The sequence below is a fragment of the Bradyrhizobium sp. SZCCHNS3002 genome, from assembly GCF_032377435.1.
GTDB lineage: Bacteria > Pseudomonadota > Alphaproteobacteria > Rhizobiales > Xanthobacteraceae > Bradyrhizobium.
In genome coordinates this window covers 451,565-566,907 of the sequence record NZ_JAUHHY010000003.1, presented here as the reverse complement: position 1 = coordinate 566,907, position 115,343 = coordinate 451,565, and the positions used below count along the sequence as shown (strand labels likewise).

Below are 115,343 nucleotides of genomic sequence, written 5' to 3'. Positions count from 1 at the left end.
AGGCCGTAGAGGATGGCGGAGAGCACGTCACGGCCCTGCTCGTCGGTGCCGAGCAGGAACGGGCTCTGCCCGTCGGCGGTCCACAGCGGCGAGATGCGCGAGTTCAGGAGCTGCAACTGGGCCGGGTCGAACGGGTTCTGCGGCGACAGCAGCGGCGCGAAGATCGCAAGCAGGAAGAACAGCAGCGTGATCACCGCCGCGGCGACCGTCAGCTTGGAGCGGCGGAACGAATAGAACAGGTCGCTCGCAAGCGCACGCTTCAGCCAGCCGTCGGCAGCGCGCGGCGTCTCGACAGGCGTGGGGTGGGGAAGGGCTGCGTCGCTCATGATCAGGCCGGACGGCTGATGGTCGCGCGCAGGCGCGGATCGACCACGGTGTAGAGGATATCAACCACGAGATTGATGGTGACGAAGATCAGCGACACCATCATCAGGTAGGCCGCCATGATCGGGATATCGACGTTCTGCACCGCCTGCACGAACAGCAGGCCCATGCCCGGCCACTGGAACACCTGCTCGGTGATGATCGAGAACGCGATGACCGAGCCGAATTGCAGACCGACCACGGTGATGACCGGCACCAGGGTGTTGCGCAGCGCGTGGCCGAAATGGATCGCGCGCGTGGTCAGCCCGCGGGCGCGGGCGAAGCGGATGTAGTCGGTGCGCAGCACCTCGAGCATCTCGGCGCGGACCAGCCGCATGATCAGGGTCATCTGGAACAGGCCGAGCGTGATCGAGGGCATGATCAATGCCTTCCAGCCGGAGACGGTGAATAGGCCCGATGTCCACCAGCCCAGCCTGACGGTATCGCCGCGGCCGAACGACGGCAGCCATCCCAGCGTGACCGAGAACAGATAGATCAGCAGGATGCCGATCAGGAAGGTCGGCAGGGAGATGCCGATCAGCGACAGCATCTGGAACAGCTTGGCGAGCAGGGAGTCGCGGTGCAGCGCCGAGAACACGCCCATCAGGATGCCGAAGACCAGCGCCAGGATCGTCGCGCAGACCGCCAGTTCCAGGGTGGCGGGCATGCGCTCCTTGAGCAGATCGGAGACCGGCTGCCGGAACTGGTAGGAGACGCCGAACTTGAACTGCGCCGCGTCGAACAGATAGCGTCCGAACTGCACGATGAAGGGATCGTCGAGGCCGAGCGACTCGCGGATGCTGGCCCGTTCCGCCGCCGACGCGTCGATCGGCACGATCTGGCTCACCGGATCTCCGGCGAAGCGGAACATGGCGAACGCGATGATTCCGACGGCGATCATGACGCCGATGGCCTGAATTGCTCGGCGAAGCGCGAAGGCGAGCATCTGATCCTTTCAGGTCCTTCGAGATGCGGCGGCGCGTAGCACCTGCCGCAGGAAATGAAAAGTCCCGAAAAGCAGTTCTGCTTTCCGGGACTCGTCGTCGCTTGTGGACTACTCGGTCTTGGTGGCGAGGAACAGCAGCACGGCGTTGTCGGCGCGCAGCGGAATCTTCACCTTCTTCGACACGCCCCAGGCCACTGCCTGCTGATGCAGCGGGATGTAGCCGTAATCCTTGATGCCAATCTCGAACGCCTGCTTGATCAGTTGATTGCGCTTGGCGGTGTCGGTCTCGACCAGGACCTTGTCGGTCAGGGCGTCGAACTCCTTGTTGCAGTAATTGCCGAGATTGGCCTCGCCCCGGGTCGGGTCCTTGGCGTCGTCACGGCAGCCCATGATGTCGTGCATCACGTTGTGCGCGTCCATCGAGGAGGGCGTCCAGCCGAGCAGGAAGAACGAGGTGTTGTAGCCGCCGGGCTTAAGTACCTTGGCGAAGTACTGCGCCTTGGGCTGGGCGTTCAGGTTCACCTTGACCCCGATGCGGGCGAGCATGCCGACCACGGCCTGGCAGATCGCGGCGTCGTTGACGTAGCGGTCGTTCGGGCAGTCCATGCCGACCTCGAAGCCGTCGGGATAGCCGGCCTCGGTCAGGAGCTTCTTGGCCGCGTCCGGATCGTATTTCGGCCGCGTGAACTCCTTCGACAGCGGGAACAGCTCCGGCGCGATCATCAGCGCCGACGGCGTCGACAGGCCGCGCATGACGCGGGTCTTGATCAGCTCGACGTCGATCGCCTTGTAGAAGGCCTCGCGCACGCGGATGTCCTTGAACGGGTTCTTGCCCTTGACGTTCGAGTACAACAGCTCGTCGCGCGTCTCGTCCATGCCGAGGAAGATCGTGCGCAGCTCCGGTCCCTTCAGGACATGGGCGTTCGGGCTGGAATCGACGCGGCCGATATCCTGCACCGGGACCGGCTCGATGATGTCGACCTCGCCGGACAGCAGCGCCGCGACGCGCGTGGCGTCGGAGGCGATGGTGGTGAACACGATCTCCTTCAGATTGTGCTCGGGCTTGCCCCACCAGTTCGGATTGACCTTGAATACGGTCTTCACACCGGGCTGATGGCTTTCGATGATGAAGGGGCCGGTGCCGTTCTCATGTAGCGCGGCGTAGCTCGGCGTGGTTGCCGACACCGGCGTCGGCGCGACCGAGTTGTTGTCCTCGCACCACTTCTTGCTCATGATGTACCAGGTATCCCACTGCGAGATCAGGATGGGATTGGGGGCATCGAGCTTCACGTCGACGGTGTAGTCGTCGACCTTGATGAATTTTGCGTCCGGCGGCACGTTGGAGAGGAAGTTGGAGCCGGTGGCGCGGACGCGATCGGCGGAGAAGATCACGTCGTCGGCGGTGAAGGGTTCGCCATTGTGGAACTTGACGCCCTTGCGCAGATGGAAGCGCCAGCGCGTCGGCTCGGGCGTTTCCCAGCTCTCGGCCAGCGCGGGGATGATCTTCAGATCCTTGTCGCGCGCGGTCAGCCCCTCATAGACGTGAGCATGGTGCGCAATCGTGGTCGATTCCTTGAAGGTGTAGGGATCGAGCGATTTCAGGGTGCCCTGGTTGGCATAGCGCAGGGTCTGGGCCGAAGCCGGCATGACGGCGAGGCCGAATGCGACCGCTGCCGCGATGAGCAGGGATTTGCGTCCCGACATATGTCCAAATTCTCCGCGTTTGACGCTTGGTTTTTCGGCAGGCGCGATTGTGTCCGGCCTGCTTTGCTTCGAAGTTCGTGTTGTCTGCAGCGCCTCTTGCACGAACTTCAAGAAGCAACAAGACGCCGGGCGATATGCTTGCAAGTCTGATGCCGCGCCGGAATGAACTGATCCCGTTGGCTCTGGCCCGGCGGCGCGCCGTACGACCCGCGGCAGATCGATCCGAATATGTTGCCAGAGTTCAGCGGCGGCACACAAGTGCAGTTTGTTTAAGCCTAAACGATATGGTTATCCCCCGCGGCCGCTGTGCAGCGCACGCGACAGGCGGCGTCCGGGATGGGGCTGAGGGCCGTCGGATTGACCATGTCCCGGGAATTGCGCACCTGCAGCAACGCGCCGCTTGCTAGAGGGGGGCCGGCGCGGTGATACTGGACATCCCTGCCGCGAGTCCGGGATGGGCGTTCCTTGTGAAGGGAGCCCGGTCCGGGGCTGGCGTCGGGATGGTTCGAACAGCGGAGCGGACATGAAAGTCAATATCGAGATCGATTGCACACCGCTCGAAGCGCGGCAGTTTTTCGGACTTCCCGATGTCGGTCCGATGCAGGCCGCGGTCATGGACCGGCTGCAGAACCAGATGACGAGCAACATCGACAAGCTCACGCCCGAAGCCATCATGCAGAGCTGGTTCACGTTCGATCCTCGCCTGGCCGAACGGTTTCAGGACCTGATGCTGACCATGACAGGCCTCGGCGGCAGCCGTTCGAGCGACAAGAAGTCGGCCTGACGAGGCAAACGGCTGCTCGGATTTCGCTCGCGCGGAACTCCGAGGAGAAGCGGCGTGACGTCACGGCATGGAGCAGGCTCCACGCCGGAGCCGAAGACCGGTCGAAAAAGGCCGGCTGAACAGCTTCAGGGGAGGAGGCATGACCGATCCGTCTTGGATGCCGGCGCTGCAGTTCGCGACGACCAATGGCATTCGCATGGGCTATTACGAGGCGGGCCCCGTCAGCGACAGGCCGCCGATGATCCTCTGTCACGGCTGGCCGGAGCTGGCCTTCTCGTGGCGGCACCAGATCAAGGCGCTGGCCGAGGCTGGCATCCGCGTCATCGCACCCGACCAGCGCGGCTATGGCGCGACCGACCGGCCGGAGCCGGTCGAGGCCTATGACCTCGAGCATCTCACCGCCGACCTCGTCGGCCTGCTCGATCATCTCAACATCGACAAGGCGATCTTCGTCGGACACGATTGGGGCGGCTTCGTCGTCTGGCAGATGCCGCTGCGATACCCCGATCGAGTCGCGGGCGTGGTCGGCATCAACACGCCGCATCTGCCGCGCGCGCCTGCCGATCCCATCGCCATCATGCGCAAGCGGTTCGGCGACATGATGTACATCGTGCAGTTCCAGGATCCCGCACGCGAGCCGGACCGCATCTTCGGCAGCCGCGTCGGGGAGACCTTCGATGCGTTCATGCGCAAGCCGCTGCCGCGCAGCGATGCGCCGCCGACGGAGCCGCCGGCCGGCGGGATCGCAGCGTCGCCGTCGCTCAATCTGGCGTTCCCGCAGATGATCGCGGCCTATGACGCCGCCAAGGACACGCGGCAGCCGATCCTGTCGGAGGCCGAGAAGCAGGTGTTCGTCGACACCTTCACGCGCACCGGCTTCACCGGCGGCATCAACTGGTATCGCAACATGACGCGCAACTGGCAGCGCGCCGAAGGGCTCGACCATACGGTGCGCGTGCCGTCGCTGATGATCATGGCGGAGAACGACGCCGTGCTGCCGCCCTCGGCCACGGACGGCATGGAGAAGCTTGTCCCGGATCTGGAGAAATATCTCGTCCGCAACAGCGGCCACTGGACGCAGCAGGAGCAGCCGGAGGAGGTCAGCGCCAAGCTGATCGAATGGCGGCGGCGGAGGTTTGGGTAGGGGCTTCCGGCGGTTCGTTTGAAGAACGGCTGAGACACAGACTCGCGTCGCGTGAGGCAATAGCGACCCTCAGCAACATGTGTCGTCCCGGACAAGCCTGTCGACGCAACGCGTCGGCAGGCGCCGATCCGGGACCCATAACCACAGGCCCGGATGGCTGAAGCGGGCTGGAGCCACAGCCCGTCGCCATCACCAAAGCCGGTGGTTATGGGTCCCGGCGTTCGCCGGGACGACAGCTCGTTTCCGGGCGGCGGCGGTGACCACCGACTGCCATTCTACGCCGCCTGCGCATTCGCGCCGTGCGCGTGCTCGGCGATGGCGTCGATGATCTGCGGCCACATCGGCCGCGGGGTGGCGTGACCCATGCCGTCGATCATCAGGAGCTTGGCATTCGGAATCGACTCCGCGGTGTCCTTGCCGGCGGTGGGATGAACCAGCGGGTCGACCTTGCCGTGGATCACGAGTGTCGGCGCGGTCACCAGATGCAGCCGCGGCTTGCGGCTGCCGGAGGCCAGGATCGCGCGCAACTGACGTCCGACGCCGGCGGGATTGATGCCGCGCGCGAAGCAGCGTTCGGCGAGCGCCACGTCACTTGCCTCGTCCTCGGGGAAGGAGCCGACGCGCAGCGCCTTCCAGGTCCTCTGGAAGCGCTTGATGTACTCGTCCTTGGTCTTCGGCGGCGGCGCCATCAGCAGCATCGCGACCTCGCGCGTCGGCGGCGGGATGCGCGGATTGCCGGTCGTCGACATGATCGATGTCAGCGAGCGCACGCGATGCGGAAAGGAGATCGCGATCTCCTGCGCGATCATGCCGCCCATCGACGCGCCGACCAGATGCGCCGACTTGATGTCGAGCGCGTCCATCAGGCCGACCGTGTCCTTGGCCATGTCGAGCAGCTTGTAGGGCGCGGCGACGGGAATGTTGAAGAAGCGCAGCTTGAGCAGCTCGAACGGCGTCAGGCGGCGTCCGCCATGCAGCTTGCTCGACTGGCCGATGTCGCGGTTGTCGAAGCGGATCACGCGAAAGCCGCAGCTTGCGAGCTGTTCGCAGAACTCATCATACCAGATGATCATCTGCCCGCCGAGGCCCATGATCAGCACGAGAGGAGGGGCCGCCGGGTCGCCGAAGATCTCGTAACAGATGTCGATACCGTTGGCGCGCACGGTCTGCGGCGGCTGATGAGCATTTGCAGTCACGATGATCCCTCGTTCAAGGCCAACAGGCCATCTATGGCATGGTTCCGCCGGCAGAGAGAAGCGGCCCCATGATCCTCCCGCATCGCAGCGATGGCGTGCTATGATAGGTTGTGTTGAGTCTCCGCGTGGCCTGAAGGAGCGTGCCGATGGTGAACAAGTCCGGCGATCCGATCGCATTCTGGCAGCAGATGGTCGGTGAGATGCAGAAGAGCTTCACGGCCTTCACGCGATTGCGCCCGCTGGGCGCGGCCCGCTCATCCTCCGACGATCCTGCAACTGGTTCTGGAAACGGACAGAAGCCCATGGCCGATCTGATGGAAAACTACTTCGCCGGCATGAACGTGCCGAGCCGCGGTCAACTGACTGCGCTCAACGAGCGGCTGGCGTCGATCGAAGGCGAACTGGCGGAGACGCGGGCGCTGTTGAAGGAGCTGCTGGGCGCCGCGAAGGTGCCGCTGCCGGCATCGAAACCGCCGGTGGATCTCGCTCCCCAGTTGAATGAGATCAAGAGCTTGCTCGACGCGCTTCTCGCCGCATCCAAGGCGCAGCTGGTTGCGCCGGCTCCGGTCGACGTCACGCCTGAGCTGAACGAGATCAAGGCCTTGCTTAACGAGCTTGTTGCCACATCCAAAGCGCCGCTCCCCGGAACGAAGCCTGCCATCGATGTCACGCCCCAGTTGAGCGAGATCAAGGCGCTGCTCGACCAGATTCTGAAGGCGGCGCAGCCGTCCGGTCCTGCCCCGATGGCGTCCATCGAGGCGCAGCTGCGCCAGATCCGGGAGGTGCTCGACAGGGTGATGAAACCGTCGCTGCCGGCGGAACCAGAACCCGCGGCGGTCGAGACCGCGCCGGGAACGGCCGAGCCGGTCCGGCCCGGAAAGTCTCGCAACAAGAAGCATGGGGGCGGCCCTGATCGAGGCTCGCGCCAAGGCAATGATGCGCCGTCGGGCACTTGAGCGGGGACGGCCTTTCCCCCATCCTCCCGAGATGGTGCATTGCAACATTTTTGTTGCGATGCACTATGTGTGCTGGTATAGCTGAGTCACTCCGGTTTCATAAGGGACGGAGCGAGCCATAGCTCAGAAGCATTGAGGATGGAGACAGCCATGACCACCGAGACCAATACCGTGTTCGACACCGTCAAGGATGCCTTTGCGCCGGTGACCGACGCGTTCAAGAACCTGCAGACGATGGAAGTGCCGGAGTCCGCGCGGGAGTTCGTCAAGAAGACCGCGTCGACCGCCAAGGAGCGCGCTGCGGAGGCCCTCGCTGGCTCCGAGAAGGTGACGTCGGCGATCGAAACCGCCGTGTTCGACGGCGTGACCGAGGCCGGCAAGATCAGCCGCAACATCCAGCAGGCGCTGTATCAGGACACCGAAGCGTTCTTCGACGGCCTGGACAAGCTGGCGTCCGCCAAGTCGATCAGCGAAGCCGTTCAGATCCAGGGTGAGCTGGCCCGCGCCCGTGGCGAGGCGCTCGTCGCCCGCGCCAAGTCGACCAGCGAGTATGTCGGCAAGCTCGTAACCGAGGGTGCCAAGCTCGCGCAGGAGAACATGGCCAAGGCCTACAACAAGACCGCCTGATCGCCTCGCGCGTCAGTCGATCCATCTGCAAGGCCCGCTCCATGCGGGCCTTTTCTTTTGCGATCGGGCGAAACCGGCTAAAGCCTGCACCATGCCGCAGCCGCTGTCCCGCATCGTCCATGAGCTCAAGAGCGAGCCGTCGCGCACGGGCTCGCTGATCATCACCGTGTTCGGCGACGCCATCGTGCCGCGCGGCGGCAGCGTCTGGCTCGGCAGTCTGCTGGCCTTCTTCGAAGGGCTCGCGATCGACGGCAGCGTGGTGCGCACCGCGATGTCGCGGCTGACGGCGGAAGGCTGGTTCGAGCGGACGAAGAGCGGCCGCAACAGCTTCTATCGCCTGACCCGGCGCGGCGAGCAGACCTTTGCCGGCGCCACCCGCCACATCTACGATTCGCCGCCGGCGGAATGGAACGGCAGCTTCGAACTGCTGCTCATCGGCAGCGCTGATGACCGCGAGCAGGCGCGGATCGCGCTGCGCGACGCCGGCTTCGGCAGCCCGCTGCCGGGCGTGTTCGTGGCGCCCTCGAGCATCGCCGTGCCGGACGCGGTGGAGGGGGCGGTCCGCCTGCAGGCCTCCGCAGGCTCGGATATGGCGCGGCGGCTGGTCGCCGAGAGCTGGGCGCTGGAGCGGACTGCGGAAGCCTATCGCAAGTTCAGCGCCTCCTTTGCGCCGCTCAAGGCCAGCATCGAACGCGGCGAGCCGCTGTCCGACGGCCAGGCCTTCACCGCCCGCATCCTGCTGATCCATCACTACCGCCGCATCGTGCTGCGCGATCCCTTGCTGCCGGCCGAGCTGCTGCCTGGGAACTGGCCGGGACGACAAGCGCGTGTGCTCTGCGGCGACATCTACCGGCTGCTGCTGCCGGGTTCCGAGCGATGGCTCGACGCTCACGCGACCAATGAAGAGGGGCCTTTGCCTGCGGCCGGCGCGACGCTGCTGCGGCGGTTCGCCGATGCTCATGAGGTGGGCTGATATATTACAGAATTCGATTGCACGGATAAAATCTCGTTATATATTGGCGGCAACCAAGTCCTGGGAGGACGCCGCCGCATGTACACGCAGGCGCTCAATTCGCCCGAGGAGGGCAGCTTCGCCGAGGACGCCGGACGCGCCTCGCGCTTTCAGGCGCGCATCGATGCCGAGGAGCGCATCGAGCCGAACGACTGGATGCCGTCGGCCTATCGCAAGACGCTGGTCCGGCAGATTTCCCAGCACGCCCATTCCGAGATCGTCGGCATGCTGCCCGAGGGCAACTGGATCACGCGCGCGCCGAGCCTGCGCCGCAAGGCGGCGTTGCTCGCCAAGGTCCAGGACGAATGCGGCCATGGGCTGTATCTCTACGCCGCGGCCGAGACGCTTGGCGCCTCGCGCGAGGAACTGGTTGACGCGATGCTGGCCGGCAAGGCCAAGTACTCCTCGATCTTCAACTACCCGACCTTGACCTGGGCGGATATCGGCGTGATCGGCTGGCTGGTCGATGGCGCCGCGATCATGAACCAGATCCCGCTGTGCCGCTGCTCCTACGGCCCCTATGCGCGCGCGATGATCCGCGTCTGCAAGGAGGAATCGTTCCACCAGCGCCAGGGCTACGAGATCATGCTCACGCTCTGCCGCGGCACGCCCGAGCAGAAGGCGATGGCGCAGGATGCGTTGAACAGATGGTGGTGGCCGGTGCTGATGATGTTCGGCCCGCCGGATCAGGCCAGCCAGCACAGCGACGCCTCGACGAAGTGGAAGATCAAGCGCTTCTCCAATGACGAGCTGCGCCAGAAGTTCATCGATGCCACCGTGCCGCAGGCGCAATATCTCGGCCTGACGATTCCCGATCCAGCGATGACGCAGGACGAGCAGGGCCACTGGCAGCACGGTCCGATCGACTGGAACGAGTTCAAGCAGGTGCTGGCCGGCAACGGCCCGTGCAACCGCGACCGTATGGCGGCGCGCCGCAAGGCGCATGCCGACGGCGCGTGGGTGCGCGAAGCCGCGGCCGCCTACGCCGAGAAGCGCGCGCAGCGCCTGATGGCGCAGGCCGCCGAATAGACAAGGGAGAGCGAGATGGCGACACCGAACACGCCGTTGTGGGAGGTCTTCATCCGCAGCCGCAACGGGCTCGCGCACAAGCATTGCGGCTCGCTGCATGCGCCGGACGCGACCATGGCGCTGCAGGCCGCGCGCGACCTCTACACCCGGCGCGGCGAGGGCCTGTCGATCTGGGTGGTGCCGTCGAGCGCCATCACCGCGTCCGATCCCGCCGACAAGGGCATGATGTTCGAGCCGGCGGAAACGAAGATCTATCGGCATCCGACCTTTTATGAAGTGCCCGAGGAAGTCGGACATATGTAGGTGCAACTCCTCATGGTGAGGAGGCGCGCAGCGCCGTCTCGAACCATGAGGCCCGATACGGCTCCTGGCCCATCCTCGAGACGCCCGCCTGCGGCGGGCTCCTGGAGGAGGTCAAATGCGTGGCTTCAGAGGCGAAACGTCATGACCGCCCCCTCGATCACTGTCTCCGAAACGCCGCTGGTGCTCTACACCTTGCGCCGCGCCGATGATGCGCTGATCCTCGGTCATCGCCTCTCCGAATGGTGCGGCCACGCGCCCATGCTCGAAGAGGACATGGCGCTGTCCAACATGGCGCTCGACCTGATCGGCCAGGCGCGCGAGCTCTATGGCTACGCGGCAAAGGTCGAGGGCCGCGACAATGACGAGGATAAGCTCGCTTATCTCCGGGACGTCAGGCAGTACCGCAACCTGCTGCTGGTCGAGCGTCCGAATGGCGATTTCGCGCACACGATGGTGCGGCAGCTGTTCTACGCGGCTTTCGCCGATCTGTATTGGCGCGGCATGATGGGCTCGACCGATGCGACGCTCGCCGCCATCGCGGCCAAGTCGGAGAAGGAATCCGCCTATCATCTGCGCCATGCCAGCGAGTGGGTGATCCGGCTCGGGGACGGCACCGACGAGAGCCACCGCCGCGCGCAGGCCGCGATCGACGATCTCTGGGCGTACACCGGCGAGATGTTCAGCGTCGACGACTCCGAGCGCGGACTGATCGATGCCGGCATCGCGATCGACCCGACGATGCTGCTGCCGGAATGGCTGTCGATCGTCTCGCATGTCGCGCGCGAGGCGACCCTCGTGCTGCCTGAGAACGACTGGATGCAGCAGGGCGGCCGCGACGGCCGCCACAGCGAGCATCTCGGCCATCTCCTGAGCGAGCTGCAATACATGCAGCGCAGCTTCCCCGGTGCGACGTGGTAGTCGCCGACACCAGTCCTGCCGAACTCCGCCAGCGCGCCTGGGAGGCGGCGGCGTCGGTGGCCGATCCGGAAATCCCGGTGCTGACGATCGACGATCTCGGCGTGCTGCGCGAGGTCGAGGTGGTCGGGGAACGGGTGGAGGTCGCGATCACGCCGACCTATTCCGGCTGCCCGGCGATGAACATGATCGCGCTGGAGATCGAGCTGGCGCTGGAGCGCGCCGGCTTCCGCGAGGCCAGCGTGCGCATTGTGCTGTCGCCGGCCTGGACCACGGACTGGATGAGCGAGGAAGGGCGACGCAAGCTGCGGGAGTACGGCATCGCGCCGCCGCCGCCGTCGAGTGGCCGGCGCGCGCTGTTTGGTGTGGCCGAGGTGGCGTGTCCGCAATGCGGGTCTGATGACACCGAGCAACTCGCCGAGTTCGGCTCGACCTCGTGCAAGGCGTTGTGGCGCTGCAGATCGTGCCGCGAGCCGTTCGATTACTTCAAGTGTCACTGATGCTAAAGCCGTCATCGCGAGCGCAGCGACGCGATCCAGGGCCACGCCCGGAGCCCTGGATTGCTTCGTCGCTTCGCTCCTCGCAATGACGTGAGGATGGGTTTGATGTCGACAACGCCGCGCTTTCACCGTCTCGCCATCCGTGACCTGCGCCGGGAGGCACCGGATGCGGTGTCGCTGACGTTTGCCATTCCAAACGAACTCGCGGACGACTATCGCTTCGCGCCCGGACAGTATCTCACGCTGAAGACGACGCTCGGCGGCGAGGAAGTCCGGCGCTCTTATTCGATCTGCTCCGGCCCCGATGACAACGAGATCCGCATCGCCGTGAAGCGCGTCGATGGCGGCGCGTTCTCGAGCTTCGTCACCGACGAATTGAAGCGCGGCGACGAGATCGACGTGATGACGCCGACCGGACGTTTTGGCGTGGCGCTGGATCCTGCGGCGGCGCGCACCCATGTCGGATTTGCCGCTGGCTCGGGCATCACGCCGATCCTGTCGATCGTGAAGGCCGTGCTGGCGCGCGAGCCGGACAGCCGCTTCTTCCTGTTCTACGGCAACCGCACGACCGCCGGCATGCTGTTCCGCGAGCAACTGGAGGAGCTGAAGGATCGCTTCCTCGACCGCTTCTCGGTGTTCCACGTCATCTCCGGCGAGGAGCAGGATCTTCCGATCCTGCACGGTCGTCTCGACGGCGAAAAGGTGCGTATGCTCTTGCGCTCGCTGGTGCCGGCGGAGACGGTCGACCAAGTTTTCATCTGCGGTCCGACCGGGATGAGCGAGGACATCGAGGCTGCCTGCCACATCCTCGGCATTGCCGACGAGCGCATCCATGTCGAGCGCTTCGTCTCCGGTGCGGGCGGCAAGCCGCGGCCGAGAGCTGTCGTGCCCGATACGGCGCCGCCCAAGGCGGTCGCCGCCCTGATCATCGACGGCAAGCGCCGAGAGGTCCCGGTCGCCGACGGCGAGGCCATCCTCGACGCCGCACTCCGCGCCGGCGTCGACCTACCATTCGCCTGCAAGGGCGGCATGTGCTCCACCTGCCGCGCCAAGCTGGTCGAAGGCAAGGCCGAGATGGAGCTGAACTACTCGCTGGAGCCGTGGGAGCTCAAGGCCGGATTCGTGCTGACGTGCCAGGCCAAGCCGGTGACGGAGCGGGTGGTGGTGGATTACGATCATATGTGAGATGGCGATGTATGGAGCGGGACTCGTCGTTCGAGATGCGCCTTCGGCGCTCCTCACCATGAGGGGTGACAGCGCGGCGCACTCCCCAACTACCCCACCGGCCGCTTGTCCTTGATCCGTTTCGCCTTGCCGGCCGAGCGCTCCAGCGTGTCTGGTGCCACCACCTTCACCTTGGCGGTCAGGCCGATGGTGTTCTTGATGTGGATCGAGATCCGCTCGGCGTGCGCGCCGAGGCCGGTCTCGTCCCAGTGCTCCGGGCGCGACTCTGCGTAGATCGTCAGCTCGTCCATGCGGCCTTCGCGGGTCAGCTCCAGCATGAAATGGCCGCCGCACCATTCGGTCGACAGCAGGATCTCCTCGATCTGTGACGGGAACAGATTCACGCCGCGCAGGATGATCATGTCGTCGGAACGGCCCGTGACCTTCTCCATGCGGCGCATGCCCGGCCGCGCGGTGCCCGGCAGCAGCCGCGTCAGATCGCGGGTGCGATAGCGGATGACGGGAAAGGCCTCCTTGGTCAACGAGGTGAACACCAGCTCGCCGATCTCGCCGTCGGGCAGCACCTTGCCGGTGTCGGGATCGACGATCTCCGGATAGAAATGATCCTCCCAGATGTGCAGCCCGTCCTTGGTCTCCAGGCATTCCTGCGCCACACCCGGACCGATCACCTCGGACAGGCCGTAGATGTCGGTGGCATCCATCGCGAACGCATCCTCGATCTCGGCGCGCATCGCATTGGTCCATGGCTCGGCGCCGAAGATGCCGATCTTGAGCGAGCTCTGCCGCGGGTCGAGCCCCTGGCGCTTGAACTCGTCGAGGATGGCCAGCATGTAGCTCGGCGTCACCGTGATGATGTCGGGCCTGAAATCATTGATCAACTGCACCTGCCGCTCGGTCATGCCGCCGGAGATCGGCACCACCGTGCAGCCGAGCTGCTCGGCGCCGTAATGGACGCCGAGACCGCCGGTGAACAGGCCGTAACCATAGGCATTGTGGATGATCATGCCGCTGCGGCCGCCGGCAGCGCGGATCGAGCGCGCCATGACGGTGGACCAGGTCGCGATATCGTTGCGGGTATAGCCGACCACGATCGGCTTGCCCGTCGTGCCCGACGAGGCATGCACCCGCACCAGTTGCTCGCGCGGCACGGCGAACATGTTGAACGGGTAATTGTCGCGCAGGTCCGTCTTGACCGTGAACGGAAACTTGGCGAGGTCGGCGAGCTCGCGGAAGTCGGAGGGATGCACGCCAGCCTTGTCGAAGGCGCGACGGTAATGGGCGACGTTGTCATAGGCGTGCGTCAGCGACCAGGCGAGGCGCTTGGTCTGCAGCGCCATGATTTGGTCGCGCGAGGCGCGCTCGGTGTCGTCCATCTCGGATACGTAGCTGCCGGCCGGTTGAGGTTTGCTCGATGTCATCGTGTCAGTCCTCCGGCGGAGCCGTGGGGGTCGGCACCAGCGTGCCGCCGATGCTGCGGGAATGGCCGCGAAACTCCGCGATCACGGTGTCTTCAGCGGTGACGCGAACGTCGTAGATGCCGGAGCGGCCGCTACGCGACACCTCGCTGGCGCGGGCGGTCAGCACATCGCCGAGCTTGCCCGGCCGGATGAAGCTGATACTGCCCTGGGCCGCCACGGTGCGGTCATTGTGGGAGTTGCAGGCGAACGCGAACGCGGAATCGGCCAGCGTGAAGATGAAGCCGCCATGGGCGATGCCGTGGCCGTTGACCATGTGCGGCTGGATGGTCATGCGCAGCGTCGCGCAGCCCGGGCCGATTTCGATGATCTGCATGCCCAGGCCCTGGCTGGCGCGATCGTCCTGCCACATGGCATCGGCGCAAGCGCGGGCGAGCGCGTCGGGGGAGAGCGGGGCCGCGCCACTCACCGGCGAGCCCCCGGCGGCGAACAGGCCAAGATCGGCGCATGAGGATGCGCTGGTGACACCACGGCATTCTCTCCCGTTGATGCTTGTTGGAACAAGCATTCTGAACTAGTTAAGCTCGATATCGTGGCGAATAATCCGCGCGCGTCAAGCGAAAGCGGTGCTTGCGCAGCCCGCGTGCCGCCGCCTCTTTTCCGCAACCAGAAGGACTCCTGCGCGTGCCGGAAGCTGCTGATGTCGCCGTCGTAACCGGTCTCGGTATCGGCCTGGTCTATGGCGTGGTGGGGCTGCTCAGCGGCTTCTGCATGATGAGCAGCCTGCGCGGCTGGTGGGCCGACGGCGACAGCCGCCTGGTGCGAAGTTACGCCCTGGCGATGGGCATCGCCATCATCGCCACACAGCTGCTCGCGGCCAACGGCGCCGTCGATCTCGGCAAGTCGATCTATCTGCAGCCGACCTTCTCGGTGCCGCTGATGTTCGCCGGCGGTGTGCTGTTCGGCTACGGCATGGTGCTCGCCAATGGCTGCGGCTCGCGCGCGCTGGTGCTGCTCGGCCGCGGCAATCTGCGCTCCTTCGTTGTCGTGACAGTGCTGGCGATCGCCGCCGAGATGACCTTGAAGGGCCTGATCGCGCCGCTGCGCATCGCGCTGATGCAGGGCTCGCAGACCACGGCGACCGCGACGTCGCTGCCGGCCGTGCTCTCGGTCGGTGGCCTGCATGGTGCAGCGGCGCGGCTGCTGCCGGCGCTCGCGCTCGGCGGCGCGCTGATCGTCTTCGCCTTTGCGCATGCGCCCTTCCGGCGCGCGCCCGGCCAGATGCTCGCGGGCCTCATCGTCGGCCTGCTGATCGCGGCCGGATGGTTCGCGACCGGCTATCTCGGCGCGGACGATTTCAACCCCGTGCCGGTGGCGTCCCTGACCTTCGTCGCGCCGATCGCCGATGCCCTGCAATACATCATGCTGTCGACCGGCTCGACCGCGAATTTCGGCATCGCCACCGTGGCCGGGGTGCTCGCCGGCAGCCTCGTTACCGCCGTGGCGACGCGCCGCTTCAAGCTCGAGGGCTTTCATTCGCCGCAGCATATGCTGCGCTCGGCGGGCGGCGCCGCGCTGATGGGCATCGGCGGCGTGATGGCGCTGGGCTGCTCGGTCGGGCAGGGGCTCACGGGACTGTCGACCCTGGCGCTGCCCTCGTTCGTCGCCATCGCCGGCATCTTCATCGGCACGGCGGCCGGCCTGCGCGGAGCGTTGCGCGTCAGGCCGCTGAAGATCGAGCCGCAGGCGGCGCGTTGATCACTCCGCCGCGCGCGTGACGATGCGGATCTCCGACGTCAGCGTCCGGTGCACCGGGCATTTGTCGGCGATCTCCATCAGCTTCCTGCGCTGCTCCTCATCGAGCGCGCCGTCGAGGTGGATCTCGCGGTCGAGCTGATCGATCAGCCCGACCTTGGTCTCGCATTCCGCGCAATCTTCCGCATGGATCTTGCTGTGGCGCAGGGTGACCGTGATGCGGTCGAGCGGCAGGGATTTGCGGTCGGCATAGAGCCGCATCGTCATCGAGGTGCAGGCGCCGAGCGCCGCGAGCAGCAGGTCGTAGGGGCCCGGGCCGGTATCCTGGCCGCCGACGGAGAGCGGCTCGTCAGCGGTGAGATGATGCGGGCCGAGCGCGATGGCCTGCTGCAGCTTGCTCGACCTGGTCTCGCGCACGACCACGTCGCGCGGGCCATCCGCGGGCGCCGGCTCGGCGGCCTCCGGCGCGACGTAGCGGCCGGCCCAGCTCGCGATCACCTCGGCGATGTAGGCGGCGTCCTCCTTCCCGCTGATGAGATGATCGGCGTGATCGAGCGAGATGAAGCTCTTGGGATGCCTGGCGGCGACGAAGATCTTCGTTGCGTTGTCGATGCCGACGGTGTCGTCGAGGGGCGAGTGCATCACCAGCAGCGCCTTGTGCAGATGCTTGATCTTGTCGAGCAGGCGCTGCTCGGCGATGTCGTCGAGGAAGGAGCTGCTGATCCGGAACGGGCGCCCCGCGAGCGAGACCTCGGCCGAGCCGTCGCGGCGGATCGCCTCGAGTCGGTCCTTGAACAGCGCCGTCACATGGGCCGGATCCGACGGCGCCGCGATCGTCACCACCGCCTTCGCATCGGGGATGTCGCCGGCCGCGGCCAGCACGGCGGCGCCGCCGAGGCTGTGGCCGATCAGGATGGCCGGCGCCTGCCGCGTTTCACGCAGATGATTGGCGGCGCGGACGAGGTCGGCGACGTTGGAGGAGAACGTCGTGTTGGCGAAGTCGCCTTCGCTGGAGCCGAGGCCGGTGAAGTCGAACCGCAGCACGGCGATGCCATGCGCCGTCAGCGCCATGGCGATGCGCCGCGCGGCGTGGGTGTCCTTGCCGCAGGAGAAGCAATGCGCGAACAGCGCGTAAGCGCGCGGCGCGCCGCCGGGCAGCTCGAGCGCGGCAGAAAGCTTGTCGCCGCTGGCGCCTTCAAACTGGAAACGTTCGGTCGGCATGATGTGGTCCCCATCCGTTGCGTCTTCACGGCCGCGCGCGGCGATGACATCGCATGGTCTCACATCGAGATATAACAGACATCGCCGTACACGCAGATATGATGGGGCATTCTCGCGGCCTGCAAGGCCCGAGCTTTGCGGATCGTCGCCCTCTTGAAGCGAGAGGGCGCAGGGAAGGTCGGGAGCCTGCCGCCCCCATGGCCCGCCTGCGGAAAAAATGCAGGCGGCAGAACCACAGGTTCGGCTGAGGACATCCCGGCCTTCCCTGCGCAATGGTTGGAACGGCTTATACGCGCTCTCTCCGGGGAACGGCTGTCTTGCCCCCGTCATCGCGATGCGCGTCAACCGCACCACGACTTGACGCCAGCACCGCGGCGCCGAGACCACACGATTTCACCGTGCGCACCGGATCGTTCGTCCGCATGGACAACCATGCTGCGACCCGTTGCGCCCACCGCATCCCGCGCTCCACGTCCGTGACGATCGCGATACGCCCCTCTGCAACGAGGCGGGACGGTGGGAGTAAATCACGATTTTCAGAAATTGGCAAGGGGAATGTTTTGGGATGCGAGCTTTGGCAATAGCGGCAATACCGCCCGGGTGCCAAGGCTATCCGCGAGCGGAGTTTTGCGCTCACCTGTCTCCTCATCGTCATGGCCGGGCTTGTCCCACGGCTGTCCGGTTCAGGCAGGCTGGACAAGGCGCATGGCGTGGATTCTTCTGCGATCTTGAGCATCGCCAAATGTTCGAGACACACGAGGGGGATCCCGCCATGCGCCACCACAATACTGTATTTCACGGTCTGCAGAAGCTCGTTCCGTGGAGGGTTTTTGACCGGCTTGTGGAAACACATGGAGGAGACAAGCGGGTGCGCCGGCTCAGTACCCGGAATCAGTTTTGTGCTTTGCTCTATGCGCAACTGGCTCGCGCTGAGAGCCTGCGTGCCATTGAAGCTGCTTTCGAGAGCCACGCTGCACGGCTCTATCACGTAGGCGCCAAGGTGGTTTCGCGTTCGACGCTGGCCGATGCCAATGCAAAGCGACGGCCCGAGGTCTTTGCCGGTCTGTTGGCAGAGATGATGAAACGCTGTGAGCGGAAGCTGGCAAACGAGGTGGCGGATGCGGTCTACCTGGTCGATTCGACCAGATTTCCCCTGAACTCTCTCAGCGCCAGCTGGGCCAAGTTCAGCAGCGGCATCAACTGCTTCAAGCTGCACATCGTTTATAATCCGGATACCGGAAATCCGGTTACGGCCGACGTGACCGCGGGAAACGTCAACGACATCACCGCGGCAAAATCTCTTCCGATCCGCCCGGGCGCGACTTACGTCTTCGACCTCGGTTACTATGACTACGGCTGGTGGGCCAATCTCAACGAGCAGGGGTGCCGTCTCGTCACCCGTCTCAAGGCGAATACTAAACTCAGAGACGTGACTGAGAAGACAATCCCGGAGGGCTCGTCCGTGTTGTCCGATCGGATCGGCCTGCTGCCTGGCAGATTGGCTGTCTCGCGAAAGAACCCGTTCCAGGATCCCGTCCGTGAGGTCAGAGTTGCCACGGAAACCCGCAAGGTCCTGCGCATCATAACCAACGACCTCGACGCATCTGCCGACGAAATTGCCGACCTTTACAAGCGCCGCTGGCAGATCGAGCTGTTCTTTCGCTGGGTCAAGCACACGCTGAAGATCAGACACTTCCTCGGAACGTCCGAGAACGCCATACGCATCCAGATTGCAGTGGCGCTGATCGCTCATCTCCTGCTGCGCGCGGCCCATAAGCTGCAAAGCAGCGTGGGAAGCCTGCGGACCTTTACCGGCCTGGTCGCGCAAAACCTCATGCACCGCAGGAGGATCGATGGACTGCTCGATCCTCCACAGTCTCTCACCCGAGACGACCGCCAGCTGAGCCTTAGTATATGCTAAAACCTCAACCGGACAGCCGTGGGCTTGTCCCGGCCATGACGGAGTAACTAACTAGCCAGCTCGCGTGTTGCGACGTTGGGCTGTTGCCAGCCTAGATCCGCGATCAATCTCACCAGCCCCGCCACGATCACTCGCGCTGAGGCAGCAGCTCGATCACCTGCTCACCGTTCCGGATCGCTGTCGGCAGGTCCTGCGCGACGAGATCGGCAATCCATCGGACCAGCTCGGGAAGAGCTTCGTCCTTCGCCTGCCGGCGGAGTGGGGGCAAGTCGCGCTCGTGCGCTGTGCCCACTTTGATGTTGAGACGCTCATATGGAATGTCGCCGTCCGGCGGCCGATATCGCGCATCGAACAGACGCCGGCCGTGGCTGCGAACGAGGTGGATGCGAATGCCGCCAAGATCTCGTGCGGTCAGCGCGGCCAGGATGACGCTCGGCTTGAGAAGGTACCCATAGCCCTTGGGTATTTTGCCGGTTTCTGAGGTGAACTCCATGTTGTGTCTCTGGCACGTTCGGATATCGCGGTGGCCGCGCTTCGGTGCGGAAGCGATAACATGTAGTCCGTAGGGTGGGCAAAGCGAAGCGTGCCCACCATTCTTTTCTTTTTTGCGGGGCGAGGGTGGGCACGACGCTTCGCGTCTTTGCCCACCCTACGGCTCCGTTGGCCTGGCAGAGCGGAGCCCGATCACTCCGAATAGCGCTGCTCGGCCCAGGGATCACCGCGGTTGTGATAGCCGCGCACCTCCCAATAGCCGGGTTTGTCGGAGTCGAGAAACTCGATCGCCTTCAGCCACTTTGCGCTCTTCCAGAAATACAGATGCGGCACCACGACCCGCACCGGACCGCCATGCTCCCTGGTGAGCGGCGCGCCGGACCAGCTGTGCGCGAGCAGCGCATCCTCGGCGGCGAAATCCTCCAGCGTCAGATTGGTCGTGTAGCCGTCGTAGGAATGCAGCACGACGAAATCAGCGCCGTCGCGCGGCCGGCAGGCGGCAAGCAGGTCGCGCGTCGCAAGCCCTTCCCATCGATTGTCGTAACGCGACCAGGTCGTCACGCAGTGAATGTCGGATGTGAACTGGCGCTGCTCCTGGGCGCGGAAGGCAGTCCAGTCCCAGAACAGGGGATTTTCCACCGCGCCATAGACATCCAGCCGCCAGCGCTCCGATGTGACCGACGGCGTCAGGCCGAGATCGAGCACCGGCCAGTCGCGGGTCAGGTGCTGGCCCGGCGGCAGGCGCTGGTCGTCGGGCCGCACGGAGCGGCCGGTCAGGAACTTGCCTTCGCGCGCCCAGCGCTCCTTGGCTCGGCTCAGCTTGCTCTCGGGCGGCAACCCGGACTCGTCAGCCATCGGCACCCCTCGCCAGTTCGTCCTGCTCATTCGTGCCGATGCATCGCCGACGCATGCTTGGTGTCACGCATGGTCGCATAGATGAGCAGCGACAGGAAGATCACGCTTGTGAGATAATAATAGAACCAGGTCTCGTGCCCAATGCTCTTGAAGTAGAGCGCGATCGCCGGCGCGGTGCCGCCGAACAGCGAGACGGTGATCGCGTAGGGCAGGCCGACACCGAGCGCACGGACATTGGTCGGAAACAGCTCGGCCTTCACCACCGCGTTGATCGAGGTGTAGCCCGCCGTGAAGATCCAGGCGCCGCAGATCAGCAGGAAGGCCGTGAACGGCTCCTTGGTGCCCTTCAGCACGGTCAGAATCGGGATCGTCGCCAGCGTGCCGGCGACGCCGAAGAAGATCAGCAGCGGCTTGCGGCCGATGCGATCGGAGATCGCCCCATAGAGGGGCTGCAGCACGCAGGCGAACAGCAGCGAGCCGAAGATCACCATCGTGGTCTGGTCCGCTGTCAGGCCGACCGAGAGTTTCACGAAGGTCTGCATGTAGGTGGTGAAGGTGTAGAATGCGGCGGTGCCGCCCGCGGTCAGGCCGACCACCAGCAGGAGCTCCCGCGGATATTTGAACAGCGCGGTGATCGAGCCGGAAGGGCCGACGGTCTTCTTGGCCTCGACGAAGGCCTCGGTCTCGTGCAGGTTCCGCCGCATCACCGCCACGAAGATCGCGAGGCCGGCACCGATTGCGAACGGAATGCGCCAGCCCCAGGCCCGCAATTCGTCCGGGGTCAGGAACACCTTCTGCAACAGCAGGAGCACGATGATCGCGGTGAGCTGGCCGCCGATCAGCGTGACGTATTGGAAGCTCGAATAGAAGCCGCGATGCCTGGCGTCGGCGACCTCGGACAGATAGGTGGCGCTGGCACCATATTCGCCGCCGAGGCTGAGGCCCTCGATGACGCGGGCGAGCGCCAGGATGATCGGCGCGGCGATGCCGATGGTGGCATAGGTCGGCGTCACCGCGATGATCAGCGAGCCGAAGCACATGCAGAGCACCGAGACCGTCAGCGACAGCCGCCGGCCGTGGTGATCGGCGAGATAGCCGAACAGCCAGCCGCCGAGCGGGCGCATCAGGAAGGTCGCGGCGAACACGACAGCGGCGTTGAGCTGCTCGACGACCGGGTCCTTCGATGGAAAGAAGGCCGGCGCGAAATACAATGCGAACGCCGTATAGGCATAGAAATCGTACCATTCGACCAGGTTGCCGGCCGAGCCGATCAGGATCGCCTTGATGCGGCGCTCGACGTCGGCGAGCGACGTGGTCTCGGTGGCAGGCTCGATCGCCTGGTCTGTCATATCCGGTCTCCGGCAAGCGTGATTTGCGGCCCTTCTACGGCAGCCGCAGGGATTGCCAACAGACGATAACGGACATGGGTCCCATGTTCAGCGCATGGAACTCTGCGCCAATCAAAGCAGAACTGCCGCCCCTCATGGTGAGGGGCGCTGCTCCGCCTCGCTGGGAGAACCATCAGGCCAAGGTTCGGGGCCTCGCCCTTCGAGACGCTCGCCTTCGGCGAGCTCCTCAGGGTGAGGGGGAAGGTCGGGGGAAGGTCATGCCGGAAAGAGCGAACTGTGCAGGCCAGCGAGAATCTCAACCCTCATGGTGAGGAGCCCGCCGAAGGCGGGCGTCTCGAACCATGAGGCCAGCGCCCGGGCCTGACCCTTCGAGACGCCGCTGCGCGGCTCCTCAGGGCGAGGGGGAGCATTTCACCTCGGCGCGCGCGGATCGATCGGCGTGGAGCTGGCGACTCCCAGCACGTCCTCGAGCAGCTTGGCACCCGCCAGCAAACCGGCGTCGTTGCGCGGCCGCGCGATCACCTGCAACCCCACCGGCAGGCCCGACGCGGTGAAGCCGCATGGCAGCGAAAGCGCCGGGCAGCAGGCGAGCGTGATCGTGTAGACGATGCCGAGCCACTGCACGTAGTTGTCGAACTTCTGTCCGGCGCATTCGGCGACGTAGCGGTTCTCGACCGGGAAGGGCGGCACGATGGTCGCCGGCGCCAGCAGCAGGTCATAGGTCTCGAAGAACTTGACGGCGCGCGCGGTCATCGCCACGCGCTGCGCTTCGGCGCGGGTGATCTGCGCGACGGTGAGTTTCAGCCCTTCCTCGATGTTCCAGATCACTTCGGGCTTGAGCAGGTCGCGCTTGGTGCGCAGCAGCTCCTGCTTGCTCATCGCGAAGTCGAGCGCGCGCAGCACGTGGAAGCATTCATGCGCCTCGCTGAAGTCCGGATGCGCCTCCTCGACGATGACGCCGAGCTCGGCGAAACGCTGCGCCGCCTTGCGGGTGACCGCGATCACTTCGGGGTCGACTGGCGTGATGCCGAGATCGGGCGAATAGGCGACGCGGATCGGCTTCTTGCCGGAGCGGGCCGCGGTGAGGAAGGAGGTCGCGGGCGAGGGCAGCGAGATCGGGTCGGCGGCGTGCTCGCCGCTCATCGCGTCCAGCAGCAGCGCGAGGTCCTCGACATTGCGGGCCATCGGGCCCTGGACGCCGAGATTGCGGTCGATGGCGACGGCCGGCGTATGCGCGACGCGGCCGAAGCTCGGGCGCAGGCCGACGATGCCGCAGAAGCTCGCGGGGTTGCGCAGCGAGCCGCCCATGTCCGAGCCGTGCGCCAGCCACGCCATGCCGGTCGCAAGCGCAACCGCTGCGCCGCCCGACGAGCCGGCGGCCGAGCGCGACGTATCCCAGGGATTGCGCGTCGCACCGAACACCTCGTTGAAGGTGTTGGCGCCGGCGCCGAACTCCGGCGTGTTCGACTTGGCGTAGATCACGCCGCCATTGGCTTCGAGATGCTCGACCAGGAGATCGGAGTGTTCCGGAATCCGGTCCTTGAAGATCGGCGAGCCCTGCGTGGTCAGTACGCCCTGGACGTCGGTGAGATCCTTGATCGGCACGGGCATGCCGGCGAGCAGGCCGCGTTCAGAGGCCTTCTTCTGCATCAGCGCCTTGGCGTGATCGCGCGCGCGATCGAAGCACAGCGTCGGCAGCGCATTCACCTTGCCGTCGACGGCTGTGATGCGCGCTTCCAATGCATCGAGGCAATCGAGCGGGGTGACCTCGCCGGCCTTCAACTTGTCGACGACGGCGCAGGCGGTCTCGCGGATCAATCCCTGGTCGGCCAAAGCTTGGTTCTCCTGATTGGAAGCATCCCGGCGCCATGTCGTAGACCATGTTTCGCCGGACGTGGAAAGGTCGCCGCGATCAACCCCACCCTGCACTGATGCCGCCATCGACGGTATAGATCACGCCGGAGGTGTAGCCGGCGCGGTCGGACGCCAGGAACGCCATCAGGTCGGCGATCTCTCGTGGATGCGCGGGACGCCCGAGCGGCAGGCCTTTCTGGAATTCCGTGTAGCGGCTCTCGTCACCGAACTGCTGCTTGGCGCGGGTTTTCAGCAAAGTGACGTGGCGGTCGGTGCCGACCGGGCCCGGATTGATGCCGACCACGCGGATGTTGTCGGCGAGGCTCTTGGAGCCGAGCGCGCGCGTGAAGGCCATCAGCGCGGCGTTTCCGGCGCTGCCGCAGATGTAGTTGGCGTCGAACTTCTCGCCGGCCGCGCCGATGTCGTTGATGATGACGCCGCCCCCGCGCGCCTTCATGTCAGCATAGACAAGGCGCGTCAGGTTGATGAAGCCGAACACCTTGAGGTCCCAGGCATGCCGCCACGCCGCCTCGTCGATCTTGTCGATGGCGCCGCCCGGAATGTCGCCGGCATTGTTGACGAGGATGTCGATGTCCGCGGCCTCCTGCGCGAGCCGCGTGACATCCTCGGATTTGCGCAGGTCGACCACATGCGCGGCCGCATCGATCTGGTGCTTCGACCGGAGCTGCTCGGCCAGCGCCGACAGCCGGTCGCCGCTGCGCGCCGCGAGCCGGACGTGGCAGCCTTCCTCGGCGAACGCTTCGGCCGCCGCGGCGCCGATGCCCTTGGAGGCGCCGGTGATGAGAACGCGCTTGCCGCGCAGGTGAAGATCCATGGACACTCTCGCTGAAGGGGAGGAGACCGGATTGTCTTGTGCGATTGTCTTGCGCGTCAGCCATGCGGTCAATCTTGCACCGCAGCGTTGCGCTTCCCGGTCGTTTGGTCCATTCAGGCGATCGACGATTTCAGCCGGAACACGGCGCAACACGCAAGGATCCGCTCGATGAGCAAGAAGCCCTATCGCATCGCAGTCATTCCCGGCGACGGCATCGGCAAGGAGGTCATGCCCGAGGGCATTCGCGTGATCGAGGCGGCCGCCAAGAAGCACGGCGTCGCGGTGCAGTTCGATCATTTCGACTTTTCGAGCTACGACTATTTCGAGAAGCACGGCCAGATGATGCCGGACGATTGGAAGACGCAGATCGGCAGCCATGACGCGATCTATTTCGGTGCCGTCGGCTGGCCGGCCAAGATCGCCGACCACGTCTCGCTGTGGGGTTCGCTGATCAAGTTCCGCCGCGAGTTCGATCAGTATGTGAATCTGCGTCCCGTACGTCTGATGCCCGGCGTGCCGTCGCCGCTGGTGGGACGCAAGCCGGGCGACATCGATTTCTGGGTGGTGCGCGAGAACACGGAAGGCGAGTATTCCTCGGTCGGCGGCCGCATGTTCCCGGACACCGACCGTGAGTTCGTGACGCAGCAGACGGTGATGACCCGCACCGGCGTCGACCGCATCCTGAAGTTCGCCTTCGAGCTCGCGCAGTCCCGGCCGAAGAAGCACCTGACCTCGGCGACCAAGTCGAACGGCATCTCGATCACGATGCCGTATTGGGACGAGCGCGTCGAGGCGATGGCCAAGAGCTATCCGGGCGTGAAGTGGGACAAGTACCACATCGACATCCTCACCGCGAACTTCGTGCTGCATCCGGACTGGTTCGACGTTGTCGTCGGCTCGAACCTGTTCGGCGACATCCTGTCCGATCTGGGACCTGCCTGCACCGGCACCATCGGCATCGCGCCGTCGGGCAACATCAATCCGGAGCGAAACTTCCCGTCGGTGTTCGAGCCGGTGCACGGCTCGGCGCCCGATATCGCCGGGCAGGGGATCGCCAACCCGATCGGCATGATCTGGTCGGGCGCGATGATGCTGGAGCATCTCGGCGAGAAGACCGCGGCGCAGTCGATCGTCGGCGCCATCGAGCGGACGCTGGCGGAACGGACGCTGCGCACGCGGGATCTGGGCGGGAATGCTGATACCGAGGCGTGCGGCAAGGCCGTTGCGGAGATGGTGGATTAGTTAGGCGCCGCTGATTATTGTCGCCCCGGCGAAGGCCGGGGCCCATAACCACCGGCCGTTGTTATTGAGCAAGGCGTCTGCCACCGTTCGCTACTGATAGATCACGCGGTATGGGTCCCGGCTTTCGCCGGGACGACAGCGGTGGTTGGAGTGATAGCTCGTGCAACAAGCCGCCATTGCGAGGAGCGCAGCGACGAAGCAATCCAGGGCCGTCGCGGGACTCTGGATTGCGTCGCTTCGCGCGCAATGACGGAGAGAGCCGTAGGGTGGGCAAAGGCGCGGCCTGCATCTCCATACGAAGTCGCGGTGGCGCCGTGCCCACCGTCTTGCCGCGGCCGCGCTGATCGACGGTGGGCACGCTGCCGCCTGGCGGCTGCTGCTTTGCCTACCCTATGCGTTCACAACTACGACTTCGCCACGCGGCGGCAGTGCTCCCACGCGGCGTGGATCAGATTCTCGCTCGCCTCGGGCGTGCGGAACGCCGAGTGCGCCGACAGCGTCACGTTCGGGATCGTGGTCAGCACGTGGCCGGCCGGCAGCGGCTCGGTGGTGAAGACGTCCAGGCCGGCGTGGCGGATCTGGCCGGAGCGGAGCGCGTCGATCATCGCGGGCTCGTCGACGATGGCGGCGCGGGCGGTGTTCACGAAGATCACGCCCTTGCGCATCTGCGCGATGCGCTCGCGCGACAGGAAGCCACGGGTGTCGTCGTTGAGCAGGAGGTGCAGCGAGACGACGTGGCTGTCTTTCAGGAGCGTATCGAGATCGACGAACTCAACACCCGGATGGCTCTTCGGCGAGCGGTTCCAGGCGATCACCTTCATGCCGCTGCCGCTAGCGATGCGCGCCACCTCCGCGGCGATGCCGCCGAAGCCGATCAGGCCGAGCGTCTTGCCGGTGAGCTGCATGCCGTCGTCGCGCAGCCAGTTGCCGGCGCGCATCTCGCGGTCCATCTGCGCAATGCCGCGGGCCGCGGCCCACATCAGCGCGATGGCGGCCTCCGCCACGGCGGTGTCGCCATAGCCCTTGATCAGGTGCACGGTGATGCCGAGCTCGGCGAGCTCGTCGGGGTTCATGTAGCTGCGTGCGCCGGTGCCGAGGAAGACGACGTGCTTCAGGTTCTTGCACTGCTTGGCGACATCGGTCGGCAGCGCGGTGTGGTCGACCACGCCGATCTCGGCGCCGTCGAGAATGGCCGGCCAGTCCTCCGGCTTGATGTCGGGGTCGAGATGCACGCGCATCTCGGGATCGCCGGATTTGCGCTGCCGCTCGAAGATCTCGGCAAGCGAGTCGTTGGCGTCGATGAAAACTCCGCGCACGTTTTGAATCTCCTCTAGGAAGCGGACGAAACGGCTGCGCAGGCGGAGGTGCACTCCCTCCCCCCTTGTGGGGGAGGGCTGGGGAGGGGGGCGGCCCCGGGCGACACTGCCCGTGGGGACCCCCACCCCCAGCCCCTCCCCGCAAGGGGGAGGGGAGCTCAGTGTGCCCGCGCGAATTAGATCGGGGAAGGATAAATTCGAATAGGACCGAGTGTGAACTAACAGCCCGTCACGACGCCACGCCGGCCAGCGACAGCACCGTGTGTAGCAGCACGTTGGCGCCCGCCGCGCAGTCGGATTGGGTGGCGTCCTCCAGCTCATTGTGGCTGATGCCGTCCTTGCAGGGCACGAAGACCATCGCTGCCGGCATGATGGTGTTGAGGTTGCAGGCGTCGTGGCCGGCGCCGGAGGTGATGCGGCGGTGCGCGTAGCCGAGCGTGCCGGCGGCGCGCTCGACGGCGTCGACCAGCTTGGGATCGAAATGGGTCGGCGGCTTGCGCCAGACCTGGTCGATCGCGATCTCGACCTTGCGCTTCTTCGAAATCTCGCCCGCAGCCGCGCGCAGGCTGGCATCGAGTGCCTCCAAGGTGTCGGCATTGGCGCTGCGGCAGTCGATGGTGAAGGCGATCTCGCCGGGGATGACGTTGCGCGAGGGATTGGCGATGACGGCCTCGCCGATGGTGGCGACCGCGTTCGGCCCGAGCCTGATCGCGATCTGCTCCAGGGTCAGCGCGAACTCCGACAGCGCCAGCAGTGCGTCGCGGCGCAGCGGCATCGGGGTCGAGCCGGCGTGGCTCTCGAAGCCCGTGACCTTGCCGTCGTACCAGAACACGCCCTGGCCGTGATCGACCACGCCGATGGTCTTGTTCTCGGCCTCCAGGATCGGGCCCTGCTCGATATGCAGCTCGACGAAGCCGGAGAATTTCTGCGTGCCGACCTTGGCCTCGCCACGATAGCCGATGCTGTCCAGCGCTTCGCCGACGGTCGTGCCGTCGGCATCCTTGCGCGACAAGATGTCCTCGACGGTGAAATCGCCGACATAGGCGGCAGAGGCCATCATCGCCGGCGCGAAGCGCGAGCCTTCCTCGTTGGTCCAGTTGACGATGCACAGCGGCGCGTCGGTCTCGATGCCGGCGTCATTGAGCGTGCGGATCACCTCGAGAGCGCCGAGCGTGCCCAGGATGCCGTCGAACTTGCCGCCGGTCGGCTGGGTGTCGAGATGCGAGCCGAGCCCGATCGGGGCCTTCGACATGTCGCGCCCCTTGCGAAGGGCGAACATCGAGCCGAGCGTGTCGACATGCACCTCGAGCCCGGCCTCCTCGCAAGCCTTGCGAAACCAGTCGCGGACCTGCTTGTCCTCCTGGCTCAGGGTCAGCCGGCGCACGCCGCCCTTCGGCGTGGCGCCGAACCTGGCGGTCTCGTGGATGCTGTCCCAGAGGCGGGCGGAATCGATCTGCAGATTGGTGACGGCGCGGCTCATGCTTGAATTCCCTGTACTCCGGCATCCTGTCCATCGCGCGCCGCGACGGCGGCGTCAACCGACGCAGAGGGATGGCTGGCCGTCTGCGCCGTCCTCGCTGCGAGCTCGGCGACGCGTTCGATCGCGACCATCTCGGGCGACGACAGCCAGCTCGCGGTGAAGGTCAGCGGCGGAATCCGTAAATCCGTCTGCAGCTCCTGCAGGCGGCCACGCTCGATCTCATGCGCCACGATCGCCGCCGGGATCACGGCGACGCCGAGGCCCTCGACCGCCATGTGGATCACCGTCGCCAGCGACGCGCTGGCGTGCAGCCGCATCGGCGGCAGATGCGGGCGGTTGAACAGCGAGCGCACATTGTCATAGGGCTGGGTGTTGCGCGGGAAGGTGATGATCGGAAAGCGTGCCATCTGCTCGGCGGTGACCACGCCCGTGCCGAAGCCGAGGGCAGGGCTCGCCAGGAAGCTGATCGGATAGTCGCACAGCACGCGGCTGCGGATGCCGGACTCGGACGGCGCCCCCAGCGCAAAGGCGAGCTCGATCTCCTGCGCGAGCAGGCGCGCGTGCAGGTTCGGCGTGACGTCGACCTCGATCTCCAGCGACAGGTTCGGATAGCTCTCGTTGACGCTCTTGATCAGCCGCGGCAGCCAGTCGTGCACGATGGTCTCGGCCACGCCGAGCCGGAGCACGCCGCGCATCGCCGAGCGGTCGCCGACCTCGGCCAGCATTTCCGCGCGCAGGCCGATCAGCTTCTCGGCATAGACCAGCATCTGCCGTCCGCTGGCCGTCGGCGACGCCACGCGATGATCGCGGTTGAGCAGCTTGACGCCGAGCTCGCGCTCGAGCTGGGCGATGCGCTGGGAGATGGCCGGCTGGGTGGTGTTCAGGCGCTGCGCCGCGCCGCGGAAGCTGCCGAGCTTCACCACCCAGAGAAAGGTCTCGATGGAACGGAAATCCAACATCGCGCCCCGCTCGGATCAATTTGTTTTATCGATCCTGATTAAAAACGAAGATTAGACTTTATAGCATGGCTGATGTTCAGTGAGTTTGTCGAGATATTAGGCAAGTGGCACAAATGACTGTTTCTGCGGCATTGCAGCAATCAGCGGGCGAGACAGACCTTCTCCCGAGCCATCAGGCCCGCCTGGACTATCGCACCGGCAAGGGCTGGAGCACCGCCGGCGTCGCCAATGGCTTCGTGCAGGGCAATCTGGCGATCCTGCCCGAGCAGTACGCCGGCGCCTTCCACCGGTTCTGCCAGCTCAATCCGAAGCCGTGCCCGATCATCGGCATGTCCGATCCGGGCAATCCTCATATTCCGGCACTCGGGGCCGATCTCGACATCCGCACCGACGTGCCGCGCTACCGCGTCTGGCGCGACGGCGAGATGGTGGAGGAGCCGACCGACCTGATGTCGCATTGGCGCGACGACCTCGTCACCTTCGTGCTGGGCTGCTCGTTCTCCTTCGAGGAAGCGCTGATGGCCGACGGCCTGCCGATCCGCCATATCGAGCAGGGCTGTCGCGTGCCGATGTATCGCACCAACATTGCCTGCACGCCGTCCGGGCCGTTTGCGGGACCGATGGTGGTGTCGATGCGTCCGTTCAAGCCGGCGCAGGCGATCCGCGCCGTGCAGATCACGACGCGCTTTCCGGCCGTGCACGGCGCGCCGGTGCATCTCGGTCTTCCCGAACAGATCGGCATCGCCGATATCAACAAGCCGGACTACGGCGATCCGGTGCCGGTCGGCTCAGACGAAATTCCCGTTTTCTGGGCCTGCGGGGTGACGCCGCAGGCGGTCATCGCCGCGGCCAAGCTGCCCTTCGCCATCACCCACGCGCCGGGGCTGATGCTGATCACCGATCTCAGGAACAAGGATCTCGCCGTCCTCTAATCAGGCAGCCTTTAATCAGGCAGTCTTGCTGCTTATTGAGCCTTTACCACCGATCTCAACCGCTTCATCGATGCGCTTTCATCAGAGGATCTTGCCATGACCATCACGCGCCGAAACGTCCTGCTTGGAGCCACCGCTGCCGCCGCGCTCGGCCCGATCGCCGCCCGCGCCCAGACCTCGGAAGTGAAGATCGGCGTCATCTATCCGTTCTCGGGCGCCAGCGCGCAGATCGGCGTCGACGCGCAGCGCGCGTTCGAGACGGCGGCCGAGATCATCAACGGCAAGTATGATTACGACCTGCCGCTCGCGCGCACCGAAGGGCTGCCGGGCCTCGGTGGCGCCAAGATCAAGCTGGTGTTCGCCGACCACCAGGCCGACCCGCAGAAGGGCCGCGCCGAGGCCGAGCGCCTGATCACCCAGGAGAAGGTCGCCGCCGTCATCGGCTCGTATCAGAGCGCCGTCGCGGTGACCGCGAGCCAGATCTGCGAGCGCTACCAGATCCCGTATCTCTCCGCCGACAATTCCTCGCCGAGCCTGCATCGCCGCGGCCTGAAGTATTATTTCCGCGCCGCGCCGCATGACGAGATGTTCTCGCAGGCGATGTTCGATTTCTTCGACATGATGAAGAAGAAGGGCACCAAGATCGACACGCTCGCGCTGTTCCACGAGGACACCATCTTCGGCACCGATTCGAGCAACGCCCAGCTCAAGCTCGCCCAGGAGCGCGGCTACAAGGTCGTCGCGGACATCAAGTACCGCGCCAACTCGCCGTCGCTGTCGGCCGAGGTGCAGCAGCTGAAGGCCGCCAACGCCGACGTGCTGATGCCGTCGAGCTACACCACCGACGGCATCCTGCTGGTCAAGACCATGGCCGAGCTCGGCTACAAGCCGAATGCGATCGTCGCGCAGGACGCCGGCTTCTCCGAGAAGGCGCTGTATGACGCGGTCGGCGACAAGCTCGAAGGCGTGATCTCGCGCGGCTCGTTCTCGCTCGACCTCGCCGCCAAGCGGCCGATGGTCGGCAAGATCAACGACATGTTCAAGGCGAAGTCGGGCAAGGACTTCAACGACTACTCGTCGCGCCAGTTCATGGGCCTGATCGTGATGGCGGATGCCATCAACCGCGCCAAGTCGACCGACGGCGAGAAGATCCGCGACGCGCTCGCCGCCACCGACATGCCGGGCGAGGCGACCATCATGCCGTGGAAGCGGGTGAAGTTCGACGAGAACGGCCAGAACAACGACGCCGATCCGGTGCTGCTGCAATATGTCGGCGGCAAGTTCGTCACGATCTTCCCGACACAGGCCGCGGTGGCGGAAGCCAGCTGGCCGATGAAGTGATCAACTCGGATGTCGTCCCGGGCAAGCCGCGATGCGCGCCAGCGCGTGGCGGCGCCGACCTGGGACCCATACGCCGAGGCCGTGGTTGGACGATGATCGGCTGTCGTCGTGCCCCACACAAACAGTGGTGGTTATGGGTCCTGGCGTTCGCCAGGACGACACCCCGAGTCACATCGAGAGTGGGGCAAGATCTGTGACAGCAGAAACAATCATCCAAAGTCTCGCCAGCGGCCTGCTGATGGGCCTGCTCTATGGCCTGATCGCCGTGGGTCTGGCGCTTATCTTCGGCCTGATGGACGTCGTGAACTTCGCCCATGGCGAGTTCCTGATGATCGCGATGTACGCGACCTTCTTCCTGTTCGCCTATTTCGCGCTCGATCCGCTGCTGGCGGCGCCGCTGGTCGCCGCCGCTCTGTTCGTGTTCGGGGCGATGGTCTATTTGCTGATCGTCAGATTTGCGGTCCGGGCCAAGGCCAACACCGGCATGGTGCAGATCTTCTCCACCTTCGGTCTCGCCGTCCTGATGCGCGGCGTCGCGCAGTATTTCTTCACCCCGGACTATCGCAGCATTCCGCACTCCTGGCTCGGCGGCAAGACGATCTCGATCGCCGGCATCTACCTTCCGCAGCCGCAGCTGGTCGGTGCTCTCATTGCGATCGCGGCCTTCGCCGGCCTGTATTTCTTCATCCACCGCACCGATTTCGGCCGCGCCCTTGAGGCGACGCGTGAGGATGCCGGCGCGGTGGCGCTGGTCGGCATCGACAAGAACAAGGTGTTCGCGCTCGGTTGGGGCCTTGGCGCGGCGCTGGTCGGACTCGCCGGTGCGGTCATGTCGATCTTCTTCTATGTGTTCCCCGACGTCGGCGCGTCGTTTGCGACCATCGCCTATGTGACCGTGGCGCTCGGCGGCTTCGGCAGCGTGTTCGGCGCTTTTGCTGGCGGCATCGTGGTCGGTCTCGTCGAGGCCATCACCACCTTGATCCTGCCGCCGTCGCTGAAGACGGTCGGCATCTACGGCGTCTATCTCCTCGTCGTCTTCATTCGCCCGCGCGGCCTGTTCGGATCGATCTGATGGACAAGGTATTCATTCAACGCCGCCGGCGCGACCTGATCGTCGCGGCATGCCTGGCACTGCTCGCGACCCAGGTGCCGCGCTACGTCACCGATGTGTACATCCAGAACATGATGATCATGACCCTGATGTATGCAGCGCTGTCGCAGAGCTGGAACATCCTGTCCGGGTATTGCGGCCAGATCTCGCTTGGGCACGCGCTGTATTTCGGGCTCGGCGCCTACGTCACCGCGCTTCTGTACACCAAGTTCGGGATGCTGCCCTGGTTCGGCATGTTCGCCGGCGGGCTGCTGTCGGCGGTCATCGCGATGGCGCTCGGCTATCCCTGCTTCCGACTGGGCGGACACTATTTCGTCATTGCCACCATCGTGATCGCGGAGATTGCGCTCGTGCTGTTCCAGAACTGGGAATGGGCGGGAGCAGCGCTCGGCATCACGATCCCGCTGTCGAAGCAGGATAGCTGGCTGACCCTTCAATTCGCCAAGGACAAGCTGCCTTACTTCTACTTCGCGCTCGCTCTGGCCTGCGTCGCCTGGTTCGTGACCTGGTGGCTGGAGGACTCAAAGTGGGGCTATTGGTGGCGGGCCGTGAAGGACAATCCGGTCGCGGCCGAGAGCTTGGGCGTTGTCGTGTTCAATTCCAAGATGGGCGCGGCGGCCGTGTCGGCGTTTCTCGTCGCCGTCGGCGGCGGCTTCTATGCGATGTACGTCACCTACATCGATCCCGAGAGCGTGATGGGCTTCCAGTTCTCGCTGCTGATGGCGCTGCCCGCCGTGCTCGGCGGCATCGGTACCCTCTGGGGCCCGATGCTCGGCGCCGTCATCCTGATCCCGCTGACCGAGCTGACGCGCTCCTATATCGGCGGCTCCGGCCGCGGCGTCGACCTGATCGTCTATGGCGGCCTGATCATCGCGATCTCGCTCGCCCGGCCGCAAGGACTCGTCAGCCTGTTCTCCCGCAAGCCGAAGCGGGGTGCCCAGCCGGTCAGAGAGGCGGTGGCGTCATGACCGCGCTGTTGGAAACGCGCAACATCACCCAGCGCTTCTCGGGACTGACCGCCAATTCGGAAGTCTCGATCTCGGTCGGGCGCGGCGAGATCGTCGGCCTGATCGGGCCGAACGGCGCCGGCAAGTCGACCTTGTTCAACCTGATCGCCGGTGCATTCAAGCCGACCGAAGGCCAGATCATCTTCGACGGCGAGGACGTCACGGCGCTGCCCGCGGCAGAGCGCTGCCAGCGCGGCATCGGCCGCACCTTCCAGGTGGTGAAAAGCTTCGAGAGCATGACGGTGATCGAGAACGTCATCGTCGGCGCGCTCGTTCGCACCACCAATATCCGCGAGGCGCGGCGGAAGGCACATGAGGTGCTGGCCTTCTGCGGGCTCGATGCGCGGGCCGACGTGCTCGCGAGCGACCTCGTGCCGTCGGAGAAGCGGCGGCTCGAAGTGGCGCGCGCGCTCGCGACCGAGCCGAAGCTGCTGCTGCTCGACGAGGTGCTGACCGGCCTGACCCCGGTCGAGTCGCAAAAGGGCGTCGAGCTCGTGCGCCGCGTGCGCGACACCGGCATCACGGTGCTGATGGTCGAGCACGTCATGGAGATCGTGATGCCGCTGGTCGACCGCGCCATCGTGCTCGATCTCGGCAAGGTGCTGATCGAAGGCAGCCCCAAGGACGTCGTCCGCGACCCCAAAGTCATTTCCGCCTATCTTGGAGACCGCCATGCTGTCGGTGCGTGACGTCACCACCGCCTATCAGGGGCTGGTTGCGATCTCGAACGTTTCGATCGACGTCGAGAAGGGCGAGATCGTCTGCGTCGCCGGCGCCAATGGCGCGGGCAAGTCGACGCTGCTGAAGTCCATCGCCGGCGCCGAGCGGCCGCGCGCGGGCAGCGTCACCTTCGATGGCAGCCGCATCGACGGCATGGCGCAGCACCTGATCACGGCCAAAGGGATTGCCTATGTGCCGGAGAACCGCCGGTTGTTCCCGCGGCTCTCGGTGCGCGACAATCTGCGGCTTGGCAGCTATCTCTATCGCAGCGAGGCCAATCGCGAGCAGCCGCTGGAGTTCGTGTTCACGCTGTTCCCGCGCCTGTCCGAGCGGCTCGAGCAGCGTGCGGAGACCCTGTCCGGCGGCGAGCAGCAGATGCTGGCGATTGGCCGCGCGCTGATGACCCGGCCGCGGCTCCTGATGCTCGACGAGCCGTCGCAGGGCATCATGCCGAAGCTGGTCGACGAGATCTTCCAGGCGGTGAAGCGCATCCGCGACGCCGGCATGACCGTGCTGATCGTCGAGCAGCGCATGGCCGAGTGCCTGGAGATCGCCGACCGGGCCTACATCCTGCAGACGGGTCGCGTGCTGATGCAGGGTACGGCGGCCGAGATCAGCGGCAACAAGGATGTGCGGAAGGCGTATCTGGGGCTTTGAGGCGACGGCCTCGTCGCGTGGGCAAAGCGGCGTCGTCAGGCGTCGCGTGCCCACCGGCGGTGCCGATGACGAAGGACGGTGGGCAAGGCGTGCGAAGTAGCAGTGTCAATGTCCACGACCCGGGTGCGCCTTTGCCCAACCTACAGTCCTACTAGCTCATCCACGCGGTGCCCGATACAGCGCCCTTGCCCGCTGCGGGAGTGGGCATGAGCGTCCGATCCGCGTACGCGGTTGGGTGAGGTGAATCTGTCGACGAGTGTCGCTCGTGGAGGCATACCCCTCACCCAATCGAGATTGCTGCGCTGTCCTACATGCCCTCTCCCGCAAGGGGCGAGGGCGCATATACGAGCATCGTGCTCGCGGCTTGGTGCTGAACGTCGCGACAGAGTTCGATCGTGACCGCGTCCGGCGCTGAAACCCTACACCATCCCTTTGCCCGCATCAGACCCCTGCCGTCGCTGCCGCGCCTGCAGCACCAGGATGACCGACAATGCCGCAAAGATCACCACGAACGACACTGCCGAGGTCAGCGTGCCCAGTGCGTAGATGTCGGGCTTGGTCACCGTCGTCGTCAGGCCCTGCAGCTCCAGCGGCAGCGTGTTCACCGAGCCGATCGCCTGGCTCGACCGTGCCAGTTCGTCCCAGGACAGCGTGAAGCCGAACAGGCCGATGCCGACGACGCTCGGCAGGATGATCGGCAGCACGACGTGGCGGAAGGTCTGCCAGGGCGTGGCGCCGAGATCGCGCGCGGCTTCCTCCAGCCGGCCGTCGAAGCGGTTGAAGATCGCGAACATGATCAGCAGGCCGAACGGCAACGTCCAGGTCAGATGCGCGCCGAGGCCCGAGGTGAACAGGCCCATCGCGGTGGTGTAGCCGTCGGCAAGCCAGCCGAGCCCGACATCGGCGCCATGCTTGTTGACGAAGTCGTCGATCAGGCGGAATTCCAGGGCAATGCCGAGCGAGGTGATGATCGACGGCATGATCAGGCTGGCGATCGCGGTGTAGAACAGGATCGAGGCGCCGCGGAAGGGCTTGCGGAACGCCATGCCGGCGGCGACCGACAGCACCACGGTGATCACCATCACAACGAGGCCGAGCGCCAGCGAGCGCCTGAACGCGGCGCCGATGTCGACGATGCCGCCGCCGGAAAACACCTTGCCGAACCAGGTCAGCGAGACGCCGTTCATCGGAAACGTCAGGCCGCCGTCCGGTCCCTGGAACGACAGGATGTAGATCGCGATCATCGGTCCGTAAAGAAATAGGACATAGGCGGCAAAGAACAGGGCGAGGATGTAGAAGGAGCGGGGGCGCTTGTCTCCCATCTCAGAGCTCCTTGCGCACGTCGACGATCCGCGTCAGCGCGGAGATGATGATGATGGTGATGCCGAGCAGGATCACGGCGTTGGCCGCGGCGGCCGGGAATTGCAGCGCCGACAGCCGGGACTCGATGATCTTGCCGGCAGAGGCGATCTGCTGGCCGCCCATCACGCCGATGGTGACGAAGTCGCCCATCACGATGGTGATGACGAAGATCGAGCCGATCACGATGCCGGGCTTCGCCAGGGGAATGATGATGTTGACCAGCGTCTGCCAGCCCGACGCACCGGCGTCATAGGCGGCCTCGATCAGGCGCTTGTCGATGCGGATCATCGAATTGAAGATCGGCACCACCATGAAGAAGGTGAACAGGTGCACCAGCGCCAGCACCACCGAGAATTCCGAGAACAGCAGCCATTCGACCGGCTTGTTGACCACGCCGGCGCCGATCAGCCCCTGGTTGACGAGGCCGTTGCGGCCGAGCAGGGGAATCCAGGCGATCATCCGGATCACGTTGGAGGTCCAGAACGGGATCGTGCACAACAGCGACAGCACGATCTGCCAGGTCTTGCTGCGGACGTGGAAGGCAAGGAAATAGGCGACCCAGAAGCCGATCATCAAGGTCAGGCCCCAGGTCAGGAGGCAGAGCTTCAGCGTCTTGAGATAGGTCTTCAGGATCGTGCACAGCTCGGGCAGGTTGGCGACGCAGCCCTCGAAGGTGTCGGTGTAGCCGCGGAAGCTGAACGCCGGGATCATCTCGTATTCGTTGTAGTCCCAGGCGCTGACGACGACAACGAGCACGAGCGGCAGCAGGAAGAACAGCGCAAACACCAGCATCATCGGGCCGGCCTGCAGCCAGGCGATCGAGCGCATGGTGATCTTGCGCAAGGCGCTCTCCGCGGGCGCTACGGTGTCGGGCGAGTTGTCGATCGTCACGGCCACGGGGATACCTGTCGTCCGGTCGCGAATGAGCGCTTAGAAACCCTGCCGCGCCCACGATATCATGGGCGCGGCAGTATTCGACGTCACATCAGGCGGCGATGAACTCGTTCCACTTGCGGACCATGTAGTCGTTCTCGTCCATGACGGCGTTCCAGCAGACGACGGCGCCCATGCGATCGTCGTAGGAGCCGCCGTCGCGCACCGCGCCGGCCTTCTCCATCAAGGTGCCATCCGGCGCCTTGATGTCGGCCTTGGCCGGCTTGCCTTCCATCCAGTAGCCCCACTCGTCCTCGGTCATGTTGGCCTTGGCGGTGGAGAGTACGGCCGAGTAGTAGCCCTGGCGGTTGAGATAGGCGCCGGCCCAGCCGGACAGGTACCAGTTGACGAACTCATAGGCCCAGTCGAGCTTCGGTCCGCCGGCCACCGCCTTGGAGACGCAGAAGCCAGAGGCCCAGGAGCGATAGCCTTCCTTCAGCGGCTGGAAGGTGCAGGCGATGCCCATCGAGCGCACCTTGGTGACGGCGGGCGACCACATCGACTGGATCACGGTCTCACCCGAGGCCATCAGGTTGACGGACTCGTTGAAGTCCTTCCAGAACGCGCGGAACTGGCCGGCCTTCTTGGCCTCGGTCAGCACCTTCATGGTCAGGTCGATCTCGGCCTTGGTCATGTTGCCCTTGTCGGCATATTTGTACTGGCCGGTCGCCTCGACGACGAGGGCGGCGTCCATGATGCCGATCGAGGGAATGTTGAGGATCGAGGCCTTGCCCTTGAATTCGGGGTTGAGCAGCTCGGCCCAGGAGTTGATCGGGCGCTTGATCAGGTCGGGGCGGATGCCGAGCGTGTCGGCGTTGTACACGGTCGGGATCAGCGTGACCCATTCGGTCGGGGTGGCCGAGAAGGTCTTGGAGTTCGGCCCGTCGAGATAGAGCACCTTCCACGGCGCGGTGCCCTGGCCGCCGATCTTCTTGCCGTTGGGCAGCTCGCCCTTGGTGAACACCGGCGTGATGTTGTCGAACTCCTTGATCTTGCGCGCATCGAGCGGAAAGATGTTGCCCGACGGCACCAGCTTCTTGAGCGAGAAATACTCGGTGTCGAGCACGTCGAACGAGTTCGGCTGGGTGATGACGCGCTTGGTGACGTCGTCGGTGGTCGCCGTGATGTATTCGATCTTGATGCCGGTGTCGGCGAGGCACTTCTTGGAGATCTCGTCGCCCTCGTTCACCGCGGTGCCGAGATAGCGCAGTACCTTGGCATCGGCGGCGTGGACGTAGGGCGCGCTGAGCAGCGTGCCCGAGCCGGCGAGACCGGCGACGCCCGCCGCGCCCTTGAGCAGCGAACGGCGGCTGATGGATGTTGTCTTCGATCGATCGGTCATGATCATCTCCTTGGGAAAAGCAGGCAAACGAAATCAGGCGACCAGCTCGGCAGCCGGCGTGGCTGTTGCGGCGGGGCGGGAAGTCAGGGCATCGGCGAGCGCCGGATTCCAGGTCACGACGACGCGCTCGCCGATCACGTGGGTCTGTGCATCGAACTGATCGTCGCTGAGCTGCGCCGAGATCTCGGGGCCACCGTCGGTGGCGACCGCGACCAGCACATAGGTGCCCTGATATTCGATCTTGCTGATCGTGCCCGACACGGCCGGACCGTCGACCGCGGCATTCGGCGCCTTGAGCTGGATGCGGTCGACACGCACGGCGAAGGTCTCGCCGTTCAGCGGAATCACGTTGTGGCCGCCGATGAAGCGGGCGGCGAACTCGGTGCGCGGGTGATTGAAGATCTCGCGCGGGCTGCCCTGCTGCTCGATGCGGCCGCCATTCATCAGCACCACGAGATCGGACAGCGCCATCGCCTCGTCCTGGCCGTGGGTGACGTGGACGAAGGTGAGGCCGAGCTCGCGTTGCAGCCGCTTCAGCTCGGCGCGCATGCGCAGGCGCAGGAAGGGGTCGAGCGCCGACAGCGGCTCGTCGAGCAGGAGGATCTGTGGCGAGGTGATCAGCGCGCGGGCCAGCGCCACGCGCTGTTGCTGGCCGCCGGAGAGCTGCGCCGGCAGGCGGCCGGCATAGCCCTGCATGTCGACGAGCTCGAGCAGCTCGCGTGCCTTGGCGTGGCGCTCGGGCTTGGAGACGCCTTTCATCTTCAGCGCAAACGCGACGTTGTCGATCACCGACAGATGCGGAAACAGCGCGTAGGACTGGAACATCATCGCCGTGCCGCGTCCGGCCGGCGGCAGCTCGGTGACGTTCCTGGCGCCGACGATGATGTCGCCCGATGTCGCCGATTCATGGCCGGCGATCATGCGCAGGGTGGAGGTTTTGCCGCAGCCGGACGGGCCGAGCAGGCAGCAATAGGAGCCGGCGGGAATCCGCAGGTCGATTGCGTCAACGGCGGTGACGTGACCGTACATCTTCGTCACCTTCACCAGTTCCAAGCTCGCGCCCGCCGCCATCCGCCCTCCGTCGCCCTGTCCCTTATCGGTCATGATCGCAGCTCGCTCCGTCGCGCGGCCGCGATCCGACCCGTCTGACGTCTGCAACGGATATGCCAAGGGCCGCCGCGGGGGCGGCGCAGCCCGGGACGATTGCGCGTTGGGGGAGATGTGTATGCAACGCTCGAAAGGGTAATCCGCGGTCCCGGCGTCAGCCCGCTCAGATCCGCCGCCGATCCGGTCAAACAGCCGCGCCCACGCCGATGTGGAAGCATTTTGCCCTGTCCTTTCGTGGCTCGGGGCGTGCCGTACGAAGGGGCTGCAATCGATGGTGGACGAGCGGGGCGCATCCTCGCGCCACGGCAGTGATGGGCTGCCGGTGCCGTCCTTGTTCGACCGATCCATCCCTGATGGCTGCCGCAGCCGCACTTTGCCCGAATATTAGGCATCGTTGTCCTCCTGAGGCAAGGCAGCTTGATGAGCGACAAGGCGGCGCAGGCTCCGCCGTATGCAAGCCGGGTTGACGGGACGCTAGACCCGCCGTGCCCGCGATCTGGCCTGCGCGGCGGCCACCAGCATGCGCTCGGCGATGCCGCGCAGCTCGCTGGCCGCGATCGGATCAGAGGCGGCGAACGCGTCATAGGAGTCGGTGGCGATCGGAAACCAGCGATAGAAGCGGGCCTCCTCGTAGAGCACCCGGACGGCGGCATCGATCTCGGCCGGCGTTGTTGCGAAATAGTGCATGCCCATCATCCGCCGGTGGGTCAGTGATGATCGCTGTGAGGCAGGGTGAGGCCGAACACTTTGACCAGATCGTCGACCTGCTGCGGCGACAGATGACGCGGGTTGAGCCCGCGCAGCAACAGATAGAGCTTTGCGGTCTCCTCGAGCTCCTCCATCGCGAACACGGCGGCTTCCAGCGTGTCACCGGACACGACGGGCCCGTGATTGGCGAGCAGCACGGAGGCGTATTTGCCGGCGAGACCCTTGATGGCATCGGCGACTGCGGGATCGCCGGGACGATGATAGGGCACCAGCGCGGTCTGGCCGCAGCGCATCAAGTAATAAGGTGTCAGCGGCGGCAGCGCGGCCCGCGGATCGATCTCCGGCAGCATCGAGATCGCGACCGAATGCGACGAGTGCAGGTGCACGACGGCGCGCGCCGCGTCGCGCGTCTGGTACAGCGCCGTGTGCAGCGGCACCTCCTTGGTCGGCGCATCGCCCGAGACCAGATCGCCGCGCGCATCGAGCCGCGACAGGCGGGCCGGATCGAGGAAGCCGAGCGAGGCATTGGTCGGCGTCACCAGCCAGCCGCCATCATCGAGCCGCACGCTGATGTTGCCGGACGATCCCGGCGTCAGCCCGCGCTCGAACAGCGAGCGACCGAACCGGCAGATGGCCTCGCGAATCGCAGTTTCCGCCACTGGTCTTTCCTCGCATGTCGCTGTTTTGCCGCTTTGTCTCACGCTTTGGCAACGCGGCCAAGCCGTGATACCCAGAGTGCAGTCCGGGGCAACCGGACGTCTCCGGGAAACGCTTCAGGGATCTGCCACATGCCGTCGCCATCGCAATTGAAAGTCGCCGTGATCGGGCTCGGCTCGATGGGGTATGGCATGGCGACCTCGCTCAAGCGCGCAGGCTTCGAGGTGACCGGATGCGATGTCTCGGCCGATAGCGTGGCGCGCTTCGTTGCCGAGGGCGGCAAGGGTGCGAAAACTCCCGCCGAGGCGGCGCGAGGTGCCGACATCGTGGTCAGCGTCGTCGTCAACGCGGCACAGACGGAGGCCATTCTTTTTGGTCCTGGCGGCGCGGCTGAGACCATGCCGAAGGAGGCCGTCTTCGTCTCCTCCGCGACCATGGATCCCGAAGTCGCGCGGCGGCTGGCGAAGCAGCTCGAAGCCACCGGCCGGCACTACCTCGACGCGCCGATCTCCGGCGGCGCGCAGCGCGCCGCGCAAGGTGAGCTGACGATCCTGGCCTCGGGCAGCGCGGCTGCGTTTGCCAAGGCGCGGCCGGCGCTCGATGCGATGGCGGCCAAGCTCTACGAGCTCGGCGATGCCCCGGGGCAGGGCGCCGCGTTCAAGATGATCAACCAGCTGCTCGCCGGCGTGCACATCGCCGCTGCCAGCGAGGCCATCGCCTTCGCCGCCAAGCAGGGGCTCGATATCCGTAAGGTCTACGAGGTCATTACCGCCTCCGCCGGCAATTCCTGGATGTTCGAGAACCGCATGCCCCACGTGCTCGACGGCGACTACACGCCGCGCAGCGCGGTCGAGATCTTCGTCAAGGATCTCGGCATCATCCAGGACATGGCGCGCAACCACCGCTTCCCGGTCCCGGTCTCGGCGGCTGCGCTGCAGATGTTCCTGATGACGGCGGCCGCCGGCATGGGCCGCGACGACGACGCCTCTGTGGCGCGGATGTATGCGCAGGTTACCGGCACGAAATTGCCGGGCTCCTCCAAGTAACAGCACGACGAGTTCTCGCACCATGCCCCGCTTCGCCGCCAATCTCTCGATGATGTTCACCGAGCATCCGTTCCTCGATCGCTTTGCGGCGGCCGCCAAGGCCGGCTTCACCGCAGTGGAATTCCTGTTTCCCTATGATCATCCGGCCGAGGAGGTCGGCAAGCGGCTTGATGACAACGGCCTGACTCAGGCGCTGTTCAACCTGCCGCCCGGCAATTGGGATGCCGGCGAGAAGGGCTTTGCCGCACTGCCGCACCGTTTCGATGATCTCAAGGCGAGCCTCGAGACGGCGCTGCCTTACGCCAAGGCCACCGGCGTGAAGCGGCTGCATCTGATGGCCGGCATCGCCGATCGTCATGATGCGAAAGCCGTGGAGGCGTACACCAAGTCGGTCGCCTGGGCGGCGGAGTTCTTCGCGCCCCACGGGCTCGATGTCGTGATCGAGCCGATCAATTCGCGCAACGTGCCCGGCTACTTCCTCAACGATTTCGGCTTCGCCCGCGATCTCATCCGCGAGCTGAAGATTCCCAATCTCAAGCTGCAGTTCGACATCTATCACTGCCAGATCATCCACGGCGACGTCACGATGCGGCTGCGCGAGATGATGGACATCATCGGCCACATCCAGATCGCCAGCATTCCCTCGCGCAACGAGCCTGACAGCGAGGAGCTCAACTATCCGTTCCTGTTCGCCGAGCTCGACCGGCTCGGCTATGCCGGCTTCGTCGGCTGCGAGTACAATCCGCGCGGTCGCACCGAGGACGGGCTCGGCTGGTTCGCGCCCTACAAGGGAGTGAAGCCGTGACCTTGAAGCTCGGCTGCATCGCCGACGACTACACCGGCGCCTCCGACCTCGCCAATACCCTGACCCGCGCCGGCCTGCGCACGGTGCAGACCATCGGCGTGCCGGCTGATGACCTCACGCTGCCGGAGGTCGATGCCGTCGTGGTCTCGCTGAAGAGCCGCTCGATCGAGGCCTCGCTCGCCGTGGCCCGCTCGCGCGAGGCCGATACATGGCTGCGCGCGCGCGGCGCTGACCACGTGCTGTTCAAGATCTGCTCGACGTTCGACTCCACCGACGCCGGCAACATCGGTCCCGTCATGGATGCGCTCGCCGGCGATGCCGGCGACACGATCGTGCTGGTGACCCCGGCTTTCCCGGAGACGAAGCGGACCGTCTATCAGGGCAACCTGTTCGTCGGCTCCGTGCCGCTCAACGAGAGCCCGCTCAAGGACCATCCGCTCAACCCGATGCATGACGCCAACCTGGTACGCGTGCTGGCGCGCCAGAGCCGGCGGAAAATCGGCCTGGTCGATCTCGCCGCCGTCGTGCACGGGCCCGAGGCGATCGGCCGCCGGCTGCAGGAGCTGGCCGGGCAGGGCATGGGCGCGGCGATCGTCGACGCCGTCTTCGATGCCGACCTGACCGCGATCGGTGCGGCCGCCTTGAAGAGCCGGGTCTCCGTCGGCGCGTCCGGCATCGGGCTCGGGCTGGCACGCGCGCTGGTCGAGACCGGGCAGGTTCATTCCCACGGCTTGGCGCATCACGCCGATGCCCCCGTCGGCGGCCTGGCCGCCTGCCTCGCCGGCAGTTGCTCTCAGGCGACCTTGCAGCAGATCGCGCAGGCCGAGACCATCATGCCGGTGCTGCATCTCGATGCGGCGGGCCTGGTCGCAGGCCCGGACGAGGCGCGGCGAGCGCTCGCCTGGGCGCGTGAGCGCGTCGCCAAGGGACCCGTGCTGATCGCCTCCAGTGCGACGCCGGATCAGGTCAGCGCGCTGCAATCCAGGCACGGCCGCGAGGCGGCGGGGCACGCGATCGAGCAGGCGATGGCCGATCTCGCCGCGGGGCTGATCCAGGCCGGCGTGCGGCGGTTGATCGTCGCAGGTGGCGAGACCTCCGGCGCCGTCGTCGACAGGCTCAGGATTCCCGGCTTCCTGGTCGGTCCGGAGATCGCGGCCGGCGTGCCGGTGCTTCGCGCGATCGGCGCCGAGGCGGGCGACATGCTGCTGGCGCTGAAGTCCGGCAATTTCGGCGGTCCGCAGTTCTTTGCCGATGCGCTCGGGCTGATGCGATAGCTGCGCATCGGGCGTGTGCCGGATTTTGGAACGACGTGCAGGGCCTCGGTCCTGATCTCATCATCTGCTTAGTTTGTGAGCCGTCGCTCGGCGCGGCAGCGCCGTCGTGCCGCCGTAAGCATCGGGACGCACACAGAAAAAGCAGAAGTTTTTTGCGTGTATTGCCCGACAACTCCCGTAAATTAACGGTCTCTAGGGACCTCACCGCTATACCTCCGGTACGGACCGTCGCGTGACGCGTCCATCTGTGGGTAGGGCAATGAAACTGAATCGGATCGGCTACAAACTCGGGCTTGCTGGCGCCATCGGCGCATCTCTCGCGGTCGGCATGATCGCTAATCAGTTGATGGCGGAAAGAGCGGTCAACCACGCCAATCAGCAGGCCGAGCGCGCGCGGCGCGTGGTCGAGAGCGTGCTGTCGGCCAGCATCAACATGCAGCAGACCCAGCTCGGCGGCCGTTCGGCGCGGCTGGCGCGTGCGCCGGCCGAGGCAGAGAAGGCAGCCGCCGACATTCAGCAGTTCTCGACCGCGATGGTGACCGACATCGACGCCGCGCTCGGCAACGTATCGACCGCCGACAATCGCGCCCGGCTGACCCGGATCAAGGAGCTGATGACGAGCTATGCCGCGGGAGCGGTCGATCTCGCCGAGGCGCAGAAGAAGTTGCTGACGCAGATCGAGAAGCGCAGTGCGGTCTCCAACGAGTGGAACACCAGCCTGAAGGCGCTGCTCGCCTCGCCGTCGCTGCCGAACCTCGCCTTCCGCGAGCGGGTCGAGCGCCAGCTTCACGCCGCCGATGCCAAGTTGAACTACATGCGGTCGCAGGCGTGGCGGTTCGGCATGACTGGCGACGCCGCGACGATCCTGACCGTGAAGCAGACGGTGCCGGGGCTGAAGAGCTCGCTGACCGATGCCCGTATGCTCGCCGACAACCGCGAGATCCAGGCCACGATCACCAAGCTCAATGGGCTCGCCTCCGACTTCGTCGCCGCGAACGACGAGGTGGTGAAGACCGAGGGGATCAAGGAGGCCGTGCTGCGCGACCGCACGCTCATCTATCTCGGCGAGGCCGGCGAGCTGATGTCCTCCGCCATCCAGGACGCGCGCGCGCGCAACGCGAGCGCTCGGTTCGAGGCAGACCAGGTCGCCGCGCAGGCGAGCTATATCACGCTGTTTGTCGGATTGGCGGTTCTGTTGTCGGTGATCGGTTCGGTCGTGTTCTCGTTCCTCGGGATCGCGCGGCCGCTGACGCGGCTCAACGCGGCGCTTGGCGAGATGGCGCGCGGCCGCCTCGACATCGCCATTCCCGGTGCATCGCGGGGTGACGAGATCGGCGATCTCGCCAAGACCGTCACGGTGATCCGTGGCAATGCCGAGGAAAAGGCGCGCGCCGAGGCCGAGGAAAAGAGCGCGCAGGACGCGATCACGGCGCGCCAGCGCAAGGCCGACATGCAGCGGCTGGCCGAGCAGTTCGAAGCCGCGGTCGGCGAGATCGTGAACACCGTCTCGTCGGCCTCGAGCCAGCTCGAGCAGTCCGCCACCACGCTGACCCAGGCCGCGACGCGCTCGCAAGGCTTGACGACGGCGGTTGCGTCTGCCTCGGAGGAAGCCACGACCAACGTCCAGTCGGTGGCGTCTGCGACCGAGCAGATGGCCTCGTCGGTCACCGAGATCAGCCGCCAGGTGCAGGAATCGGCGCGCATCGCCAACGACGCCGTCGGCCAGGCCCGCACCACGACCGGGCGCGTCAGCGAGCTGTCCAAGGCCGCCACCCGCATCGGCGACGTCGTCGAGCTGATCAACACCATTGCCGGCCAGACCAACCTGCTGGCGCTCAACGCCACCATCGAGGCGGCGCGCGCGGGCGATGCCGGCCGCGGCTTTGCGGTCGTCGCCTCCGAGGTCAAGGCGCTGGCGGACCAGACCGCGAAGGCGACCGGCGAGATCGGCCAGCAGATCTCGAGCATCCAGGTCGCGACGCAGGAGTCGGTCAGCGCCATCAAGGAGATCTCCTCCACGATCGAGAAGCTGTCGGAAATCTCCTCGACCATCGCAGCCGCCGTCGAAGAACAGGGCGCGGCGACGCAGGAGATTTCGCGCAACGTCCAGCAGGCGGCGCATGGCACGCAGCAGGTCTCGTCCAACATCGCCGATGTCGAGCGCGGCGCGGCCGAGACCGGGTCGGCCTCGGCCCAGGTGCTCTCAGCGGCACAGGCGCTGTCCGGCGACAGCAATCGTCTCAAGCAGGAGGTCGCGAGCTTCCTCGGCTCGGTGCGGGCGGCATAACGCTGGGCCGCGGAAGCGGCCAACTCCTGGTCGCGCAGGGGATTGGAAGGCCGGAGCATCGAACGCTCCGGCCTTTTGCGTTTTCTGACCCAACGTTTTCTGACCCAACAGAGACACTCCGCGGCCCCGTTGCCTGCGGCTTTTCTGTTCGCGTTGCATTTGCGCCGGAAAAACTAACCTGCGTAGTCAATCTGCGTTTTTAACTTGTGTTAAGAGTCGGCGTGTAAGGTCTGGTCATTCGCGGCCAACGCGCAGTCGGGCTCCACGGGCAAACGGTGCTTCTCTCACGTGGTCGCACCACATGAGACGACGCGTCGCACGGCCAGGCCGGAGCGCGTTACCGATCTGGACGGGCAACGATCATTTTCGATCGCTGCTCCGTATTCGTACGGACATCGTCTTAACCAGACTTAATATTCGGTTCCGTAGCTTCCACGCGTGGGCTGCGGGCCCGTTTGCGTGCATACGAGGGCGAGCCCACGCCCGTCGCCGTGATCTGTCCCCGAGCGCCCCAAGCATGAGTTGCGCCCGTGGAGACTGAAATGTCGTTTGCAATGCCTCATCGCCTCAAGCTCACCATCGGTATCAAGATCTATGCCCTGATCGGTCTGAGCTTCCTCGGCCTGATCGGTCTGACCGCCTTCAATTCCCGTGAGCTCGCCGCGGGCCTCAAGCAGCAGAAGCAGCTCGAGCTGCGGCATCTGACCGAGCTCGCGCTCGGCATCTTTGCCGAAGAGCATGCGGCCGCGCAGAAGGGGACGATCTCGGTCGCTGACGCGCAGAAGCGCGCGCTCGAGCGCGCCTCCCAGCTGCGCTATGGCGGAAACGAGTATTTCTTCGTCACCGACATGACCGCGAAGATGCTGATGCATCCGATCTCGACCAAGCTGGTCGGGCAGGATGTCGCGGACATGAAGGATCCGAATGGCAAGAAGCTGTTCATCGAGATGATCGACGTGGTCCGCCAGCATGGCCGCGGCTTCGTCGACTACGATTGGCCGAAGCCCGGCTCCGAGACGCCGCAGCCCAAGCTCACCCATGTCGCTGGCTTCGCACCCTGGAATTGGCTGGTCGGGACCGGCGTCTATATCGATGACCTCTCGGCGCAGGCCTGGGCCTCGACGCGGCAGTCGTTGATGGCCGCGGGAATCGTGCTGCTGGTCCTGCTCGTCGTGTCGACGATCGTCGGGCGTGGCATCACCAGCCCGCTGCATCGCATGACCAGCGCGATGAAGAGCCTCGCCGGCGGCCGTCTCGACGTCGAGGTGCCCGGCGTGGGACGCGGCGACGAGATCGGCGAGATGGCCGGCGCCGTCGAGGTGTTCAAGAGCAATGCGGTCGCACGTCACGCGCTGGAAGCGGAGCAGAAGGAAGCCGAGCAGCGGGCGCTGGCCCGCCGCAAGGCCGACATGCACAAGATGGCCGACGACTTCGAAAGCGCCGTTGGCGAGATCGTCGAGACGGTCTCGTCGGCGTCGTCCAGACTGGAAGTGTCGGCGGATACCTTGAGCAAGACGGCGGTCCGCGCCGGCGAGCTCGCAACCACGGTGGCGGCCGCGTCGGAGGAAGCGTCCACCAACGTGCAATCCGTCGCCTCGGCCACCGAGGAGATGACGTCCTCGGTCACCGAGATCGGCCGCCAGGTGCATGAATCGGCGCGCATGGCCAACGAAGCAGTCGAGCAGGCGAAGAAGACCAACGAGCGGGTGAGCGAGCTGTCGCGCGCGGCGAGCCGCATCGGCGACGTGGTCGAGCTGATCAACAGCATTGCCGGGCAGACCAATCTGTTGGCGCTGAACGCCACCATCGAGGCGGCGCGGGCCGGCGAGGCGGGGCGGGGCTTTGCCGTCGTCGCCGCCGAGGTCAAGGCGCTGGCGGAGCAGACCGCCAAGGCGACCGACGAGATCGGCCAGCAGGTGGCCGGCATCCAGACCGCGACGCAGGAATCGGTCGCTGCGATCAGGCTGATCTCCGGCAGCATCGAGCGGTTGTCGGAGGTGTCCTCGACGATTGCCGCAGCGGTCGAAGAGCAGAACGCCGCGACCAAGGAAATCTCGCGCAACGTGCAGCAGGCGGCGCACGGCACGCAGCAGGTCTCCGTCAACATCACCGACGTGCAGCGCGGCGCCACCGAGACCGGCTCGGCCTCGACCCAGGTGCTGGAGGCGGCGCAGGGGCTGTCGACAGACAGCAACCGCCTCAAGCGCGAGGTCAGCCGCTTCCTCGAGACGGTCCGCGCGGCCTGACAGGCCCGCGGCAATCTCATCAGCTCACAACGATCCGACCAGCGTGTCTCAACGAGTTCGAATCCCGACATGATGACCTTCCTTGACCTCCGGCCCCGCCACGAGATGGTGAACCGGACGCGATCGTTCGCGACTTCCTCGGCGATCATTCTCACCCTCATGCTCACGACCTCGGTCGGTGCCGCGCCGGGCGACAACCTCGCCGTCGTGCGCGACCTCGGCGGCAGGATCGGTCCCGCCATCGGGGCGGCCCTTGCCTGCAGCGATATCCCTCGGCCGCGGATCCAGGCCATCATCGGCAAGTTCCAGGCCGTCATCCGGGAGGCGTCGAACAACGACGGCGATCGCAACGAGCTGACGCGCCAGTTCGACCGCTCCATCGCCGACGGTCGCGCGGCCGTGGCGAGTGGCCGCCAGGACTGCCGGCGGGCCGAGCTCCAGCTTGCCGACATCGAGCGATCGACGGGCACACCGGCGATGGCGGCCGGCGCGCTGCGGGACCCGACGCTCTCCGTCGCTGCGACGGGGGCAACGAGTGCCGTGGCTGCTTCGGCGGTTCGCGGCATCACGGAGCGCGACATCACGTTCGGCAGCGTCTTGCCGCTGTCGGGCGCGAACAAGGAATCGGGCCGCCTGCTCAAGGTGGGCATCGAAGCCGCATTCAACCGCGCCAACGAAGCTGGCGGGGTCAATGGCCGAATGCTCAGGCTCGCCGTGGCCGATGACGGCTATGACCCGAACCGCACGCTCGATGCCATGAAGCAGCTCTACGAGAAGGAGCACGTATTCGGCTTCGTCGGCAGTTTCGGGACCGCGACGGCGGCCGTCGCAATTCCATATTCGCTGGAGCGTAGGATGCTGTTCTTCAGCCCCTATACCGGTGCGAACGTCTCGCGTCATGATCCGCCGGACCGCTACGTCTTCAACTATCGTCCGAGCTATTCGGAAGAGGCCGATGCGCTGGTGCATTACCTGGTCAAGCTGCGCCGCGTGCCCCCACGACAGATTGCGCTGTTCGCGCAGGACGATTCGTTCGGCGATGCAGGCTTTGCCGGCGTTGCAAAGGCGTTTCGCGTCCTCGGCCTCAACGACGCGGCGATCCTGCGGGTCAACTACACCCGCAACACCGTGGATGTGGAGCCCGCGATCAATCAGCTCAAGACCCAGAAGGTGCCGGTCCGCGCGGTCATCATGGTCGCGACCTCGCGCGCGGCCGCCAAGTTCATCGAGAAGGCGCGCGACGCGCTGCCCGGCGTCCTCTTCGTCAACGTGTCGGCGGTCGGTGCATCGGCGCTTGCCAACGAGCTCATGCTGCTCGGCCCACGCTACGCAGCCGGGGTCGTCGTGACCCAGACCGTTCCCGCCGTCTCCGGCTATTCGAGCGTGGTGCTCGACTACAAGGCCGCGCTGGCGAAGCATTTCCCCGGCGAGCCGCCGGACTACACCTCGCTCGAGGGCTACATCGAGGCGAGCATCCTGGTTCAAGCCCTGAAGCAGGCCGGTCCGCAGCTCGATACCGAGCGGCTGATCGATACGCTGGAGTCGATGCGCAACATCGATCTCGGTCTTGGCGCCTCGCTCAACTTCGGCCCCGCCGAACATCAGGCCTCGCACAAGATCTGGGGCACGGCGCTCGACGAGACCGGTGCCTATCAGCCGATCGAGCTGGAATGATCCGCGGCGCGGCGGAGCGTGAGATGAAGCAGCTTGCCGGCGCCTCCGAGGCGTCGGCGGCCGAGCGCTCACAGCGGCTCCCCATTACCGCGGTCTCCGCTACAGGGAGAGCGGTGCGGTCGCAAATACCATTTGGGGCGGCCGCGCGTATCATTTGATCCGAAATTGTACGGTCGAGAAAATTAAGAATTATTTCGATTCAAGCGCGTGAAGCTCGGTTCACCCAACATCACCGGTGATGCAGGAGCGTCTTCGATTGCGTCCTCGACGTAGTCTCGGCTTCGTTTGACATCATCGGCCTTCATTAGAGGTTGTAGATGTCATTGCTTTCGCGCTTTCGTGTCCTGACCAAGATCCTCGCCATCGTCATGCTGCTGGCCGCCGTGGCTGCCACGATCAGCTGGTTTGCCATCGGCGCGCTGCATGTGGTGGCCGAGGATGCGAGCAAGATGGCGGTAGCGGCCAATCGGGCGCTCAACGCTGCCCGGGCCAACCAGAACGTGATCGCATTGAACCGCGCCGAATTTCGTGCCGCGCTCGACCCGCATGCAGACAATCGCGAGGCGACATTGAAGGTGGTCGAGGAGCAGCGCAAGCTGTTCGCAGAACATTTCGCGGAAGCGTCCAAGACCAATGACGACCAGGCGCGTGCGATGCTCCCCGACGTTCGTACCGCCTATTCGGAGTACGAGAAGGACCTCGAGGACACGTTCCGGGTCATTGGTGCCGGCAAGGATGTCCAGCTCACCGAACAGACCGAGCGCATGCGTGATGCGGCCATGAAGAGCCGCGCGGCGGCCGAGAAGCTCCAGGTCAAGATGAGGCAGGTCGCCGACCGGCTCAACGCGCGCGTCGAGAGTCTCGCGCTTGATGCGGAGCAGCAGTATGAGCAGACCTCGCGCATGCTGATCACGGTCGCGGTCGTCGGCATCTTGCTCGGCTTGGCGCTGGGCTTCGTCATCGGCCAGTTCGGCATCGCCAAGCCGATGCGCGAGCTGGTCGCCGTGCTGCAGCGCATGGCCAGGGGCGAGGAGGTCGTGATCTCCGGCGACGGCCGCGGCGACGAGATCGGCGAGACGGCACAGGCCGTCAACCAGATCAAGCTGATGCTGGCCGAGAAGGCGCAGCAGGAGGCCGAGGCCAAGATCGCGATGGACAAGCTGATGGCCGAGAAGCGCCGCGCCGAGATGCATCAGATGGCCGACGGCTTCGAGCAGGCCGTCGGGCAGATCGTCGGCACCGTGTCGCATGCCTCGACCGAACTGGAGGCGTCGGCCACGTCGCTGAGCTCGACCGCGGCGCGCTCGCAGACATTGGCGACCACGGTCGCCGCCGCCTCCGAGGAAGCCTCGACCAACGTCCAGTCGGTCGCTTCCGCTACCGAGGAGATGGCCTCCTCGGTCACCGAGATCAGCCGGCAGGTGCAGGAGTCCGCGCGCATGGCCAGCGATGCCGTCGACCAGGCGCGGCGGACCAATGATCGCGTCGGCGAATTGTCGAAGGCCGCGACCCGCATCGGCGACGTCGTCGAGCTGATCAACACCATCGCCGGCCAGACCAATCTGCTGGCGCTCAATGCGACCATCGAGGCCGCCAGGGCAGGTGAAGCCGGCCGTGGTTTTGCCGTGGTCGCCTCCGAGGTGAAGGCGCTGGCCGAGCAGACCGCCAAGGCCACCGGCGAGATCGGCCAGCAGATCGGCAGCATCCAGACAGCGACGCAGGAATCCGTTGGGGCCATCCGCGAGATCTCCGGCACCATCGAGAAGCTGTCGGAGATTTCCTCGGCCATCGCCGCCGCGGTGGAGGAGCAGGGCGCGGCGACGCAGGAGATCTCGCGCAACATCCAGCAGGCATCGATCGGCACGCAGCAGGTGTCGTCCAATATCGCCGAGGTGCAGCGCGGTGCCAGCGAGACCGGCTCGGCGTCGTCCCAGGTGCTCTCGGCGGCGCAGATGCTGTCCGGCGACAGCAACCGCCTCAAGCTCGAGGTCGGACGTTTCCTGGACACCGTGCGCGCCGCCTGATCCCGGCGGGCAGATTCCAACGAGACCAGGGCGTAGCCGGGAGGCCGCGCCCTTTTTCGTGGGCCGGTCGGCGCGGATGGCGGGCGAGTCAGTCGGCCAGGCGCGCTCGACCACCGATCGCCTCGGCGAGCTGTCGAGGGCCGCGACCCGCATCGGCGACGCGCTTCCCGCAAACGGTTCGCGCCGCCTGAGATCCCGAGCGGCCAGGAGCGCAACGATCTGTGCGCTCCGTCAACGGCGGCAACATGGATGCGCCGTTCTGTCTGCACTCGTGTGGCGACACACCGGCTACAGGCCTTGCGCGATTTGCAACTGCCATCAATGAGCGCCAGCGCCCGTATTTCAACGGTGGCGGCATTTTATCTTAGGTTAATCGGCGACTGCGACGATCGATGCATCTCTTTGTAACAAAATTAGTCATGCCAGTGCCGGCACGGCTCACGGCCATCATCGTCGATTGAAAGACTCGCCATGCGTAAGAATTTGCCCGTCACCAACGTCGAGTATCCGATCACGGATGACACGCTGATCGTGTCCAAGACCGACACGAAGGGCAAGTTGACCTTCTTCAACCAGGATTTTGTCGACGCGGCCGGCTTCACCGAAGCCGAACTGATGGGGCAGCCGCACAACATCGTGCGCCATCCCGACATGCCGCCTGAAGCCTTCGACAATCTCTGGACCACGCTCAAGGCCGGCCGTCCCTGGGTCGGCGCGGTCAAGAACCGCCGCAAGAATGGCGACTATTACTGGGTGCTGGCGACGGCGTCGCCGATCTGCAAAGACGGCCAAGTCGTCGGCTACACCTCGGTGCGCACCAAGCTGCCCGCCGACCAGCGCGCCGAGGCCGAGCAGGTCTATGCGGCGATTCGCGAAAAGCGGCCACATGGTTACAAGATCGACGACGGCATCGTCCGCCGCCGCTCGGTGTTCGACCATCTCTCGATGTTCGCCGGCACGATCGCGGCAAGGCTGCGAACGCTGGTTGGATTGCAGACACTGTTCCTGCTCGTGCTTGGCGTCATTTCGTTCGGGGAGGGCGGGCTCGCCGGAATGACCGCCGTGGCGATTGCTGCCGCTGGTGTCGTGCTGTGCGGCCTGGTCGGGCTGCGCACGATGAACGTGATCGTGGCGCCGCTCGATCATCTGAACGAGACGATGGAAAGCATCACTCAGGGCAAGCTCGACACCCGCATGCGCATCGAGCGCGACGACGAGATCGGCCGCGCGCTGCGTAACCTGCAGACCGTGCAGACGATGGTGCGGTTCAACGCCAGGGAGCTCGGTGAGCAGGAGCGGCGCGCAGCCGCCTCGCGCAAGCGGGAGATGTCAGAGCTTGCCAACAGTTTCGAAGGCGCCATTGGCAACATCGTCAATACGGTGTCCTCGGCCTCCAGCGAGCTCGAGAGTTCGGCCAATTCGCTGTCGAGCACCGCCGTGCGGGGGCAGGAGCTGTCCACCACCGTCGCCGCGGCCTCCGAAGAGGCGTCGGCCAACGTTCAGGCCGTCGCCTCGGCGACCGAGGAGCTCACCTCGTCGGTCCGTGAGATCAGCCGCCAGGTGCAGGAGTCGGCGCGCATCGCCTCCGATGCGGTCGAGCAGGCCCGCCGCACCAATGATCGCGTCGGCGAGCTGTCGAAGGCGGCGACCCGCATTGGCGACGTCGTCGAACTGATCAACACCATCGCCGGGCAGACCAATCTGCTGGCGCTCAATGCCACCATCGAGGCCGCACGGGCGGGCGAAGCAGGCCGCGGCTTTGCCGTCGTCGCCTCCGAGGTCAAGGCGCTGGCCGAACAGACTGCAAAGGCGACCGGCGAGATCGGCCAACAGATTTCCGGCATCCAGGGGGCCACGCAGGAGTCGGTCGGTGCCATCAGGGAGATCTCGACGACGATCGAGCGGCTGTCGGAGATCGCCGCGACGGTGGCGGCCGCGGTCGAGGAGCAGGGCGCCGCAACCGCCGAGATCTCGCGCAACATCCAGCACGCCGCCGCGGGTACACAGCAGGTGTCCGCCAACATCTCCAACGTCCAGCGCGGCGCGAGCGAGACCGGCGATACCTCGGGGCAGGTGCTCAGCGCCGCGCGCCAGCTCTCCGGTGATAGCCAGCGTCTCAAGCAGGAGGTCAGCCGCTTCCTGCAATCGGTTCGCGCCGCCTGATAGGCATGACGAAGCGGGCGACAGCGGCCGAGATGGGCCGCTGTCCCATTCGATCATCGAACGACACAGCCTGCCGATAGCCGTACGCAGAACCGATGGCGCCCCCGGCGAGCCGCGCCGGCGCGGAACGCACATGCCTGCGCCGTTCGTCAGGCGGCGCCCCGCTCGACGGGATCATCCCCGACCGTTGCAGACTCCCCACACCTGACGCCCCGGCCAGAAAGGCCGTTGTCGCGCCATAATCCCGCTAAGGTGCAGAGGTTAACTTGTGTTAGATATTTATTCAACCAGCGGTACATTTAGTGGCAGGCAATGTGATTGCGAGCGGCCCTTCGCGCAGGACCTTGGTGCTATCGGCTGCGACGGCCGCGGCCGCCCTCGGTCTCGATGCGGGGCTTGCCGTCGTTGCCGCCAAGCCGCGCCGCCGCACTGAGGATCCCGCGCCCGGCTATCGCCGGATCACGATCGGCGAGGCCGAGGTGATCGCCCTTTATGACGGGATCTGGGAAAAGCCGCAGGAGGCCGGCTTCATCGGCAACGCCAGCATCGGCGACGTCAAGCAGGCACTGCGAGCCGCCGGCCTGAGCTCCGCCTTCGTTCCGATCCCGATCTCCACCTTCGTGGTGCGGCTGAAGGGCAAGACCGTGCTATGCGATGCCGGGGGCGGCGGCCAGGTGCAGGGCTACAATTCCGACTCGATCTTCATTTCAGGTCGCATGCTGGACAATCTGAAAGCAGCCGGCATTCGCCCGGAGGACATCGACACCATCCTGATCTCGCACTTCCATCCCGATCACATCTTCGGACTGCTTGGCGAGGACACCAACGCGCCGGTGTTTCCCACCGCCGAGATCATCGTGGCCGCGGCCGAATACAAGTTCTGGACCGACGCATCTCTGACCAGCCGGCTGCCGCCGTGGCGGCAGTCGCTGGCGCGCCGCATCCAGAGCGTGATCCCGGGGTGGAAGAACGTGCTGCCGGTCGAGGGCGAGGACGAGGTGGTGCCGGGCATCCGCTTCGTCAGCGTCCCCGGACATACGCCGGGGCACACCGCCTTTCATCTCAGCTCCGGAGCGGAGCAACTGATGATCTCGGGCGACACCGCCTATGTGCCGGCGTTGTGCCTGCGCCATCCCGAATGGCACGGCGCGTATGACCAGGACGGCCCGGCTGCCGAGGTCAGCCGGCGCAGATTGCTCGATCGTATCGTTGCAGAAAAGATGTTGGTTTGTGGATCTCATTTTCCGTGGGCCGCGTTTGGTAGGCTCACCCGCGATGGCGCCCATTATGCGCTCGACCTGCTCCCCGCGTGATCCCGAACCGGCCTCGGTAGAGAGGCACGGGATCGCACCATGAAGACGCATTACGAGGTGCTCGGCGTATCGCCGCGGGCCGATCTCGACACGATCAAGCGGGCGTTCCGCCTGGCCGCCAAGGCGCACCATCCCGACCTCCGGGGCGGCGCCGATGCGGCGTCGGAGCATCAGCTCAAGATGATCATCGTCGCCTACAACGTGCTGCGCGACCCTGGCCTGCGCGCCGAATACGACGCCGATCTTGCCGCCGAGCGCGATCGCGTCCGCCGCGAGCGCTGGGACGCCATCCTGCAGTTCACCGCGGCGACCGCCGTGCTCAGCGCGATCCTGATCGGCCTCGAGATTCTGCTGTTGCCCTCCGCCGGTGACTGGATGAGCAGGCAGGCGACGCGCTCGATCGTGACACCGTCGCCGCAGGCCCGATCCGCGCCGCAGCGCAAGGTCGCAGGTGAGACCATCCCGGCGCCTGCCGTCCAGGATGCGACCGGAGCCGTGCTGCCGGTGCAGCCCCCGGCGATGGAGGCGCCTGCGCCGCAAGCCGCAGAGCCGGTCGTCCCGGCCGAACCGATGACCGCCGCATCCCTGGTGAAGCGCGCGATGGACCGCAGCCGCCAGGGCGATGTCGAAGGGGCCGTCGCCGATCTCGACGAGGCGATCCGGCTCGCGCCCCGCAATGCCGATCTCTATCGCTACCGCGCCAGGGATCTGGTCCGCATGGGCCGCTTCGACCGGGCGCTTGGCGATTATGAGCGGGCGATCCGGCTCGATCCGAACAACCCGATGCTGTTTCACGATCGTGGACTGGCGTTCCAGCGCAAGGGAGATCTGGACGAGGCCCTCGTCGATCTCGACCACGCCGTGCGCATGGGCTTCAACGATGCCGCGACGTACAGCGACCGCGGCGCGGTGTGGCTGGAAAAGGGAAGCTACGACCGCGCGCTCGCCGACTTCAACCAGGCGCTCAAGCTGGATCCGGAATCGGCGGTTGCGGCCGCGCGGCGGGATGAGGCCGTCGCGCTCAAGCGCGACCGGCAATTGGCGGGCGACAACAGCTCGCCCCCGGCGGCTGAGGAGACCACCGGCACGGTGCCTGCCGACGTGAAGCCCAGGCGAAGTGGGCGCTGACCGCCGGACCGTGATCTGCGCGCCGACATCCAGGACGCGGTGAGCAGCGTTGTGCTCACACCCGCCGGCGCGACCGTTCCCCCCGCGACGGGGTGCGATCCAGGAGCGCGCCATGAGCGTCTACGTGTCCGTCACCGGCTTCCGCCCGCATCGCGGCCTCACTCGGCTGGCGCGATTCTGGTGGCACACGCTGCGCGCCGTCCGCCAGGCGCGCGCCGCTCCCGGAAATCTGCGCGTCGAGCTTCGTCCGGTGAATGGCATCTATCACACGCTGACGGTCTGGACCGACGAAGCCAGCATGCGCGTCTATGTCAGAAGCGGCGCGCACCGGCGCGCCATGATCGGCTTCCGCGACCTCGGCGGCGGCCGAACGCTCGGCTTCGTGGCGGAGCGCGATCCTGATTGGGATACGGCCTATGCACGCTGGCAGCACGAGGCGCGGGAGGTGTGAGGTGACGGAAGCGGACTAATTCGCCCGCCACTCCGGCACGCCATCCGCGGCCATCGTGATCGTGCCGAGCAAGCCGACCGGCGACCTGTCCTGATCCATCAGCCGCGCCAGCGTGGCTGCGTCCTGCGCCGGCACGCGCGCCAGCGTGCGCGCGTCCTGCTCGGTGCGCAGCATCACCACGCCATGCTCAACCTCGCCGTTGCGATCGAACAGCGCGGTGAAGCTCTCGACCCTGCCGCCGCCGCTGGCCTCGCTGACGAACTCCGGCGCGACGGCGCGGTGCCGGTCCGCCTCGGCCTGCACGCTCACCTCCTGTGACAGGGACGACGGCGGCTCGCGCGAGATCACCAGCGCATGATGCTTGGTGACGAAGCCGCCCTGGCCGTACAGCAGGCCGCGCTTGGCGCCGCCGCGCAGCCGCCGCACTATCGCGCAGGCGGCATGCGTCATGTAGGTGTTGAGCGGCGCGCCGAAGAAGGTCAGCCCGCCGGTGACGGTGGGCTCGACGTCGGCGCCGAGGCCGAGGGTTCGCCGTGCCATCTTCGGCACGCAGGGAAAGCAGCTGTAGAGCTCGATGGCGTCGAACGCGGCGCCGCTGCCACCGGCGATGTTCATCGCAGCCCGCAATACAGCGTTCTGCGGATGGCTCTCGGCGAACTGGTCGCGCGTGAGATAGTCGCGCGGATCCTCCGCTGATGCGCCGCCGAGCGGATAGATCATGCGGCTGTCGGCGATGCCGGCGGCGCGCGCCTTGGCGAGGCTGGTCAGGATCAGCGCCGCGCCCATGTTGACCATGGGATTGGCGACCATCAGCTTGGTGTAGGGCCAGGCGATCGGGCGATTGTCGGCCGACGGCGTCGTGATCTCGTCGGGCGCGAAGTGCCGCTTCAGCCAGGCGTTGGGATTGTAGGCGGCGACCGCCGAAAAGCGCGACCACAGCTCGCCGGATTCGGCGAGCGCCTGCCGCGGCGTCTGGCCCCATTTTGCCGCGCTCGCGACCTCGTAGAACGGATAGACCGAGACCGGACGGAACACGCCGAGCTTCACCGCCAGCGGCTTCTGGAATGCGGCGCCGCGCTTCGGCTCCTCGACATCATGGGCGAACGGCGTCCACGGCAGAGTGATGCCGGCACGCTCGGCCTTGGTCGCGGTCGATTGCGCCTCGGCGCCGCAGACCACGGCGACCTCGCATTCGCCGCGCGCGATGCGCAAGGCGGCCTCGTGCAGAAAGCGGATCGGGCTCTCGCCGCCGACCGGACCATAATGGCAGTGCGCCGGCGCGACGCCCAACCGCTGCGCGAGAAGCTGCTCGGGGGCGCGGTAGCGCCAGCTCAGGAAGTTGACGACGTCGAGCGAGCCGGTGTCATGGACGAGCTTGGCGCCCGCGTCATTTTCCGCGCGGCGGATCGCCTGTTCGAGCAGCGCCAGCGGCTCCAGACCGTCGCGAATGTCCTTCGGGCGATCGACGATCTCGCCCACGCCGACGATCACGGGAATGCGGTCGGGGGGCAGGGTAGTTGCAGTCATCGGCGTTTCCAGGAGCGGGCCCATGACGGACCGTCATTGTTGTCTTGTCTCCGTTCTGTCATCGCAGGTTCGACCGCGCAATGCAGAAAATGCTGATGGCGCCCGCGCGCGGTGTGGCTTCCGCTCGACGGCATATGCGCCTAAAACGCTCGCTCCTGACGCTCATGCCGGAGTCTGCCGTGTCCGAACAGAACAGCTATGTGCCGCCCAAGGTCTGGACCTGGAACAAGGCCAGCGGCGGCCGCTTCGCCAACATCAACCGGCCGATCGCAGGTCCGACCCACGAGAAGGAATTGCCTGTCGGCCGTCATCCCTTGCAGCTCTATTCTCTGGGAACGCCGAACGGCGTGAAGGTCACCGTGATGCTCGAGGAGCTGCTGGCGCTGGGCCACAGCGGCGCCGAATACGATGCCTGGCTGATCCGGATCGGCGAGGGCGATCAGTTCGGTTCGGGCTTCGTCGCCATCAATCCCAATTCCAAGATCCCGGCGCTGATGGATCGCAGCGGGCCTGAGCCGATCCGCGTGTTCGAGTCCGGCGCGATCCTGGTCTATCTGGCCGAGAAGTTCGGCGCCTTCCTGCCGACCGAGCCGGCCAAGCGCGCCGAATGCCTGTCCTGGCTGTTCTGGCAGATGGGCGCCGCGCCCTATCTCGGCGGCGGCTTCGGCCACTTCTATGCCTATGCGCCGACCAAGATCGAATATGCCATCGACCGCTTCGCGATGGAGGTCAAGCGCCAGCTCGACGTGCTCGACCGCCGCCTGGCCGAAAGCGAGTATCTCGCCGGCCCCGACTATACCATTGCCGACATCGCGGTGTGGCCGTGGTACGGCGCGCTCGCCAAGGGTTTGCTCTACGAAGGCGGCGAATTCCTCTCGGTGCAGGACTACAGACACGTCCAGCGCTGGACCGACCAGATCGCGCAGCGCACCCCGGTGAAGCGCGGCCGCATGGTCAACCGCGTCTCCGGCGATCCCAAGAGCCAGCTCCACGAGCGCCACGACGCCGGCGATTTCGACACCAAGACGCAGGACAAGATCGGGCAGGGCGGGTAGTTCGGTCGTCGTGTCGTAGGGTGGGCAAAGGCGCGCCTTCCATCATTGTTGGCGTTCACATCTGTGCGACGCGCCGTGCCCACCGCGCTCCCTCACATCAACCGCCGGTGGGCACGCGCCGCCTGATGGCGCCGCTTTGCCCACCCTACGGACGTCAGCCGCTCATCCGGGCTACAAATCCGCCACGATCCAGGCACCCGGGCTAACACCCGTCATTGCGAGGAGCGCAGCGACGAAGCAATCCAGAGTCGACGCGGGACTCTGGATTGCTTCGCTCGCAAGGACGACACGACCCGCGAACCGCCCTTTCGCCGGCACGACTCGCGTGCGCACTCCGTCACCCACGCGCGGTCTTCATTTTTGCCGCAGTGCGATGAATCGCGATGGTTTGATCTCTGACATCACGTCTTTTCTTGTCACGAGAGAATCGTGCAACAATCATCTGGCGCCGCAATGCATGCCGTGTCCTGACCAACTCGTCCCGAGGTGATGACCCCTGGCGAGAACCACCACTCCGGAGGGAGACCCATGATCGACAGACGTGATCTGCTCAAGGGAGCGGGGATGGCTGCTTTGCTGGGCAGCTTCGGCACGACCCGTGCGCTGGCCGGGGAGACGGTGACGTTGCCCTTCGCCAACGGCGAGCGGCCGCTCGTGAAGTATCCGCAGAAGCGGCCGATGATCGGCCTGACCAGCCGGCCGCCGCAACTCGAAACGCCATTCGGGGTGTTCAATGACGGCGTGATCACGCCGAACAATGCCTTCTTCGTCCGCTATCATTTGGCGGGCCTGCCTTACGATCTCGATCCGGACAAGTTCACGCTCGCGATCAAGGGGAAGGTCGACAAGCCGCTCAAGCTGTCGCTCAAGGACATCCGCAAGATGAAGGCGACCGAGATCGTCGCCGTCAACCAATGCTCCGGCAACAGCCGCGGCTTCTTCGAGCCTCGCGTTGCAGGCGGCCAGCTTGGCAACGGCGCCATGGGTAATGCGCGCTGGCGGGGCGTGCCGCTGAAGACCGTGCTCGACATGGCGGGTGTCCAGGCCGGCGCCAGACAGGTCACCTTCGGCGGCATGGACGGCCCGGTGATCGACAGGACGCCGGATTTCGTCAAGGCGCTCGACCTCGATCACGCCATGAATGGCGAGGTGATGCTGGCCTATGGCATGAACGGCGAGGATCTGCCGTTCCTCAACGGCTTTCCGCTGCGCCTGATCGTACCCGGCTACTACGGCACCTACTGGGTCAAGCACCTCAACGAGATCACCGTCATCGACAACGTCTTTGACGGCTTCTGGATGAAATCGGCCTATCGAATTCCGGACACGCCGAACAACGCCGTGGAGCCCGGGACCACGCCGAAAGCGACGATCCCGATCAACCGCTTCACGGTCCGCTCGTTCATCACCAGCCTCGCCGACGGCGCAAAGCTCAAGGCGGGCAGGGCAATGCTGCGCGGCATCGCATTCGACGGCGGAACGGGAATCAAGCAGGTCGCGGTCTCGACCGACGGCGGCAAGAGCTGGACCGACGCCAAGCTCGGCAGGGATCTCGGGAAATATTCCTTCCGCGAGTGGAAGCTGCCGGTGAAGCTTGCCGCGGGAGCCCATGATCTCAAGGTGCGGGCCACGAGCAATTCCGGCGAAACCCAGCCGGAGACGCCGCGCTGGAATCCGGCCGGCTATCTGCGCAATGTCGTCGAAACCGTCCGCGTCACGGCGGCCTGAGGAGGATGACCATGCAACGGATGTCGTTCCTCATCGCCTCGCTGGCCGCTGGACTTGGTTGCTTGGCGGGCAGCCCCATCGCCCTGACCGCAGCGCCCGTCAACTACCAGGTTCCGCAGGAGACTGCCGCCTTCAAGCCGGGGCCGGACCTCGCCGTGGTCCAGGGCAACTGCACGGCCTGCCACTCCTCCGACTACATCAAGACGCAGCCGCCGATGCAGAACAAGAAGGAGTTCTGGCAGGCCGAGGTCACCAAGATGATCAAGGTCTATGGTGCCCCGATCGACGCGGCCGATGTCGACAAGATCGTCGGCTATCTGGCCGCGACCTACTGACGGCGTCCGGCCGGGAGCGCTCAGCCGGCGCCCTTCGCCGGCGGGAAATCCATGCGGTCGTCGGTGCGGCAATAGCGGTCGGCGAACATGCGCCCCACGGGGTGGAACAGCTCCATCTCGACCCGCATCTTCTCGGTGTCCCACAACTCGTCGCGGATGTGGAAGGCGAGGCCCTCGCCGAGCACCAGCACGCGGTCGCCGTTGACATCGATGAGCTGCCAGGTCCTGCACTCCATCGCGAACGGTGCGTCCGCCAGCCGCGGCACGCCGATCATGCGCGAGGGTGCGAGCTTGAGTCCGAGATGATCGGGCTCGCCGATCTCGGGCGGAAAGTCGCCGCCGGTCTCGTGCATCGCCTGCGCTAGGGGCTCGTCGGTGATGTGGACCACGAACTCGCCTGAGCGGCGGATGTTGACCAGGGTGTCCTTGGTCCGGCCGTCCGGCCGCAGGTTGATCGCGAACACGCAGAGCGGCGGGTCCTCGCCCATCACGTTGAAGAATGAGAACGGCGCGGCGTTGACCACCCCGGTCTCGCCCCTGGTCGTGACCCAGGCGATCGGCCGTGGCAGCACGAAGGAGGTCAAGATCTTGTAGCGCTCGCGCGGGCTGAGATCGGTGGAGAGGTATTCCATGTAGGGGCCTCTGGTGCGTCGGTTCCCCGACCGTAGTGGGCCGTGACGCGATCCGGAAGCCAATAAAGCGGGCAGAGGGTGCGCACATCGGCGTCCTCGCGCGGGAAACTCCATGTTTCCGGGAACGGCTCCGCCAGCGCCACGTTCGGACAGCACAGCAACTACAAATGGAGGTCGCGCCATGAAACCAATGATCAGTCTGATTGCTTGCGCGTTCGCCGTCTCGGCTACGTCCGCGCTGGCGCAGGGCAGCCCGCAGACCACGCCGCCGCCGAGTGTGCAGAATTCCGGAGCAGGCATCCAGGGCGCGCCCGGCAACAAGAACGGACCGGGCACTGAGACGACAGGCGGCACGGTCGGCTCGTCCACGATCAACCGCCATAATCCGGACGTCAGCGCTCAGGATCCGTCGAATATCAAGGGAATGCCGGGGAATAAGAACGGCCCGCCGGCCAAGAAACCGCAGAACTGACGGCTGCGATGGCGGCTGCGCGATTGCGCCGCTGCCATGCGCATGCCGCCCCGCCGACGTATCGTCAGATCAGGGCAGGGCCGCTGCGCCGTTGGTGACGATCAGATTGTCGGTGTCTGCCGGTGCGAGCTCGCTGGTGGTGTCGCCGCCGAGATATTTGTCGAGCGTCGCCTGGATCCGCTCCCGCGCCGTATAGGGACCGCGATCGCTCATCCAGGTGTGCTGAAATTCGGTCTTGATGATGTCGATACCGCTCTTCTTGCCGACCTGCGATGGCAACACGCCGGGATCGGTCTTGAACTGCGGATCGTCGGAGCGGAACGACAGGATCTTCAGCTTGTCCCGGATCACGAAAGGCACCCGCAGATTGTCGAGCGTCACCACCTGCGAAACGATGTTCGGATGCTCCTTGGCGAAATACATCGCGGTGTCGCCACCATTGGAATGGCCGACCAGGGTCAGATGCTCATAGTCGGCATTCGGATGGCGCTTCTTCATCTCCTTGAGCACGCACAGGATGTTGGCCTCACCCTTCTTGTAGACGTCGAGCCGGCCGACATAGGGCATGCCGACCTTGGTGACGAGCGGCGGATCGGTCGGCAGGTCCTGCTGAACGCTGGCGACGAGATAGCCGCGCGCGGCGAACACGTTCGCGAGGAAGGAATACTCGGTGTTCTTGACGGTGTTGCCGTTGCTGATGATCGCCACCGGGAGCCGCCACAGCCCGGCATTGGCCTTCATCTCGTAATCCGTGCGCACGGCCACGTCGACCGTGATCGGCCGCTGCCGCTCGGCATCGAAAAACTCACGGCTCTCGTGCTGGATGCCCCACTTCGCAATAGCGAAATAGCCGGCCACAGTCAGGGCAGACACACAGGCCAAAACCGTCACGCCTCGCTTCATGGCTTCCTTCCCCTCGGCTTCTCCTCGTTATGTGATGAGGGACAACGCCGAGGTCACGAGGGCGTGGCAGCCTGGACAGCATTAAATTTCGGAAATCTTGGAATACGGATGTGGAACAAATCCGGGTTCGGCGGACCGGCGCACCGGCCCACCGGTCGCTGCTGCCGCTCAGAAGGCGGTATAGCCGCCGTCGATCACGAAGCAGTCTGCGGTGTGATAGGACGACGCCTTGCTCATGAGGTAGACGGCGATGCCGCCGAAATCCGACGGCTCGCCGAAGCGGCGCACCGGGATGCGCGGCATGACGTTGGCGACGAACTTCTCATTGCCCATGATGCCCGCGGTCATGTCGCTCCTGATCCAGCCGGGCAGGATCGCATTCGCGGTGACGCCGTGGCGTGCGAGCTCGACCGCGAGCGCGCGGCACAGCGCGTTGATCGCGGCCTTGGTCGCGGCATAGTGCTCGTTGCGCGCGGTGCCGAACAGCGAGGCGAGGCTCGAGGTGGCGACCAGGCGGCCGAACGCATCACCGGCCTCCGCCCGGGCCGTCATGTGCCGCGCGGCAGCCTGGAAGGCGTGGAAGACGCCGTCGAGATTGGTCGCGAACATCGTGCGCCATTCCTCCTCGCTGCGCTCGATGAAAGGCTTGCGGCCGCCGCCGCCGATGCCCGCATTGGCGAAGCAGCCGTCGACGCGGCCGAAGGCGTCGAGCGTCGCTTGCATCGCGTCGTTGACGGAAGCAGGGCTCGTCACGTCGCAGACCCGGGTGTCGACCTTGCCGGGACCAGCCGCCATCGAGGCCGCGGCTGCCTTGTTCTTCTCGGCGTTGCGGCCCCAGATCGAGACGTTGCAGCCACTGGACGCAAGTGCCTGGGCGATTCCGAGGCCTATGCCTCCATTGCCGCCGGTGACGACGGCCACGCGGCCGGTGAGGTCGAACATGTTCATGGGGTTCTCTCGGACGTTTCCGTGATGATGTGAGTGCGCTGCGCGCCGCTTCAGTTATTGGGATGATCCAACCATGGACAAGCGCAGCGCAAAAATCAAATATGCTGCACGAACCGGGCGATGCAGCGAATTTCCGCCGTAAAGAATGCAGCGCTCGAAAAGCTCTTGAGAGGAAACCATGCAGTTCAAGCACGTCACGCTCGATTTCGACGGGCCCGTCGCCGTCCTCACGCTCGATCATCAGGAGGTGATGAACGCGGTCTCGATCGACATGCTGGGCGGGCTCGCCGAGGCACTCGACGAGATCGAGGAGAAGAAGGCGGAGGTGCGTTGTCTCGTCGTCACCGGCGCGGGACGCGCGTTCTGCACCGGTGCCAATCTGCAGGGCCGCAACACGCAGGCCAAGCCCGGCCGCAGCAATGCCGGCGCCGCGCTCGAGACCGCCTTCCATCCGTTCCTGCGCCGCCTGCGCAACCTGCATTGCCCGATCGTGACGTCGGTCAACGGCCCGGCCGCGGGCGCCGGCATGAGCTTCGCGCTGATGGGCGACATGATCCTGTGCGCCAAGTCCGCCTACTTCCTGCAAGCCTTCCGCCGCATCGGCCTCGTTCCCGATTGCGGCTCGACCTGGCTGCTGCCGCGCCTTGTCGGCAAGGCGCGCGCGATCGAGCTGTCGCTGCTCGGCGAGAAGCTGCCGGCCGAGACGGCACTGCAATGGGGGCTCGTCAATCGCGTCTATGACGATGCGGCGCTGAAGGAGGAGACGATGAAGCTCGCGCATGAGCTCGCCAATGGCCCGACGGTCGCATTGTCTCAGATCCGCAAGCTGTATTGGGACAGTCCCGAGAACTCGTTCGAAGACCAGCTCAACGCTGAATTCCAGGCGCAGCGCGTCGCCGGCAGCACGTCGGATTTCAAGGAAGGCGTCACCGCGTTCCTCGAGAAGCGGCCGGCCAAGTTCAAGGGCCAATGATCGAGGCCGAGCTGTCCCGCTGCGTCGCCTCGTTCATGCCGGGGGCGACCGGCGTGCACGGCGCCGCAAAGCTCTCCGGCGGCGCCAGCCAGGAGACGTGGCGCTTCGACATCGTCCATCCCGCGGGCGATGTCGGTGCGATCTTGCGCCGCTCGCCGAAGGGCTATGGCGCCGCGCCTGGCCGCGCCGCCGGGCTCGACAACGAGGCGGCGCTGATGCGGCTGGCGCGTGCCGCCGGGGTGCCGTCGCCCGAGGTGCTGCACCTGCTGACGCCGGAGGACGATCTCGGCGCCGGCTTCATCATGCGCCGCGTCGAGGGCGAGACCATCGCGCGCAAGATCCTGCGCGATGCCGAGTTTGCCGAGGCGCGCCCCCGTCTCGCGCGCCAACTCGGCGGCATCGCCGCCGGCATCCACGGCATTCGGCGCGAGGCACTGCCGGCGTTGCGTGAGATGAACGCGGTCAGGGAGATCGCGGAGCTTGCGCGCGAATATCAAAGCTTCGACTGGCCGCGCCCGGTGTTCGATCTCGCGTTGCGCTGGCTGTCGCACAATGATCCCGGCCCCTCGGCGGAGGTCACGCTGGTGCACGGCGATTTCCGCAACGGCAATCTCATCATCGGCCCCGACGGGGTGCGCGCCGTGCTCGACTGGGAGCTCGCCCATCTCGGCGATCCCATGGAGGATCTCGGCTGGATCTGCGTCAACTCCTGGCGCTTCGGCGAGATCGACAAGCCCGTCGGTGGCTTCGGCTCGCGCGAGGAGCTGTACGCGGGCTACGAGGCCGCTGGCCGCAAGGTCGATGCCGGCAGGGTGAAGTTCTGGGAGGTCATGGGCACATTGCGCTGGGGCGTGATGTGCTGCGGCATGATGCAGCGGTTTCGCTTGGGTCCCGACCACTCGATGGAACGCGCCATGATCGGCCGCCGCGCGTCGGAGACTGAGATCGATCTGCTGCGGCTGCTGGCGCCGCGGGGAGAGGGCTGATGCAGGACGAACCGACTCCGACCGAGCTGGTACAGGCGGTGGCCGATTTTCTTCGCAACGATGTAGCCCCGCTGATCTCGGGACATCAGGCGTTCAAGCTGCGCGTCGGCATCAACGCGCTCGATCTGGTCGTGCGGCAATTGACACAGGCGGCGCCCGCGGAGGCTGCAGAGCATGCGCGTTTGAAGGATTTGCTGGGACAGGACGGTGCCTTGCTCGACCTCAATCGCGCGCTGGCGGAGCAGATTGCGAGCGGTGCTGTCGATCTCGCGACGCCGGGTCTGAAGGAGCATCTCTGGCAGACCACGCTCGACAAGCTCGCCGTCGATCAGCCGAACTACGCATCCTACAAGCGCGAGGCGGGGAGGCACGAATGACGTGTAACTCTCCGTCGTCATGCCCGGGCTTGACCCGGGCATCCATCCTCTCACGAATCTGCCGCGAGACGTGGATGGCCGGGTCAAGCCCGGCCATGACGGAGTGGAGGCAGACCCGCGCTGTCATTCCGGCGCGCGACGCAGTCGCGAGCCCAGAATCCATAGGCATGATCGCGGCTATGGATTCCGGGCTCGCGCTGCGCGCGCGCCGGAATGACGAGCTCGGTGAGGCTCTACCGCCCCAGCCACTTGGGCGGCCGCTTCTCCGAAAACGCCTTCGGTCCCTCGATGTAGTCCTGCGAATGAATCATCGCCTGGACCGCCGGGTAGTCGCGCTGCTCGGTGATCGCCTGCTCCAGCGACACCGCCAGGCCCTTCTCGATCGCCTGCTTGGAGGCGCGGATCGACATCGGCGAGTTCCTGGCAATGGTCTCGGCCCAGCGCTCGGCGGCCGCCAGCGCCTCGCCCCGCGGCACCACCTCGTTGACGAAGCCGAGCTCGTGGCCTTCGCTGGCGGCGACATGGCGGCCTGTGAGGATCATGCCCATCGCGCGCTTCATGCCGATCTGGCGCGGCAGCCGCTGCAGGCCGCCGGCGAGCGCGGCGAGGCCGACGCGCGGCTCGGGCAGCGCGAAGGTCGCATTCTCGGAGGCGATGATCAGGTCGCAGGCCAGCGCGATCTCGAAGCCGCCGCCCATCGCGACGCCGTTCACGGCGGCGATCAGCGGCTTGTCGCAATCGAAGCGCGACGTCAGTCCGCCGAAGCCGCTTCGGCCCCAGCCGCGCTTGCCGCCGGCCGCCTGCCATTTCAGGTCGTTGCCGGCGCAGAACGCCTTGTCACCCTCGCCGGTGACAATCGCAACCCATTGCTCGGGATCGGCGGCGAACCCGTCGAACACCGCCTCCAGCTCGTAATGTGCGTCGGTATGCAGCGCGTTGTAGACCTCGGGACGGGCAAGGGTGACGATTGTGATCGGCCCCTTGCGCGTGACCTTCGAGAATTTCAGCTCCATCGACCGTTCCTCCTGGTTTCTGATTGGCTGCCGTGCGCGAGCTTAGCGCCTGCGCCGCGCGCGCGGTCATCCAAATACGCAACCGCGCCGCGCGCCACAAGCACGCGGCGGCGGGCTGGCCTGACCAAGAGCAAGAACAACAACGACACGCACAGGGAGACACGCCATGGATTTTTCCTTGCCGAAGGAACTGATCGCCTATCTCGACGAGCTCGACCGCTTCATCGACGCCGAGATCAAGCCGCTGGAGCAGGCGGACGACAACATCCGCTTCTTCGATCATCGCCGCGAATGGGCGCGCACCGATTTCGAGAATGGCGGCCTGCCGCGGCATGACTGGGAGCGGCTGCTGCGCAAGGCCAAGGACCGCGCCGACGCGGCCGGCCATCTGCGCTTCGCGATCCCGAAACGCTATGGCGGCAAGGACGGCTCGAACCTCTGGATGGCGGTAATCCGCGAGCATTTCGCGTCGAAGGGCCTCGGCCTGCACAACGACCTGCAGAACGAGCATTCGATCGTCGGCAATCTGCCGATCGTGACCATGCTCGACCGCTACGGCCGTGACGACCAGAAGGCGATGATCGACGGCTCGATCACCGGCAAGTACCGCATCACCTTCGGCCTGACCGAGCCGCATCACGGCTCGGATGCGACTCATATGGAGACCAAGGCCGTCCCGGCGACCCGCGACAACGTCAAGGGCTGGCTGATCAACGGCGAGAAGATGTGGACCACGGGCATGCACGTCGCCACGCATTGCGCATTGTTTGCGCGCACCTCGGGCAATGACGGCGATGCGCGCGGCATCACCTGCTTCCTGGTGCCGGCCAAGACCGAGGGTGTGAAGGTCGAGGAATATCTCTGGACCTTCAACATGCCGACCGACCATCCGCGCGTCAGCTTCACCGACGTGTTCGTGCCGGAGGACGCGCTGTTCGGCGAGGTCGGGCGCGGGCTGTCGCTGGCCCAATGCTTCGTGCACGAGAACCGCATCCGCCAGGCGGCGAGCTCGCTCGGTGCGGCCGTCTACTGTATCAACGAGAGCGTCAATTACGCGCGTGAGCGCAAGCCGTTCGGCAAGGCGCTGGCGGAGAACCAGGCGATCCAGTGGCCGCTGGTGGAGCTGGCGACCCAGGCCGAGATGCTGCGGCTGTTGATCCGCAAGACCGCGTGGGAGATGGACCAGCTCACCCAGGCGCAGGTCGAGCACACGCTCTCCGACAAGGTGTCGATGTGCAACTACTGGGCTAACCGTCTGTGCTGCGAGGCCGCCGACCGCGCCATCCAGGTGCATGGCGGCATGGGCTATTCGCGCCACAAGCCGTTCGAGCACATCTACCGCCACCACCGCCGCTATCGCATCACCGAGGGCAGTGAGGAGATCCAGATGCGCAAGGTGGCGGGGTTCCTGTTTGGCTATATGGGGGCGAACAAGCGGTGAGCGCGGCCTGATCGCGTGGCGGCATCGCGAGCGTCAGCACGGCAATCCAGACCTGTCACTTGGCCCCTGGATTGCTTCGGCGCAAGGGCGCCTCGCAATGACGGTGTGGAGAGAGTGCGCGCTCTCTCCACGTCATCGCGAGCGCCAGCGACGCGATCCAGGCTGTCGCAACGAGAACACCGCCGGTTGTCAATTCACCTGCCGGTCCTTGCCCGCCCAATATGGGTCGCGCAGATTCCGCCGCAGGATCTTGCCGGAGGGATTGCGCGGCAGGGCGTCGAGGAAGTCGACGGTCTTCGGCGTCTTGAAGCCGGCGATGCGGGTGCGGGTGAAGTTGATGATGTCGGTCGCGGTCGCCTGCTTGCCCGGCTTCATCACGACGATCGCCTTGACAGCCTCGCCCCATTTCTCGTCGGGAATGCCGATCACGGCGGCTTCGGCGACGTCAGGATGATCGCAGATCGCACTCTCCACCTCGGCCGGATAGATGTTCTCGCCGCCGGAGATGATCATGTCCTTGATGCGGTCGTGGATGTAGACGTAGCCGTCCTCGTCCATGTAGCCGGCATCACCGGTGCGCAGCCAGCCGTCCCTGCCAAGCGTGCGTGCGGTCGCCTCCGGCAGGTTCCAGTAGCCGGTCATGTTGGAGCCGGAGCGGGTGGCGATTTCGCCGACCTGCCGCGGCGGCAGCGGATTGCCCAAGGGATCGATGATCGCGACTTCGACGCCCGGCAGCGGCTTGCCGGCCGAGCGCATCCGCTCCAGCCCTTCGACGTGATCCTCGGGCGGCAGCGCGATGATGGTGCCCGTGGTCTCGGTCATGCCATACATCTGCACGAAGCCGCATTTGAACACCTCGATGCATTCCTTCAGCAGCGCAGCGGGGATCGGCGAGGCGCCGTAGAGCATGTATTTGAGCCGCGAGAAATCGACCTGCCGCGCGCGCGGCTGCCGCACCACGAACTGCATCGCGGCGGGCACCATGAACAGCTTGGTGATGCCGGACTGCTCGAAGAAGTCGAGGATCTTCGTGGGATCGAACTCGCGCGCGATGACGCCACGGGCGCCGTGGTAGAGGCTCATCAGGCCCCAGCCGGAGCCGCCGATGTGGAAGATCGGCATCGCGATCAGCGAGACGTCGTCGGTCGACCATTTGTTCCAGTCCGGTTTCTCCTCGGGATTGCCGGTATTCACCAGGTTGAGGAAGTTCGCGTGCGACAGCATCGCGCCTTTCGGCTTGCCGGTGGTGCCGGACGTGTAGAGCTGCAGCGCGATGTCCCGCGGCGTGATCGCTACGCCAGGATCGTCGGCACTCTGCGCGTCGCGCCAGGCCGTGTAGTCCTGCCATTCCGGCGCGCCGCCTTCGGTCGTGATGATGTGCCGCACGCTCGGAATCTGGCCGCGGATGTTGCGGATCATCGTGATGAACTCGGGACCGACGAACAGGGCAGGCGCCTTGCAGTCCTCGACGATGAAGGCGACCTCGGGACCGGCGAGGCGCCAGTTCACCGGCGCCATCACGACGTTGGCCTTCATGGCGCCGACCAGCAGCTCGAAATAGATGTCGCTGTTCTTGCCGAAATAGGCGATCCGCTCGTGCTGTTTGATGCCGAGCGCCTTCAGCGCGTTGGCGACCTGGTTGGTCTTGCGGTCGAATTCGGCGAAGCTGGTGACGCGGCCTTCGAACTCATATGCGGTGGCGGAGCCCAGCGTTTGCGCTCTGTCGCGCACGACGTCGACGAGCGTCGACGTTGCCGTCGAGACGGACATGTTTCCCCTCCGATTACGTCTTTTTCTTTGTTCGATGTCTTGTCGTGGTCCTCGCCCCGGATTGCGCCGGAGCAAGCATCTCTCGATCAGTCTACAGAGAGCACGTCGCCGATCAACCGGGCGATTGGGCCATCAGCTCGTGCGCGTCGCGCGGTCCTTTTCGTTCTGCGCCTTGATCGACTCCTTGGCCTTGGTCCAGTCGTCGTCGCTCCAGTCGCGCAGCTGATAGAAGTTGCCGCCCATCGCCAGCGCCTGGGCGCCGTCCATCGCGATGGTCTCGCCGTTGATCCAGTTGCAGCCGCCGGAGATCAGGAACACCGCGAGGTTCTGCAACTCCTCCATGGTGCCGACGCGACCCATCGGGTTCATCGCCTTGGTGCGCGCGCCGGCCTCGTCGCCGGGCTTGATGCGCTTGCTCATGCCTTCGGTCGGGATCTCGCCGGGTGCGATGGTGTTGAGGCGGATGCCGTAGCGGCCCCATTCGGTGGCGAGCGACATCGTCATCGCGTGGATCGCCGACTTGCTCATTGCCGAGGGCACCACATAGGGCGAGCCGTTGCGCACCCAGGTGACCGTGATCGACACGACGTTGCCCGGCTGCATCGCTGCGATCCAGCGCTTGCCGACGGCATGCGTCACATAGAACGTGCCGTGCATCACGATGTTGGCAACCGCGTCGAAACCGCGCGGGCTCAATTCCTCAGTGCGGGAAATGAAATTGCCGGCGGCGTTGTTGATGAGATCGGTGAGGCCGCCTTCCTGGAAGATCGCCTCGATCATTTCCTCGACCGCCATCGCATTGCGGATGTCGACGCCGTGGCTGGTGACGCGCCCGCCATAGAGGTCCATCAGTTCGGTCGCGGTCTCGTCGCAGACGATTTTCCGCCGGCCGCAAATATGCACTTCGGCGCCAAGCTGCAGGAAGCGTGCGGCCATCGCTTTGCCAAGGCCGGTGCCGCCGCCGGTCACCAGAATGCGCCGACCTTCGAGGAGATTGTCCTTGAACATGGGAGAGTTTCCGCCTGACATGTTGTGAGTTAATTGGTCGATTGACTAAATCGCTCCGACAGCCTTCTGTAAAGTCACAAAGACATTCGTGAGGAGACCGCTCGATGGACAACCGCATCGCGATCGAGATCAAGGACGGCGTCGCCGACGTTCGCCTGGTCCGCGCCGACAAGATGAATGCGCTGGACATGGAGATGTTCGAGGCGCTGGTGGCGGCCACCGAGCGGCTGGCGAAGGAAAAGGGGCTGCGCGCCGTGGTGCTGTCCGGCGAGGGCCGCGCCTTCTGCGCCGGGCTCGACATGGGCCGCTTCGCGGCGATGAAGGACTCCGGCGGCAACGGCATACCCGGCGGCGAGAAGCGCGACCTCACCGTTCGCACCCACGGCAAGGCGAACTTCGCCCAGCAGGCGGTGTGGGGCTGGCGGAAGTTGCCGGTGCCGGTGATTGCTGCAGTGCATGGCGTGGCCTATGGCGGCGGCTTCCAGCTCGCGCTCGGCGCCGACATGCGCTACGTCGCACCGGACACCAAGATGTCGATCATGGAGATCAAATGGGGTCTGGTGCCGGACATGGCGGGCACGCCGATCCTGGCGACCCTGATGCGCGACGACATCCTGCGCGAGCTGACCTATACCGGCCGCGTGTTTTCGGCGGAAGAGGGGCAGGCTTACGGCCTCGTTACGCGCATCTGCGCCGATCCGCGCGCCGCCGCGCTGGAGACGGCGCGTGAGATCGCAGGCAAAAATCCGGATGCGATCCGCGCCGCCAAGCGCATGCTGAACAACCTCTCGGTCGATCCGGGCCCGGCGCTGCTCGCGGAATCGGTCGAGCAGCAGAAGCTGATCGGCAGCCCGAACCAGCTGGAGTCGGTGCGGGCGAACATCGAAAAGCGTGCGCCCAAGTTTGTAGATTAGCCTCCTCCTTGCGGGCAGCCCCGAAGGAGCTGAGCCAAACAATTTCCAGATTCCGGGTTCGATGCTGCGCATCGCCCCGGAATGACGGCGGAAACTCGAACCGACGCCAGATCGGACAAGGCAATAACAATGGAAACGTCCTCCCTGTTTTGCGGCATCATCTCCGGCGAACGCCGGCGCAGCCACGCTGACATCGCCGACCGCGCCGCGCGGATCGCGAGCGGTCTCGCGCAGCTCGGCGTGCGCCAGGGCGACTGCGTCTGCATGCTGATGCGCAACGACATCGCCTTCATCGAGGCGGCCTACGGCGCGATGCGGCTCGGCGCCTATGGCGTGCCGGTGAACTGGCACTTTAAGCCGGAGGAGATCGATTACATCCTCAAGGACTCCGCGACGCGGGTCCTGATCGGCCACGCCGATCTGCTGCATCAGCTTCGCGGCCTGATTCCCTCCGGCATCACCGTGCTCAGCGTCCCGACGCCGCCGGAGATCCTGTCCAACTACAGGATCGGCCCGGATCTGCTCGCGACACCTGAGTTCGCGACCGACCTGGAAAGCTGGCTGGCGCAACAGGGCCCCTACGAGGGGCCGCAGGTGCCGCAGCCGCAGAACATGATCTACACCTCCGGCACGACTGGTCATCCCAAGGGCGTCCGGCGCAATGCGCCGACGGTGGAGCAGGCGGCCTCGGCCGAACGGATGCGGGCGCTGATCTATGGACTCAAGCCGGGCTCGCGCGCGCTGCTGCCCGGACCGCTGTATCATTCCGCGCCGAACGCCTTCGGCCTGCGTGCCGGACGGCTCGGTGGCGCGCTGGTGCTGATGCCGCGGTTCGAGCCGGAGGAGTTTCTCCGTATCATCCAGGTGGAGCGGATCGACACCATCTTCATGGTGCCGACCATGTTCATCCGCCTGATGAAGCTGCCCGAGGAGGTACGCAGCCGCTACGGCATGTCGTCGCTGCGTCACATCATCCACGCCGCGGCGCCGTGCCCGGCCGACGTCAAGCGCGCGATGATCGAATGGTGGGGGCCGGTCATCTACGAATTCTACGGCTCGACCGAATCGGGCGCAGTCACCTTCGCGAGCTCCGAGGACGCGCTGAAGAAGCCCGGCACCGTCGGCAAGGTCTCGCCGGGCGCCGAGCTGCGCTTCCTTGGCGAGGACGGGCGCATCCTGCCGCAGGGCGAGATCGGCGAGATCTATTCGCGCATCGCGGGCAACCCGGATTTCACCTATCACAACAAGCCGGAGAAGCGCGCCGAGATCGACCGCGACGGCTTCATCACCTCGGGTGATGTCGGCTACATGGACCCCGATGGCTATGTGTTCCTGTGCGACCGCAAGCGCGACATGGTGATCTCCGGCGGGGTCAACATCTATCCGGCCGAGATCGAGGCGGTGCTGCATGCCGTGCCGGGCGTGCATGATTGCGCTGTGTTCGGCATCCCCGACACGGAGTTCGGCGAGGCGCTCATGGCGGTGGTCGAGCCGCAGCCCGGCGTCGTGCTGGATGTCGGCGCTATCAAGGCGCGGCTGAAGGCCTCGCTGGCCGACTATAAGGTGCCCAGGCACATCGAAATCCAGGATAAATTGCCGCGCGAGGATTCCGGCAAGATCTTCAAGCGGCGGCTGCGCGATCCGTATTGGGAGCGAGCCGGAAGGCAAATCTGACCGAGGGGAGGAACGATAGCTTGGAATAGGGCAGGCGACGCCTCTTTCTTGATCTTGCGCTGCAATGCGGATACGGCAGACTGACCCGTAAATGGGCAGCTGCTGGAGAGCGCATCCATGTCGCCGCAAGCCATACCAGAGGAAATCCGTCCCAACCGCGCCGCCGAGGCGCAGGCCATGGAGGAGGATGCGCGGCTTCGGGACGACATCCGGCTGCTCGGCCGCATCCTCGGCGACACCGTTCGCGACCAGGAGGGCGCCGACGTCTTCGACCTCGTCGAGCTGATACGCCAGACCTCGGTGCGCTTCCATCGCGACGAGGACCGCCAGGCGCGGCGCGAGCTGGAGCAGATCCTCGACGGCATGTCGACCGCGGAGACCGTCCGCATCGTCCGCGCCTTCAGCTATTTCTCCCATCTCGCCAACATCGCCGAGGACCAGAACAACATTCGCCGCATGCGCGCCAAGAGCGACGCCAACGGCGGCAATGGCATGCTGGCGGCGACGCTCGCCCACGCCAAGTCGGCCGGCTTCGAGGCGGCGGAGCTGCGCAAGTTCTTCTCCACCGCGTTGGTCAGCCCGGTCCTGACCGCGCACCCCACCGAGGTGCGGCGCAAGAGCACGATGGATCGCGAGATGGAGATCGCGATGCTGCTCGACCGCCGCGAGCGGATGCAGTTGACGCCGGATGAGCGCGAGGCCAATGACGAGGCGCTGCGCCGCGCCGTGCTGACCTTGTGGCAGACCAACCTGCTGCGCCGGACCAAGCTGACGGTGCTCGACGAGGTCACCAACGGTCTGTCGTTCTACGACTACACCTTCCTGCGCGAGGTGCCGCGGCTGCTGTGCACGCTGGAAGATCGGCTCAACGACGGCGCGGAGGTGGCGGGCGATCTCGCCTCGTTCCTGCGGATGGGGAGCTGGATCGGCGGCGACCGCGACGGCAATCCGTTCGTGACCGCCGAGGTCATGCGCGGAACGCTCAAGCTGCAATCCAGCCTGGCGCTGCATTACTATCTGGAGGAGCTGCATCTGCTCGGCAGCGAGCTGTCCATTGCGGCGCATCTCGCCGATGTCTCCGAGGAGCTGCGCGCGCTGGCCGAGCGCTCGCCGGACACGTCGCCGCATCGTCGTGGTGAGCCGTATCGTCTCGCGGTGTCCGGCATCTATGCGCGGCTGGCGGCCACCGCGAAGAAGCTCGGCATCCAAATCAGCCGCCTGCCGGTGGCGGCGGTCGCGCCTTACGACAGCGTCAAAGAGTTGCAGGACGATCTCGACGTGCTGCATCGCTCGCTGATCGCCAACAATGCCGAGGTCATTGCGCGCGGCCGGCTGCGCATGCTCCGGCGCGCGGTCGACTGTTTCGGCTTCCATCTGGCCCGGCTCGACATCCGCCAGAACTCGGCGGTGCACGAGCGCACCGTCGCCGAGCTGATCGACACCGCGATGCCCGGCATGTCCTACATGGCGCTCAGCGAGGATGCCCGCGTCGGCCTGCTGGTCAGCGAGCTGCGCAATGCCAGGCCACTGGTCTCGCAGTTCGTGAAGTACAGCGACGAAACCGTCGGCGAGCTCGCGCTGTTCCGCGCCGCCGCCGAGGCGCATGCGACGTTCGGCGCCGACGTGATCTCCCAGTGCATCATCTCGATGTGCAAGGGCATGTCGGACATGCTCGAGGTGGCGTTGCTGCTCAAGGAGGTCGGCCTGATCGATCCATCGGGCCGCTGCGCCGTCAACATCGTGCCGCTGTTCGAGACCATCGAGGACCTGCAGGCGTCCAGCGGCATCATGGATCGCATGCTGGCGCTGCATGACTATCGCCGCCTGGTCGACAGCCGCGGCGCCGTGCAGGAGGTCATGCTCGGCTATTCCGACAGCAACAAGGATGGCGGCTTCGTCACCTCGGGCTGGGAGCTCTACAAGGCCGAGATCGGCCTGGTCGACATCTTCGAACGCCATGGCATCCGGCTCAGGCTGTTCCACGGCCGCGGCGGCTCGGTCGGCCGCGGCGGTGGCCCGAGCTACGATGCCATCATCGCGCAGCCCGGGGGCGCCGTGAACGGCCAGATCCGGATCACCGAGCAGGGCGAGATCATCTCCAGCAAATATTCCAATGCCGAGGTCGGCCGCAACAATCTGGAGATCCTCGCCGCGGCGACGCTCGAGGCCAGCCTGCTGCATCCGCGCCAGCCGGCGCCAAAGCGCGAATATCTCACCGCGATGGACCGGCTCTCGGAGCTCGCGTTCAAGGCCTATCGCGGCCTGGTCTACGAGACCGACGGCTTCGTCGACTATTTCTGGGCCTCGACCGTCATCAACGAGATCGCGACCTTGAACATCGGCAGCCGCCCAGCCTCGCGCAAGAAGACCCGCGCGATCGAGGATCTGCGCGCCATCCCCTGGGTGTTCTCCTGGGCGCAGTGCCGGTTGATGCTGCCGGGCTGGTACGGCTTCGGCAGCGCGGTCGAGACCTGGATCGCGGAGAATCCGGAGCAGGGCATGCCGTTCCTGCGCGAGCTCTACCGGGAATGGCCGTTCTTCCGCATGCTGTTGTCGAACATGGACATGGTGCTCGCCAAGAGCTCGATCGCGATCGCCTCGCGCTATGCGGAGCTGGTCCCCGACGAGGCCCTGCGGGAAAAGATCTTCGGCCGCATCCGCCGTGAATGGAATCTGGTGATCGAGACCTTGCTCGACATCACCGGGCAGGAGCGTCTGTTGCAGGGCAACCCGCTGCTCGAGCGCTCGGTGCGCAACCGCTTTCCCTATCTCGATCCGCTCAACCACGTGCAGGTCGAGCTCTTGAAGGCGCACCGCGCCCAGAACCCGGACGAGCAGGTGCTGCGCGGGATTCAGCTGACTATCAACGGCATCTCGGCGGGGCTGAGGAATACGGGCTGACGCGACGAACGCGGACTGGCGAGGACAATGAGCTCCTCGCCAGCCCGACACATCAGCTGTCTGCGGATCAGGGCTTCAGAGCGCCTTGTGCACTCGTATACACCGCATAGAGCGATGTTGAGCCGCAGATGTAGAGTCGATTGCGCTGCTGGCCGCCGAAGCAAAGGTTGGCGACCGTTTCAGGTATATGAATCTTGCCCAGCAACGTTCCGTCCGGGGCATAGCAGCGCACGCCGTCCTCGTTCGGATCACCCCAACCCACGGAGCACCAGACCCGTCCGTCGCGGTCGCATCGGACACCGTCGGAGATGCTTGGCTTCGGCATTTCGGCGAACACCTTGCTGTTGGCCAGCTTGCCGGCCGCGTGATCGACGTCGAATACGCGGATGTGTGCGGGATTGTCCGGCCCGTCGGTGAAGCCGGTGTCGATGATGTAGAGTTTCTTCTCGTCGGGCGAGAAGGCCAGCCCGTTGGGTTCGACGAAGTCGTCGACCACAACCTTCACCTCTCCCGATTTCGGATCGACCCGATAGACATTGTGCTTGTCCTGCTCGGGCTGCGCCTTGAGGCCCTCATAGAAACCACCGATGCCGTAGACCGGATCGGTGAACCATATTGCGCCGTCGGCCGCGACCACCGCATCGTTGGGCGAGTTCAAGCGCTTGCCATTGTAGCTGTCGGCGATGATCGTGATCGAGCCGTCAAGCTCGGTGCGGGTGACCCGTCGGCCGCTGTGCTCGCAGGTGATCAGCCGTCCTTCCCGATCGATGGTGTTGCCGTTCGAATTCATCGACGGTTGTCGATAGACGCTGAGATGACCATCGTCCTCGGAGAAGCGCATGATGCGATTGTTCGGGATGTCGCTGAACAGCACATAGCGGCCAGCAGCAAAATAGACCGGGCCTTCGGCCCAGCGCATTCCGGTGGCGACGCGCTCGACGGCCATAGTGCCTGCGAAGGCCGGAAATTCCGCCGGCCCGAATGACAGCTTGGGCTTCTTCGCCGACTCCAGATGAGAGTCCGGATAGCGGCTGCCCGGCAAGGGACCGAGCGGCAGCGGGTCCGTCGAGATTGTCGGCGCCCCCGTCTGGCCCGGCGGCGTGACGGTTGCGGCCGACGCAGTCGTGACTGTTGAAGCAGCGGCGAAAGCCGCGGCTCCTTTCAGCAGTCTGCGCCGGTTGAAGCCGTGAGCTGCGACCGACAAGTCCGGTGCGCCGTCGTGTCGTGAATTCGTCATCTGTGTCCTCCCGACTTTTTGTTGGGAGGCGACCATACGACGAAATCATGGCGGCGCGCGGGTCGTTTGGATAAAAAACAACTTGAGATGGTGTGCGCCGCAAGCGGAATTTCGGCGCTGCAATCTCAGATCGGGTCCCAGCCGAACACGTCGGCGGAACGATCGAGCTTGTAGAACGACGGCTTCAGCGCCGGCATGCCATGCTCCGCAATGGTCTGCGGCGTCCAGCCCTCGCCGCGGTGCACCGAGCGCAGCGGGCGCGACTGGCTCATCAGGAAGATCTCGTTCATGCGAACGGCGAAGATCTGGCCGGTGACGTCCTTCGAGGCATCGCCTAGCAGATAGGCGACGACGGGCGCGATCTTCTCGGGCCCCATCCGCTTCATGCGTTCGACGCGCTCCTTCTCGGCCTCGGTCTCCGCCGGGATGGTGCCGATCATGCGGCTCCAGGCGAACGGCGAGACGCAATTGGAGCGCACGTTGAAGCGGCCCATGTCGAGCGCGATCGACTTCGACAGGCCGACGATGCCGAGCTTCGCCGCGGCGTAGTTGGCCTGGCCATAATTGCCGATCAGCCCCGAGGTCGAGGTGAAGTGGACGAAGGAGCCGCTCTCCTGCTCGCGGAACAGCCGCGCGGCGGAGTGCGCGACGTAGAACGAGCCCATCAGGTGGACCTTGATGACGGCTTCGAACGCCTCGATGCTCATCTTGTGGAAGATCATGTCGCGCAGGATGCCGGCATTGTTGACCACGCCGTCGAGCTTGCCGAAGTGGTCGGTCGCGGCCTTCACGATCTTGCTGGCGGGGATCGCTTCGGACACGCTCTCGAAATTCGCCACCGCCGTGCCGCCGCGCTTCCTGATCTCCTCGACCACTTCCTCAGCCGGCGCGGCGCTGGTGCCCGAGCCGTCGGACGCGACGCCGGGATCGTTGACGACGACCTTGGCGCCTTCGGCGGCGCACAGCAGCGCGATCTCGCGCCCGATGCCGCGGCCGGCGCCGGTGACGATGACGACTTTGTCCTGGAGCGATTTGGTCATGAGTCTTCTCCTGTTTTGCTCCGTCATTCCGGGATGGTGCGAAGCACCAGATCCGGCATCTCGAGATTCCGGGTTCGCACGTGCCGCGCGCCCCGGAATGACGGAGGCTGCTATCTCTCGTTCGTGAAGATGATCGTGCCCGATGCGGCGAACATGCCGCCGACGCCGTGACACACCGAGACCTTGGCTCCCGGCACCTGCGCCGGCGCGATGCCGCGCATCTGGCGCACGCTCTCCTGCAGCGCATACATGCCGTACATGCCCGAATGCATGTAGGACAGGCCGCCGCCATTGGTGTTGAGCGGCAGCTTGCCGCCCGGCCGCGTATGTCCGGCTGCGATGAACGGCCCGGTCTCCTCATGCGGCATGAAGCCGAGATCGCCGAGCCCGAACAGCGGCAGATGCGCGAAGGCGTCGTAGATCATGAGATGATCGACATCGGCGTGGCCAATGCCGGCCTCCTTGAAGGCGAGGGGGCCCGCGACCTTGAAGGCACGCGACGAATTGAACGTCTCCATCTGGCTGACCATCGGCGTCTCCACGCTTTCGCCTGTGCCGAGAATGTACACCGGCTTGCGCGGAAAATCCTTGGCGCGATCGGCCGAGGTCAGGATCAGCGCGCCGCCGCCATCGGTGACGAGGCAGCACTGCAGCAGGCGGAACGGGTAGGCGATCATGCGCGAGTTCAGGACGTCGTCGACGGTGATCGGGTCCTTCATCATCGCGCGCGGATTCTTTGCCGCCCATTCGCGCTGTACGACCGCAACCATCGCCAACTGCTCATGGGTGATGCCGTAGGTCTTCATGTAGCGCAGCACGGGGATCGGGAACATGCTGGGCGGGCCGTAGACGCCGAACGGCGCCTCGAACTGGCCCTGCAGGCTATCCGGCGCAATCGAGCGCGGCAGCTTGCCGATCATCGATTTGCCGCTCTCGGCATGGGTGATCAGCACGGTCTTGCACAGGCCGGCTTCGATCGCAGCCGCGGCGTGGCGGACATGCAGCATGAAGGAGCAGCCGCCGACCGAGGTGCCATCGACCCAGGTCGGTGTGATGCCGAGGTAATGGCAGATCTGCTGCGGCGTCTCGACGGCGGTGGCGAAGCCGTCGATGTCCGACAGCTTCAGCCCGGCATCGGCGATCGCATTCAGTGCCGCGTCCGCATGCAGCTGGATCTGCGACATCGTCGGGATGACACCGAGCTCGGTGGTCTCGGCCGCGCCGACCACGGCAACCTGGTTTCGACGCATGGCGTTATCCTTTCGCCGGCCGGAACAGGGGCAGGGTGATCTGCTCGTCCAACGTCTCGAATGTGACTTCGAGGGCCATGTCGAGCTCCAACGCCTCCGGCGTCTGCGGGCAGCCCGTGATGTTGCTCATCATGCGCGGGCCCTCTTCGAGCGCCACGACGGCAATGGCGTAAGGCGGCGTGAAGCCAGGTGCAGGGGGACGATGGTTGATGACGTAGCTGTAGAGCGTGCCTTTGCCCGTGGCCTTGAAGACGCTGACCTTGCGGCTGGCGCAGGCCGGACAGAACGGGCGCGGCGGGAAGTAGACGTGGGCGCAGGCGTCGCAGCGCTGCAGCCGCAACTCACCGGCCCGGGTGCCGTCCCAGAAATGCTGCGTCTCCGGCGTCGGTTTGGGACGTGCGCGCATCGGCTCGGCCATCCGGGTTGATCCTCCCTGCGGCGGGCTCCGTCGCCCGCTCCTTTGCATCCGTGATGCGCCATTTGACGCAGACGCGTCAACGGTCCATCACGCCGCGCATGCGGCCCTCCGGGAGGCGCAGAGGTGTTTGGGAGGGCAATTGCCGCCTGATGAAAATTGGTCTTTGATGCGTGGAGTATGATCGGAGACGAGATGAAGCTGCGTGACATCGCCCATTCCAGGACCGGCGACAAGGGTGACACCTCGAACATCTCGGTCATCGCCTACGACCCCAGGGACTACCCGCTGCTGCTCGCACAAGTCACGGCGGAGCGGGTGAAGGCGCACTTCGCCGGCATTGTCCAGGGCGAGGTGGTCCGCTATGAGCTGCCCAACATTGCGGCGCTGAACTTCGTGATGAGCCGGGCGCTCGGCGGCGGGGTCACCCGTTCGCTCGCGCTGGATGCGCACGGCAAGTCGCTGAGTTCCGCGCTGCTCGATCTGGATATTTCGGCCGATGCCGCAGACACGCGATAGGATGCCATGACCGTTTCAATTCCGACCCTGGCCGCGCTGGCCGACGATCTCGCCGCCGGCCGCACGTCGTCCCGTAAGCTCGTGGAGGAATGTCTGGCCCGGATCGCCGATCCCGTCGGCGAAGGCCAGCGCGCCTTCATCCATGTCGACAAGGAGGCGGCGCTGGCTGCCGCTGATGGCATGGACGCGCTGCGCAAGGCCAATGCCGCGCCGTCGCCCTTCGCCGGCATTCCGGTGTCGATCAAGGATCTGTTCGACATCAAGGGCCAGGTCACCCGCGCCGGCTCGCGGGCGCTGGAGGATTCCGCGCCGGCCGAGGCCGATGCGCCGGCGGTGGCGCGGCTGCGCCGGGCCGGCTTCGTCGTGATCGGCCGCACCAACATGACCGAGTTCGCCTACTCCGGCATCGGCATCAACCCGCATTACGGCACGCCGAAGAGCGCCTGGAAGCGCGACGTTGGCTACGTGCCCGGCGGCTCGTCGTCGGGCGCCGCGGTCTCCATCGTCGATCGCATGGCCTATGGTGCGCTCGGCACCGACACCGGCGGCTCCTGCCGCATCCCGGCGGCGTTCAACGGCATCGTCGGCTACAAGCCGACGCAGGCCCGCGTGCCACTCGACGGCGGCGTGCCGCTGTCGACCACGCTCGACAGCTTCGGCCCGCTCGCCAACACCGTGGCGTGCTGCGCCGTGCTCGATTCCGTGCTGGCCGACGAGCCGATCCGGCCGCTGGCATCACGTCCGGTGAAGGGCCTGCGGCTCGCCGTGCCCACCACCATCGTGCTGGACGAGCTCGATGCCGAGGTGGCCGCGACGTTCGAACGCGCGCTGGAGAGCCTGGCGAAGCAGGGCGCGCTGATCGCGCGCATCGAATTCCCGGAGTTCCTCGACGTCGGCATCATCGGCGCAAAGGGCGGCTTCGCCGCCGCCGAGAGCTATGCCTGGCACCGCTTCCTGCTGGCGGCCAAGGGCGACGTCTATGATCCGCGCGTCTCGGTGCGCATCATGCGCGGCGAGGCGATCACCGTGCCCGACTACATCGAGATGCTCAACGCCCGCCGCTCGCTGGTGACGCGCGCCGCCGCGCGGATCGCGCCCTACGACGCGCTGGTGATGCCGACCACCGCCAACGCGCCGCCGAAAATCGCCGATCTCGCCGACGACCAGGCCTTCGCCCGCGAGAACGTCCGGGCGCTGCGCAACTGCACCTTCATCAACATGATCGACGGCTGCGCCATCTCGCTCCCGGCGCACCGCCATGGCGAAGTGCCCGTCGGCCTGATGCTGGCGCAGTCCGGCGGCCACGACCGCAAGCTGCTGGAGATCGCGGCGGGGATCGAGGGCGCGGTGCGGGGCTGAGGAGGGCGCGGTGTCGGATGACATCCGGGTCGGGGACCGCGTGAGGCTGCTCGGCCTGCCCGACTGGCTGCTGCATGATCTGCCCGCGAGCGAGCAGGCGGAGATGCGCGGCTTCTTCGGCCAATCATGCGCGGTGAGTGAGATCGACGCGCATGGCTATTACTGGCTCGGCTTCGGTATGACTGTCGACGACGCCGATGGCTCGCGCTGCACCGGCCACAGCTTCTGCGTTCCGAACGCGAGCCGTGATCAGGGATTGCGTGGCGGGCCGCCGCTGGTGGGAGGCTGGACGGCTTTCGCCGCTGCCGCCTGCGCCTGGTCGATCAGGCCGGCCGCCAGCATCGTGTCGATGACGCGATCGCGGCGCTCCTGGTCGTATCGCGTAGGCCTCGGAATTCGCAGCCGGGTGATGAGCCAGGCGATCTCGCCGATGTCGAGGCTGGCGATGGATCTGCCGAAATAGGCCGTGGCGGCGTCTGCAGCACCAAAGGCGCCGCGGCCGAAATAGGCATTGTTGAGATAGGCCTCGAGGATGCGGTCGCGCGTGAACGTGCGCTCGATACGGCCCATGAAGACCTGTGTGCCGAGCTGCCATTCCAGGCTCGGTCCCTTGCAGCAGTCCGGAACCAGCGTCCAGAGACAATCGCGGCTGACCGCGTGGATGATGCTCGAATTGCCCGGCTGACGACCGGCCACGATCTCGGATGCGAGCCGTGCCAGCGGGCCGATCGACCGTCGTTCGTAGAAGTCGCGATCCTGGGAGGCGACGACGGCGTTCCGGACCAGGTGCGGAATCTCTGAGAGCGGCACATAGGAGCTTCCCGGTTTCGTCGTACAGAGCGGGCCTGTGGTAGGGAGAGCCGCAAGCTGGCTCTCGGTGGGCAGGCCGAGGCCATATTCGAAGTACCAGATCACATAGCCTTCGGCGTAGAGCAGCAGCATGACGGCGAGCGAGAGCACGGCCAGGATCGTTTTGCCGAACAGGATGAAGACGCATTGGGTGCGGGAACGTGGCATCGTCGGAAGATTGGTTCCTTGGGATGCGTCCTGGTTCATCAGGTCTTTCCTGCGTGATATCGCCAAAATGTCCAGGAAACGGGTGGGCGCTGCGCCCCTTCTGTCGCATCCTCGTCATTCCGGGATCCGCGCCCTTGCGCGCAGGCCCGGAATCCATAACCACGATCGTGAGTATGGATTCCGGGCGCGTCGCTGCGCGCCGCCCCGGAATGACAACTGGGATGAATTGCATGGCCAGACTCACGCACGCAGTGCCCGACCTCGCTTCTCCCGTCGCGACCGGGATCGATGCGATCGATTGGCCAGTGGTCGAACGTGATCTCGATGCCAGCGGCTGCGCTGTGTTGCCGCAGCTCGTGTCGCCCGATGAATGCCGCGCGCTGGCGGCGCTTTATCCGGATGACGCGCATTTCCGCAGCCGCGTGGTGATGGCGCGGCACGGGTTCGGGCGCGGCGAGTACAAATATTTCAGCTATCCGCTGCCGGAGCCGGTCGCGAAGCTGCGGCCGCAGCTCTATGCCGGCCTGGTTCCGGTCGCCAATCGCTGGAATGCGACCGTGGGCATCGACGTGCAATATTCCGACGATCACACCGCGTTTCTCGCCCGCTGCCATGCTGCCGGTCAGACGAGGCCGACGCCGCTGCTGTTGCAATATGTCGAAGGCGACTACAACTGCCTGCACCAGGATCTCTATGGCGAGCACGTGTTTCCGCTGCAGGTCGCGATCCTGCTGTCCGAGCCGGGGCGCGACTTCGCGGGCGGCGAGTTCGTGCTGACCGAGCAGCGGCCGCGGATGCAGTCGCGCGCCGAGGTGGTGCCGTTGCGCCAGGGCGATGCCGTGGTGTTCGCTGTCCACCAGCGTCCGGTGCAGGGCACGCGCGGCAGCTACCGGGTCACCATGCGCCATGGCGTTAGTCGGCTGCGCTCAGGCCGGCGGCATACGCTCGGCGTGATCTTTCACGATGCGAAGTGAGGCGGATGACGGCTGATCTGTTCGATGGCCTGGAGGCGGCTGGACCGGCGCGCGAGCCGCTCGCGCCCGGGGCAATGCTGCTGCGCGGCTTCGCGCGGCCACAGGAGACCGAGCTGATCTCTGCCATCGAGGCGATCACGGCGCAGGCGCCGTTCCGCCGCATGGTGACGCCGGGTGGCCATCAGATGTCGGTGGCGATGACCAATTGCGGCCCGGTCGGCTGGGTGACGGACCGCAGCGGCTACCGCTACGATGCCCGCGATCCGGACAGTGGCCAGCCCTGGCCGGCGATGCCGCCGCTGTTTCGGCAGCTTGCCGAGCAGGCCGCAACCGACGCCGGCTTTGCCGCCTTCGCGCCCGATGCCTGCCTGATCAACCGCTACGAGCCGGGCGCGAGGATGTCGCTGCACCAGGATCGCGACGAGCAGGATCTGGGGGCGCCGATCGTCTCGGTATCATTCGGGCTGCCGGCGACGTTCCTGTTCGGGGGTCTGAAACGCACCGACAAGACGCAGCGCCATCGGCTGGTCCATGGCGACGTCGTCGTGTGGGGCGGTCCGGCGCGGCTCGCCTTTCACGGGGTCGCGCCGCTCGCCGATGGCGAGCATGCACAACTCGGCCGCCAGCGCGTCAACCTGACGTTTCGCCGCGCGCGCTAGTCCTGGCCGCTCTGTGACCTTCCTCATTTTGCAATGGGCATCCCTGGCTCTATGCTGCGCCACGGAGAGGGGCCATGAGCACTGTCGAACTTTCGGACGAGCGCGCGTCGGGGGCGACGCGCCTCGGACTTCATCTGGCGCTGCTGCAACTGGTCTTCAGCCTGCTGTGGACCACCTATGTGATCTATCTGCCCAAGCTCGCGGCGCAGGCCGGCATCGCCCCTTCGGCCGTCGTTCTGATCCTGATGCTGGACCAGGCGATCTTCACGCTCTCGGATACGGCCATGGGAATCGCCGCGGACCGGTTCGGGAGGATCGCCGCGCGATTCGGCCTCTTCATCGGCCTGGTGACGGCGGTCTCCTGCTGCGCGTTCGTCGCGCTGCCATTCGTCGCGGCGTCGGCCGGTCCGACCGCCTTCGTCGGACTGATCGTGGTGTGGGCGCTGACCTCCTCCGTGCTGCGGGCGCCACCCTTGACCCTGCTCGGGCGCCATGCGGCGCGGCCGACCATCCCATTCCTGATGGCGCTGGTCATGCTCGGCTATGGCGTGGCCGGCGCGGTGTCGCCGTATCTCGGCGTGGTCCTGCGCGACTATGATCCGCGGCTGCCCTTCATCGTCTCCTCGGCCGTGCTGCTGCTGACGGCGCTCGGCCTGTCGCGAATCGCGCAGGATGGCGGATCGGCGGCCAAACAGGTCACACTGAAGGTCGAGCCCAAGCCGTTGCGGGGATTGCCGCTGCTGTTCATCGGCGCCATGGTGATCCTCGCGCTCGGCTACCAGCTGCATTTCAGCATCAACAGCTCGGCCTTCTTCCTGCGCTTCGCCAGGCCGGAGGACCTTTCATGGCTGATGCCGGTGTTCTGGATCGGCTTCAACCTCGTGCTGTTCCCGGCCAGCGTGGTGGTCAAGCATCGCGGCGGGCTCATGGTGATGGGAATCGCCGGTCTGCTTGGTGCGCTTGCGATCGTGCTTGCCGAGCTCGCGGGTGCGCTGACGGTGCTGATCGTGGCGCAGTTCATCGCCGGTGCCGCCTGGGGCTGCATGATGATGAGCGCGATGTCCGCGGCGCTGGCGATCGGGACGACGGGCGCCGAGGGCAAGGTGACCGGGCTCGTGTTCTCGGCGCTGGCGCTGGCGACCTTCGCGCGGATCGCCGCCGTCGCCGGCGGCCTGCAGAAGCTGCCCGACTACGCGCCCCTGGTGCAATGGGCACCGGTCGCCTGCTGGTTCGTGGCCGGCGCCGGCCTGCTGGTGATGGCCGCGGCAGCGTTGCAGGGACGGCAGGCATCTGCCTGACCCTGCAACCGCCCAGTCGTCCACCGCGATCGGCCTATGGTTTTGCCGGATGAATGAAAGCCCAGGGCGAGACCTCGGAATCCCGGGGCACTTCGACGTCGATCAAATAGGGCCCGCCATGCGCGAGCGCCTTCTGCAGCGCTGATTTGAACTGATCCGGCGCCGTGACGCGGCTCGCGGCCACGCCGAAGGACTCCGCGAGCTTGACGAAATCCGGGTTGACGAGGTCGGAGGCCACGACGCGGCCGTCGAAGCGCTCGCGCTGGTCGCGCCGGACATTGCCATACGAGTTGTTGTTGAACACCAGCGTGACCACGCCGATGTTGTACTGCACGGCCGTCGCCAGCTCCTGCACCGCGAACATGAAGCCGCCGTCGCCTGTGATCGCCACCACCGGTCTGTCGGGATGCGCGACCTTGGCGCCGAGCGCGGTCGGGAAGCCCGCGCCGAGCGTGCCCTGATAGCCCGAGGTGATGAAGGTGCGCGGCTCGTACACCGGAAAGCCGTACCAGGAGGCGAAACCGACCTGCGATAATTCGTCGGTGACGATGGCGTCCGGCGGCAGCACCTCGCGCAGCACGTTCAGATAGGCCATCTGCGGCTGCACCTTCTGGATCTCCTGCAAGGTCGCGGCGCTGGCCTCGCGAATGGTCGCGCGGCGGCCGGAGGTCTTGCGGTAGCCCGCCTTGCCGACGGCCGCCCAGAGCGCGGCCGTCCCGGCCTTGGCATCGGCGACGATGCCGGCATCGACGACCAGGCGCCGCATTTCGGCGGGGTCGATGTCGATGCGGATCGACTTCAAACCATCGGGCTTGAACGGCCAGCGGAACGTGGTCGGCAGCTCCATGCGGGTGCCGATTCCGATCATCAGGTCGGTGGTCGGCCAGAGCTTGTAGGCGGCGGCCATGGTGAGCCCGAGCTCATGCGCGTTGGAGACGATGCCGCGTCCGGACCGGAACGCCACGACCGGCGCGTCGATCATCTCGGCCAGCTCGAGGATCTCCTCGCGGGCCTCGATCGCGCCGGCGCCGACGAAGATCATCGGCGTTTTCGCAGAGGTAATCAGTCCGGCGGCCTTGGCGATGCGGTCGGGATCGGGCTGCGGCGGCGCGAACTGCGGCAACGGCTTGGCAGCCGCTGTCTCGGCCTTCTGCGTGAACACGTCCCACGGCATCTCGAGGGCCGTGGGACCGCGTCGCCCCGACAGCATTTCCTGGAACGCGCGCGCGACCAGCGTCGGCGCGCTGTCGGGATATTCGATGCGCTCCGCCCATTTGACGAAGGTGCGCAAGGTGGCGAGCTGGTCGGGCATCTCGTGCAGATGGCCGCGGCCACGGCCGAGATAATCCGTCGGCACCTGGCCCGTGAGACACAGCACCGGCTCGTTGCAGCCGAAGGCGGTGAGCAACGCCGCGCCGGCGTTGAGCACGCCGGGTCCGGGAACGACGCTGAATACGCCGGGCCTGCCGCTGGCGCGGGCATAGCCGAACGCCATGTAGCCGCAGGCCTGTTCGTGGCGGGCGCCGACGACCTTGAGCTGCGCCTGGTGGAAGGCGTCGAACAGGCCGTAGACCTGCGCCCCAGGAAGGCCGAACACGGTGTCGACGCCGTGGGCGACGAGCCCGCTGACGATGGCTTCGCCGCCGGTCATGGTGGTCATGCTGACATTCCGTTGCTGATTTTATAGAGCTTCGTCGACGACGCCATTGCGCAAGGTGCCGACGCCCTGGGCTTCGATCTCGATGACGTCGCCGGGCTTCAGATAGCGCGGCGGGTCGAACCGTGCACCGGCGCCGGTCGGCGTCCCCGTCACGATCACGTCACCGGGCATGAGCGTGGTGAAGGTCGAGATGTAGTTGATGAGGTAGCGGAAGCCGAACATCAGCCGCGACGTGCGATCGTCCTGGCGCAATTCGCCATTGACGTGCGTCGTCAGCCGGATGTCGGCGATCTGGCTTTCGTCGGTGTAGGGCACGATCCAGGGCCCGAGGCTGCCGGTGGAGTCGAAGTTCTTGCCCTGGGTGACGTTGAACTTGGCATGCCGCACCCAGTCGCGGATGGTGCCCTCGTTGCACAGCGTCAACGCGGCGATGTGATCCAGCGCCTGGGCCTCCGGGATGTGACGGCCGGCCTTGCCGATGATCAGCACGAGCTCGCCTTCGTAGTCCAGTTGCAGCGAGGCGCGCGGGCGCACCAGGGGCGTCGCGTGGCCGACGAAGGAGCGCGGCGTGCGCATGAACATCGACGGATATTTCGGCGCGTCCTGGCCATCCTTGTATTCGGCGTTGCGATCGGGATAGTTGACGCCGATGCAGATGATCTTCTCGGGCGAGGGGATGGGCGGCAGCCAGGTGATGGCATCGAGGCTGTGATCGGGCGAGAGGCCGGCGGCGGTCTCGATCAGCCGCGGCAGGGCGTCCGCCGCGATGACTTCGCGTAAGGTCGGATAGTCCTTGGCGAAGCGCGCCGAGAGATCGACAAGACCTTTGTCAGTGACAAGTCCATAGCGGACAGAGCCGTTGACGGAGTAGGTCGCGAGGCGAGGGGAGGTCATGGGCATCTCTCCTTACACGCCGAGCCGCTGGATCTTGTGGGTGCCGCGCGCGAGCGAGACGTGCTTGGTCTCCATGTAGAAGTCGAACGAATAGTCGCCGCCGTCGCGGCCGATGCCCGACGCCTTCATGCCGCCGAACGGCGTCGGCAGGTGGCGGACGTTCTCCGAGTTCAGCCAGATCATGCCGGCCTCCAGCGCGTCGGCGACGCGCAGCGCGCGGCCCATGTCGCCGGTCCAGACATAGCCGGTGAGGCCATATTGCACGTCGTTGGCGATCGCGATCGCGTCGGCCTCGTCGCGGAACGGGATCACGGTGAGGAACGGCCCGAACACTTCTTCCTGCGCCACGCGCATGGTCTGGCGCGCGCCGGTCACCAGCGTCGGCTCGACGTAATGGCCGCCGCCCGGGCCGTCGAACCGCTTGCCGCCGACGGCGATGATCGCACCGTCCTCGCGCGCAACGTCGACATAGGAGCAGACCTTCGCGAGATGCCGCTCATGGATCAGCGGTCCGATCTCGGTGGCGGGATCGAGCGGATGACCCACTTTCAGCGCACGCACGCGTGCGGCGAGCTTGGCCGTAAACGTCTCGGCGATGCTCTGCTGCACCAGCAGGCGGCTGGATGAGGTGCAGCGCTCGCCGTTGAGCGAGTAGATCATGAACACGACGGCGTCGAGCGCGCGGTCGAGATCGGCATCGTCGAACACGATCACCGGGTTCTTGCCGCCGAGCTCGAAATGCACCCGCTTCAAGGTCGGTGCTCCCTGCGCCATGATCGCAGACCCCGTCGAGCTCTCGCCGACGAAGCCGATCGCCTTGATCGCGGGATGCTCGGTCAGCGCCTTGCCGGCCTCTTCGCCAAAGCCATGCACCGTGTTGAGCACGCCGTCGGGAATGCCGGCGTCCTTGGCGAGCTTGGCGAGCCATTGCGCCGTGATCGGCGACCATTCCGCCGGCTTGTGCACGACCGTGCAGCCGGCCGCGAGTGCGGGGGCGATCTTCCAGGTCGACAGCATGAACGGCGTGTTCCACGGGGTGATCACGCCCACGGGGCCAATCGGCACCCGGGTCGAAATGTTCCAGTGCTCGTCGCTCGGCGTGCTCTGGCCGTCGCGGGCCTCGGTGCATTTGTCGGCGAAGAAGCGGAAGTTTTCCGCGGCGCGGATCGCGGCCTTGGCCATGAAGCGATAGGCCTGCCCGGTATCGATACATTCGAGCACCGCGATGTCGTCGGCATGATCCTCGATCGCATCGGCCACGCGATGCAGCAGCTTGCGCCGCATCGCCGGCGCCATGTCGCGCCAGGATTTGAAGGCAAGTGCGGCCGATGTCGCCGCGCGGTCGATGTCCTCGGCATTGCCGCGTGCGACGGTCGCGAGCACGGTGTTGTCGATCGGAGACTTGGTCTCGAACGTTGCGCCCGAGATGGCCGGCACCACCTTGCCGTCGATGAAATGGCCGATGCCCTCGTGCTTCAGCTTCGCGAGCAGGGGAGCCGCGCGGTCGAGGTTGGACTTGTAAATGTCGGTTTTGGGATTGGCCTTATCCATGGGATGCCTTCGCTTTCAGGGCGTCGTGGATGTTGTTGCGTTTCCAGCTGGTCGCGGCGTCGTTGATCTGCATGTCGAAGGACAGCGCGAACTTGCTGCTGGCGAAGACGGGATCGAGGTAATCCGAGAGCGCCTTGAAGACGTATTCGCCGGCCTTCTGCCGTGCCGGGAGGTCGCGGCCTTCGCCGAGCCGCAGCAGCATGGCGAGGAAGGCGGCATCGGGCTTGCCGTCGGCGATCGCGTAATGCTCGCAGCGGATCGCGCGCACGCGGATGCCGCCGATCGGAAAGATCCCGGTCTCACTGGCGGCCTTACGGACCACCTCGCAGACGTTGGCCATCACGACAAAGGCGTCGAGATTGGCGGAGTATTCGATGCTGAAATGCGGCATGATGCGGTCGCTCCGGTGCAGGCGTCAGGTGAAGTAACAGCTCACCGTTCCATACGGGCCGTAGTCGGCCTGGATGGTGTCGCCCTTGCGGGCCTCGATCGGCCGGATGAAGGAGCCGGCCAGAACGACCTGGCCTGGTTCGAGGGCAAGCCCGCGCGCTGCGATCTTGTTGGCGAGCCAGGCAACGGCCGTCGCCGGGTTGTTCAGCACGCCGGCGGCCAAGCCGGTTTCTTCCAGTTGGCCGTTCTTATAACAGAGTGCGCCGATCCAGCGCAGGTCGGTATCGAGCGGCCGCAGCGGCCGGCCGCCGAGCACGATTCCGGCATTTGCCGCGTTGTCGGCGATCGTATCGAAGATCTTGCGGGTCGCCTTGGTCGCGGGATCCACCCGCTCGATCCGCGTATCCAGGATTTCCAGTGCCGGTACCACGAAATCGGTCGCGTTGAGCACGTCGAACACCGTGCAGTCCGGCCCCGACAGACGGTGCTTCATGACGAAGGCAAGCTCCGCCTCGATCCGCGTCGCGATGAAGCGGTCGGACGGCACCAGCCCGCCATCGGCAAAGAACATGTCGTCGAGCAGCACGCCCGAATCCGGCTCATCGATGTTCAGCGCGCTCTGCATCGCCTTCGATGTCAACCCGATCTTGTGCCCCTTGATGACGCGGCCCGCGGCCACCTTGATGCCGATCCAGGCCTCCTGGATGGCATAGGCATCTGCGATGGTGATATCGGGAAACTCCTGCGAAAACTGCCTGATCTGGTGGCGGCTCTTTTCAGCCTGATCCAGGCGTAACGCGCAGCTATGTATCTGGTCGCTCGAAAGAGGCATGGTTGTCGCTCAGAAAAGAGGTGGCCGCAGATGATTAACATGTTAAGTTTATGCCGGCAAACCGAAAGGACGTTTGCTGCAGTGCAAATATTCGGGGCGACCCCCAGGAGATTGATGTGAGCGAGACCAGGGCGAAGGTCGCGAGGCCGGCGGCGAAGGACGCCCGCAAGGTGCCGATGCGCGACTTCTCGCAGTCGCTGCCGATGGCCTTGTTGCGGGCGCGCGAGGCCGTGATGCGGCAGTTTCGTCCCAATCTGCGGCAGCACGGCCTGACCGAGCAGCAATGGCGCATCCTGCGCGCGCTGGCGGCGGTCGACGTGATCGAGGTGACCGAGCTGGCGCGGGTCGCGTTCCTGCTCGGGCCCAGCCTGTCCCGCATCCTGCGCGATCTCGAGGCGCGTGGCTTGATTCAGCGCGAAGTCGATAGTCGCGACATGCGCAGGGGCGTGCTGTCGATTTCGAGCAAGGGCATGAAGCTGATCGCGCAGGTCGCGCCGAGCTCGGAGGCGATCTACGCATCGATTGCCAGCCGGTACGGTACACGCAAGCTTGCCGCATTGCACAAGATGCTTGGCGAGCTCGAGCTGAGCATCGGCGGCGATCTCGCCCCCGACGACAGCGGTGACGGCTGATATGCCGCGGACGAGGCGCAACGGAAGGGGTCTCGTACTTGGCAGGCCGTTCGGCGTTTTGATAAGAAGCGATGCAGTCGAGCGGAGATGGCGTGCGTCGCAGGCATGGCATTCCATGCTAACTCTGTCTGCATGCTGATCGAACCCGCGAGTTGTCATGGTCACAATCAAGGTTGCCCGCCTCATCGATTTCGTCGCCGACGTCTTCGAACATGCCGAGTCCTCTGCTGAGGAGGCGCGGCGGATCGCCACCTATCTCACGACGGCAAATCTCACCGGGCATGACAGTCACGGTGTGATCCGGGTGCCCGTCTATATCCGCTGGAAGAAGATGGGATCGATCGTGCCCAACCAGACGGCGGACATCGTGGTCGACACGCCGTCGCTGGTGGTCGTGGACGGCAAGTTCGGCTACGGCCAGACGGTGACGCCGCAGGCCGTGAGGATCGGCATCGAGCGCTGCAAGAAGAGCGGCCTGGCTGCGCTGGCGCTGCGCAATTCCGGCCATCTCGGCCGCGTCGGCGACTGGGCAGAAATGGCCGCCGCCGAAGGACTCGTGTCCATTCATTTCGTCACGGCCGCGGGCTCCCTGCTGGTGGCGCCCTATGGCGGCGTCGAGAAGCGGTTCTCGACCGCGCCCTATTGTGTCGGCATCCCGCGCCAGGGGCAGGATCCCATCGTGCTCGATTTCGCGACCTCGATCGTGGCCGAGGGCAAGGTCCTGGTGGCGAGCCGCGGCGGCAAGAAGCTGCCCAAGGGCGCTTTGATCGATGCCGACGGGACGCTCAGCGAGGATCCGGCGGTGCTCTATGGACCCTATGAGACCGAGGGGACGCGCGACCACACCAAGGGGACGGGAGCGATCCGCGCTTTCGGCGAGCACAAGGGCTCCGGGCTCGCCTTTATCTGTGAGCTGCTCGGCGGCGCCCTGACCGGCACCGGGGCGACGTCGGCAAACCGGCGCTTCGCCAACGGCATGCTCGCGATCTACATCGACCCGAAGGTGGTCGATCCGGCGAGCTTCTTCGACGGTGAGATCACCCGCTATACGGATTTCATCCGGGCGACCAAGCCGGTCTCCGGCGTCGATCAGGTGCTGGTGCCGGGCGACCCCGAGCGCCAGATGCGGGCCGAGCGTACGGCCAATGGCGTGCCATTGCCCGACGACACCTGGGCGGCAATAGTGAACACGGCGCGCGACGTGGGTGTCAGCGAAGCGAGCATTCAGCGGGCGACATCGTGATATCAGTGTGATCGCCGGTGGTGCGAGCGATCCACGCGCAGATTGAGCGGGATTGCATTGCGTTGCGCCATCGGCGAGAACGAATTTGAACGAGACGGATCAGTTGAACAACAAGGGAAGGAAACGCAGTCGTGGCGAACAATAAGGTCAAGCAGCTCTGGGCCGAAGGCAAGGTGGTGGTGAATGCCTGGCTCGCGATCCCCTCGGGGTTTTCCGCGGAGGTCGTGGCTCAGTGCGGCTTCGACAGCGTCACCGTGGACATGCAGCACGGGGTGCAGGACTATCTGTCGATGGTCCAATGCTTCCAGGCGATGCATGGCCATCCGGTCACGCCGATGGTGCGCGTGCCGTGGAACGAGCCCGGCATCATCGGCAAGGTGCTCGATGGCGGCGCCTATGGCGTCATCTGCCCGATGGTCAACACAGCGCAGGAAGCCCGCAACCTCGTTTCCTACTCAAAATATCCGCCGAAGGGCGTGCGCTCCAACGGTCCGATTCGTTCGGGCATGTATGGCAGTGCGGGCGAGTATCAGAAGACGGCCAACGACGAGATCGTGCTGCTGCCGATGATGGAGACCAGGACCGCGGTCGAGAACATGGAGGCCATCCTCGATGTCGAAGGCATCGACGGCGTCTATATCGGGCCCTCCGATCTCGGCTTTTCCTATGGTCTGGTGCCGAAGCTCGATCGCGACGAGCCGGAGATCCTCAAGATCTATGAGAAGATCGTGAAGGAATGCGGCAAACGCGGGCTCAATCCCGGCATTCATTGCAGCGGCGCCGAGGGTGCGGTCCGCGCCATCAACATGGGCTTCAAGCTCGTGACCTTGTCGAACGAGGTCGGCCTGATGCAGGTCTATGCCCGCCAGCAGGTCGCGCAGACCCGCAAGGACTCCGGCGGCAAGGCGTAACGAGAAAGGCGAATGGCGAGGAGGGCGTAGCGAAGAGGATCCGTTTCCTTTCGCTATGCGCCGCTCGCCATTCGCATGTTTGTTCGCGATCGACGTCCTGATACGAGAGAGACAGCCATGGCTCCGCCCCCCGTCATTCGTCTGCATCCCGAGGACAGCGTCCTGATTGCGCGCGCCAGCCTGCCTCCGGGGCTGTCGATTGCCGAGGGGGTCACGACGACCGACCGGATTCCGGCCGGTCACAAGGTCGCGGTGCGTCCGATCGCGCAGGGCGAGCCGATCCGCCGCTACGGCCAGATCATCGGCTTCGCCACCGCGCCGATCGCGCCGGGCCAGCATGTTCATACACAGAACTGCGGCATGGGCGATTTCGCCAAGGACTACGCCTATGGGGTCGACGTGAAGCCGACACCGAATTTCGATCTTCCGGCGACGTTCGAGGGCATTCGCCGGCCCGATGGCCGGGTTGCGACCCGCAACTACATCGGCATTCTGACCTCGGTGAACTGCAGCGCCCATGTCGCGGGCCTGGTCGCCGATGTGTTCAAGCGCAATCCGTTCACTGGCGACGATCCGCTCGCCGACTACCCCAACGTCGACGGCGTGGTGGCGCTGACGCACAAGACCGGCTGCGGCATGACGCTGGACGAACCGCTGAAGCTGTTGCGGCGAACCCTGGGTGGCTACGCGCGGCACGCGAATTTCTCCGCTGTGATCGTGCTCGGCCTTGGCTGCGAGGCCAATCAGATCGGCGGATTGATGGAGGAGCAGAAGCTCGCCGGCCGCCTGCGCGCCATGGACATCCAGGAGGTCGGCGGCACCCGCAAGACCGTCGAGGCCGGCATCGGCTTCGTGAAGGAAGCGCTCGCCGACGCCAACAGGGTCAAGCGCGAGACGGTTCCGGCCAGCGAACTGACAGTCGCCCTTCAATGTGGTGGATCCGACGGCTATTCCGGCATCTCGGCCAATCCGGCGCTCGGTGCGGCAAGCGATCTGCTCGTGCGACATGGTGGCACAGTAATCCTGTCGGAGACACCGGAGACCTATGGTGCCGAGCATCTGCTGACGCGCCGCGCGGTCAGCCGCGACGTCGGCGAGAAGCTCGTTTCCCTGATGCGCTGGTGGGAGGAGTATACGGCGCGCGAGGGTGCGGAGATGAACGCCAATCCCAGCCCGGGCAACAAGGCCGGCGGCCTGACGACGATTCTCGAGAAGTCGCTCGGCGCGATGGCCAAGGCCGGCAGCACCAATCTGGTCGATGTGCTGAATTATGCGGAAGCCGTCACCAAGAAGGGCTTCGTGTTCATGGACACGCCCGGCTACGACCCGGTCGCGGCGACGGGGCAGGTGGCCGGCGGCGCCAATCTCGTCTGCTTCACCACCGGCCGCGGCAGCGTGTTCGGCTGCAAGCCGGCGCCGTCCATCAAGCTTGCGACCAACACGCCGATGTACAAGCGGATGGAAGACGACATGGACGTCAATTGCGGCACCATCCTCGACGGCGAGGAGACGGTGCAGGACTGCGGCCAGCGCATCTTCGAACTGATGCTGAAGACCGCCTCGGGGCAGCCGACCAAGAGCGAGAGCTTCGATTTCGGCGGGGCCGAGTTCGCACCCTGGGTGCTCGGCGCGACGATGTAGCTTGATCGGTGTAGCTGGATCACTCAGCTATTCGACGGCCCCCATCGGGGCTGTGGTTCGGATGTCCCGGCATCTGATCGCAGCTGAGATCGCAAGTTAGCTGAGATTGGATCGCAACTGAGATCAGATGACAGGTGAGGGCGTCGCCATGTGCTGGCTGTCGTGGTCAGCCTGTTATGGGCAGTCCGTCATGGGCTGGCCCTGCCGACGCTCGCGCGACAGCGGCGCCGAGCAATTTACCGCTGGTGACCCAGGCCGATGCCGAGCGCCAGAGCCTTCTGGCGGAGCGAGCCTTCGGTCCGCTTCATCGCCTTGGCGATCTTGGCAACCGGGGTCTTGGACTTCGAGTGCTGCTTCAGCAGCTTGATGTCGGCGGGCGTGTAGGGTTTCCGCGCCAACTTCTTGGTAGCTGCCTTCTTAGCTGTCTTCGCCACTTGATTCTCCTTTTGGCAATGGTGGTCCTAAATAGCATGTGTAGTCGAGCTATCAAGCGATTGCGGCAAATGCAACGCTATTAGTTCTTGTTAGTTCATCATTCGGGGTTAATCCCTGCTTTGACGAACTGGTCAATCTTCCGTGAGCGCTTCCGCGGCTTCCTGTGGACAACTCTGCGTGGAGCGGCTGATAGGTTGTTTGTTCTTCTCTCGTTCTTCGTTCCGGCCCCGATTGGGGCGCGCAGCGGCCGGAAAAGCGACCGGTACGTGCAGCGGAGGCACCTGATAGGGGGAAGACATTCCAACGTCGCGGCGCCAAATGCCGCCTTTCGGGCTTAGGATAGTTCAATAGGCAGCTCTTGCCCTTTGTTAGTGCTTGATCCCTAAGCACAGCAATGTTCTGCTCAAAAAAGTTGCTGGAGCGCCGAAACCTCGTGTCAATCTACGTCGCGTTACATCACGTCACCCATTACAAATACGATCGTCCGGTCGAACTGGGCCCGCAGACCATCCGCCTGCGTCCTGCACCCCATACCAGGACCCCCGTGCTGAGCTATTCGCTCAAGGTCACGCCGCCCAATCATTTCGTGAACTGGCAGCAGGATCCGCAAGGCAATTGGCTGGCCCGCTACGTTTTCCCCGAGAAGGTGAACGAACTCAAAATCGAGGTCGACTTCACGGCGCAGATGACCGTGATCAATCCGTTCGACTTCTTCGTCGAGCCTTATGCCGACAGTTTTCCCTTCGCCTATCCCGAGGGCCTCAAGGTGGAACTCGCGCCCTATCTCGAGACGATCGAGCCGGGGCCGTTGTTCGCGGAATACTTGAGGTCGATTCCCCGTGACGCGGACAACACGGTCAACTATCTCGTCGAACTCAATGCGCAGTTGCAGAAAAAGATTCGTTATATCATCCGGATGGAGCCCGGCGTTCAAACGCCGGAGGAGACGCTGTCTCAGGCCGCCGGATCCTGTCGCGACTCGGCATGGCTGCTGATCCAGACGCTGCGACATCTCGGCCTCGCCGCCCGCTTCGTCTCCGGCTATTTGATCCAGCTCCGTCCCGACATCGATCCGGTCGAGGGACCGGTCGAGGTCGAGAATGATTTCACCGATCTGCATGCCTGGGCCGAGGTCTATCTGCCCGGTGCTGGATGGATCGGCTTCGACGTCACCTCGGGCATGCTCGCGGGCGAGGGGCACATTCCGGTCGCGGCTACGCCGCACTATCACTCGGCCGCGCCGATCAGCGGCAGTGCCGGCGTTGCCGAGGTCGATTTCAACTTCGAGATGAATGTGAGGCGCATCCGCGAAGCGCCGCGGATCACCCGGCCATTTTCGGATGAGGCGTGGGGCCGGCTCGACCGCCTCGGCGAAGCGGTCGATGTCGATCTCGCCGCGCAAGACGTGCGCCTCACGATGGGCGGCGAGCCGACCTTCGTATCGATCGACGACATGGAGTCGGCGGAGTGGAATACGGCGGCGGTCGGTCCAGCCAAGCGCGGGCTCGCCGACAGCCTGATCCGACGTCTGCGCGCGCGGTTCGCGCCCGGCGGCCTGCTGCACTACGGCCAGGGCAAGTGGTATCCTGGCGAAAGCCTGCCGCGCTGGGCGTTCGGACTGTATTGGCGCAAGGATGGCGAGCCGATCTGGCGCAATCCGGATCTGATCGCCAGCGTCGATGGCCCGCGCATGGCGACGATCCAGGACGCAGAGCGTTTCCTCGATACGGCCGCCGAGACGCTCGGGCTCGAGCCGGACTACGTGCTGCCCGCGTTCGAAGATCCCGCGCATTGGCTGCAGAAGGAAGCCGCGCTGCCCGAGAACGTCGATGCGCTCGACTCCAAGCTCGCCGATCCCGAGGAACGCGCGCGGATGGCGCGGGTGTTCGACGAAGGGCTGCACATTCCGCGCGGCTTCGTGCTGCCGATCCAGCGCTGGAATGCACAGCCCAGGCGCTGGCGCAGCGAGCGCTGGGGCCTGCGGCGCAAGCGGCTTTTCCTGATTCCCGGCGACTCGCCGCTCGGCCTGCGGCTGCCGATCGGCTCGCTGGCCCACATTCCGCCGGAGGATTTCCCGTACATCCACGAGCAGGACCCGATGGAGGAGCGCGGGCCGCTGCCGACCTACGCGCAGGGACGCCCGGTGATCGTGCCGCAGGTGCCGCCGCTGCCGAAGCTCGATCGTGCACAGTCGCCGCAGGACGTGCAGTATCAGTACTGGGGAGGGCTCGGCGTCCGCACCGCGATGTCGGTCGAGATCCGCGACGGCATTCTCTGCGTGTTCATGCCGCCGGTCGAAACCATCGAGGACTACCTGGAACTGGTCGCAACGGTCGAAGCGACGGCCGAGGCGATGCAGATCAAGGTTCACGTCGAGGGGTATGCCCCGCCGTTCGATCCGCGCATCGAGGTGATCAAGGTGACACCCGATCCCGGCGTCATCGAGGTCAACATCCAGCCGGCCGCGAGCTGGCGGCAATCGGTCGACATCACTTTCGGGCTCTATGAGGACGCGGCGAAGGTGAGGCTCGGCGCCAATCGCTTCCTGATCGACGGCCGCCACACCGGCACCGGCGGCGGCAATCATGTCGTCGTCGGCGGCAGCTCGCCGCCGGATTCGCCGTTCCTGCGGCGCCCGGATCTGCTGAAGAGCCTGGTCCTGTATTGGCAACGGCACCCGTCGCTGTCTTATTTGTTCTCCGGCATGTTCATCGGGCCGACCAGCCAGGCTCCGCGCATCGACGAGGCGCGCCACGACAGCCTCTATGAGCTCGAGATCGCGCTCGCCAACGTGCCCCACGTCGGGCAGAGCGTGCCGCTGTGGCTGGTCGACCGGCTGTTCCGGCATCTGCTGGTCGACATCACCGGCAACACCCATCGCTCGGAGATCTGCATCGACAAGCTGTACTCGCCGGAGGGACCGACGGGCCGGCTCGGACTGGTGGAGTTCCGCGCGCTGGAAATGCCGCCGGATCCCCGCATGTCGCTGGCGCAGCAGCTTATCATCCGGGCGCTGATCGCCAAATTGTGGCGCGAGCCGCAGGATGGCCGGTTCGTACGCTGGGGCACGGCGCTGCACGACCGCTTCATGCTGCCTCACTTCATCTGGGAAGATTTTCTTGATGTGCTGGATGAGCTGCGGTCGTCCGGCTACGACTTCTCGCCGGAATGGTACCAGGCGCAGCTCGAATTTCGCTTTCCGACCTTCGGCCGCGTGCAGCATGGCGGCGTGACCCTGGAGCTGCGGCAGGCGCTGGAGCCCTGGCATGTGCTGGGCGAGGAGGGCGCCGCGGGCGGCACCGTGCGCTACGTGGATTCCTCGGTCGAGCGGCTTCAAGTGAAAGCCGAAGGGTTTGTCGAGGGCCGCCACCTCATCACCTGCAATGGTAGGAGGATGCCGATGACCTCGACCGGGCGATCCGCCGAGGCGGTCGCGGCGGTGCGCTTCAAGGCGTGGCAGCCGGCCTCCGGCCTGCACCCGACGATTCCCGTGCATGCGCCGCTGACCTTCGACCTGATCGACACCTGGAACGGCCGTTCGCTCGGCGGCTGCGTCTATCACGTCGCCCATCCCGGCGGCCGCAACTACGACACCAAGCCGATCAACTCCTACGAGGCGGAGGCGCGGCGGCTCGCCCGCTTCCAGGACCACGGCCACACTCCCGGACGAATCGCGCTGCCGCCGGAAGAACGCACAAATGAATTCCCGATGACCCTCGACTTGCGCAGGCCGCTCCTGCATTGATGACACGGAGTTTGTGCGGAGGACCAGGGTATGGACGGCTCGAGCGGCCAGGACCAGGGAGCGAGCCCCGCCGCCGGTCGGCCGGCGGCACGTTCTCCGCTGCGCCGTGCCGAGCATTGGGCCCGCGACTATGCCCGGCTGCCCGGCATCCCCGATGAGTTCATCGGCGCCGACGGCCAGCCGCGACCGGTCTGGACCCGCTTTGCCGACACCTTTGCCGCGCTCGCGCCGACCGATATCGACCGCCGCTTCGCATCCGCCGATCGCCATCTGCGCGAGGCCGGCGTCACCTACCGCTCGCCGGGCGACAACGCCGAGCGATCGTGGCCGCTCAGCCATCTGCCGCTGCTGATCGACGAGTCCGAATGGGCGCAACTCTCCCAGGGCATCGTCCAGCGCGCCGAGCTGTTCGAGCGTGTGCTGCAGGACATCTATGGCGAAGGACGGCTGATCGCGAGCGGCGCGCTGCCGGCAGCCGCCGTCGCCGGCTCCAGCGAATATCTGCGTCCGGTCTGCGGCGTCAAACCGCCGGGCGGGCGCTTCCTCAGCATCTATGCCGCCGACATCGGCCGCGGCCCCGACGGGCGCTGGTGGGTGCTCAATGATCGCACCCAGGCGCCGTCCGGCATGGGCTACGCGCTGGAAAACCGCCTGGTGCAGTCGCGCGCCTTCTCCTCGATCTACAAATCCATGAACGTGGAGCGGCTCGCGCCGTTCTTCGAAGCATTCCGCGATGCGCTGCGCGCCAGCGCCGATCGCGACGAGCCGCGGATCGCCGTGCTCACCCCGGGCATGTTCAGCGAGACCTATTTCGAGCACGCGACCTTGGCGCGCTATCTCGGCTTCCTGCTGGTCGAGGGCGACGATCTCGCCGTCAGCGGCGACCGCGTGCACATCCGCACCGTCGCGGGCCTCAAGCGCGTCGACGTGCTGCTGCGGCGGCTCGATTCCAACTCGCTCGATCCGCTTGAGCTCGATGCCGGCTCGCGGCTCGGCGTCGCCGGCCTGATGGACGTCGTGCGCAAGGGCGGCGTGGTGATCGCCAACATGCCGGGCTCCGGCGTGCTGGAGGCGCGTGCGCTGCTTGGCTTCCTGCCGAGCCTCGCGCGGCGCGTGCTCGGGGAGGATCTCAAGATCCCGCACATCGCGACCTGGTGGTGCGGCCAGAAGTCCGCGCGCGACGAGGTGCTGTCGCGGCTCGAAGAGTTCGCGATCGAAGGCGCCTATGGCCGCGCCGTGCCCGGCTTCGCCAGCAGCGGTCCGGTGCTGGCCGGCGAGCTCTCGGCCGCGGAGCGCGAACGGCTGCGCGCTGCGATCAGCCAGCGCGGCATCGACTATGTCGGCCAGGAGGTGGTGCGGCTGTCGACGACGCCGGTGTGGGAGGGGGGCCGGATCGCGCCGCGGCCGTTCGTCCTGCGGGTGTTCGCGGCCGCCACGCCCGACGGCTGGACCGTGATGCCCGGCGGCTTCTGCCGCATCGCCGACAAGCCCGATGCGCGCGCGGTGTCGATGGGCGACGGCGCGCGCGCCGCCGACGTCTGGGTGGTCGCCGACAAGGCGGTCGCGGCGCGCACCTTGCTGCCGGGCTCCGACAATGTGCGGATCCGCCGCATCGCCGGCGTGCTGCCGAGCCGTGCCGCCGACAATCTGTTCTGGCTGGGACGCTATCTGGAGCGCGCCGAGGCCACCGTGCGGCTGATCCGCGCGCTCGCCGCCCAGCATCGCGATCCCGGCAAGGGCTCGCTGGCGCAGCTCAACACCGCCGAGCGCATCCAACGGCTGTTGCTGGCGTGGGGCGCGGTCGGGCAGACCTCGCGCAGCAAGGGATTCCAGGTGGCGGCCGAGGCGCTGCAGGCCGAGGCGCAGTTCGGCTCGGCGCTGTCGCTGCTCAGATCGGCCCAGCGCACCGCGACCTCGCTGCGCGAGCGCCTCTCGCCCGACGCCTGGCAGGTCATCACCGAGATGCCGAACCGGCTGGCGCAGGAGGCCGAGGATGAGGACGCCGTCGTCAGCATCGCCGAGCTCACGCTGGACCGGCTCGCGAGCTTCGCCGGCCTCGCCCAGGAGAACATGAACCGCGCCGCCGGCTGGCGGTTTCTCGACATGGGCCGCCGCGTTGAACGCGCCATCAACACCGCGCGCTTCGCGCGCCAGTTCGGCTATGACGAGGCGACGCCCGAGGATCTCGACGTCCTGCTCACGCTGGTCGATTGTCAGATCACCTATCGCTCGCGCTATCTGATCGGCCCATCGCTGGCGCCGATCCGCGATCTCGTCGTGCTCGACCTCTACAATCCGCGCTCGGTCGCGTTCCAGGTCGAGCTGCTCAACGAGCACATCGCGAGCCTGCCGGTGCTGAAGGAGAACGGGCTGATTGAGCGGCCGCAGCGCCTCGCGATCTCGCTGGGCGCGCGGCTGACCGCGGCGGAGGCGGCGCATCTCGACGGCCGCGCCTTGTTTGCGCTGGAGCAGGACCTGCTCAACCTGGCGGAGGCGATCGGCCAGCATTATTTCCCGCACGGTCCGAACGCGACGCGGCCGGAAAAGCTGACGGGCCTCGCGTGATCTACGACATCCGGCACGTCACGACCTATGAGTATGAGAGCGCCGTGAGCTTCGCGCGCTGCTCGCTGCGGCTGGAGCCGCTCAGCGGCGACGGCCAGGAGCTGATCTCGCACAGCGTCGACATCCGGCCGCGGCCCTCGGAGCGGACCGCGCGGCGCGATTTCTTCGGCACGTTGACCGAGAGCGTCGTGATCGACACCCAGCACCGCCACCTGCGCATCGACTCGCGCTCGCGGGTGAAGCTGTCGCGCACGCCGCCCGAGCGCGATGCGCCGAGTGCGGACTGGGAGCAGGTGCGCGATGCAGCGTTCGAGGCGACGAGCCTCGGCCCGTCGTCGCCGATCGGCTACGTCTTCGAAAGCGCGCTGGTGCCGGTGCTGGAGCTGGTGACGGACTATGCTGCGGCAAGCTTTCGCGCCGGCACCGGCATCGTCACCGGCGCCGCCGATCTGATGCGGCGCATCCGCAAGGAGTTCAGATACGATCCGAAGGCGACCGTGATCTCGACCCCGCTGCGCGAGGTGTTCGACAATCGCCATGGCGTCTGCCAGGATTTTGCGCATGTCATGATCGCCGGCCTGCGTGGCCTCGGCCTGCCAGCGGCCTATGTCAGCGGCTATCTGCGCACCATCCCGCCGGAGGGCCAGCCCCGGCTGCAGGGCGCCGACGCCACCCATGCCTGGGTGTCGCTGTGGTGCGGCGACGAGCTCGGCTGGATCGGCTTCGATCCGACCAACGATCTCCTGGTCGGCAATGATCACATCATCCTCGGCATGGGCCGCGACTTCTCCGACGTGTCGCCGGTCGACGGCATCATCGTCGGCTCGCCCAAGCAGAAGCTCGGCGTCGCCGTCGACGTCGTGAGGGTCGAGTAGGGCGGTTCCCTCGAGGGGAACATCCGGAACATTTTTCCCGCATCGCACTTGATCCGCCCGAGGGACCCGAATGGGGGCTGGCTGACCCTTTCGAGCGATGGAGTGATCGACATGAAACGTGTTGCAATCGTGATTGGCCTGGTCGGCGCCTGCGTCGCCGGCACCGCCTCGGCACAGCCGAGCGCCAACCTCACCGGCACCTACCGCTGCATCCAGATGTGCCGCGACGGCATGATCGGCGCGCCGGCCTTCGTGACGCAGAACGGCGATGCCGTGAACCTGACCACCGAGACCGGCGAGTCCCTCCAGGCCTGGCCGGACTGGAATGCGCCCAACAGCCGGCTCTGGATCGATGCGCGTGACGAAAGCGCGGTCTATTCGCCCGACGGCATGCGTATCCAGTTCGACGACGGCCGCGTCTGGCAGCGCGACCTGCCGCCGCCGCTGATCGTCCAACGCGCGCCGGTGGTGTACGGGCGGTAAGCGATCGCTGTTGTCAGGAAGGCCCTCGCGCATGCGGGGCTTTCCGTTTCCAGTGAGTTGGAATGCGCTTGCGCAACAACCAGTGTCGTCCCGGCGAACGCCGGGACTCATAACCCCAACTGTTTTATTGGGCGGCACGCAGCTCGCAACATCGTGCTCATCACTCCTGCTGCGGAGTATGGGTCCCGGGTCGGCGCCGTGCCAACGCTGTCGCGCTGGCACGGCTTGCCCGGGACGACAGCCAATCTGTTGCACGGTCTCTCATGAGCGCCAGACATTGAATATGCTGCAGTAGTGTCGCGTGTCCGAGTGATGCTGGTCGTGTCCCACCCGGCTGAGCAGTCAGCACGTCTGCATCTGCAAGCAATGCTCGCGCCCTTCGACATCGGTGCGAAAGGACTCGACGAAGCCGCCCTGACGCTGGGTGACGAACACGGTCTTGCCGTCGCTGCCGCCGAAGGCGAGGTTGGTCGGCTCCTTGGCTCGCAGCGTGATCTCCCTGATGGCGCGGCCGTCGGGCGTCAGCACGGCGATGCTGCCCTTCAGGATGCGTGCGACGAACAGCCGGCCGCTGGCATCGGTACGCAGGCCGTCGATCGTGTTGGGCTCGAACCTTCTGATCAGTCTGGGCGTGGCGAGCGCGTCGCCATCGACCGCATACGACCAGATCTCGCCGCTGCTGGATTCGCCAACATAGAGCGTGCGGCCGTCAGGGCTCAGATCGATGCCGTTGGCGGTGCCCATCGCCCGCGGTGCCGCCATCGCCTCGCCCTGCAGCGCGCCGTTGGGCCCCCTCGCGATCCGCCAGATGCGGCCGCTGCGCGCCTTCCAGTTCGGATCGCTCGCATAGATCGTGCCGTGGCGCGACAGCGTGATGTCGTTGGGCTGGCTCATGTCGTCGGCATGGAAGACGAGATGCGGCGCGGTCTCGCCCGGTGCGATGGCGAAGATGTTGTGCTTCTTGTAGTCGGCGATGAACATCGTGCCGGCGGCGTCGATGCGGATCGCATTGCCGACGCTGCCGTCGGGCAGCTCGGTGAATTTCTCTGACGTGGTCGCCTCAGGTGCGAGCCGGCCGATCGTGCCGGGCTTGCCGAGATTGACGACGTAGAGATTGCCGTCGCGATCGACGGCGGGGCCTTCGATGCCGAAGGTGTATTCGCCGGAAGGTGTGAGCTGCGCGCTCTCGAACAGTTTCGAGGTGGCCAGGGCAGGGACGGTCGCGAGGGCGAGCGTGACGAGCATCGCCCAACACGAGATGCGTAGGGTGGGCAAAGGCGCGATACGCCACTGCGCGCGCCACAACGCGCTCTCGTGCGCGCCGTGCCCGCCATCACGGAGACAGGTGCCCGCGGCCGGCGGGCACGGCGCGCGCGAGATTGCGTTTTGGCGGAGGAAGCGTCGCCCTGCGCCTTTGCCCACCCTACGATTCATCGCGGCATCGTCAGAGCGGCACCAGAAGCTGCTGTTGGATGTAATAGCCATCATCGTCCGTGCAGGCGCCGTTGAGATAGGTGTCGGCCGGCCGGAAGAAACGGCTGAAGCCGGGCTTATTGACGGCAGACCTCTCGGTCACCACGACGATCTTGCCGAACGGAATGTCGCCGCATTCGCGGCCATCAGCGGCGAAGAACTTGCGGTGCGGCGGGCCGCCGGGCTTGACCCGCATCCGCGTGCCGGGAACCATGCGCGCGACGAGGTCGTCGGCAACATCAAGCAGCTTCGCATAGCCTGGTTCCGTCTTGATCAGATCAGCACCGGGCGGCATCTGTCGCTCGGCGCCCAGTCCGCGCAGCCGCTGACGCAGCCGGCCGGACTCGGGATCGCCGGGATAGATCCAGCCGTCCTGGGCCAGCATGAAGCGCAGCACCGCGAGGTCCTTGTCTCGGTCGGATTGTCCGGCCTTGAGGCCGAAATCCGAATGGCAGCCGCTGCAATGTCTCTCGACGAGGGTCTTGCGCACCATCGTCAGCCGCGCGCGGCTCGTGCCATTGTCCATCACCAGGGTGGCCAGCCGGTCGATCAACTGATCGCTTCTCGTGTCGCACGGCAGCGGCTCGGGCGTGGCCTCGCGGGTGCGGTCGATGCGGATCACGGTCTGGTTCTTGTCCTCGACCAGCCAGAGCGCGCCGTCGTCGGCCACGGTCATGCCGACCGGTGCGCCCTGCGGCCGGATGCCGTTGACGCGATGCCAGCCAACGATGATCTCGTCGAACGCGGCCGCGCGCGCCGGACCGGACGCGGTCTGGAAGGCGCGCGTCGGCTCGGCGGCACAGCTCACGTGATAGCGCACCGCCGCCGGGCTCAGCTTGGGAAAGCCGTGCTCGTCGACTTCATAGGCGAGCAGGCGGCTGCCGGTCGGGCGATAGCCGTGCAGGCCGACCAGCAGCCTGCCTTTCAGCTCCTCGAAACGATCGCCCGTGTAGTAGAGCATGCCGAGCGGTGCACCATGCGGCGGCAGCAGCGACCACGGCTGCTGATAGTGCGAGGCTGTCGTGCAGAAGCTCTTGAGCGTTCCGGATTGCAGCACGCGCCTGAACTCCGGGCTCGGCGTGGCGAGGTCGGTGCAATAGGGCCAGCCATAGTGGCGCCCTTGCTCGATCGCGTTGATCTCCTCGTTCGGTGCGAACACGTCCTGCAGGTCGCGCGCGTTCTCGCCCTGCAGGAAGGCGGTGCCGGGATCGGGAAAGCGCGGATGCAATGCCAGCGCCATCGAGTTGCGCAGGCCGCGCGCGTAAACCTGGTGCGGCGGCGAGGGATCGCCGGGCTTCAGCGCCGCAAAGACGCCGCCGGCCGGTGGCGTGAACAGCCAGATCGCGGCGAGTGCCGAAGGGCCTTCGCCCGCGGCGCAGGGCTGCGTGATCGGCGCCGGCGACAGGCAGTTGTCGCTGGGCGCGCCGATATTGACGAACAGCCGTCCGGTACGGTCGAAGGCGAATGCCTTCAGCGGATGCGCACTTTCCGACAGGCGGGTGCCGTCGGGCAGCGTGAGGCGGCGTCCCGGCAGGTCGCGGATGATGGTCTCGATCGTTGCTTTCGGATCGGCCGCGAGCGGATCGAAGCGGAAGATCGACGTGTCGGTGGAGGCGTAGATGCGGCCGCCAGGGCCGGCCGCAAGTCCGAACGGATAGGATAGCCGCGTGATCACTTCGCGGAGGCGCTGGCCGGCCGGCGCCGCGGGATCGAGGATCAGCAGCCGGCCGTCATCATGGCCCCAGCCGCCCATGTCCGCGATCACGAACTGCCGATGGCCGGGGATCTGCATGATGCCGCGGGGAAATCTCAGGCCGTCGTCGCGGCTGGCGACGAGGCCGGCGCAGAAGCCGGCCTTCATGTCGATCCGCAGCCGTGGAAAGGCGAGGGGCGCTTCGCCGCAGCTCTTCGCGCCGAGCGCGTAGCCGCTCTTGAGCGTCACGTCGTCGGCGCGGCCGTCGCCCGCGCCGAGCAGCAGGGTCGCGACGACTGCCAGAATGCGCCACGACCAGCTCATGCGATCCGCTCAGTGCAGCAGGTTGTATTGGATGATGTAGGCCGCGGCGCCCGCGAAGTAGCCGAGCAGGGCGATGCCGCTGATGCGGCGCACGTACCAGAAGAAGTGGATGTTCTCGAGCCCCATCGCGGCGACGCCGGCCGCCGAGCCGATGATCAGGATCGAGCCACCGGTGCCGGCGCAATAGGCGACGAACTCCCAGAGGAAACTGTCCGGCGGAAACTGGCTCAGGCTGTACATGCCCATCGACGCCGCGACCAAGGGCACGTTGTCGATCACGGCGCTGGCGAGCCCCAGCACGATCACGATCAGGTCGAGCCGGCCGACGCTGCGGTCGAGCCATTGCGCCAGCGCCTCCAGGATGTGGGTGTGCTCGAGCGCGGCCACCGCCAGCAGGATGCCGATGAAGAACACGATCGAGGGCATGTCGATCCGAGTCAGCGCATGCACCAGGGTCAGGCGCTGCTTCTGCTCGAAGGCCTTCTCGCGATGGACGATCTCGCCGACCATCCACAACAGGCCGAGGCCGAACAGGATGCCCATGAACGGCGGCAGGTGCGTCACCGCCTTGAACACCGGCACGGCGACCAGGATGCCGAGGCCCATGAAGAACATCAAATTGCGCTCGAACGGCAGGATCGGGCTGATCGAGGCGAGGCCGGCGCTCGCCGGCGGCACGAGCTGCTTGCCGCGCAGGGTGAAGCTGATGACGGCAAGCGGGACCAGCAGGTTCAGGAGCGAGGGGATGAAGACCGACTTCATGATCGCGAGCGGCGTGATCTGACCGCCGATCCACAGCATGGTGGTGGTGACGTCGCCGATCGCCGACCAGGCGCCGCCGGCATTGGCGGCGATGACGATGATCGATGCGAAGACCAGGCGGTCCTCGTCGCGGCCGGACAGCTTCTTCATCAGCGACACCATCACGATCGCGGTGGTGAGGTTGTCGAGCATGGCGCTGAGGAAGAAGGTGACGAAGCCGACCAGCCAGACCAGCGTGACCTGGTTGCGGGTGCCGATCAGCGAGGTCACGACCTCGAAGCCGTTATGGGCGTCGATCACCTCGACGATGGTCATCGCGCCGATCAGGAAGAAGATGATCTGGGCGGTCGAGGCCACGGACTCGTTGAGCTCGGTCGCGACCGCCGGAGCCGTGCCGCCCATGACAGCATAGACGGTCCACATCAGGCCGGCGCCGACCAGGGCGGTGGCCGCCTTGTTGATCCGGAACGGGTGCTCCAGCGCCACCACGGCATAGGCGAGCGTGAAGACGGCGACGATGGCAGCGGTCATGAGTGAGGCATTCCGGGCTTGATCGGCGGAGGGGCGGGATGGAACTGCCCAAGATATGACCGATCGGCGTCCGGCCAGCAAGCCGTGAGCGCTGTTCAGACCGGCGAACGCCGGATTACACCAGGGCTGACGCGATCGCGTCGGCGTGGCTGCGAATGGCGCGGATCTCCGCCGCGCTGCGGCGCTCGAGATTGACGTACTGGTTGCGCATGCGACCATTATTGGCGAAGCGGCGGCGGTGCTTGGCGAGGAAGCTCCAATACAGCGTCGTGAACGGGCAGGCCCTGTCGCCGGTCGCCTGCTTCGGATCGTAGCGGCAGTTGCGGCAATGGTCGCTCATGCGGTCGATGTAGTGGCCCGAGGCCGCATAGGGCTTGGTGCCGACCACGCCGCCGTCGCCATGCTGGCTCATGCCGAGCGTGTTGGGCAGCGACACCCAGTCGATGGCGTCGTGGAACATCGACATGTGCCAGAGGTGCACGTCGTAGGGCCGGACGCCGAGCAGCATCGCGAACAGGCCGAGCACCATCAGCCGCTCGATGTGATGCGCATAGGCATGGTCGATGGTGTGGCCGATCGCCTGCGCCAGGCAGCGCATCTCGGTCTCGCCGGTCCAGTAGAAGCGCGGCATCGGAAGGCTGGCGTCGAGCGCGTTCTCATCGGCGTAGTGAGGCATGCGCTGCCAATAGATGCCGCGCACGAATTCCCGCCAGCCGATGATCTGGCGGACGAAGCCTTCGAGTGCGTTCAGCGGCGCGTTGCGGCTTTCGAGCGCGGCCGCGACCACCTCGCGCGGGTTCAGCATGTGCAGGTTCAGCGCGCCCGACAGCCGCGAGTGATACAGGAACGGCTCGTCGCTCAGCATCGCGTCCTGATAGGTGCCGAACAAAGACAGGCGCCAGGTGACGAAGTCCGACAGCTCCGTCAGCGCGTCGACGCGCGACACCGGCAGGTCGAAGCGGCCGAGCTTGCCCGGACTGTTGGAGAAGCGCGCCGCGACCAGCTTGAGCACGTCGCGCGTGATCGCGTCGGGAGCATAGGATCGGGGCACGGGAATAGGCGGGCGGCTCCTGCCGAACCCCTTGCGGTTCTCGGCGTCGAAATTCCAGCTGCCGCCGACCGGGCGGCCGCTGTCGTCGATCAGGATGCCGGTCTTGCGCCGCATCGCGCGGTAGAACGTTTCCATGATCGGGCGGGGATGGCGCTCGGTGAAGGCGTCGAACTCGTCCGCCGTGCACAGGAAGTGGCGGTCGGCGCGGATGTCGATCCGCTGCGGCAGCTTGCGCAAGCCCTCGCGCACGCGAAAGTCGCCGGGCTCCAGCACGATCGTCGCCGCCGGCTGCAGCGCGGCCTGATGCCGCGCGATCTCGCTGTCGAGCGTGCCGGTGTTGGCGGGATCATCGAGCCGGACATAGTGGACGGTACGGCCGCGGCCCTCGAGATCGGCGCGGAAGTGGCGCATCGCCGCGAAGAAATAGGCGATGCGCATCTTGTGCTGCGGCACGTAGCTCGCCTCGTCGGTGACCTCCATCTGCAGCACGGCATCCTGCTCCGGGTCGAAGCCGTCGAAGGCCGCCGAGTCCGCATCGAGCTGGTCGCCCAGCACGACGACGAGATGTCTGACGGGACGTGTCCTGATCATGATACGTTGGTCATCGCGCCATGCCGACGATCAGGCCGCCACGGTAACCGCGTGGGCCTGGCCGAGACAATCCTTGCGCACCGTGAGCAGGCTGCGATGCAGCCAGGTCTTGATGGTGCCGACCGGCACGCCGAACCGTTCCGACAGCCGCGTCCGGCTTTCGCCCTCGAGATAGGCGAGCGCCAGCAGCCGCCGGCGCTCCTCCGGCAGCCGCTCGAGCGCCTCGCGGGCGATCGGTTCCGCCAGCGCGTAGTCGAACTCGTCGTCGGCGGCGCTGTCAGCGGGATCAGGGATCGCGAGCGCCTCATCGAGCTCCGAGGTCGGCACGCCGGTGGCGCGCAGCGCATCGATCGCGGTGTTGCGCATGATGGTGCACATCCAGGTGATGGGCGAGGCGCGCGCCGGGTCGAAGCTCGCGGCATGCCGCCAGATCTTCAGGTAGCCATCTTGCAGGATGTCGTCGAGGTCGGCCGAGGAGGGCAGCAAGGCGCGCACGGTCTTCCGCATCTTCAAGATCGTTGCAGCATGCAGCTCGGCAAAGGCTTGCTCGTCGTTGCGTCCGGCACGGGCCAGCAAGCCGCCGAGATGCGCGACGTACCCCTTATCCGCGCTTGCTGATCGCATCTGTCTCCTCCATGCGCTTCCTGAGCGGAAACGGGTCAGAGTCCGATGCGGATCACCCGAATGCTTGCGGTCATGGTTGCGAGGAGCGAAACGACGAAGCGATCCAGGCCCTCCGCGTCGCTCCGGATTGCTTCGCGGCGCTCGCAATGACGGCGAAGCAATTCAGAGCCGGACGAACGGGCTGATCAGGCGGCCGAGCAGGCCGTGCATGCGCAGGTCGCCGGTCATGGCGACGAGGCAGAGGCAGGGGCCCTCGTCACCGACCACCGGACGATGGTCGACCTCGTCGTCGCCATAGTCGAAGTCGCCGGGTCCGTAATAGCCGCCGAGATGGCTGAAGCTGCCCTTCAGCACGCAGGTCAGCTCATTGCCGGAATGCGTATGCTCCAGCATTCGTGCGCCGGGCTCCGAGCGCAGAAGAAAGGCGCGGGATTTTCCGGTGCCCGGCAGCAGGATCGGGCGCATGCTGATGCCGGGCGCCACACGCCGGCGCTTGCCGATCTTGCAGCGCTTGACCATCTCGGGGAGGTCGGCGAGCTCGGGATCGTGCTCGGCGACCTCGCTCACCTGTGGCGCCGCCTGCGGGCGTCGATCGATGCGTGCCATCACGGCATCGAACGCATCCGCGCCCGTCGCGATCGGCTCGGCCGCATCCAGCGAGGCGCCGGCGAGCTGCTCGATGGCGCGGACGAAGCGCTGGCATCGGCCGCAATCGGCGACATGGACACCGACGACCAGCCGCTCGGCCTCGTCGAGCGCACCAGTGGCGAAGTCGGCCAGCAGGTCTTCCGGCGGGTGGTGGCTGATCGTCATGTCGCGTCGTCCAACAGGTCTCTCAGGCGATTCATCGCCAATCTGATTCGTGACTTTACCGTACCCAGCGGCAGGCCGAGCACCGCCGCGATTTCCGAATGCGGTCGTTCTTCAACGAACGACAGGCGGATCACGGTGGATTGCTCCACCGACAATCTTTCGATCGCGGCCGCCACCCGTGTGGCATCTTCGACACGCGAGACGATCTGGTCGGCTGCGGGCGTCGGATCGGCTTCCTCGTCCCGTCCCACTTCTCTGCTCAGCCGGCTGTCGCGGGCGGCCTTGCGCGCGGCGTCGATCCGCTGGTTGCGCGCGATCGTGAAGATCCAGGCGGCCGCGCCGGCCGTCGACGGATCGAATTGCCCCGCCTTCGTCCACACCGCCACCATGGTGGATTGGGCGATTTCCTCAGCGTCGTCGGCGTTGCAGCCGGTCTTGATGAGGAAGCCTTTGATGCGGGGCGCAAAATGCGCAAACAGGGCCTTGAATGCCTCGCGATCGCCGCGCGCGGCGACGCGTCCGATCAATTCAGCCCAGTCCACAGTCGCCTTCGGCCCTCTGCTCACATTCACCCTGGTACGGGCACTGAAGGCCCGTGCAAATCGATGCCGGGACGATGCCACGTTCCATTGCGCTAATCCAGTCGCTCTCAGTCGCGTGGTCATGGTCCCCGGCACGCTGCTTGACCCTGGATAACGTGGACCATGGACGGCTGGATCACAGCGGGCGGAGGATTTTCCGGCCCCTCAATCCTTCAGGTCGGAATTGACCATCGCCAGGAACTCCTGGCGGCTCATCGGGTCGGTGCGGAAGCAGCCGAGCATGCGGCTGGTGGTGAGATCGACGCCGTGCTTCTTGACGCCGCGCGAGCTGATGCAGTGATGGGCTGCCTTGATCACGACCGCCACGCCCTGCGGCTGCAGCACCTCGTCGATGATGTTGGCGATCTCAGCGGTCATGCGCTCCTGGATCTGCAGCCGGCTGGCATAGGCCTCGACGACCCGGGCGAGCTTGGAGATCCCGACCACGCGGTTGCGCGGCACGTAGCCGACCCAGGCGCGGCCGATGATGGGCGCCATGTGGTGCTCGCAATGGCTCTGGAACGGGATGTTCCGCAACAGCACCATCTCGTCGTAGCCGGCCGTCTCCTCGAACGTCTTGCGCAGATACTCCTCGGGGTTCTGCTCATAGCCGGAAAAATAGCTCTTGTAGGCCCGCGCCACGCGGGCCGGGGTCTCGGAGAGACCCTCGCGTGACGGATCCTCGCCGATCCAGGTCAGGATGGTGCGGATGGCGTCCTCGACGTCATCCTGGGTGACCGCGACCGGGTCGCAGGCGAACGGAAGTTTCTTGGCTGTCTGGCGCACGACGGCTCTCCAAAAACCAAGAAACGGTTCCGGTGTCGGAACGGATCACGTCTTGCGGGGGCGATTTCCGCAACCGAGGGCTCGCCCCGGTCAGCTCGCCTTGCGCAGCCGCATCTCCGCGGACGGACCCGAGCGCAGGTTCTGAAAGAACTTCTCGACCTCGTTGGCGAGCGTCTGCGCGGTCGC

102 protein-coding genes (2 of these 102 running past the window's edge) are annotated in these 115,343 nt (G+C 65.9%); 54 read left to right on the top strand and 48 right to left on the bottom strand.

The features are described from left to right. From QW845_RS09690 to QW845_RS09680, 3 genes are all read right to left on the bottom strand, one after another. Positions 1-326, bottom strand: partial view of an ABC transporter permease gene (locus QW845_RS09690; RefSeq protein ID WP_315715760.1) — the 5' portion only. 640 nt of this gene lie to the left of the window's left edge; 326 of the gene's 966 nt are visible here — the first part of the coding sequence; its start codon is at positions 324-326; its stop codon lies off the left edge, out of view. Positions 327-328: 2 nt separating this feature from the next. Continuing rightward, positions 329-1,309 (bottom strand): ABC transporter permease, encoded by a 981-nt coding sequence (locus QW845_RS09685; RefSeq protein WP_315801361.1) that lies wholly within the window; start codon positions 1,307-1,309, stop codon positions 329-331. A gap of 108 nt (positions 1,310-1,417) precedes the next feature. After that, complete coding sequence (locus QW845_RS09680) at positions 1,418-3,013, bottom strand: ABC transporter substrate-binding protein (protein WP_315801360.1); 1,596 nt, start codon at positions 3,011-3,013, stop codon at positions 1,418-1,420. Between the two features lie 523 nt (positions 3,014-3,536). Between QW845_RS09680 and QW845_RS09675 the strand changes: the two genes are divergently transcribed. Both QW845_RS09675 and QW845_RS09670 read left to right on the top strand, forming a co-directional pair. Then, positions 3,537-3,797 carry a DUF6489 family protein gene (locus QW845_RS09675; RefSeq protein WP_315801359.1) on the top strand — a complete coding sequence of 87 codons (261 nt, stop codon included), beginning with the start codon at positions 3,537-3,539 and terminating at the stop codon, positions 3,795-3,797. A 139-nt stretch (positions 3,798-3,936) separates the two neighbouring features. Then, positions 3,937-4,941: an alpha/beta hydrolase gene (locus QW845_RS09670; RefSeq protein WP_315801358.1), complete on the top strand. Its 1,005-nt coding sequence runs from the start codon at positions 3,937-3,939 to the stop codon at positions 4,939-4,941. A 275-nt stretch (positions 4,942-5,216) separates the two neighbouring features. Here QW845_RS09670 and QW845_RS09665 read toward each other — a convergent pair whose 3' ends face one another. Beyond that, complete coding sequence (locus tag QW845_RS09665; protein WP_315801357.1) at positions 5,217-6,137, bottom strand: alpha/beta hydrolase; 921 nt, start codon at positions 6,135-6,137, stop codon at positions 5,217-5,219. 146 nt (positions 6,138-6,283) lie between these two features. On the opposite strand from QW845_RS09665, the gene QW845_RS09660 reads away from it, so the two are divergent. The 8 genes from QW845_RS09660 to paaE all read left to right on the top strand — a co-directional run bounded on the left by QW845_RS09660 (position 6,284) and on the right by paaE (position 12,664). Next, positions 6,284-7,093 carry a hypothetical protein gene (locus QW845_RS09660; RefSeq protein ID WP_315801356.1) on the top strand — a complete coding sequence of 270 codons (810 nt, stop codon included), beginning with the start codon at positions 6,284-6,286 and terminating at the stop codon, positions 7,091-7,093. 150 nt (positions 7,094-7,243) lie between these two features. Beyond that, positions 7,244-7,720 (top strand): phasin, encoded by a 477-nt coding sequence (locus QW845_RS09655; RefSeq protein WP_315801355.1) that lies wholly within the window; start codon positions 7,244-7,246, stop codon positions 7,718-7,720. Between the two features lie 91 nt (positions 7,721-7,811). Beyond that, entirely contained in the window at positions 7,812-8,693 is an 882-nt protein-coding gene (gene paaX / locus QW845_RS09650; protein ID WP_315801354.1) for a phenylacetic acid degradation operon negative regulatory protein PaaX, read from the top strand. Between the two features lie 78 nt (positions 8,694-8,771). Next, positions 8,772-9,761, top strand: coding sequence for a 1,2-phenylacetyl-CoA epoxidase subunit PaaA (paaA, locus tag QW845_RS09645; RefSeq protein ID WP_315801353.1), 990 nt, complete (start codon positions 8,772-8,774; stop codon positions 9,759-9,761). Between the two features lie 15 nt (positions 9,762-9,776). After that, the gene (gene paaB, locus QW845_RS09640; RefSeq protein WP_006613353.1) at positions 9,777-10,064 is read left to right on the top strand and encodes a 1,2-phenylacetyl-CoA epoxidase subunit PaaB; all 288 of its coding nucleotides are present in this window, start codon (positions 9,777-9,779) and stop codon (positions 10,062-10,064) included. 141 nt (positions 10,065-10,205) lie between these two features. Further along, on the top strand, positions 10,206-10,982 hold the full coding sequence (gene paaC, locus QW845_RS09635) for a 1,2-phenylacetyl-CoA epoxidase subunit PaaC (protein WP_315801352.1): 777 nt from the start codon (positions 10,206-10,208) through the stop codon (positions 10,980-10,982). Beyond that, entirely contained in the window at positions 10,976-11,479 is a 504-nt protein-coding gene (gene paaD / locus QW845_RS09630) for a 1,2-phenylacetyl-CoA epoxidase subunit PaaD (RefSeq protein ID WP_315801351.1), read from the top strand. The genes paaC and paaD overlap by 7 nt, the downstream gene beginning before the upstream one ends. A gap of 105 nt (positions 11,480-11,584) precedes the next feature. Next, entirely contained in the window at positions 11,585-12,664 is a 1,080-nt protein-coding gene (paaE, locus tag QW845_RS09625) for a 1,2-phenylacetyl-CoA epoxidase subunit PaaE (RefSeq protein ID WP_315801350.1), read from the top strand. Positions 12,665-12,753: 89 nt separating this feature from the next. On the opposite strand, the gene paaK is transcribed toward paaE, so the two are convergent. Beyond that, a complete protein-coding gene (gene paaK / locus QW845_RS09620) occupies positions 12,754-14,082 on the bottom strand; it encodes a phenylacetate--CoA ligase PaaK (protein ID WP_315801349.1) in 1,329 nt (442 codons plus the stop codon). A 4-nt stretch (positions 14,083-14,086) separates the two neighbouring features. Further along, the gene (gene paaI / locus QW845_RS09615) at positions 14,087-14,548 is read right to left on the bottom strand and encodes a hydroxyphenylacetyl-CoA thioesterase PaaI (protein ID WP_315801348.1); all 462 of its coding nucleotides are present in this window, start codon (positions 14,546-14,548) and stop codon (positions 14,087-14,089) included. Between the two features lie 215 nt (positions 14,549-14,763). Between paaI and QW845_RS09610 the strand changes: the two genes are divergently transcribed. After that, a complete protein-coding gene (locus QW845_RS09610; protein ID WP_315801347.1) occupies positions 14,764-15,837 on the top strand; it encodes a YeeE/YedE family protein in 1,074 nt (357 codons plus the stop codon). Here the strand turns inward: QW845_RS09610 and QW845_RS09605 are convergent, their stop codons facing one another. Beyond that, positions 15,838-17,055, bottom strand: a complete 1,218-nt coding sequence (locus tag QW845_RS09605) for a bifunctional alpha/beta hydrolase/OsmC family protein (protein WP_315801346.1) — start codon at positions 17,053-17,055, stop codon at positions 15,838-15,840. 772 nt (positions 17,056-17,827) lie between these two features. On the opposite strand from QW845_RS09605, the gene QW845_RS09600 reads away from it, so the two are divergent. Continuing rightward, entirely contained in the window at positions 17,828-18,976 is a 1,149-nt protein-coding gene (locus QW845_RS09600; RefSeq protein ID WP_315801388.1) for an IS4 family transposase, read from the top strand. 127 nt (positions 18,977-19,103) lie between these two features. Here the strand turns inward: QW845_RS09600 and QW845_RS09595 are convergent, their stop codons facing one another. The 5 genes from QW845_RS09595 to QW845_RS09575 all read right to left on the bottom strand — a co-directional run bounded on the left by QW845_RS09595 (position 19,104) and on the right by QW845_RS09575 (position 24,361). Continuing rightward, entirely contained in the window at positions 19,104-19,469 is a 366-nt protein-coding gene (locus QW845_RS09595; protein WP_315801345.1) for a hypothetical protein, read from the bottom strand. 191 nt (positions 19,470-19,660) lie between these two features. Beyond that, positions 19,661-20,323, bottom strand: a complete 663-nt coding sequence (locus QW845_RS09590) for a sulfite oxidase-like oxidoreductase (protein ID WP_315801344.1) — start codon at positions 20,321-20,323, stop codon at positions 19,661-19,663. A 26-nt stretch (positions 20,324-20,349) separates the two neighbouring features. Beyond that, positions 20,350-21,672, bottom strand: coding sequence for an MFS transporter (locus tag QW845_RS09585; protein ID WP_315801343.1), 1,323 nt, complete (start codon positions 21,670-21,672; stop codon positions 20,350-20,352). Positions 21,673-22,083: 411 nt separating this feature from the next. Then, the gene (locus QW845_RS09580) at positions 22,084-23,505 is read right to left on the bottom strand and encodes an amidase (RefSeq protein WP_315801342.1); all 1,422 of its coding nucleotides are present in this window, start codon (positions 23,503-23,505) and stop codon (positions 22,084-22,086) included. A gap of 79 nt (positions 23,506-23,584) precedes the next feature. After that, complete coding sequence (locus tag QW845_RS09575; RefSeq protein WP_315801341.1) at positions 23,585-24,361, bottom strand: SDR family oxidoreductase; 777 nt, start codon at positions 24,359-24,361, stop codon at positions 23,585-23,587. A 168-nt stretch (positions 24,362-24,529) separates the two neighbouring features. On the opposite strand from QW845_RS09575, the gene QW845_RS09570 reads away from it, so the two are divergent. Beyond that, complete coding sequence (locus QW845_RS09570) at positions 24,530-25,603, top strand: tartrate dehydrogenase (RefSeq protein ID WP_315801340.1); 1,074 nt, start codon at positions 24,530-24,532, stop codon at positions 25,601-25,603. Positions 25,604-26,007: 404 nt separating this feature from the next. On the opposite strand, the gene QW845_RS09565 is transcribed toward QW845_RS09570, so the two are convergent. From QW845_RS09565 to QW845_RS09555, 3 genes are all read right to left on the bottom strand, one after another. After that, the gene (locus QW845_RS09565) at positions 26,008-26,919 is read right to left on the bottom strand and encodes an NAD(P)-dependent oxidoreductase (RefSeq protein WP_315801339.1); all 912 of its coding nucleotides are present in this window, start codon (positions 26,917-26,919) and stop codon (positions 26,008-26,010) included. Between the two features lie 229 nt (positions 26,920-27,148). Continuing rightward, positions 27,149-28,399 (bottom strand): Zn-dependent hydrolase, encoded by a 1,251-nt coding sequence (locus QW845_RS09560; RefSeq protein WP_315801338.1) that lies wholly within the window; start codon positions 28,397-28,399, stop codon positions 27,149-27,151. Then, the gene (locus QW845_RS09555; RefSeq protein ID WP_315801337.1) at positions 28,396-29,358 is read right to left on the bottom strand and encodes a LysR family transcriptional regulator; all 963 of its coding nucleotides are present in this window, start codon (positions 29,356-29,358) and stop codon (positions 28,396-28,398) included. The genes QW845_RS09560 and QW845_RS09555 overlap by 4 nt, the downstream gene beginning before the upstream one ends. 113 nt (positions 29,359-29,471) lie before the next feature. Here QW845_RS09555 and QW845_RS09550 point away from each other — a divergent pair, with 113 nt between their 5' ends. The 6 genes from QW845_RS09550 (at position 29,472) to QW845_RS09525 (ending at position 35,126) form a co-directional block, all read left to right on the top strand. Next, the gene (locus QW845_RS09550; RefSeq protein WP_315801336.1) at positions 29,472-30,290 is read left to right on the top strand and encodes a putative hydro-lyase; all 819 of its coding nucleotides are present in this window, start codon (positions 29,472-29,474) and stop codon (positions 30,288-30,290) included. Between the two features lie 96 nt (positions 30,291-30,386). Beyond that, positions 30,387-31,631 carry an ABC transporter substrate-binding protein gene (locus QW845_RS09545; RefSeq protein ID WP_315801335.1) on the top strand — a complete coding sequence of 415 codons (1,245 nt, stop codon included), beginning with the start codon at positions 30,387-30,389 and terminating at the stop codon, positions 31,629-31,631. A gap of 193 nt (positions 31,632-31,824) precedes the next feature. Beyond that, complete coding sequence (locus QW845_RS09540) at positions 31,825-32,703, top strand: branched-chain amino acid ABC transporter permease (RefSeq protein WP_315801334.1); 879 nt, start codon at positions 31,825-31,827, stop codon at positions 32,701-32,703. Continuing rightward, positions 32,703-33,710 (top strand): branched-chain amino acid ABC transporter permease, encoded by a 1,008-nt coding sequence (locus QW845_RS09535; RefSeq protein ID WP_315801333.1) that lies wholly within the window; start codon positions 32,703-32,705, stop codon positions 33,708-33,710. Before QW845_RS09540 ends, QW845_RS09535 begins: the two co-directional genes overlap by 1 nt. Further along, positions 33,707-34,438 (top strand): ABC transporter ATP-binding protein, encoded by a 732-nt coding sequence (locus QW845_RS09530; RefSeq protein ID WP_315801332.1) that lies wholly within the window; start codon positions 33,707-33,709, stop codon positions 34,436-34,438. Before QW845_RS09535 ends, QW845_RS09530 begins: the two co-directional genes overlap by 4 nt. Beyond that, positions 34,422-35,126, top strand: coding sequence for an ABC transporter ATP-binding protein (locus tag QW845_RS09525; protein ID WP_315801331.1), 705 nt, complete (start codon positions 34,422-34,424; stop codon positions 35,124-35,126). The genes QW845_RS09530 and QW845_RS09525 overlap by 17 nt, the downstream gene beginning before the upstream one ends. A gap of 419 nt (positions 35,127-35,545) precedes the next feature. On the opposite strand, the gene QW845_RS09520 is transcribed toward QW845_RS09525, so the two are convergent. The 6 genes from QW845_RS09520 to QW845_RS09495 all read right to left on the bottom strand — a co-directional run bounded on the left by QW845_RS09520 (position 35,546) and on the right by QW845_RS09495 (position 41,237). Then, complete coding sequence (locus QW845_RS09520) at positions 35,546-36,448, bottom strand: ABC transporter permease (protein ID WP_315801330.1); 903 nt, start codon at positions 36,446-36,448, stop codon at positions 35,546-35,548. 1 nt (position 36,449) lies between these two features. After that, complete coding sequence (locus QW845_RS09515; protein ID WP_315801329.1) at positions 36,450-37,385, bottom strand: ABC transporter permease; 936 nt, start codon at positions 37,383-37,385, stop codon at positions 36,450-36,452. Positions 37,386-37,473: 88 nt separating this feature from the next. Continuing rightward, a complete protein-coding gene (locus tag QW845_RS09510; RefSeq protein ID WP_315801328.1) occupies positions 37,474-38,763 on the bottom strand; it encodes a PotD/PotF family extracellular solute-binding protein in 1,290 nt (429 codons plus the stop codon). Between the two features lie 33 nt (positions 38,764-38,796). Continuing rightward, positions 38,797-39,834, bottom strand: coding sequence for an ABC transporter ATP-binding protein (locus QW845_RS09505; RefSeq protein WP_315801387.1), 1,038 nt, complete (start codon positions 39,832-39,834; stop codon positions 38,797-38,799). A 510-nt stretch (positions 39,835-40,344) separates the two neighbouring features. Further along, a complete protein-coding gene (locus tag QW845_RS09500) occupies positions 40,345-40,557 on the bottom strand; it encodes a hypothetical protein (RefSeq protein WP_315801327.1) in 213 nt (70 codons plus the stop codon). A 20-nt stretch (positions 40,558-40,577) separates the two neighbouring features. Continuing rightward, positions 40,578-41,237: an aldolase gene (locus tag QW845_RS09495; RefSeq protein ID WP_315801326.1), complete on the bottom strand. Its 660-nt coding sequence runs from the start codon at positions 41,235-41,237 to the stop codon at positions 40,578-40,580. Between the two features lie 129 nt (positions 41,238-41,366). On the opposite strand from QW845_RS09495, the gene ltnD reads away from it, so the two are divergent. The 11 genes from ltnD (at position 41,367) to QW845_RS09440 (ending at position 57,646) form a co-directional block, all read left to right on the top strand. Continuing rightward, positions 41,367-42,281 carry an L-threonate dehydrogenase gene (ltnD, locus tag QW845_RS09490; protein ID WP_409997889.1) on the top strand — a complete coding sequence of 305 codons (915 nt, stop codon included), beginning with the start codon at positions 41,367-41,369 and terminating at the stop codon, positions 42,279-42,281. Positions 42,282-42,303: 22 nt separating this feature from the next. After that, positions 42,304-43,086 carry a 2-oxo-tetronate isomerase gene (gene otnI, locus QW845_RS09485; RefSeq protein ID WP_315801324.1) on the top strand — a complete coding sequence of 261 codons (783 nt, stop codon included), beginning with the start codon at positions 42,304-42,306 and terminating at the stop codon, positions 43,084-43,086. Beyond that, positions 43,083-44,360 (top strand): 3-oxo-tetronate kinase, encoded by a 1,278-nt coding sequence (gene otnK / locus QW845_RS09480; RefSeq protein WP_315801323.1) that lies wholly within the window; start codon positions 43,083-43,085, stop codon positions 44,358-44,360. Before otnI ends, otnK begins: the two co-directional genes overlap by 4 nt. Positions 44,361-44,619: 259 nt before the next feature. Next, complete coding sequence (locus QW845_RS09475) at positions 44,620-46,647, top strand: methyl-accepting chemotaxis protein (RefSeq protein ID WP_315801322.1); 2,028 nt, start codon at positions 44,620-44,622, stop codon at positions 46,645-46,647. 542 nt (positions 46,648-47,189) lie between these two features. Beyond that, positions 47,190-48,893: a methyl-accepting chemotaxis protein gene (locus QW845_RS09470; RefSeq protein WP_315801321.1), complete on the top strand. Its 1,704-nt coding sequence runs from the start codon at positions 47,190-47,192 to the stop codon at positions 48,891-48,893. A gap of 69 nt (positions 48,894-48,962) precedes the next feature. Beyond that, on the top strand, positions 48,963-50,567 hold the full coding sequence (locus QW845_RS09465) for an ABC transporter substrate-binding protein (protein ID WP_315801320.1): 1,605 nt from the start codon (positions 48,963-48,965) through the stop codon (positions 50,565-50,567). A gap of 317 nt (positions 50,568-50,884) precedes the next feature. Beyond that, positions 50,885-52,591 (top strand): methyl-accepting chemotaxis protein, encoded by a 1,707-nt coding sequence (locus QW845_RS09460; RefSeq protein WP_315801319.1) that lies wholly within the window; start codon positions 50,885-50,887, stop codon positions 52,589-52,591. A 471-nt stretch (positions 52,592-53,062) separates the two neighbouring features. Continuing rightward, entirely contained in the window at positions 53,063-54,754 is a 1,692-nt protein-coding gene (locus QW845_RS09455; RefSeq protein ID WP_315801318.1) for a methyl-accepting chemotaxis protein, read from the top strand. A gap of 347 nt (positions 54,755-55,101) precedes the next feature. Further along, complete coding sequence (locus QW845_RS09450) at positions 55,102-56,067, top strand: MBL fold metallo-hydrolase (protein WP_315801317.1); 966 nt, start codon at positions 55,102-55,104, stop codon at positions 56,065-56,067. 39 nt (positions 56,068-56,106) lie between these two features. After that, positions 56,107-57,195 (top strand): J domain-containing protein, encoded by a 1,089-nt coding sequence (locus QW845_RS09445; RefSeq protein WP_315801316.1) that lies wholly within the window; start codon positions 56,107-56,109, stop codon positions 57,193-57,195. A 112-nt stretch (positions 57,196-57,307) separates the two neighbouring features. After that, complete coding sequence (locus QW845_RS09440; RefSeq protein ID WP_315801315.1) at positions 57,308-57,646, top strand: hypothetical protein; 339 nt, start codon at positions 57,308-57,310, stop codon at positions 57,644-57,646. 15 nt (positions 57,647-57,661) lie between these two features. On the opposite strand, the gene QW845_RS09435 is transcribed toward QW845_RS09440, so the two are convergent. Continuing rightward, positions 57,662-59,173 (bottom strand): acetyl-CoA acetyltransferase, encoded by a 1,512-nt coding sequence (locus tag QW845_RS09435; RefSeq protein ID WP_315801314.1) that lies wholly within the window; start codon positions 59,171-59,173, stop codon positions 57,662-57,664. A 179-nt stretch (positions 59,174-59,352) separates the two neighbouring features. Between QW845_RS09435 and yghU the strand changes: the two genes are divergently transcribed. The 3 genes from yghU (at position 59,353) to QW845_RS09420 (ending at position 62,291) form a co-directional block, all read left to right on the top strand. Continuing rightward, a complete protein-coding gene (yghU, locus tag QW845_RS09430; RefSeq protein ID WP_315801313.1) occupies positions 59,353-60,228 on the top strand; it encodes a glutathione-dependent disulfide-bond oxidoreductase in 876 nt (291 codons plus the stop codon). A 528-nt stretch (positions 60,229-60,756) separates the two neighbouring features. Beyond that, positions 60,757-61,956: a molybdopterin-dependent oxidoreductase gene (locus QW845_RS09425; RefSeq protein ID WP_315801312.1), complete on the top strand. Its 1,200-nt coding sequence runs from the start codon at positions 60,757-60,759 to the stop codon at positions 61,954-61,956. Between the two features lie 5 nt (positions 61,957-61,961). Next, positions 61,962-62,291, top strand: a complete 330-nt coding sequence (locus QW845_RS09420; RefSeq protein WP_409997888.1) for a cytochrome c — start codon at positions 61,962-61,964, stop codon at positions 62,289-62,291. Between the two features lie 20 nt (positions 62,292-62,311). On the opposite strand, the gene QW845_RS09415 is transcribed toward QW845_RS09420, so the two are convergent. Beyond that, positions 62,312-62,923 carry a flavin reductase family protein gene (locus QW845_RS09415; RefSeq protein ID WP_315801310.1) on the bottom strand — a complete coding sequence of 204 codons (612 nt, stop codon included), beginning with the start codon at positions 62,921-62,923 and terminating at the stop codon, positions 62,312-62,314. Between the two features lie 181 nt (positions 62,924-63,104). Here QW845_RS09415 and QW845_RS09410 point away from each other — a divergent pair, with 181 nt between their 5' ends. After that, the gene (locus QW845_RS09410) at positions 63,105-63,395 is read left to right on the top strand and encodes a hypothetical protein (protein ID WP_315801309.1); all 291 of its coding nucleotides are present in this window, start codon (positions 63,105-63,107) and stop codon (positions 63,393-63,395) included. A gap of 69 nt (positions 63,396-63,464) precedes the next feature. Here the strand turns inward: QW845_RS09410 and QW845_RS09405 are convergent, their stop codons facing one another. Further along, positions 63,465-64,298, bottom strand: a complete 834-nt coding sequence (locus QW845_RS09405; RefSeq protein WP_315801308.1) for an alpha/beta hydrolase — start codon at positions 64,296-64,298, stop codon at positions 63,465-63,467. A 168-nt stretch (positions 64,299-64,466) separates the two neighbouring features. Continuing rightward, positions 64,467-65,246, bottom strand: coding sequence for an SDR family oxidoreductase (locus QW845_RS09400; RefSeq protein ID WP_315801307.1), 780 nt, complete (start codon positions 65,244-65,246; stop codon positions 64,467-64,469). Positions 65,247-65,424: 178 nt separating this feature from the next. Between QW845_RS09400 and QW845_RS09395 the strand changes: the two genes are divergently transcribed. Genes QW845_RS09395 through QW845_RS09385 form a run of 3 tightly spaced genes read left to right on the top strand, consistent with a single transcriptional unit; the run spans position 65,425 to position 67,582 of the window. Continuing rightward, the gene (locus QW845_RS09395; protein ID WP_315801306.1) at positions 65,425-66,219 is read left to right on the top strand and encodes an enoyl-CoA hydratase/isomerase; all 795 of its coding nucleotides are present in this window, start codon (positions 65,425-65,427) and stop codon (positions 66,217-66,219) included. After that, positions 66,216-67,205, top strand: coding sequence for a phosphotransferase family protein (locus tag QW845_RS09390; protein WP_315801305.1), 990 nt, complete (start codon positions 66,216-66,218; stop codon positions 67,203-67,205). Before QW845_RS09395 ends, QW845_RS09390 begins: the two co-directional genes overlap by 4 nt. Continuing rightward, positions 67,205-67,582: a DUF6285 domain-containing protein gene (locus QW845_RS09385; RefSeq protein ID WP_315801304.1), complete on the top strand. Its 378-nt coding sequence runs from the start codon at positions 67,205-67,207 to the stop codon at positions 67,580-67,582. Before QW845_RS09390 ends, QW845_RS09385 begins: the two co-directional genes overlap by 1 nt. Positions 67,583-67,815: 233 nt before the next feature. On the opposite strand, the gene QW845_RS09380 is transcribed toward QW845_RS09385, so the two are convergent. Next, on the bottom strand, positions 67,816-68,595 hold the full coding sequence (locus QW845_RS09380; RefSeq protein ID WP_315801303.1) for an enoyl-CoA hydratase-related protein: 780 nt from the start codon (positions 68,593-68,595) through the stop codon (positions 67,816-67,818). A 166-nt stretch (positions 68,596-68,761) separates the two neighbouring features. On the opposite strand from QW845_RS09380, the gene QW845_RS09375 reads away from it, so the two are divergent. Beyond that, positions 68,762-70,036, top strand: a complete 1,275-nt coding sequence (locus QW845_RS09375) for an acyl-CoA dehydrogenase family protein (RefSeq protein ID WP_315801302.1) — start codon at positions 68,762-68,764, stop codon at positions 70,034-70,036. Positions 70,037-70,225: 189 nt separating this feature from the next. Here the strand turns inward: QW845_RS09375 and QW845_RS09370 are convergent, their stop codons facing one another. Together QW845_RS09370 and QW845_RS09365 are read right to left on the bottom strand one after the other, a co-directional pair. After that, positions 70,226-71,806, bottom strand: a complete 1,581-nt coding sequence (locus tag QW845_RS09370; RefSeq protein WP_315801301.1) for a fatty acid--CoA ligase — start codon at positions 71,804-71,806, stop codon at positions 70,226-70,228. A gap of 132 nt (positions 71,807-71,938) precedes the next feature. Continuing rightward, on the bottom strand, positions 71,939-72,814 hold the full coding sequence (locus tag QW845_RS09365) for an SDR family oxidoreductase (RefSeq protein ID WP_315801300.1): 876 nt from the start codon (positions 72,812-72,814) through the stop codon (positions 71,939-71,941). Positions 72,815-72,918: 104 nt separating this feature from the next. Here QW845_RS09365 and QW845_RS09360 point away from each other — a divergent pair, with 104 nt between their 5' ends. From QW845_RS09360 to ppc, 3 genes are all read left to right on the top strand, one after another. After that, positions 72,919-73,728 (top strand): crotonase/enoyl-CoA hydratase family protein, encoded by an 810-nt coding sequence (locus tag QW845_RS09360; RefSeq protein ID WP_315801299.1) that lies wholly within the window; start codon positions 72,919-72,921, stop codon positions 73,726-73,728. Between the two features lie 129 nt (positions 73,729-73,857). Beyond that, on the top strand, positions 73,858-75,402 hold the full coding sequence (locus QW845_RS09355) for an acyl-CoA synthetase (RefSeq protein WP_315801298.1): 1,545 nt from the start codon (positions 73,858-73,860) through the stop codon (positions 75,400-75,402). A gap of 117 nt (positions 75,403-75,519) precedes the next feature. Further along, a complete protein-coding gene (gene ppc, locus QW845_RS09350) occupies positions 75,520-78,303 on the top strand; it encodes a phosphoenolpyruvate carboxylase (protein ID WP_315801297.1) in 2,784 nt (927 codons plus the stop codon). Positions 78,304-78,370: 67 nt separating this feature from the next. Here the strand turns inward: ppc and QW845_RS09345 are convergent, their stop codons facing one another. The 4 genes from QW845_RS09345 to QW845_RS09330 all read right to left on the bottom strand — a co-directional run bounded on the left by QW845_RS09345 (position 78,371) and on the right by QW845_RS09330 (position 82,248). Beyond that, positions 78,371-79,249, bottom strand: coding sequence for an SMP-30/gluconolactonase/LRE family protein (locus tag QW845_RS09345; protein WP_315801386.1), 879 nt, complete (start codon positions 79,247-79,249; stop codon positions 78,371-78,373). Between the two features lie 416 nt (positions 79,250-79,665). Then, positions 79,666-80,580, bottom strand: coding sequence for an SDR family oxidoreductase (locus QW845_RS09340; protein WP_315801296.1), 915 nt, complete (start codon positions 80,578-80,580; stop codon positions 79,666-79,668). 110 nt (positions 80,581-80,690) lie between these two features. Continuing rightward, positions 80,691-81,830 (bottom strand): thiolase C-terminal domain-containing protein, encoded by a 1,140-nt coding sequence (locus tag QW845_RS09335; RefSeq protein ID WP_315801295.1) that lies wholly within the window; start codon positions 81,828-81,830, stop codon positions 80,691-80,693. A 4-nt stretch (positions 81,831-81,834) separates the two neighbouring features. Beyond that, the gene (locus QW845_RS09330) at positions 81,835-82,248 is read right to left on the bottom strand and encodes a Zn-ribbon domain-containing OB-fold protein (protein ID WP_315801294.1); all 414 of its coding nucleotides are present in this window, start codon (positions 82,246-82,248) and stop codon (positions 81,835-81,837) included. Positions 82,249-82,440: 192 nt separating this feature from the next. Between QW845_RS09330 and QW845_RS09325 the strand changes: the two genes are divergently transcribed. Continuing rightward, positions 82,441-82,764 (top strand): hypothetical protein, encoded by a 324-nt coding sequence (locus QW845_RS09325; RefSeq protein ID WP_315801293.1) that lies wholly within the window; start codon positions 82,441-82,443, stop codon positions 82,762-82,764. 6 nt (positions 82,765-82,770) lie between these two features. Continuing rightward, a complete protein-coding gene (locus tag QW845_RS09320; RefSeq protein ID WP_315801292.1) occupies positions 82,771-84,123 on the top strand; it encodes an amidase in 1,353 nt (450 codons plus the stop codon). Positions 84,124-84,372: 249 nt separating this feature from the next. On the opposite strand, the gene QW845_RS09315 is transcribed toward QW845_RS09320, so the two are convergent. Further along, positions 84,373-85,140, bottom strand: coding sequence for a transglycosylase domain-containing protein (locus tag QW845_RS09315; protein WP_315801291.1), 768 nt, complete (start codon positions 85,138-85,140; stop codon positions 84,373-84,375). Positions 85,141-85,370: 230 nt separating this feature from the next. Between QW845_RS09315 and QW845_RS09310 the strand changes: the two genes are divergently transcribed. The 3 genes from QW845_RS09310 (at position 85,371) to QW845_RS09300 (ending at position 88,071) form a co-directional block, all read left to right on the top strand. Continuing rightward, the gene (locus QW845_RS09310; RefSeq protein WP_315801290.1) at positions 85,371-86,114 is read left to right on the top strand and encodes a 2OG-Fe(II) oxygenase; all 744 of its coding nucleotides are present in this window, start codon (positions 85,371-85,373) and stop codon (positions 86,112-86,114) included. Between the two features lie 5 nt (positions 86,115-86,119). Continuing rightward, positions 86,120-86,773 carry a DNA oxidative demethylase AlkB gene (gene alkB / locus QW845_RS09305; RefSeq protein ID WP_315801289.1) on the top strand — a complete coding sequence of 218 codons (654 nt, stop codon included), beginning with the start codon at positions 86,120-86,122 and terminating at the stop codon, positions 86,771-86,773. Positions 86,774-86,847: 74 nt separating this feature from the next. Further along, the gene (locus QW845_RS09300) at positions 86,848-88,071 is read left to right on the top strand and encodes an MFS transporter (protein ID WP_315801288.1); all 1,224 of its coding nucleotides are present in this window, start codon (positions 86,848-86,850) and stop codon (positions 88,069-88,071) included. Between the two features lie 34 nt (positions 88,072-88,105). Here QW845_RS09300 and QW845_RS09295 read toward each other — a convergent pair whose 3' ends face one another. The 5 genes from QW845_RS09295 to hpaH are packed head-to-tail and all read right to left on the bottom strand — an operon-like array spanning position 88,106 to position 93,398. Next, the gene (locus tag QW845_RS09295) at positions 88,106-89,731 is read right to left on the bottom strand and encodes a thiamine pyrophosphate-dependent enzyme (protein WP_315801287.1); all 1,626 of its coding nucleotides are present in this window, start codon (positions 89,729-89,731) and stop codon (positions 88,106-88,108) included. A gap of 21 nt (positions 89,732-89,752) precedes the next feature. Next, a complete protein-coding gene (locus QW845_RS09290; protein WP_315801286.1) occupies positions 89,753-90,625 on the bottom strand; it encodes a fumarylacetoacetate hydrolase family protein in 873 nt (290 codons plus the stop codon). 12 nt (positions 90,626-90,637) lie between these two features. After that, complete coding sequence (gene hpaE / locus QW845_RS09285; protein ID WP_315801285.1) at positions 90,638-92,176, bottom strand: 5-carboxymethyl-2-hydroxymuconate semialdehyde dehydrogenase; 1,539 nt, start codon at positions 92,174-92,176, stop codon at positions 90,638-90,640. Then, positions 92,169-92,567 carry a 5-carboxymethyl-2-hydroxymuconate Delta-isomerase gene (locus QW845_RS09280; protein WP_315801284.1) on the bottom strand — a complete coding sequence of 133 codons (399 nt, stop codon included), beginning with the start codon at positions 92,565-92,567 and terminating at the stop codon, positions 92,169-92,171. The genes hpaE and QW845_RS09280 overlap by 8 nt, the downstream gene beginning before the upstream one ends. Before the next feature lie 24 nt (positions 92,568-92,591). Next, complete coding sequence (gene hpaH, locus QW845_RS09275) at positions 92,592-93,398, bottom strand: 2-oxo-hept-4-ene-1,7-dioate hydratase (protein WP_315801283.1); 807 nt, start codon at positions 93,396-93,398, stop codon at positions 92,592-92,594. A gap of 176 nt (positions 93,399-93,574) precedes the next feature. Here hpaH and hpaR point away from each other — a divergent pair, with 176 nt between their 5' ends. The 4 genes from hpaR to QW845_RS09255 all read left to right on the top strand — a co-directional run bounded on the left by hpaR (position 93,575) and on the right by QW845_RS09255 (position 97,825). After that, entirely contained in the window at positions 93,575-94,030 is a 456-nt protein-coding gene (gene hpaR, locus QW845_RS09270; protein WP_409997893.1) for a homoprotocatechuate degradation operon regulator HpaR, read from the top strand. 157 nt (positions 94,031-94,187) lie between these two features. Beyond that, positions 94,188-95,273 (top strand): malate/lactate/ureidoglycolate dehydrogenase, encoded by a 1,086-nt coding sequence (locus QW845_RS09265; protein ID WP_315801281.1) that lies wholly within the window; start codon positions 94,188-94,190, stop codon positions 95,271-95,273. A gap of 131 nt (positions 95,274-95,404) precedes the next feature. Continuing rightward, positions 95,405-96,184, top strand: coding sequence for an HpcH/HpaI aldolase family protein (locus QW845_RS09260; RefSeq protein ID WP_315801280.1), 780 nt, complete (start codon positions 95,405-95,407; stop codon positions 96,182-96,184). A 117-nt stretch (positions 96,185-96,301) separates the two neighbouring features. After that, positions 96,302-97,825: an altronate dehydratase family protein gene (locus tag QW845_RS09255; protein WP_315801279.1), complete on the top strand. Its 1,524-nt coding sequence runs from the start codon at positions 96,302-96,304 to the stop codon at positions 97,823-97,825. Positions 97,826-98,061: 236 nt separating this feature from the next. Here QW845_RS09255 and QW845_RS09250 read toward each other — a convergent pair whose 3' ends face one another. Continuing rightward, the gene (locus tag QW845_RS09250; RefSeq protein WP_008964013.1) at positions 98,062-98,259 is read right to left on the bottom strand and encodes a hypothetical protein; all 198 of its coding nucleotides are present in this window, start codon (positions 98,257-98,259) and stop codon (positions 98,062-98,064) included. A 434-nt stretch (positions 98,260-98,693) separates the two neighbouring features. On the opposite strand from QW845_RS09250, the gene QW845_RS09245 reads away from it, so the two are divergent. From QW845_RS09245 to QW845_RS09230, 4 genes are all read left to right on the top strand, one after another. Next, on the top strand, positions 98,694-102,005 hold the full coding sequence (locus QW845_RS09245) for a transglutaminase family protein (RefSeq protein WP_315801278.1): 3,312 nt from the start codon (positions 98,694-98,696) through the stop codon (positions 102,003-102,005). A gap of 30 nt (positions 102,006-102,035) precedes the next feature. Further along, on the top strand, positions 102,036-104,570 hold the full coding sequence (locus tag QW845_RS09240) for a circularly permuted type 2 ATP-grasp protein (RefSeq protein ID WP_315801277.1): 2,535 nt from the start codon (positions 102,036-102,038) through the stop codon (positions 104,568-104,570). After that, positions 104,567-105,445: a transglutaminase family protein gene (locus tag QW845_RS09235; RefSeq protein ID WP_315801276.1), complete on the top strand. Its 879-nt coding sequence runs from the start codon at positions 104,567-104,569 to the stop codon at positions 105,443-105,445. The genes QW845_RS09240 and QW845_RS09235 overlap by 4 nt, the downstream gene beginning before the upstream one ends. A gap of 102 nt (positions 105,446-105,547) precedes the next feature. Next, positions 105,548-105,928: a hypothetical protein gene (locus QW845_RS09230; RefSeq protein ID WP_315801275.1), complete on the top strand. Its 381-nt coding sequence runs from the start codon at positions 105,548-105,550 to the stop codon at positions 105,926-105,928. Between the two features lie 342 nt (positions 105,929-106,270). Here QW845_RS09230 and QW845_RS09225 read toward each other — a convergent pair whose 3' ends face one another. From QW845_RS09225 to QW845_RS09185, 9 genes are all read right to left on the bottom strand, one after another. Next, on the bottom strand, positions 106,271-107,173 hold the full coding sequence (locus tag QW845_RS09225) for an SMP-30/gluconolactonase/LRE family protein (RefSeq protein ID WP_315801274.1): 903 nt from the start codon (positions 107,171-107,173) through the stop codon (positions 106,271-106,273). Between the two features lie 199 nt (positions 107,174-107,372). Continuing rightward, positions 107,373-109,418 carry a PQQ-dependent sugar dehydrogenase gene (locus tag QW845_RS09220; RefSeq protein ID WP_315801273.1) on the bottom strand — a complete coding sequence of 682 codons (2,046 nt, stop codon included), beginning with the start codon at positions 109,416-109,418 and terminating at the stop codon, positions 107,373-107,375. Between the two features lie 9 nt (positions 109,419-109,427). Next, positions 109,428-110,711 (bottom strand): sodium:proton antiporter NhaD, encoded by a 1,284-nt coding sequence (nhaD, locus tag QW845_RS09215; RefSeq protein WP_315801272.1) that lies wholly within the window; start codon positions 110,709-110,711, stop codon positions 109,428-109,430. A gap of 115 nt (positions 110,712-110,826) precedes the next feature. Further along, on the bottom strand, positions 110,827-112,353 hold the full coding sequence (locus tag QW845_RS09210; RefSeq protein WP_315801271.1) for a cryptochrome/photolyase family protein: 1,527 nt from the start codon (positions 112,351-112,353) through the stop codon (positions 110,827-110,829). A 30-nt stretch (positions 112,354-112,383) separates the two neighbouring features. Next, entirely contained in the window at positions 112,384-112,977 is a 594-nt protein-coding gene (locus tag QW845_RS09205) for an RNA polymerase sigma factor (protein ID WP_315801270.1), read from the bottom strand. 162 nt (positions 112,978-113,139) lie between these two features. Continuing rightward, positions 113,140-113,790: a ChrR family anti-sigma-E factor gene (locus QW845_RS09200; RefSeq protein ID WP_315749232.1), complete on the bottom strand. Its 651-nt coding sequence runs from the start codon at positions 113,788-113,790 to the stop codon at positions 113,140-113,142. Further along, positions 113,787-114,332 carry a sigma-70 family RNA polymerase sigma factor gene (locus QW845_RS09195; protein ID WP_315772520.1) on the bottom strand — a complete coding sequence of 182 codons (546 nt, stop codon included), beginning with the start codon at positions 114,330-114,332 and terminating at the stop codon, positions 113,787-113,789. The genes QW845_RS09200 and QW845_RS09195 overlap by 4 nt, the downstream gene beginning before the upstream one ends. Before the next feature lie 204 nt (positions 114,333-114,536). Further along, positions 114,537-115,157 (bottom strand): GTP cyclohydrolase I FolE, encoded by a 621-nt coding sequence (gene folE, locus QW845_RS09190; protein WP_315714899.1) that lies wholly within the window; start codon positions 115,155-115,157, stop codon positions 114,537-114,539. A gap of 90 nt (positions 115,158-115,247) precedes the next feature. Continuing rightward, a protein-coding gene (locus QW845_RS09185) for a methyl-accepting chemotaxis protein (protein ID WP_315801269.1) crosses the window boundary here: on the bottom strand, positions 115,248-115,343 show its 3' end. It continues 1,641 nt past the right edge of the window; the window shows 96 of its 1,737 coding nt (coding positions 1,642-1,737); the start codon falls outside the window, past its right edge; its stop codon occupies positions 115,248-115,250.

Bases quoted from the DNA above. Each gene is read 5' to 3' on its own strand.
- QW845_RS09685 (WP_315801361.1), bottom strand. From the start codon at position 1,309: ATGCTCGCCTTCGCGCTTCGCCGAGCAATTCAGGCCATCGGCGTCATG.
- QW845_RS09680 (WP_315801360.1), bottom strand. From the start codon at position 3,013: ATGTCGGGACGCAAATCCCTGCTCATCGCGGCAGCGGTCGCATTCGGC.
- QW845_RS09675 (WP_315801359.1), top strand. From the start codon at position 3,537: ATGAAAGTCAATATCGAGATCGATTGCACACCGCTCGAAGCGCGGCAG.
- QW845_RS09670 (WP_315801358.1), top strand. From the start codon at position 3,937: ATGACCGATCCGTCTTGGATGCCGGCGCTGCAGTTCGCGACGACCAAT.
- QW845_RS09660 (WP_315801356.1), top strand. From the start codon at position 6,284: ATGGTGAACAAGTCCGGCGATCCGATCGCATTCTGGCAGCAGATGGTC.
- QW845_RS09655 (WP_315801355.1), top strand. From the start codon at position 7,244: ATGACCACCGAGACCAATACCGTGTTCGACACCGTCAAGGATGCCTTT.
- paaX (WP_315801354.1), top strand. From the start codon at position 7,812: ATGCCGCAGCCGCTGTCCCGCATCGTCCATGAGCTCAAGAGCGAGCCG.
- paaA (WP_315801353.1), top strand. From the start codon at position 8,772: ATGTACACGCAGGCGCTCAATTCGCCCGAGGAGGGCAGCTTCGCCGAG.
- paaB (WP_006613353.1), top strand. From the start codon at position 9,777: ATGGCGACACCGAACACGCCGTTGTGGGAGGTCTTCATCCGCAGCCGC.
- paaC (WP_315801352.1), top strand. From the start codon at position 10,206: ATGACCGCCCCCTCGATCACTGTCTCCGAAACGCCGCTGGTGCTCTAC.
- paaE (WP_315801350.1), top strand. From the start codon at position 11,585: ATGTCGACAACGCCGCGCTTTCACCGTCTCGCCATCCGTGACCTGCGC.
- paaK (WP_315801349.1), bottom strand. From the start codon at position 14,082: ATGACATCGAGCAAACCTCAACCGGCCGGCAGCTACGTATCCGAGATG.
- QW845_RS09605 (WP_315801346.1), bottom strand. From the start codon at position 17,055: ATGCCGACCGAACGTTTCCAGTTTGAAGGCGCCAGCGGCGACAAGCTT.
- QW845_RS09600 (WP_315801388.1), top strand. From the start codon at position 17,828: ATGCGCCACCACAATACTGTATTTCACGGTCTGCAGAAGCTCGTTCCG.
- QW845_RS09595 (WP_315801345.1), bottom strand. From the start codon at position 19,469: ATGGAGTTCACCTCAGAAACCGGCAAAATACCCAAGGGCTATGGGTAC.
- QW845_RS09590 (WP_315801344.1), bottom strand. From the start codon at position 20,323: ATGGCTGACGAGTCCGGGTTGCCGCCCGAGAGCAAGCTGAGCCGAGCC.
- QW845_RS09585 (WP_315801343.1), bottom strand. From the start codon at position 21,672: ATGACAGACCAGGCGATCGAGCCTGCCACCGAGACCACGTCGCTCGCC.
- QW845_RS09575 (WP_315801341.1), bottom strand. From the start codon at position 24,361: ATGGATCTTCACCTGCGCGGCAAGCGCGTTCTCATCACCGGCGCCTCC.
- QW845_RS09570 (WP_315801340.1), top strand. From the start codon at position 24,530: ATGAGCAAGAAGCCCTATCGCATCGCAGTCATTCCCGGCGACGGCATC.
- QW845_RS09560 (WP_315801338.1), bottom strand. From the start codon at position 28,399: ATGAGCCGCGCCGTCACCAATCTGCAGATCGATTCCGCCCGCCTCTGG.
- QW845_RS09555 (WP_315801337.1), bottom strand. From the start codon at position 29,358: ATGTTGGATTTCCGTTCCATCGAGACCTTTCTCTGGGTGGTGAAGCTC.
- QW845_RS09550 (WP_315801336.1), top strand. From the start codon at position 29,472: ATGACTGTTTCTGCGGCATTGCAGCAATCAGCGGGCGAGACAGACCTT.
- QW845_RS09545 (WP_315801335.1), top strand. From the start codon at position 30,387: ATGACCATCACGCGCCGAAACGTCCTGCTTGGAGCCACCGCTGCCGCC.
- QW845_RS09535 (WP_315801333.1), top strand. From the start codon at position 32,703: ATGGACAAGGTATTCATTCAACGCCGCCGGCGCGACCTGATCGTCGCG.
- QW845_RS09530 (WP_315801332.1), top strand. From the start codon at position 33,707: ATGACCGCGCTGTTGGAAACGCGCAACATCACCCAGCGCTTCTCGGGA.
- QW845_RS09525 (WP_315801331.1), top strand. From the start codon at position 34,422: ATGCTGTCGGTGCGTGACGTCACCACCGCCTATCAGGGGCTGGTTGCG.
- QW845_RS09520 (WP_315801330.1), bottom strand. From the start codon at position 36,448: ATGGGAGACAAGCGCCCCCGCTCCTTCTACATCCTCGCCCTGTTCTTT.
- QW845_RS09510 (WP_315801328.1), bottom strand. From the start codon at position 38,763: ATGACCGATCGATCGAAGACAACATCCATCAGCCGCCGTTCGCTGCTC.
- QW845_RS09505 (WP_315801387.1), bottom strand. From the start codon at position 39,834: ATGGCGGCGGGCGCGAGCTTGGAACTGGTGAAGGTGACGAAGATGTAC.
- QW845_RS09500 (WP_315801327.1), bottom strand. From the start codon at position 40,557: ATGCACTATTTCGCAACAACGCCGGCCGAGATCGATGCCGCCGTCCGG.
- ltnD (WP_409997889.1), top strand. From the start codon at position 41,367: ATGCCGTCGCCATCGCAATTGAAAGTCGCCGTGATCGGGCTCGGCTCG.
- otnI (WP_315801324.1), top strand. From the start codon at position 42,304: ATGCCCCGCTTCGCCGCCAATCTCTCGATGATGTTCACCGAGCATCCG.
- QW845_RS09475 (WP_315801322.1), top strand. From the start codon at position 44,620: ATGAAACTGAATCGGATCGGCTACAAACTCGGGCTTGCTGGCGCCATC.
- QW845_RS09470 (WP_315801321.1), top strand. From the start codon at position 47,190: ATGTCGTTTGCAATGCCTCATCGCCTCAAGCTCACCATCGGTATCAAG.
- QW845_RS09465 (WP_315801320.1), top strand. From the start codon at position 48,963: ATGATGACCTTCCTTGACCTCCGGCCCCGCCACGAGATGGTGAACCGG.
- QW845_RS09460 (WP_315801319.1), top strand. From the start codon at position 50,885: ATGTCATTGCTTTCGCGCTTTCGTGTCCTGACCAAGATCCTCGCCATC.
- QW845_RS09455 (WP_315801318.1), top strand. From the start codon at position 53,063: ATGCGTAAGAATTTGCCCGTCACCAACGTCGAGTATCCGATCACGGAT.
- QW845_RS09445 (WP_315801316.1), top strand. From the start codon at position 56,107: ATGAAGACGCATTACGAGGTGCTCGGCGTATCGCCGCGGGCCGATCTC.
- QW845_RS09440 (WP_315801315.1), top strand. From the start codon at position 57,308: ATGAGCGTCTACGTGTCCGTCACCGGCTTCCGCCCGCATCGCGGCCTC.
- QW845_RS09435 (WP_315801314.1), bottom strand. From the start codon at position 59,173: ATGACTGCAACTACCCTGCCCCCCGACCGCATTCCCGTGATCGTCGGC.
- QW845_RS09425 (WP_315801312.1), top strand. From the start codon at position 60,757: ATGATCGACAGACGTGATCTGCTCAAGGGAGCGGGGATGGCTGCTTTG.
- QW845_RS09420 (WP_409997888.1), top strand. From the start codon at position 61,962: ATGACCATGCAACGGATGTCGTTCCTCATCGCCTCGCTGGCCGCTGGA.
- QW845_RS09415 (WP_315801310.1), bottom strand. From the start codon at position 62,923: ATGGAATACCTCTCCACCGATCTCAGCCCGCGCGAGCGCTACAAGATC.
- QW845_RS09410 (WP_315801309.1), top strand. From the start codon at position 63,105: ATGAAACCAATGATCAGTCTGATTGCTTGCGCGTTCGCCGTCTCGGCT.
- QW845_RS09405 (WP_315801308.1), bottom strand. From the start codon at position 64,298: ATGAAGCGAGGCGTGACGGTTTTGGCCTGTGTGTCTGCCCTGACTGTG.
- QW845_RS09400 (WP_315801307.1), bottom strand. From the start codon at position 65,246: ATGAACATGTTCGACCTCACCGGCCGCGTGGCCGTCGTCACCGGCGGC.
- QW845_RS09395 (WP_315801306.1), top strand. From the start codon at position 65,425: ATGCAGTTCAAGCACGTCACGCTCGATTTCGACGGGCCCGTCGCCGTC.
- QW845_RS09390 (WP_315801305.1), top strand. From the start codon at position 66,216: ATGATCGAGGCCGAGCTGTCCCGCTGCGTCGCCTCGTTCATGCCGGGG.
- QW845_RS09385 (WP_315801304.1), top strand. From the start codon at position 67,205: ATGCAGGACGAACCGACTCCGACCGAGCTGGTACAGGCGGTGGCCGAT.
- QW845_RS09380 (WP_315801303.1), bottom strand. From the start codon at position 68,595: ATGGAGCTGAAATTCTCGAAGGTCACGCGCAAGGGGCCGATCACAATC.
- QW845_RS09375 (WP_315801302.1), top strand. From the start codon at position 68,762: ATGGATTTTTCCTTGCCGAAGGAACTGATCGCCTATCTCGACGAGCTC.
- QW845_RS09370 (WP_315801301.1), bottom strand. From the start codon at position 71,806: ATGTCCGTCTCGACGGCAACGTCGACGCTCGTCGACGTCGTGCGCGAC.
- QW845_RS09365 (WP_315801300.1), bottom strand. From the start codon at position 72,814: ATGTTCAAGGACAATCTCCTCGAAGGTCGGCGCATTCTGGTGACCGGC.
- QW845_RS09360 (WP_315801299.1), top strand. From the start codon at position 72,919: ATGGACAACCGCATCGCGATCGAGATCAAGGACGGCGTCGCCGACGTT.
- QW845_RS09355 (WP_315801298.1), top strand. From the start codon at position 73,858: ATGGAAACGTCCTCCCTGTTTTGCGGCATCATCTCCGGCGAACGCCGG.
- ppc (WP_315801297.1), top strand. From the start codon at position 75,520: ATGTCGCCGCAAGCCATACCAGAGGAAATCCGTCCCAACCGCGCCGCC.
- QW845_RS09345 (WP_315801386.1), bottom strand. From the start codon at position 79,249: ATGGCCGTCGAGCGCGTCGCCACCGGAATGCGCTGGGCCGAAGGCCCG.
- QW845_RS09340 (WP_315801296.1), bottom strand. From the start codon at position 80,580: ATGACCAAATCGCTCCAGGACAAAGTCGTCATCGTCACCGGCGCCGGC.
- QW845_RS09335 (WP_315801295.1), bottom strand. From the start codon at position 81,830: ATGCGTCGAAACCAGGTTGCCGTGGTCGGCGCGGCCGAGACCACCGAG.
- QW845_RS09330 (WP_315801294.1), bottom strand. From the start codon at position 82,248: ATGGCCGAGCCGATGCGCGCACGTCCCAAACCGACGCCGGAGACGCAG.
- QW845_RS09325 (WP_315801293.1), top strand. From the start codon at position 82,441: ATGAAGCTGCGTGACATCGCCCATTCCAGGACCGGCGACAAGGGTGAC.
- QW845_RS09320 (WP_315801292.1), top strand. From the start codon at position 82,771: ATGACCGTTTCAATTCCGACCCTGGCCGCGCTGGCCGACGATCTCGCC.
- QW845_RS09315 (WP_315801291.1), bottom strand. From the start codon at position 85,140: ATGCCACGTTCCCGCACCCAATGCGTCTTCATCCTGTTCGGCAAAACG.
- QW845_RS09310 (WP_315801290.1), top strand. From the start codon at position 85,371: ATGGCCAGACTCACGCACGCAGTGCCCGACCTCGCTTCTCCCGTCGCG.
- alkB (WP_315801289.1), top strand. From the start codon at position 86,120: ATGACGGCTGATCTGTTCGATGGCCTGGAGGCGGCTGGACCGGCGCGC.
- QW845_RS09300 (WP_315801288.1), top strand. From the start codon at position 86,848: ATGAGCACTGTCGAACTTTCGGACGAGCGCGCGTCGGGGGCGACGCGC.
- QW845_RS09295 (WP_315801287.1), bottom strand. From the start codon at position 89,731: ATGACCACCATGACCGGCGGCGAAGCCATCGTCAGCGGGCTCGTCGCC.
- QW845_RS09290 (WP_315801286.1), bottom strand. From the start codon at position 90,625: ATGACCTCCCCTCGCCTCGCGACCTACTCCGTCAACGGCTCTGTCCGC.
- hpaE (WP_315801285.1), bottom strand. From the start codon at position 92,176: ATGGATAAGGCCAATCCCAAAACCGACATTTACAAGTCCAACCTCGAC.
- QW845_RS09280 (WP_315801284.1), bottom strand. From the start codon at position 92,567: ATGCCGCATTTCAGCATCGAATACTCCGCCAATCTCGACGCCTTTGTC.
- hpaH (WP_315801283.1), bottom strand. From the start codon at position 93,398: ATGCCTCTTTCGAGCGACCAGATACATAGCTGCGCGTTACGCCTGGAT.
- hpaR (WP_409997893.1), top strand. From the start codon at position 93,575: ATGCGCGACTTCTCGCAGTCGCTGCCGATGGCCTTGTTGCGGGCGCGC.
- QW845_RS09265 (WP_315801281.1), top strand. From the start codon at position 94,188: ATGGTCACAATCAAGGTTGCCCGCCTCATCGATTTCGTCGCCGACGTC.
- QW845_RS09255 (WP_315801279.1), top strand. From the start codon at position 96,302: ATGGCTCCGCCCCCCGTCATTCGTCTGCATCCCGAGGACAGCGTCCTG.
- QW845_RS09240 (WP_315801277.1), top strand. From the start codon at position 102,036: ATGGACGGCTCGAGCGGCCAGGACCAGGGAGCGAGCCCCGCCGCCGGT.
- QW845_RS09225 (WP_315801274.1), bottom strand. From the start codon at position 107,173: ATGCTCGTCACGCTCGCCCTCGCGACCGTCCCTGCCCTGGCCACCTCG.
- QW845_RS09220 (WP_315801273.1), bottom strand. From the start codon at position 109,418: ATGAGCTGGTCGTGGCGCATTCTGGCAGTCGTCGCGACCCTGCTGCTC.
- nhaD (WP_315801272.1), bottom strand. From the start codon at position 110,711: ATGACCGCTGCCATCGTCGCCGTCTTCACGCTCGCCTATGCCGTGGTG.
- QW845_RS09210 (WP_315801271.1), bottom strand. From the start codon at position 112,353: ATGATCAGGACACGTCCCGTCAGACATCTCGTCGTCGTGCTGGGCGAC.
- QW845_RS09205 (WP_315801270.1), bottom strand. From the start codon at position 112,977: ATGCGATCAGCAAGCGCGGATAAGGGGTACGTCGCGCATCTCGGCGGC.
- QW845_RS09200 (WP_315749232.1), bottom strand. From the start codon at position 113,790: ATGACGATCAGCCACCACCCGCCGGAAGACCTGCTGGCCGACTTCGCC.